Genomic DNA, 115,127 nt, shown 5'->3' with positions numbered 1-115,127 from the left:
GTGCTCGGCGCGTGGGCCCACTCGGCCAACTGGTGCAGATCGTCGGCCGCCACGCGGCCCGTGAGGCTCGTGTCTGTCATGCACACAGCATCTCACGCTTCTGATTCGTTGTCTAGTTATATGTGGGACACTACACTAGCGTCTTGCGGTGCTGGCCGCGGCCGGAACCGGGACCACCTGTACGACGGTCGCAAAACGGGCCGGTTCCGCGTTCGGCTTTGGATTGGGATAGCCTTCAAGGCCGCCCCAGGTGTAGTCCTTCACGGTGATGCTCGGGGGGAAGCCCATTGCATCCTCCCGGAACCTGCCCACCTCGAACATGTGAGTGGCGGGTTCCTCGAACACCAGTTCGCCCCTCTGCTTCAACACCGACTTGTAGTAGGCGACCACATCGGCAAAACTGGCAGTGGTGCCGAACAGGTAGAACCGCTGTCCCCGGCCCGCATCGTACGACGTCAGGAACTCGAGCGTCGGGTAGAGCGGCAACCCGAGCGTCGCCTCGCTGGGGACGGTGCCGTCGGCCTGCGGCGCCGGACTGGCCGGTGCCTGCAGTGGTTCAGCAGGCGTTGTCGGCTTCTGGGCAGGCGTCGCCGGCTGTTGAGGCGGCCGTGGGTACGCCTGCGGGACCGGCGGCCGGACTTGTGCGGCGAGCCCGAGGCGGCCTGCCAGGAGCACGGCCAGAGCCAGAGCCAGAGCCGAGAGGTGGCGCTTCATGTGCCAATTATGAAACAGCTCGCAGCGTTTTGCGAATCGAAGCGCGGGTGGCTGCTCGAGACCATCGAAGCGCTCGCCCGTCTGGAGTCGCCGAGCACGGACAAGGTGGCGGTCGATCTCTGTGGCCTTGAGCTGGCCCGGCGGCTCCGAGCCATTGGTGGCCGCGTGACGCTCATCCCCGAGGCGGCGGCGGGCGATCACGTGCTGGCCGATTTCGGTTCGAGCGGCCCACGCACGCTCCTGCTCGGTCATTTCGACACGGTCTGGCCGATTGGGACACTGGACCGCATGCCGGTGCGCGCGGCGGATGGTCGGCTGTGGGGGCCGGGTGTCTTCGACATGAAGAGCGGAATTGGCCTGGCGATGCTGGCCGTCGAGGCACTGGCCGCGAGTGGTGCCCTGCCGCGCATTGGTGTGCTCCTCACCACCGACGAGGAGACCGGAAGCGTCACGTCCCGTCAGTTGATCGAGGCCGAGGCGAGGAACAGCCGGGCCGTGCTCGTGCTCGAACCAGCGCTGCCGGGCGGCGCGCTGAAGACGTCGAGAGCCGGATGCGGTGCCTTCGAGATCGAGGTGCGCGGGCGTGCCGCGCACGCTGGAATCGAACCGGCCAGGGGGGCGAACGCGCTCCTCGAACTGGCCGAACAGATGCTGAGTGTCGAACGGCTGCAGGACCTCGAGCGCGGCACGTCACTGACGGTGACGCTCGCCGTTGGCGGCACCCGGGCCAACGTCGTCCCGGCCGGGGCCCGAGCCACCGTGGATGCCAGGGCGTTCGGCGCGCAGGAGGCCGAGCGGGTGAGCGCGGCCATGACGGCTCTCCGCGCCCGACGGCCCGGGACGACGGTGACGGTGTCCGGCGGGTTCACGCATCCACCGCTCGAACGAACGCCGGACGGCGTCCGTCTGTTCGAGATGGCCCGGGCCGTGGCCAGTGAGCTCGGGCACAGCCTCTCGGAAGGGCGCACCGGCGGCGGGTCGGACGGAAATTTCACGGCGGCCGCCGGGGTCCCCACGTTGGACGGCCTGGGGTCCGTTGGCGACGGCGCCCACGCGCCGCACGAGCACGTGGTAATCGACGCGCTGCCTTTCCGCGCGGCGCTCCTGGCCGGCCTTCTGACCCGGCTGGGGAATGTGTGACAATAACGGCATGGCGAACGGTCTGAAAACCGCGCTTCTCCTCGGTCTCTTGAGCGGTGTCCTCCTGGTCATCGGTGAGACGCTCGGTGGCGCCGGCGGCCTGATGATGGCGTTTGTCATCGCGGTCGTCATGAACTTCGTCTCGTACTGATTCTCCGACAAGATCGTCCTGCGCATGTACCGCGCGCAGCAGGTTGGTCCCGAGCACGTGCTCCATCGCGTGGTCGAGCGGTTGGCGCAGCGGGCGAGCCTGCCCATGCCGAAGGTGTACGTGATTCCGGAGATGTCGCCGAACGCGTTCGCCACCGGGCGGAATCCTTCGCACGCAGCCGTGGCGGCGACCGAAGGGATCCTGCGAATTCTCAACGAGCAGGAACTCGAAGGTGTGATCGCGCACGAACTCACGCACGTCAGCCACCGTGACATCCTCATCAGTTCGGTGGCGGCCACGCTGGCCGCGGCGATCATGATGATCGCCCGCATGGCGCAGTTCGCGGCGTTCTTCGGCGGCGCCAGCCGCGACGACGACCGCGACGGAGGCAATCCGATCGGCCTGCTGTTGACGGTGATTCTCGCGCCGCTGGCCGCGATGCTCATCCAGGCGGCGATCTCGCGCTCGCGGGAGTACTCGGCGGACGCGGGCGGCGCGGCCCTCGCCGGCAGTCCCTACGGGTTGGTGGACGCGCTGAAGAAGATCGAGGCGGTCTCGAAGCAGGTGCCGCTCGACGCGAACCCCGCGACGGCTCACATGTTCATCGTCAAACCGTTCTCGGCCTCTGGGCTCTTCTCGCTGTTCAGCACGCACCCGCCGACCGAACAGCGAATCAGGGCGCTGCTGCACACGGCGTAGGTCAGAGCAGGTACGCTAGCGCGAAGCCAATCTGCGCGACGAACATCATCCGGTACATGTGCGCCCAGGAGACGTGGTTCTCCTCGACGGCCAGATCCTCGGGCCTGCGCAGCATCAGGTAGCAGACGTACAGCCCATAGATCGCCATCACCACACCGAGCAGTTGCAGCAGCCAGAAGTTGCCGGTGAGCACACCGAGGGACGCGCCGAGCGGGATCATCAGGAACGGCACCACGAACGACGGCGAGATCATCCACGCCGCGCGGCGGACGCCGAACTGAATCGGCAGCGTGCGACAGCCACCCCGGGCGTCGCCCTCCATGTCCGCGAAGTCCTTCGTCGTCGTGGCCCCGAGCAGGAAGAGTCCGAAGATCGCACCGATGAACCAGGGCTCGAGGCCGAACACCGTCTTGACCGACGACCAGCCAGCCACCTTCAGCAACACGCCCCGAGGGATCGCGACGGTGAGATTGGCCCAGATGCCGAGCCGCTTCGTCCGAAACGGCGGCACCGAGTACAGGGCGGTGATGAGCGTCGCGGCCGCGACCAGCCAGAAGCACTCGTGGCGACCGGCGGGGGCCACCAGCCAGGCGAGAATCCAGGCGGCGGCAAACGTCACGACGGTGAACACCCACGCTTCACGCATCGTCATCCGGCCGCTGGTGAGCGGGCGCTTCGGCTTGTTCACCGCGTCGATGTCGAAATCGTAGATCTGGTTCAGGCCGTTCGACGCCGCGTTGAGGACGGCCGCCATGAGCGTGCCGACCAGCGGGTAGACGATCAGCCACCACGACCACCCCTCTCGCGGCACGGCGCCGATCGCGGCCGCGCCGCCCGAGGCCATGCCGAGGGCCGGCGCGAAGAGCGTGAACGGTCTGGCGAACTCGAGATAGATGCGGAAACGGGATCGGTCGATCATCGGACGAACATCCAGGCGAGGGCCACCGCGAAGGCGGCGGCCAGCGCCGTGTTGATGAAGTTCAGCATGTCGTTGTTGAGTGTGCCGCTCGACTCGAGCGTCGCGCCGAGAGAGCTCTCGACGAACGAGCCGGCGGTGGCGCCGATCGCCGCGAACCACAGGCCGTTTCCCTTCACGAGGCCGAGCGAGAGGCCGAGCGCTGCCAGCGCGAGTGCGGCCACCAGTCCGGCGCCGGTGCCCTCGAGCGAAATGGCTCCCGAGGTGCCAGGCCTGACGCGCGTGAACGTGGGAAACAGGTACGTCCGTGTGCCCCACGCCTTGCCGATCTCGCTCGCGACCGTGTCACTGGCGCCGGCCGTCAACGCCGCGACCATCACGAGGAGCGCGCCTTCGCGATACGGCGACAGTCCTGCGATGACCGCCGCGAACGCCGCGAGTCCGGTATTGGCGATCGCGTTGCCGGGGCCGCGACGCCCCCCTCGCTCCTCGGCGATTCCGAGGACCGACTTCCGCTTCACGCCCAGGCGCGTCGACACGATGGCCGCCAAGAACGACGCGAACAGCAGCAGCCAGCCGGCCGGGCCGGCGCACGCGAAGATCGTGACGCCGATGATCGCGCCGATGACGGCACCGGCGCCGTTGACGGTTCTCGCACGCCACCCGAGCGCGGCGATCGGCACGTTGACCAGCGTCGCATACAACAGTCCCTGCGGGAGCCACGTCCGGGCCGCCGTGCAGGACTCCGGCGTGATGAGCGCCAGTCCACCGAGCACGATGCCGGCGGTGATGGGCACCGAGATGTTGTCGTCGAGGCGGACCGGCAGCGACTCGACGAGCCCGGCAGCGACAGCCGCCAGGATCGGTGCGCCGATCGTGAACAACAGCGGCGGCAGCGGTGCGACGGCAGGCCTCGTCCACCAGGCGAGCGCGATGCCGGCGACAGAACCCGCGACCATGAACGCCACCGATCCGGCCACGGTCTTGTCCGGATTCCACGGCAGTGCGCGCCGCCGCCTGCGCGTCCCGACGATGGTCGCGAAGCCGTCGCCGAATGCGAGGATGCCCCACGCGGCCGCCACGACGTCGGGCCGGCGCGGGAAGGCGAGGATCAGCAACAGGACGGAGAGCGGGTAGAACAGGATGCCGAGCGGGTACCCGCGCGCCGCATCGCCCGGACGGTAGAGCGCGGTCTGCGCGAGGCGCGGCAGCACGAAGAGATTGAAGAGGAATGCGACGACCGCGCACAGGGCGGCCTGCCACCAGGTCAAGAACCGGAGCAGGAGCGCGAATGCCGCCATCGACATGTGGAGCGTTTGCCGCCGGGTCTCCGAGAACGACGTCATGGTTCCACACCGTGCCGCAGTTGAGCCACGATTCGCGCCACACCGTCGCGAAGTGACGTGATGCGATACCCGAGATCGCGAATAGCGAGATCGCTGTCGAACGCCCAGTCCCGGGTGAGAATCTCGACCGTGCCGACGGTCAGCAGGGGCGGACGATGGGTGAGCGCGGCGCGCCATTCCTCGAACAGCCCGACCGCAGCCGCAAGCGACGCCGGGAGGCGACGTGGCAGCGGTCGGCCGGTCAGCTCGCGGACGATCTCGAACACGGCCATTTGCCGGGCGTTCTCCCCGCACAGACGATACCGCGCGCCGATCTCGCCCCGTTCGAGCGCAGCGACGTGGCCTGCCGCGACGTCGTCGACGAACGCATAGGACCAGCGGCAGTCGGCGCCGACGAGGCCGGGCAGCCGCCCGGCCAGATGATCGGCGATCATCCCGCCCACGAGATTGCCCTCCGTGAGCGGGCCGGGTCCGTAGATCACGCCGGGGTACAGGCGCACCAGGGGAACGCCCTCCGCCACGGCGCGGTCGGCGAGCCGGTCGGCCAGGACCTTCGTGCGCTGGTAGTCGTTCCACTGCTGCGGCCGGTCGGCACCGGTTGGCGGCAGCGCGAGGAACGAGGAGGTATACACGAGGCGAGGGATGCCACGATCGCGGACGACATCGAGCACGTGGCGCAGGCCGCCGACGTTCACATCGTCGAACTCAGACGCGTGACGCCGCCACACGCTGACGAGCGCCGCCGAATGACAGACGCTGTCGCAGTCCGCGGCGGCGTCGGCGAGCGCACGAGGGTCGCGCACGTCGCCGTCGAAGGTTGCGCCGGAGACGCCGCTCGTCGTGGCGTGACGGGAAAAAGCCACGGTTTCGTGACCCGACGCCTGGCACGCGGCCACGATGGCGCGGCCAAGAAAGCCGGTGGCGCCGGTGACGAGGATCTTCACAGGGTCATTATGCGCCGGAAGCCCAGCTGGCCGGTCGCCGAACGGCGTCGGGCCGTTCTTCTGCCCCGCTCGCGACAACGTGCCGCCAGTAATCGAGCAGATCGCCAAGCGTCTGCGACATCGGGATGCGCGGCTCCCACCCGAGTTCGCCGGTCAGGCGGCTGCGATCGCCGAGCACGAGCGACTCATCGTGCGGTCGGAGGCGAGAGGGATCTCGCCGTACTTCGATGCGCGTCCGCGCCTCCTGCAGCAGGGACTCGAGGATGTCGCCCATCCGGCGCGCCGTCCCCGAGCACACGTTGTAGACGGCACCGGCGGGCGCGCGCTCGAGAATCGTGTGGTACGCCCGGACCGTATCGCGGACATCCGTGAAATCGCGTCTGGACTCGAGGTTGCCGACGTCGAGGACGGGCGCTGCCAGTCCGTGCTCGATTCGAGCGATCTGACGGGCCACGCTCGCCGTGAAGAACGAGGGCGCCTGCCGCGGGCCGATATGCGGAAACGATCGCGTCACGGCGACCCGTAACCCGAGATCGGCCGCCGCCTCGACCGCGGCCATCTCTTGCGCCAGCTTGCTCATGGCGTACGGACTGCCGGGGCCGAGCGGATGATCCTCGCTGATGGCTCGGTCGTGTTCCCGGTAGACAAGGGCCGAGCCGGAGACGAGAACGACAGCAGCCGGGACGGCAGCCGCGACGGCGTCGAGCAGGATCTGCGTGCCGAGGACGTTGACCTCGAGCGCCTGCGAGGCCAACTGCCAGGAACCCCCTACCTGGGCCGCGCCGGCCAGGTGGTAGACCCTCGACGGCCGGATGGTCTCGACGGCCTCGCGAACAGCCCGGGCGTCGAGCAACTCCACGGCCATCCACCGGCATCGCGTCCCGGTGGGCGGTTGCGGGAGACGTTCGCCGGGTCGTCGCCAGGCGACGACCCGCCCGGCGTCGGCCTCGAGCAGATCCAGCAGATGACTGCCCGCGAAACCTGCGGCGCCGGTGACGAGGATCGGATCCAGGGTCATGTCGTGGAGCGCTGGCCGTATTGCTGCTGGTAATACGCCTGGAACCCCTCGTCGCCCTGCTTGATCGGCCGCCACCACCACTCGTTCGCCGTGTACCACGCGACCGTCTCGCGCAGGCCCTGGGCGAACTCCATCTGCGCCCGCCAGCCGAGGCCGCGCAGTTTGCTGGTGTCGAGGCAGTAGCGGCGATCGTGGCCGGGACGGTCGGTTACCGGCCGGATCAGCGACTCGGGGCGATCGGCCAGGGCCAGGATGCGCCTGGTCAGCTCGATGTTCGGAATCTCGTTGCCGCCGCCGATGTTGTAGACCTCGCCGTCCACGCCCTGCGCGATCACCACGTCGAGGCCGCGGCAGTGGTCGAGCACGTGGAGCCAGTCGCGCACGTTGAGGCCGTCACCGTAGAGAGGCACCGCCTGGCGGTCGATCGCGTTCGTGACGAACAGCGGGACGACCTTCTCGGGGAACTGATACGGCCCGTAGTTGTTCGACGCGCGCGTGATGACCACCGGCACGTGGTACGTCGCCCAGTAGCTGTAGGCCAGGCGGTCCGCGCCGGCCTTGCTCGCCGCATACGGATTTCGCGGCTTCAGCTCGTCGGTTTCACGGCTCGCGCCCGTGGTCACACTGCCGTACACCTCGTCGGTCGAGATCTGCACGAACCGACGAAGATGGGCCGCCTCGCGCGCGGCCTCGAGCAGCACGAACGTGCCGAACACGTCCGTCCGGATGAAATCGCCGGCGCCGAGGATCGATCGATCGACATGGGTCTCGGCGGCGAAGTGCACGACGATCTCCGAGCGCGCGACGAGCGGGCGCACCAGCACCGCATCCGCGATGTCCCCGCGGACGAACGCGTGGCGCGGGTGGTCCATCACGTCATGGAGATTCTCGAGCCGGCCGGCGTACGTCAGCTTGTCGAGCGTCGTCACACGCCAGTCGGAGTGCGTGGCGAGCGCGTACCGCACGAAGTTGCTGCCGATGAACCCCGCCCCACCCGTGACGAGCACCTCAACCATCTTTCCGGCTCCAATCGTACGGCAGCGCGCCGTGGGGCTCCAGGCGGAACTCGTCTGGATCGTCGTAACGGTACCATTCGGTCGGCGCATTCACCACGAGGGCGATCTCCTCGCTGATGCACTTCCACCCGTGGTAGACGAGATTCGGCACCTGCACCAGCAGCGGGTTCTGCGATCCCACGAAGAACTCGTTCACCGCTCCCTCGGTCGGCGACCCCGGCCGCGTGTCCACCAGCACCAGTTTCACCATCCCGCTCACGCAGGCGAAGTTGTCGAGCTGCACCTTGTGGTAGTGCCACGCCTTCACGACCCCCGGGTACGTCGCCGAGACGTACACCTGGCCGAACTTGGTGAAGAACTCCCCGTCATCGGCGCGCAGGATCTCCATCAGCCAGCCGCGCTCGTCGGGAACCAGCCGCAGCCGTTTCGTCTTGACGCCGACAATCGAGGGATGGCGGGTCGCGGCGGTGTACGCCTTCGGATCGCTCACGGACGCCCCTTTACCAGCGGATGCCGACTTCGGAATTGTCACCGAGCATGAACCGGTACGCCGACGGTTTGACCGGCGCCCGATAGATGCGCACGTTCTTGCCGATCAGGCTGTCCTCGATCCGGTTCGCCAGATCGCTGATCACGCTGCCCTCGAGTACGATGCTGTGTTCGATCTCCGCGTCGCGCACCTGCACGTCGTTCATGATGGACGTGAACGGGCCAACGTAGGCGTGCGTGACATGGGCGCGGGCGCCGATGATGACGGGGCCACGCACCACGGAGCGCTCGATGATCGCGCCGGCCTCGATGACGACCTTTCCCTCGACGCGCGAGTCCGCGTCGACCGTGCCGTCGATGCGCCGGGCGAGCGTGTCGAGGATGAGGCGATTCGCCTCGAGCATGTCCTCGAGCCTGCCCGTGTCCTTCCACCAGCCCTCGACCAGGTGCGGCCGGACCTCGAGGCCGCGATCGATCAGATCCTGGATGGCGTCGGTGATCTCCAGCTCGTTCCGCGCGCTCGGGCGGATGCGCCGCACCGACTCGAAGATCTCGGGACCGAACATGTAGACGCCGACCAGCGCGAGGTCGCTCTTCGGCTCCTTCGGCTTCTCGACCAGCCGCACGACCCGGCCGTCGCACAGTTCCGCGACGCCGAACATCTGGGGATCGGACACGTGCGTCAGCAGGATCTGCGCGGCAGGCTTCGCCGCGGCGAACTCCTCGACGAACTCCCTGATGCCCCTGTTCAACAGGTTGTCGCCGAGATACATGACGAACGGCGAGCTGCCGAGGTAGTCCTGGCTGATGAGCACCGCGTGCGCCAGGCCGCGCGGCGCATCCTGTTCCAGATACGTGACGCGGAGCCCCCATCGCGACCCGTCGCCCACCGCGGCGCGGATCTCCGCGGCCGTGTCACCGACGACGATGCCCACGTCATGGATGCCGGCCTCGGCCATCGCCTCGAGGCCGTAGAACAGCACGGGCTTGTTCGCGACCGGCACGAGCTGCTTCGCGCTGGTGTAGGTGAGGGGACGCAGGCGCGTTCCCTTGCCGCCGCTGAGGATCAGACCTTTCATGAACGGGATCCCGTCAGTCGCTACCGTTGACCGCCGCCAAGTCCACCCAGGGCGCCGAAAAAGTTGGAGAACGTACCCAACCCCGCCAGTGTGAACGAGAAGTTGAAGCGATGATCCTGCTTGATGGGGAAAGCCGCATTGGCGGCCGGGTAGTTCCAGGTCTGGTACTCGACGGCAAAACCGCAGCACTGCGCGTTGTAGTACCCGACGATTCGGCTGGTCAGCATCGTCGTTCGCTCGATGTCGTAGCTGAAGGCGAAGGTGCCGCCCACGCGATTGCCGGGCGACCGCAGCGCCGTCGTCGCCTCGACCGCGTTGTTGCGGGCGACCGTTCCGAGCGCATCGACCGACCGGCGCTCGCTGTACCCCCCCGTGAGGCTGAGCCATTCCTTGAGCGCGACCTGACCGCTGGCCGTGACGCTCTGGATGGCCGCCTGCTTCGTGTCGTAGTACAGCTGCATCGACCCGTTGATCTGATCGGCCGGCGACGTGCGCACGCGGACCAGGATCGGCGAGAAGTTGCTCCGGGTCTGGCCGGAGAAACTGGTCGAGTAGTTGTAGTCGTACTGTCCGGCGCGCGAATCCGTGTAGTAGGTCTGCCCGATGTCGACACTCAGGATCTCACGAGCGCTCCCGGCGCCCACGCCCCCACGCCGCTTCGCGAGCACGCGGTTCGTCACGCCGTAGTCCACCCGCGTCGTCCCGCCGAGGATGTAGTCCCCGCCGTCGAGCTGCACGACCTCGTTGAAGTTGTCCACGGAGGTCACGTGCTGGATGCTGGCGTACGGTTCGATGGTGTGCTTCCACTTCTCCGCGTAGCCGTTGTTCGGCGTATTCCACACGCGGTTGACCACCGGGCCGGTGATCCGCGACTGGACATCGAAGTACCGCCGGACAATCGACTGATCGAGGATCTGGCTGGTCGTCGGATCCTGGCTCCTCGTCCAGTACGTCGCGCGCCACGTCAGCGTATTGGCCACCGTCAGGAACTGCCACTTCGTGAACGGCAGGCGGAGCGTCGGCTGGAAGTCGAACCGCGTGAGGCCGCGATCGGTGATGGTGTCGCCCGAGCGCGATTCGCGGGCCAGGCTGGCATACTCACCGCTCATCGTGAAGTAGACCGGCGTGCCGAACAGCGGGCGATCACCGCGCGAGAACTGGACACGGGGCGTGCCGCCGGTGAGCGTGGTGTCCGTCGGGCCGGAGAAGTACTCCGCGCGATCGTAGGCGGCGTTGATCGTGAAGCCCTTGACCTGGCCGTTCACGCTGCCACCGAACGACCGTGACGTCCGCGACGCGTCGTAGATGTTGGTGTTGTACGTCTGCTGGGCCGTGATGTCGGAGAAATAGTCCACGCGCCCGCGTGCGCTCCAACCGTGACCGAGCGACTGGTTCAGGTTCGACCGGATCTCGTAGCTCTTCCTCGCCGGCAGCGACGCAACGGATCCGTCCGACGCGACGGTCGTCGACTCGTGCTCATTCAGGCTGTAGAGCCGGAGGTAGCCCGACGAGCCGGGCGACGACACATACCTATACTCGCCCCCAACGCCCTGGCCGCGCGCCGAAAACCAGTCGTGCATGAATGTCGCGTCCTGGCTCCGGTTGATCGCCCAGAAGAACGCGTTGCTCAGCGAAAACCCCCGGAGGGTCGACGTGCCGTACGTGGGCATCAGGATGCCGGTCGCGCGATTCTCCTTGTTGATGGGGTAGAACAGCACCGGCAGGTAGAAGACCGGAACGCCCTTGGCGCGGACGAGCGCGTTCGCCAGGAACGCGTAGTGATCGAGATTGAGGATGACGGTGCCGGAGGTGATCTGCCAGCGTGGCGTCGGCTGCAGGCACGTGGTGAAGCCGCCGTGCGAGATGCGGTACTTCTTGGCGCCGATCTTCTCGATCTTCCGCCCGTAGAAATAGACGTCCGGTTCCTGGCCGCCCATCGCGTCGTGCGACACCCGCTCGGCGATCGAGGCGAACCCGGTCGCGTTGTAGAAGGTGCCAAGCCGCGTCTCGGTGTTGAACTCCGCCCGGTCAGCGGAAATCTGGCTGTCCGGCTGGCGAACCGTCACGTTTCCGGTCGCGACCACCTTGTGAATGTCGGTGAACGACTCCACCTCGTCCGCGTAGAACTTCGTGTCGCCGCTCTGGGCCTCCACCGCCCGAATGAGCTTCACATGGTTCTTGCTGATCCGGTCGATGAGGCCAGCCTTGGCCGAGTCGAAGCCGTTCTCCTGCTGGCCGATTGCCGGAACGGCGCACGCGAGGAGGAACACCAGCGCGGCGACCGCGGACGGCCGGGTCATGCGTAGGAGCGAGGCAAGCAAGGCATACCCGGGTGCGGACGTGAGAAATCCCCTTTACTGGTGTAAAACCTCGCAAGAATACCACGTCGACCGGGCGCCAGCAATCGACGGCCGGAGGTGGATCTCGCGTGCGCGAACGGCTCAGTGCGCCCCGCCCGGAGGCCGCCTGTCGTCGGGGCGAAGGCGCCCGACGAGTTCCCCGACCACGAAGATCGAACCGGCCGCACAGACCAGCCGGGCGTGGTTCCACGCCCGCTCGAGGGCCATCACGGGATCGGGCTCGATCTCGGACGGGACATCGCGTCCCAGCCTGCGAGCCGTTTCGGCCAGCGCGCCGAGCGGGAGGGCACGGTCGGTGTGCGCACGGGTGAGAAACAAACGCGAGGCGAACGGGATCAACGGTGCCAGCGTCCCGGCGACGTCCTTGTCCTTCATGATCCCGAAGACGATCGGCAGACCTGCCGGGTGAAATTCCCGGAGGTATTCGGCCAGCGCCCGGGCACCCGCGGGGTTGTGGGCCGAGTCGCACAGCACCTGACGCCCGGTCGCGTCGGTCAGCAGATCGAGACGTCCCGGCCAGCGGGTCGCGCCGAGCGCGGCCACAACACCGTCTGCCCCGACGCGGGTTCCGAGCCTGTCGATCTCCTCGAGCAATCGAACGGCCACCACCGCGTTGCTGGCCTGATGTCGGCCTCGCAACGCGAGCGGGACACGGCCGTAGGTCCGCGCCGGCGTTCGGAGGTCGAGGACAGCCCGCCCGCCGTCGAACCCGAGGATCTCGGCGCGCACCCCGTCCCCCGCCCGGATCATCGTCGCGTGCCGTTCCCGACACACCGCCTCGAAGACGCGCAGGGCCTCGGGCTTCGTCTCGCCGACGACCACGGGAATCCCCGACTTGATCACTCCGGCCTTCTCGGCGGCAATCGCCGGAATCGTGTGCCCCAGGAATCGTTCGTGGTCGAAGTCGATTGTCGTGATCGCCGCCGCGACGGGTGTGACGATGTTGGTTGCGTCGAACCGCCCGCCCAGGCCCACCTCGAACACCGCGAAAGAGACGTGCGCACGGCGAAACAGTTCGAAGCCGATCGCCGTCGTGACCTCGAAGAACGTCGGCTGGGTCTCCAGGCGCCCGCCGGACAACGCGCGATCGACCGCCTGCCGGACGGTGGCCGCCGCGGCAACGAGCGACTCGGTGTCGATCTGCCGGCCGTCGATGACGAATCGCTCCTCGAGGCCTACCAGGTGCGGTGAGGTGTAGAGACCGGTGCGATGGCCCGCCACGCGGAGGCCGGTTTCCACCATCGCGGCGACGGAGCCCTTTCCGTTCGTCCCCGCGATGATCACCGACGGGCAGGCAGCTTCGGGATGGCCGAGAGCCGCGCAGATGGCGTGGATGTTGTCGAGGCCGAACTTGATCCCCAGCTTCTCGAGGCTGAAGAGATAGGAAAGCGGATCCACTGGTGCCGCCTAACCAGGCGTGACTCGGCCGCTCGGAGGCGCCGATGCGGGCACGCCGGCGTCGCTGGCGCCCATGAAGCGCACCGCGCGGGCAATCGCGGCCTTGAGTTCACGGCGGTCGACGATCTGGTCGATCATGCCGTGCTCCAGGAGGAACTCGCTCCGCTGGAACCCCTCGGGCAGCTTCTGGCGAATCGTCTGCTCGATCACCCGTGGTCCCGCGAAGCCGATGAGCGCTTTCGGTTCGGCGATATTGAGATCGCCCAGCATCGCGAAGCTCGCAGTGACGCCGCCCGTCGTCGGGTCGGTCAGCACGGAGATGAACGGCAGTCCCGCGCGGTCCAGGCGGGCGAGGGCCGCGGATGTCTTCGCCATCTGCATCAACGACAGCGCGCCTTCCATCATGCGCGCTCCGCCCGAGCACGAGACGATGACGACCGGCGCCCGACGGGTGATCGCCCGCTCGATGGCGCGGGTGATCTTCTCGCCGACGACCACGCCCATGCTGCCCCCGATGAAGCCATACTCCATCGCCGCGATCTCGGTGTCGATGCCGTCGAGGCGGCCGGACGCCGTGATCACGGCGTCCTTCATGCCCGTGGAGGCGATGCTCGCCTCGAGCCGGCTCTTGTACGGCTTGGTGTCGGTGAATTGCAGCGGGTCGGTCGAGATCAGGTCCGGGTCGTGGACGACGAACGCGTCGTCGAACATCATCTGCAGGCGCTCGGTCGCGGACATCTTGAAATGATGCGCGCAACGCGGACATACAGCGAGATTGGCCGCCAGATCCTTGCTGTAGATGAGCTGCGTGCAGTCGGGGCACTTCACGTACAGCCCTTCGGGCACGCGGCTCGCCTTGTCAGACGGCGCCATCGGCTTGCGCGTCTTCTTGAACCACGCCATTCAAGGGAGCTTATCAGAATGCCGCGGACCGGGGTATACTCCGACCGCTTTGGACTTCCGCTACGTCGCGCTCGAGGGCCCCCCCGGAGTGGGTAAGACCGCGTTGGCCGAACGTCTGGCCACGCACATCGACGCCACCGCTGTCCTCGAGGAAACCGACAATCCGTTTCTCGCCGACTTCTACGCCGATCGTGCGGGCGCCGGCCTCCAGTCGCAGCTCTTCTTCCTCCTGAACCGGCACCGGCAGCAGGTCTCCTTGCGGCAGGCGGACCTCTTCAGCCAGTCCACGGTCTGCGACTACCTGTTCGAGAAGGACCGAATCTACGCGTATCTGAACCTCGACGACAACGAGCTGTTCATCTACCAGCGACTGTACGAACTGCTGGCCCGCGACGTGTCGTTGCCCGATCTGGTGGTCTACCTGCAGGCGCCCTCGGACCTGCTGGTGAAGCGGCTGCGCGTTCGTGACGCGGAGCAGGAGCCGTATCGGCCCAATCCGGCCTACGTGCAGAAGCTCAACGAGGCCTACCAGCACTTCTTCTTCCACTACACCGCGACTCCCCTGCTCGTCGTCGAGACGTCGCAGTTCGACCTCGCAGGCAGCGACGACGCGCTCGACGACCTGTTGCGCCAGATTCGCGGAATGGGCCGCGGCACCCGGTACTACGTTCCACGCACCAAAGCCTGAGTGCTGGCGCCGGGCTGCGCCACGCGCGCGTGCTATCATGCGGGCAGTGTCTCCCCGGTCGCTCCGACCGCACGACACCAGACCGCCGAGGCGAAATCCCGTGAACATCGACCGTATCGAACTGCGGTTGCTGCGTCTCCCGCTGGTCCACTTCTTCGAGACCAGCTTCGGCCGCGTCCACGACAAGGCCTTCATCCTGGTCCGGCTCTTCGGTGACGGCGTCGAGGGCTGGGGCGAGTGCGTCGCCGAGGAGGCGCCGTACTACAGCCCGGAAACCAACGAGACGGCGTGGCACGTCGTCACGGAGTTCCTGGGGCCGACGCTGCTCGCGACGCGGTTCTCGCATCCACGCGAGGTGTTCGGCGCCTTTCGTGCGGTGCGCGGCCACAACATGGCGAAGGCGTCGCTCGAGATGGCGGCGTGGGATCTGTACGCCCGCCAGACGGGTGAGCCGCTGTCGAGGGTGCTCGGTGGCGAACGGACGCGCATCGCGTCGGGCGTGTCGATCGGCATCCAGGATTCCCTCGACCAACTGGCGCAGAAGATCCGGACGGAACTCGACGCCGGGTACCGCCGGATCAAGATCAAGATCAAGCCGGGGTGGGACATCGACGCCGTTCGAATGGTGCGCGATCGCTTCGGCGACATCCCGCTGATGGTGGACGCCAACGCCGCGTATTCGCTGGCGGACACGGACCATCTGGCGGCGCTCGACCAGTTTCACCTGATGATGATCGAGCAGCCGCTCGACTACGACGACGTGGGGCAGCACGCGATACTGCAGCGCCGGCTGGCGACGCCGATCTGTCTCGACGAGTCGATCCACTCGCCGGAACAGGCTGAGCATGCCATCGAGGCGGGTGCCTGCCGCATCATCAACATCAAGCCGGGGCGGCTCGGCGGGTTCACGCCGTCGATTCGCGTGCACGATCTGTGTGCGGCGCGAGGCGTTCCAGTGTGGCACGGCGGGATGCTCGAGTCGGGCATCGGCCGGGCACACAACATCCACCTGTCCACGCTGCCGAACTTCTCGCTGCCGGGGGACGTGGCAGCCAGCCGGCGGTATTTCGTGCCCGACCTCATCGAGCCGCCGGTCGAGGTGGCGCCGGATGGCACCATCGCGGTGCCGGCCGGGCCCGGCATCGGCGTGGCGATCGTGCTCGACCGAATCGAGCGCGCCACGTTGCGAACGTCCGTACTTCACTGAGAGTGGCTCCGCCACAGGCGGGACCGCGGCACATCATGCCCACGTCTTCCATGATTCGTCTCGCACGACGCGCCTCGTGCGCGGTCCTGGCCCTCGCGCTGCCCGTTGCGGTGGCGGCATTCGCCGGCGGGCCTCCCTCGGCACCGGCCGCTGCCGTCAGCTACGAGCAGAGACTGTCCTGGATTCTGCGGCTGGAGGACCAGCGCATCCTGCGAGACCAGACGCCGAAGCCGCCGGCCGCGCCGGTTCCCGCGAAGAAGATGCGCGCGACCGCGACGCCGGCCGCACCGGTGCCCGATCTCGTATTGCTGCTCACCGATCGGGATCCTCGAATTCGCTACCGCGCTGCGCTCGCGGTCGGCCGGGTGGGTCTCGCGGCGGGCATCGAGCCGCTGGCGGCGGTCCTGTCATCGGACGGCGAGCCGGAGGTGCGCCAGATGGCGGCCTTCGCCCTCGGTCTGTTGCGCGACGGGTCGGCTGCGGGCGCGTTGCGCTCGGCGCTCGCCGATGCTTCGCCTCTGGTTCAGGGGCGGGCCGCGGAGGCGCTCGGACAGCTGAACGACGCCGGCAGTGCGCCCATGATCGGCGCACTGGCGGCGCGCTACGTCAAGGCCGGCGTGCTCGCCTCGATTGCGCCCGACGACCTGGAGGCGACGCACAGCGCGGAGGTCGAGGCCTTTCGGCTCGCCGTGCTGGCGCTCGGCCGTCTCAAGGCGTACGAACCGCTGGCGGCGGCCGTGCTCGACGCGTCGGGCCGGCCCCTCGTCCGCTGGTGGCCCGTGGCGTTCGCGCTTCAGCGCACCGAGGATCGACGTGCGTACGGACCGCTCGTGGCGCTGGCGACAGGGGACAGTCTGTTCGGGCGGTCCTTCGCGGCCCGTGGGCTTGGAGCACTCAAGGACCCGGCGGCGATCGACACGCTGGCCGCGCTGGCGCAGGCATGGTCGGAGGACGGCCGCACCGCGATCTCGGCGGTACGCGCGCTCGGCCAGATCGGCGACCGACGCGCCGGGGCCGTCCTCGTGAAGCTGCTCCGGACGAGGAACCTCGATCCCCAGTTCCTGCTCGACGTCATCCCGGCGATCGGTGCGACGCGCGCCGCGGGTGCGATCGATCCGCTGCTCGACCTGGTGTCCCACCCGTCACCCGCCGTCCGATCGGCCGTGCTCAGGGCGATCAAGGACCTCGACACGCAGGCGTTCCTGCTCATGCTCTCGGGGATCGACACCGATCGCGACTGGAGCGTCCGGGCAACACTGGCGACGTTGCTCGGCGGCCTCGATGCGCAGGCGGCGCTGCCGCGCCTGACGGCCATGTTGCAGGATCGGGACCTCCGGGTGATTCCCGCCGTGCTGGGCGCGTTGGTGAAGCTGAAGGCCCCGAAGACCGAACAGGTGCTGCTCGAGTGGTTGAGGCACGACGACGTCGTGGTACGCAGCGCTGCGGCAGCCGGACTCGGCGAGCTGAAACCGGCAGGCGGGGAGCGCACGCTCATCGACGCGTACCACGCCGGTGTCCGCGACGCCTCGTACAGTGCGCGCAGCGCCGTACTCGACGCGCTGGCGAACTACGGTGCCGCGGCCGCGACGCCCACGCTGCGGGAAGCGCTGTCGGACAAGGACTGGGCTGTGAGGCTGCACGCCGCCACCCTGTTGAAGCCGTTCGATCAGGCGGCCGATCTGCCGGCGGCCATCCGTCCGGCGCCCGGTGCGCAGGAGGCGAGCTTCTACGAGTCGCCCGAGTTGATCGTGCCCACCGTGTCACCGCACGTGTTCATCGACACCAGTCGCGGCACGGTCGAACTCGAACTCGCGGTCGTCGATGCGCCACGCACCTGCGCGAACTTCGTCGCGCTCGCCGCGCGGGGCTTCTTCAACGCCGCGGCGCTGCACCGCGTCGTGTCGAACTTCGTCGTGCAGGATGGCGATCCCCGCGGCGATGGCGAGGGCGGGCCCGGCTACACGATCCGCGACGAGATCAACGAGCGTCCCTACCTGCGCGGCACGCTCGGCATGGCGCTCGAATGGGCGGACACCGGCGGCAGCCAGTTCTTCATCACACATTCCCCGCAGCCGCACCTGGACGGGCGTTACACCGTCTTCGGCCGCGTCGTGTCTGGATTGGAGATTGTCGATCGGCTGCAGGCAGGGGACACGATCACGCGGGTGAGAGTGTGGGACGGGAAGACGATGCTGGGCAATTCCGTACAATAAAAAAGGGGGCGACGCTCGCCCCCTCTTCTCGCGGTAAGGCTCTTACCGCTTCTTGCCGGCCTTCTTGGCGGGCTTCTTCGCGACTTTCTTCGCCATGTCCTTATCCCCCCCTTCGGTTTGGAGTGCGTGAGTTGGCGCCCGGGATGACGCAGCGTGCGAACCGGATGCTGACGTGCCCTGGCGCTCTCCGCTTCGTTGCTCGCTCCCACGCGTTGCGGGAGTCCGCATCTCTCGAACCGAGGCCGCCCGTTCCGACCTCGAGTTGCTGGCGATCGTCTAGCGCGTCCTCCCGCCGGGTTTCTTTCTCGCCCCCCCCGCTCTTCGCCGTTTGTCCTCCCGGCGACCAGCGACTGAGTTGCGCAACCGGCATCGAGCAATCACAAGGCGTGGCCTAAGCCCACCTCGCTCATACTGCATGTAGATTATGGTTGAGAAAAAAATGATGTCAAGCACAAAGTGACATCAAAAGTCAAAAACCCGAGCGACACGCGATCGTCGCGACGCGATCACAACGCGATCGACGACGCGATCGACGACGCGATCGCATCGCGCGTGGCGACGATGTCGGATGATCAACACGGAGATCGCAGAGTACGCAGAGATGATGCGGATCATCAGAACGGGGATCGCAGATCACGCAGAGATGATGCGGATCATCAGAACGGAGATCGCAGATCACGCAGAGTCGATTTGGATGATCGACACAGAGATCGCGAAGATCGCAGAGTTCCCCGGGGCGATTGACTGGTGCTCGTTGGTCTGCGCGTGCTCTGTGTCAGCGGTCGTGGACTACTGCCCGTTGCTGCCGAGGCGGGAGAGGGCTTGTGATGCCGCGAGCTTCGTGTCGGCGTCGGCGCCCCGTGTCGTCGACGCGCGGCGATACAGATCGATTGCCCGCGCGCGATCGCCGCTGGTCTCGACGAGGCGTGCGGCGCCAAGGTACGACGCGGCGAGGATCGTGGGCGGCGGCATCGGACGCCGTGCGATCAGGCGCTCGAATTCGGCGAGCGCCGTCCGCGTGTCCTGGCGCTGGACGTTGAGCGAGGCGAGGCGGAAGCGGGTGACCGGATCGGTCGGGTTGATCGACGCGGACCGACCGAGGCTGTCGGCGGCGGCCTCGATCGATCCGCGCTGCAGGTGCCGCCAGCCGTCGAGTGACAGGCGATAGGCTTCGGCCAGCCGCGCATCGGGACTCCGCCTCAGGCCTTCGCGCGCCGCGATCCGCACTCCCTGCGGATCGTCGGGAGGCGCGGCGGCAAGCGCGGCCTGATACGCCGCCACCGCCTCCCCGCGTCGCCCCAGTCGATCGTACGCCATGCCGAGATGCAGGCGCGCCAGTGCCGTGGCGCCGTACGGCGCCTGGGGCTTCGCGTCCGCGACGAGGCGAAACTGCTCGAGGGCCGAGTCGGTCTCGAAGAGCGCGTCGAGCTCGATCCCGATGCCGATCCGCGCACGCGCTTCACTCATCTCGGGAAACGACAGCCGCCGCTGCCGGGCCTGGTTGAACAGCGCGCGCCACGTGTCGAGCGCTGCCGCCTCATCGTGCAGGTAGACGCGCTGCACGTCCGCGATGGCCTGGAGGAAGAGTGGATTGTGCGGATAGCGGGTGCGCAGGCCGCCCAGCAGTTTCAGCGCCTGGTCGGCGTCGCGCTCGTACCAGATGTAGATCAGGTGCAACTGGAAGTCGGCCTCGCCGCGCAGCAGTTCGCCGCGGTCGCGGGCGCGCACCATCTCCTGCAGACCCTGCACGCGGTTGCCGCCGGGCAGGAGCAGCATCCAGCGGAGCAGCTTCAGCGCCGCGGGCGCGATGTCTGCGTAGTAGTGATAGAGACCGATCCCGAAGTACGCGTCCTGCAGCGTGGGGTCCTGGGCGAGCGCCCGCTCGAGCGCGTCCTTGATCCGCTTCCCGTCCCGGGCGGCGGCAACCCGCTCCCCGCGCAGCACGCGAAACTGCACCCGCAGGCCGTACGCCGCGCCAACGAAGAACCAGGCGTCGCCGCGCCGCGGCTCACGCCCGACCCACCGTTCGGTGGCCTCGACGACGCGATCGATCTTCGTCCGGAACTCCCCGTCGAGCGACCGGTTCATGGGATCGAGCTGGATGCGCCACCAGAGGGAGGTCGCGCGCAGCAGTTCGCACGCCTCGACGGGTGCCGGACCGCACGCCTGCGCGATCTCCGCGTCGGCCGCATCGAACCGGGCGTCGAGAATCGCGTCGTAGCACCGCGCGAGCGCGGGTGCGTAGGGCAGGCTGCCGGCCGAGGCGACCGCCGCCGGCAGGCCGAGGGCGACCATGAGGGTCCACGTGGCGCGCATGAGCACGAGCTGCCAGCCGCCAGCCGGCAGCTGCCGACGGCCGATCACGGATAGCTCGTGCGCAGCGTCTGCTTCCCGGCATGTCGTTCGAACGCGAGTTCCACCAGGCGGTCCAACACGGCCGCGTAGCTGACGCCGCTCGCTTCCCACAGTTTCGGGAACATGCTGATCGTGGTGAAGCCGGGAATCGTGTTGATCTCGTTGACGTAGAGCCGGCCCGACTCTCGCGACAGCAGGAAATCCACGCGCGCGAAGCCCGCGCAGTCCACGGCCAGGAAGGCCTCGACCGCCAGGCGCTGCACCTCCGCCGTCTGTGCCGCGTCCAGCGGTGCCGGGATTGTCGTCTGCGATTCGTCCAGGTACTTCGCGTCGTAGTCGTAGAACTCGCGCGACGGCACGACCTCGCCCGGGACGGAGGCCTCGGGGCGGTCGTTGCCGAGCACCGAGCACTCGATCTCGCGGGCCGCCGGCACCGCGGCCTCGATCACGATCTTCCGGTCGAATTCCGCGGCCACCGAGATCGCCGCGCCGAGGTCGGCTGCGGACTTGACCTTCGAGATGCCGACGCTCGACCCGAGGTTTGCCGGCTTGACGAAGACCGGATAGCCGAGCCGCTCGCCAATCATCGTGGCCACCGGTTCGGGCGAGGCGGCCCAGTCGGCGCGCATCACCACGAGATGGGGGACCATCGGGAGACCGCGGCCGGCGAAGGCCGTCTTCATCATCGCCTTGTCCATGGCGACAGCCGACGCGAGGACGCCCGCGCCCACGTAGGGCACGCTCCCGAGTTCCAGCAGGCCCTGCACCGTACCGTCCTCACCGTACGGTCCGTGGAGCACCGGGAAGATGACGTCCAGCGACAGGCCGGCGACGTAGGCGTTCTCGCGGCCGACCGCTTCTCCCTGCGACCGTTCGATCGTGAGGAGGGTTTCTTCGCCGGGATGCGGCACCAGGTAAGCTTCGCGGCCCGATCGAGTCGGGCGCGCGGCCTCCTGGCGGGCCTTCGCAATCACGTCCGACGCGATGGTCGTCGTGGGCGGGCGGTCCGCAATCGTCAGCCGGCCGTCCCGCTCGATCCGAATCGGCACCGGGTCGTATTTCTTTCGGTCGAGATTTGCGATGACGGCCGCCGCCGAGGCGAGCGACACCTCGTGCTCGCTGGACCGGCCGCCGTAGATGACACCAACACGGAGCTTTTTCACGTCGAGGAAGCCTCTCGGAGTCGTCATACTATACCGCATGCTCGCGACTTTCACCTTCCGGGTCACCCACTCATCCGGCGTCGCTCGGACCGGGGAGATGACCACGGCGCACGGCACGGTCCGGACGCCGGCGTTCATGCCCGTCGGCACCCAGGGAGCCGTGAAGGGCGTCCTCCCCCGCGACCTGGTCGAACTCGGCGCCGAGATCATCCTCGCCAACACCTACCATCTGTACCTCCGGCCCGGCGACGAGTTGGTCGCCCGCCTCGGTGGCCTCCACCGGTTCGCGGCCTGGGATCGGCCAATCCTCACCGACAGCGGCGGCTACCAGGCGTTCTCTCTTGGCGCCAGGCGAACAATCGACGAAACGGGCATCCATTTCCGGTCCCACCTCGACGGCAGCGAGCACCTGCTCACGCCGGAGAAGGCGACCGACATCCAGGCCAACCTGGGTTCGGACATCGCGATGGTGCTCGACGAATGTCTGGGCTACCCGGCGACCCGTGACCAGGCGGCGGCTTCGATGGAGCGGACGCTGCGCTGGGAGATGAGGTGTCGGGAACGATTCGTGGCACAGGAGGCCGGCACCAATCCGGGTCAGGCGCAGTTCGGGATCGTCCAGGGCGGCACCTTCACGGATCTGCGCGCCGCCAGTGCCCAGGCGACGGTGGACATCGGGTTCGAGGCGTATGCGATTGGCGGCCTCAGCGTCGGCGAGCCGCCGGACCTCATGTACGATATCGTGGCGGCGGCCACGCCGGCGCTGCCGGAGGACCGACCCCGGTATTTGATGGGAACCGGCACGCCATTGGACCTGGTCGAGTGCGTGGCGCGCGGCATCGACCTGTTCGACTGCGTCATGCCCACCCGGAATGCCCGCAATGGTCAACTCTTCACGCGCCAGGGGCGCCTCAACATCAAGAACGCCCGGTTCGCCGCCGACCCGGCGCCGCCGGATTCCGAGTGCCGGTGCTACACGTGCCGTCACTTCTCGCGCGCGTACCTGCGGCACCTTTATGTGGCCGGCGAGATCGGCGCATCAACCCTTAACACGTTGCATAACCTCACCTTTTACCTTGACACGATGCGGAGGATCAGAGAGGCTATAGTGTTTGGCTCGCTCGATCAGCTATTACAGGAATACCGTCAGACCTTTACCCGCCGGTCGGTCGACTCATGACATCAATGATTGCTCATGCCCTAACCGTCGTGGCCATGGCCACGCCGGCCGACAGCAACGTAAGCCCCTGGGTCCAGTTCCTGCCGTTCGTGCTGGCGCTGGCCATCGTGTACTTCGTGCTCCTGCTGCCGATGAAGCGGAAGCAGAAGAAGGTGCAGCAGTTCATCGACGCGCTCAAGGTCGGGGATCGCATCGTCACCAGCGCCGGCATCTACGGGACCATTTCGAGGATTGCCGACAAGTCGGTGAAGGTGCAGATTGCCGATAAGGTTACCGTCGAAATTTCCAAGGCCGCGATCGCAGGGTTCCAGGGGCAGGACCCGGTCGTGACCGACACAACTCAAGCATGAACAACCTTCGCTGGCGCATCCTCCTGATAGTTGTCATCATCGGTGCCTGCCTGTGGGCGATCATCCCGCCGGACAAGAAGATCCGGCTTGGACTCGACCTGAAGGGTGGTGTGCACCTCGTCCTGCGCGTGCAGACCGACGAAGCGCTCCGGCTCGAAACCGAGACGAGCGCCGAGCGGGTGCGCGAGGACATCGAGAAAGCGGGTATCACGGGCGCGACCTTCAAGACGCTCGGCCCGACGTCGTTCCAGGTGACGGGCGTGCCGCCCGCCCAGGACGCGTTGCTGCGGCAGGCCTCGGCGGGCATCCAGGCCAGCTACAACCGCGAAGGCGGCACGGGCGGCACCTACACCTTCGTGATGAAACCGAACATCGCCAACGACTTGGCGGCAGCGGCGGTCACGCAGGCGCAGCAGACCATCGAGCGTCGCGTCAACGAGCTCGGCGTGGCCGAGCCGATGATTGCCAAGCAGGGAGCCGCGGGCGACCAGCTCCTCGTGCAGTTGCCCGGGGTTACCGACATCGAGCGGGCGAAGAGCGTCATCCAGTCCACCGCGCTCCTCGAGCTGAAGCTCGTCGAACAGGGGCCGGCGGGCTCGCGCGAGAACCTGCTGCAGGCGACCAACGGCCAGGAGCCGCCGAACACCGAGGTGCTCCCCGGGGTCGAAGGGCGGGTGGCGGCGGGTGAGCGGCCGGCGACGGTGTACTACCTGGTGCGGAAGGTGCCGATCATCACGGGCCGCGACCTGCGCAGCGCGAAGGAGGGGCCGGACAGCTTCAACCAGCCGGCGATCCACTTCTCGCTCAAGCCCGACGGTGCGACGAAGTTCGCCAGGGCAACCTCCGAGAACATCAACCGACGGCTGGGGATCGTGCTCGACCGGACGGTGGTGTCGGCGCCGAACATCGAGTCACGCATCGCGGACGAGGGGCAGATCACGGGCAGCTTCACGATGCAGGAGGCCGAGGATCTCGCCCTCAAGCTGCGGTCGGGCGCGCTGCCTGCGCCGCTCACCTACCTCCAGCAGCAGACGATTGGTCCGACGCTCGGCGCCGATTCGATCCGCGCGGGCGTGATCGCGTCGCTCGCCAGCCTCACGCTGGTCGCGCTGTTCATGCTGTTCTACTACAAGCTGTCGGGCGTGAACTCGGTCGTCGCGCTGGTCTTCAACCTGATCATCCTGCTCGGAGCGATGGCCTACATCGGCGCGACGATGACGCTGCCGGGCATCGCGGGCTTCGTGCTCACGATGGGCGTGGGCGTCGACTCGAACGTGCTGATCTTCGAGCGGATCAAGGAGGAACTGGCGGCGCAGCGCGGCGTGCGCGCGTCGATCAACACCGGGTTCAGCCGCGTGTTCCTCACGCTGGTCGACACGCACCTGTCGGCCCTGATCTCGGCCGCGTTCCTGTTCCAGTTCGGCACCGGGCCGATCCGGGGCTTTGCGACGACGCTGTTCTTCGGTCTCGTCTCGAACCTGTTCACCGCGACGTTCGTCTCGAAGACGATGTTCGAGGTCGTCCTGGCAGAGCGTCACTCGGATACGCTGAGCATCTAGTCATGCAGATTTTCCACAACCCGAACTACAACTTCGTCAAATATCGCTGGCACGCCCTCGTCGTCTCCTGGGTCCTGATTCTCGCGGGCCTCGTGATGATCTGGACCACGGGCATCCCGCTCGGCGTCGAGTTCTCGGGTGGCACGCAGGTCGTTCTCCAGTTCGACCAGCAGCGGCCGAGCATCGACCAGGTGCGGACGGCGCTCGACAAGCATTTTCCCGGCGGCGGTCAGAACGTCGTCGTCCAGACCTACGGCACCGAGGTCCAGCGCGAGATCCTCGTGCGCGTGCCGCACACGGGCAAGGAGTCGGGCACCGAGCTGACGCGGACGGCGGACGAGATCCAGGCGGCCGTCAGGGCGGGAGGCCTTGGGGCGTTCAAGGTGGCCGGGACGGAAGTCGTCGGACCGGTCGTCGGCCAGGAGTTGGCCAGCAAGGGCACGTGGGCCTTCCTGCTCTCGCTGTTCTTCATCCTGCTCTACCTCTGGTTCCGGTTCGAGCTGAGTTTCGCCGTCGGCGCCACGGTGGCGACGCTGCACGACATCCTGATCACGATGGCGCTTCTGATGTTCTTCCGCTACGAGATGTCGCTGAACATCATCGCCGCGCTGCTCACGATGACCGGGTACTCGACCAACGACACGATCGTCATCTTCGACCGCGTCCGTGAGAACCTGCGAGGGATGCGGCGGGACAACATCAAGGACATCGTCAACGTCGCGGTCAACCAGACGCTGAACCGGACGATCATCACCGGCGGCACGGCGCTCTTGTCGGTCATCGCGCTGTATTTCTTCGGCGGCGAGGTGCTCCGCGGCTTCGCGTTCACCATGATCGTCGGGATCATCACCGGCACGTATTCGAGCGTGTTCATCGCGGCGGCGATCGTCACGTTCTGGCGGCACGGCAAGGGCGGGGCGCGGATCGTCGCGGCGTCGGCGGCGATGCCCGCAGCCCAGCGCCCGACGACGACCGCGCGTCAGCGCAAGGGCTCGCGAAACGGCGCCCGCGCGTCGTAGGCCGCTGCGGCGGCGGTCAGCAGTGCTTATCGCTCCGGGAGAGATGATCCGGCGAGGACTCTCTCTCCCGGGGTGTCTTCTTCACCATGGCCACACCTCGAGCCGTCCTCTGGCTGCGGCGCCGGTTCATCGCCGGGTTCTTCGTCGCCGTTCCCCTGATCATCAGCGTGGCGGCGCTCCTCTGGATCTTCCAGATCATCGACGGGTTGACCGACCCGGTGTACCAGCGCTGGCTCGGCCGCCAGGTCCCTGGGCTGGGTCTCGCCACGACCGCGGCGTTCGTCCTCGTCGTGGGCGTCGTCGCGAGCAACGTGCTCGGGAAGCGACTGCTGTCCCGGGCCGAGGGCTATCTGGTGAGGGTCCCCGTCTTCGGGACCATCTACTCACCCGTCAAGCAGTTGCTCGCTGCGTTCTCGCCCGAGAACGAATCAGGCCTCAAGCGTGTCGTGATGGTGGAGGACTCGTGCGGCGGCCTGCGGATGGGGTTCGTGACGAAGGAATTCGAGCTCGACACCGGCACGGGACTGCGCCCGTTCGCCGCCGTCTACCTTCCGACGAACAACCTGTACCTGGGCGACATCTACGTCTACCCGCGCGATGCGCTGGTGCTGCCGGACATCACGGTGGAAGAGGGCGTCAAGATCTTCCTGACCGGCGGCATGGCGATCGCAGACCGGCTCTTGGCGCGACGGCCCTAGCGGTTGGCCACGCGCGATTTGTCATCGGCGCACGAGCTTACCTATAATTGTGGAGCTTGAGTTGTCGGGCCTTGCTTGTCGGCTCCCCACCCTGGGCTCACGGGGGCGCATCGTGCGGCTCCGGTTGTCGGTTCTTTCCCGTGTTCCGCCGAACAAAGAGGTGACATGAACGTGCTTTCTGTGCTCTTGACACGCGGCGCCGCAGGTCTGCGCGGGCGGCGGCGTTCCTTCGCGATGCTGCTGCTGGCTGTAGCCGCGATTTCGTTGTTGTCGGCTCCCGCGGTCCTCGCGTCCACCGCGGCGGCCCAGCCCGTCGAGGTGACCGAACACGCCGGCGGCGAGGCGTCGTTGAGGCTGCCCGATCTCGGTCAGACCAACTTCATGGGCGTCAACGGCCGGACGCTCCTGATGGTCGGCCTGCTGGTCTGCCTGGGCGGCCTGGGCTTCGGCCTGGTCGTCTACCAGCAGCTCAAGGCGTTGCCGGTGCACTCGTCGATGCGGGAAATCTCCGAGCTCATCTACGAGACCTGCAAGACCTACCTGCTGCAGCAGGGCAAGTTCCTGATGATCCTCGAGGCCTTCATCGGCGTGATCATCGTCGTCTACTTCGGTGCTCTGCAGCACTTCGCGGCCAGTCGGGTCATCATCATCCTTGCCTTCAGTGTGCTCGGGATCGCCGGAAGCTACGGCGTCGCCTGGTTCGGCATCCGGATCAACACCTTCGCCAACTCGAGGACGGCCTTCGCGAGCCTGAAGGGGAAGGCGTTTCCGGTGTTCGCGATTCCGCTCAAGGCCGGCATCAGCATCGGCATGCTGCTCATCAGCGTCGAGCTGTTCATGATGCTGGCGATCCTGCTGTTCATCCCGGGCGATTACGCGGGGCAGTGCTTCATCGGCTTCGCCATCGGCGAGTCGCTCGGCGCCGCGGCCCTCCGGATCGCCGGCGGCATCTTCACGAAGATCGCCGACATCGGGTCCGACCTGATGAAGATCGTCTTCAACATCAAGGAAGACGACGCGCGCAACCCGGGCGTCATCGCCGACTGCACGGGCGACAACGCGGGCGACTCGGTCGGGCCGACGGCCGACGGATTCGAGACGTACGGCGTGACCGGCGTCGCGCTGATCTCGTTCATCCTCCTCGCGGTGCACGATCCGGCGGTGCAGGTGCAGTTGCTCGTCTGGATCTTCGTGATGCGCATCATGATGATCTTCGCAAGCGGCATCTCCTACCTGCTCAACGGGGTGTGGGCCAAGGCGAAGTTCGGCGACGTCGCGAAGATGAACTTCGAGCACCCGCTGACGACGCTGGTGTGGCTGACGTCGATCATCTCCGTCGTGATCACGTACGTCGTGTCCTACCTCCTGATCCCGAACCTCGGTGACGGCACGCTGTGGTGGAAGCTCTCCACCGTGATCACGTGCGGCACGCTGGCGGGCGCGATCATCCCCGAGCTGGTGAAGGTGTTCACGTCGACCACGTCGGCGCACGTCAAGGAAGTCGTGACGTCGGCCCGCGAGGGCGGCGCGTCGCTCGACATCCTCTCCGGCCTGGTGGCCGGAAACTTCAGCGCCTACTGGCTGGGCCTCGCCATCGTGTCGCTGATGGGCATCGGGTTCCTGGTCAGCACGACGTTCCCGGCGACCATGATGCTGGCGCCGGCGGTGTTCGCCTTCGGCCTGGTGGCCTTCGGCTTCCTCGGCATGGGGCCGGTCACCATCGCGGTGGACTCGTATGGGCCGGTCACCGACAACGCGCAGTCGGTCTTCGAGTTGTCGGTCATCGAGACGTTGCCCAACATCAAGCAGGAGCTGAAGAAGGAGTTCGGGTTCGACGTGAACTTCAGCGAAGCCAAGGACCTGCTCGAGGCGGCCGACGGCGGCGGCAACACCTTCAAGGCGACAGCCAAGCCGGTGCTCATCGGGACCGCGGTCGTCGGCGCCACGACGATGATCTTCTCGATCATCATGATGCTGACCAAGGGGCTGCAGCCGGAACTGGTGGCGAACCTGTCGCTGCTCCACGCTCCGTTCCTCCTGGGGCTGGTCACGGGCGGGGCGGTCATCTACTGGTTCACCGGCGCGTCCATCCAGGCCGTTTCGACCGGCGCCTACCGGGCGGTCGAGTTCATCAAGAAGAACATCAAGCTCGAGAGCAGCGAGAAGGCGTCGGTGGCGGACAGCAAGAAGGTGGTCGCCATCTGTACGCAGTACGCGCAGAAGGGAATGTTCAACATCTTCCTGACCGTCTTCTTCTCGACCCTCGCGTTCGCGTTCCTGGAGCCGTATTTCTTCATCGGCTACCTCGTATCGATCGCGCTGTTCGGGCTCTACCAGGCGATCTTCATGGCGAACGCCGGCGGCGCGTGGGACAACGCGAAGAAGATCGTCGAGGTCGAACTGAAGGAGAAGGGGACGCCGCTGCACGCGGCGACGGTCGTCGGCGACACGGTTGGCGATCCGTTCAAGGACACGTCCTCGGTCGCGATGAACCCGGTGATCAAGTTCACGACCCTGTTCGGCCTGCTTGCGGTCGAGCTTGCCGTGCAGCTGAAGGACCAGCTGGGGACCGGGTTCGGCTGGGCGCTGAGCGCGGCGTTCTTCCTCGTGTCCGTGGTGTTCGTGTGGCGTTCGTTCTACGGAATGCGGATTCCGGTGGACGCGAAGTAACGGGCGAAACGGACGCCGAAGAACGGGGAAAGGCGGCGCGGTTGGCGGTCCATGGGGCCGCCAGCCGTCCGATCCGATTCAAGCCGTCGAGTGGCGTTCCGATGGTCATGAGGTTGGTTCGATGACGGGTGGTTTGACTTGCGGCGGGTCGGATCGATACAATGCCCCGATTTCGGTCTCGCGGGCGCCCTCGTCAGAGCCTGACCCGACCGTTCCCGATCACCCACTTTTCCATAACCGGTGTCTAATCAGTCAGGCGTGCCAGAGCCGGCGTTTCGTTGACACCTCTTTTTCGGACTGGCTATAATCGGCCGCCTTGCTGAGAACGAGCGAGCAGGAGGAGTAGACCGGTGCCACGCGATCTGTTTGGTGACGTAGTCAATCCTTCGATCAAGATCGGGAGCAAGAAGTGGTACACCGTGCCGCTCTCGTTTCTTGTTCACCTAGTCCTCATCGGCGCGATCGTCATCGTCCCGCTGATGGCGGCTGACATTCTGCCGACCCCGCCGATCATGATGGCGTTTGCGGCCCCTCCGCCGCCGCCGCCACCACCACCACCACCACCACCACCGGCCCAGGCTGCCGCGCCGCCGCCGGTCATGGACGTCAACCCGAATGCCGCGCCGGTTCAGGCGCCGTCTCAGATCAAGCCTGAGTCGGGCCTCAACAGCGGTTTGGAGGGTGGCGTGCAGGGTGGAGTGGAAGGTGGCGTGCCCGGGGGCGTCGTGGGTGGTGTCGTTGGCGGGCTGCCCGATGCCCCGCCGCCGCCGCCGCCGCCGCAGGCGCCGGTCCGCGTTGGTGGCAACATCAAGCCGCCGACCAAGACCAGGGACGTCAAGCCGGTATATCCGGCAATCGCGCAGTCGGCTCGTGTGCAGGGCGTTGTCATCATCGAGGCCACCATCGGACCCGATGGGAAGGTCAAGGATGCCAAGGTGTTGCGCTCGATTCCGCTGCTCGACCAGGCCGCACTCGAAGCGGTCCGCCAGTGGGAATTCACGCCGACCCTCCTGAACGGCGTGCCGGTGCCGGTCATCATGACGGTAACCGTGAACTTCACGCTGCAGTGAGGTAGCGGGAGACAGGAGATCGCCTCGGAAGGCGCATGAAAGTGCCCGGGTCTCGCCCGGGGGCTGGTAACTCGTCAGAACACTCGGAGGATGGTCAGATGAATCTGCTCGAAATCTGGAATCAGATGGGATACTTCGCGAAGGGTATCGCGTACGTGCTCTTCTTCATGTCGATGCTGTCGTTCGGCGTGGCCATCGAGCGCATCTACACGTATATCCAGGCGCGGAAACAGTCGAAGCTGTTCGCCCCGCAGGTCGCCAAGGCGCTCAAGGAAGGCCGTCTGAAGGACGCCATCGCGCTCGCGACCAAGAAGGAATACCGCTACAGCCACCTCGCCAAGGTCGTTCTCGCGGCCCTGCAGGAATACCAGTTCGCGCAGGAGGGTGGCGAGAAGATGAGCAAGGAAGACATGGTTGACACCGTCCGCCGCGCCATCCAGCGCGCCTCGGCGTTGACCGGTTCCGACCTCAAGAAGATGGTGTCCGCGCTCGCGACCATCGGCGCGACGGCTCCGTTCGTCGGGCTGCTCGGCACGGTCGTCGGCGTCATCAACGCGTTCCAGGGCATCGCGGCCACCGGGTCGGGCGGCATCGGCGCCGTGTCGGCCGGTATCGCGGAAGCGCTCGTCGAGACGGCGCTCGGACTCTTGGTCGCCATCCCGGCGGTGTGGTTCTACAACTACCTCACGGGCCGGATCGAGTACTTCAACGTGGAGATGGACAACTCCTCGTCGGAGATGGTGGACTTCTTCATCAAGAAATCCGTCTAGCGTCGTCGCGTTCCGCTGTTCCAGATTTCGACGGTCGTCGGGCGGGGTTCCGAGCTCCGCCCGACTCGCCGGCTTCGGGCACCGGCTCGCTCGCGTCGGTTTGCTAGCTTAGGAGATCGCCACAATGTCAATGGATATTGGTGCAAAAGGCTCATTGAAAGCGGACATCAACGTGACGCCGCTCGTCGACGTCATGCTGGTGCTGCTGATCATCATGATGCTGATCGCGCCGATGCTACAGAAGGGCGTCGACGTCAGGCTCCCTCAGGCGTCCAACTCGGCCGACAAGCCGGAGACGCAGGAGCAGACGGTCATCGCCATCGCGGCTGATAAGCGCTTCTTCCTGAACGCCGTGCCGGTTCGCGAAGACGATCTGGTCCAGAAGGTCAACGAGGCGCTCGAGGCCAAGAAGGAAAAGATCGTTCTGATCAAGGCGGACGTGGATGCGCCGTACTCAGCCGTGATGAGCGCGATGGACAAGCTCCGCGCGGCCCAGATCGAGAACGTGGGCTTGATTACCGAGCGCAAGATCGGCCAGGGAGGGGGCAGGTAACATGGCTCACGCACACAAGCACCACGGAGCCGAGAAGATCGTCAAGGGTGAAGTGCCGCACGCCAGTGCGGACATGAACGTCACCCCGCTGATCGACGTGCTCCTCGTCCTCCTCGTCATCTTCCTCGCTGCCCTTCCGCTGAGCCAGAAGGGTCTCGACATCAACTTGCCGCTCGAGACCAACACGCCGCAGGCGGCGGAGGTCAAGACCGACCAGATCGTCGTGGACTACACGGCGGACCGCAAGTTGACGATCAACAAGCAGGACGTGACGATGGCCGAGCTCGAGACGCGCCTCCGGGCGATCTTCGAGCAGCGCAAGGACAAGACGATGTTCATCATCGGGGCCCCGACGCTGCGCTACGGCGACATCGTCGAGGTCATCGACGCGGCGAAGGGCGCCGGTGTCGAGAAGGTCGGGATCGTCACGGAAGGCATGCGCCAGGCTGCCGGCGTGCAGGCCGGGGCTGGCCGATAGGCCGTTTCGTTCGCTGTAGGACAGGCAGACAGACCACCTCTCAGACGGCCGGTTCGCGGTGCGAGCCGGCCGTCTGTTTTCGTGTACGACCCCCTCACGCAACCACCGCGGAACGGACCGACTCCCGGCTCTCGGTGTCTACCAGGGCAAGGAGGCTTCGCCATGACACCGACCGTCCGGCAAACCCCGAGGCGCCGCCGACGGCCGTCGTCGTGGAGTACACAGCCGGCCGGGTGCTCTCCATCAACCGCCAGGATGTGGCGCCAGGCGACCTGGAGACGCGTCTACGAACGATCTTCGACCGGCGCAAGGACAAGACCCTGTATGTCATCGGCGCCCCTGGCGTGCGGTGCGGCGAGATCGTGGGCATCATCGACGCCGCGAAGGGCGCGGGTGTCGGTACACAAGATGAGCCGTCCGACCCTTGCGGATCGGACGGCTCGAGAGGGTCACGCGAGAGGCGAAGGGGACCGGGAAACCTACTTGCCGCCAGCCTTCTGCTTGCGCAGATCGATCGCACGGTCACGCAGCGTGTCGGCTTCCTTGAGCAGTTCCTTCTGCTTGGCCGGGTCCTTGATGACGAGGGCCTGAGACCGCAGCAGGAGGTTCTTGTAGGTCAGGGCTTCCGGATAGTCGGCCTTGAGCTGGAGTGCCTTGTCGGCAGCAGTCAGGCCCAGGGTGATGTAGTTCAGCTTCTCGGCGTCCTTCAGGCGGAAGTCGCGATAGGCCTTCTCCCAGTAATACGACGAAATCGTGTAGAACGCCTCGGGGTTGTTCGGTTCCTTGTCGGCGCGTTCCTGCAGGGCGGCCATCGTCTTCTCGAACTCGCCCTGGCGGTTGTAGAAGCCCGCCAGCTGCATGTAGGTGCTCGAGTCGTTCGGCCGCATTTCCTTGGCCTTCAGGAGCGTCTGCTCGCCCAGTTCGTACTGCCCGGCATCCTCGTACATCTTCGAGAGGATGAAGTAGTTGCTGGGCTCGGTCGGCTCGAGGCGGATCATCTCCTGCACGAGCGGTTCGGCCTGCGCCGGATCGTTCATCTTGTCGGGACCGTAGGCCGCCACGAGGTATTCGAGGGACAGCTTCTTCAGCTTCGCGTCCTTCTCCTTGTCGGCGCACTTCCGGTAGTTCTCGATCGCCTTCGTGAGATATTCGTCGTTCTGCTTCTCACCCTTCCGGCTGGGCTTGTACATCTGGTCGTAGCTGTTGGCCAGATAGAAATACGCGGTCGACAGGTTCGGGTCGTTCTGAACCGTCTCCTCGTACCGTTCCGCCGCCCGCTTGTAGTCCTGCTGCTGATACAGAACGTTCGCTTCCTTGAAGGCCTTGCGCGCCTTCAACACGCCTAGCTGCGCGCAACCGACCAGCGTCAGGCTGAAGGCTGTCAGCACAACAACCAGCGACGCCGCCTTGAACCGCCTCTGCATTGCATCCCCCTTGCCCCCGAACCGCGGGAGAGCGGTCTTCAACGGTCTGGGATAATGATCGCGAAGAGTAGTTGACTCGTGTGTTGTGACCGAACCCGTGGGTCCTGAGGACGGACCCGGGTGGTCGCGCCAGTATAGTGAACGGAAAATTGACAAGTCAAGCGAACCGGTCCGACTGGCTCCCCCAAACTTGACCCCCCCGGGGTCGGCTTCTATGATGAGAAGCTCGAACGTCACCATCTCATTAGACACCATTCAACGTGATCCGTTTCGAAGACCTGCTGGAAAAGGTCCGGGAGTACAACCCGGACGCCGACCTCGAGCTGCTCAGACGGGCCTACGTGTTCTCGGCCCTCGAGCACAAGGGACAGGTTCGCCACTCCGGGGAGCCCTACCTGGTCCATCCCCTCGAGGTGGCGACGATCCTCACCGACATGAAGATGGACGCGGTGACCATTGCCGCCGGGCTTCTCCACGACGTCGTCGAGGACACCCTCACCACCACCGAGCGCCTCGAACAGACGTTCGGCCGCGAGGTCGCCCACGTCGTCGAGGGCGTCACCAAGATCAGCGCGATCACCTTCTCGTCGAGCGAAGAACGCCAGGCCGAGAACTTCCGGAAGATGCTCCTGGCGATGGTCGACGACATTCGCGTCATCCTCGTGAAGCTGGCGGACCGCCTCCACAACATGCGGACGCTCAACTTCCTGCCCGAGGACCGCCGGCTGCACATCGCCCAGGAGACGCTCGACATCTACGCGCCGATCGCCAACCGCCTGGGCATGGCGAAGGTCAAGAACGAGCTGGAGGAACTGGCGTTCCGCTTCCTCGAGCCCGATGCGTACGAGCTGCTGAAGGCGCGCGTCGAACGTCGGCGGAAGGCCAGCGAGGGAGTCGTCGAAGAGCTGCGGCGCACGATTGTGTCGAAGCTGCGTGACGCGCAGGTGCCCGTCATCGAGGTGGACGGCCGCACCAAGCGCCTCTACAGCATCCACCAGAAGCTCCGCCGCCAGAAGATCGATCTGGATCGCGTGTACGATTTCGTCGCGCTGCGCATCGTCACCAAGACGATCAAGGACTGCTACGCGGCGCTCGGCATCATCCACCAGACGTGGTCGCCGGTTCCGGGCCGCATCAAGGATTTCATCGCGATGCCGCGCCCGAACGGCTATCAGTCGCTCCACACGTCGGTCATCAGCGAGGGTGGATTCCCCTTCGAGGTGCAGATCCGGACCGAGGAGATGCACCTGCGTGCCGAGGAAGGGATCGCCGCCCACTGGAAGTACAAGGAAGGCCGGGTCGGCGCCGAGCGTGACGAACCGTATTTCGTGTGGCTGCGCCAACTGCTCGAGTGGCAGCAGGAGGTGCGCGACCCGCAGGAGTTCATCCAGAACCTCAAGATCGACCTCTACCCGGAGGAGGTCTACACCTTCACGCCGAAGGGCCAGGTCAAGCCCCTCCCGCGCGGCGCGACGCCCGTGGACTTCGCATACTCGATCCACACCGACGTCGGCGCCCAATGCGTCGGCGCGCGCGTCAACGGCCGGATGGTGCCCCTCCGCACCCAGCTCAAGAACGGCGACATCGTCGAGATTGTGACGCAGGCGAAACACAAGCCGAGCCGGGACTGGCTCAACTTCGTGACGACCTCGCGCGCCAAGAACAAGATCAAGCACTACCTGGAAGGCGAGGAGAAGCTCCGCGCCGTCGACCTCGGCCAGCGGATGCTCGAGAAGGAAATCCGCCGCTTCGACCTGAACCTGAAGACGTTGATGTCAGACGCCGAGCTGCAAAAGGCCAGCGCCGCGTTCAGCATGCAGAAGGTGGAGGAACTGCTGGCGGCGATCGGCTTCGGCAGGCTCCAGGCGCGGCAGGTGCTCGACAAGCTCGTGCCGGTCGAGGAACTCAAGGAACGCCCGACCACGGGCGTCGTGTCCGCCGTGCGCCGGGCGCTCTCAGGCGACAGCGACAAGATCAAGGTGCGCGGGGCGGACGATCTGCTCGTGATCCGGGCCCGGTGCTGCAATCCGATCCGCGGCGAGAAGATCGTCGGCTACATCACCCGCGGCAAGGGTGTGTCGGTGCACGCGGTGACGTGCCCGAACGTCACCAACCTCCTGTACACGCCGGATCGGCGCATCGAGGTGGAGTGGGACCGGACCGCAGACCAGGGCGGGTACACGGTGGACCTTGCCCTGGTCGTCGAGGATCGGAAGGGCCTGTTGGCGGAAATCAGCGCCAAGATCGGGGACACGAACATCACGAACATCGAGGCGAAGACCCACGATGGGCACCTCGACCACATCGACATGACGCTCGAGATACGCGACCTCAAACACCTCGAGAAGGTGTTCAAGTCGCTGCGCAAGGTCACGGGGGTGTTGTCCGTCGAGCGGGCCGCGAGATAGGCCCGGCCTTCGCTCACTCGGTCTTGAGGTACGCGACCGCATCGATCTCGACGCGCACGTCCTTGGGCAGGCGGCCGACCTGGACGGTCGCCCGGGCGGGCGCCGGAGAGGCGAAGTACTTTCCGTAGACCTCGTTCATCGCCGGGAAGTCGCCCATGTCCACCAGGTAGACGGTCGTCTTCACCACCTGATCGAACGACGCTCCAGCCGCCTCGAGAATTCCGCCGAGGTTCTCGAGGACCCGCTGGGTCTGCGCCCTGACGTCACCCTCGAGCAGTGTGCCCGTCGCGGGGTCGAGCGGGATCTGGCCGGAGACGAACAGGAAGTCTCCCGCACGGATCGCCTGCGAGTACGGTCCGATCGCGGCAGGAGCCGCCGGCGTCGAAATCGGCTGATGCATAGGCACCTACGCGGCCTTGACGACCTTTCCCGACCGCAGGCACCGCGTGCACACACGCAGGCGCTTCACGCCACCGTTGACCGACGCACGCACCGTCTGGAGGTTCGGCTCGAACCGCCGCGGGGTCACGTTGTGCGCGTGGCTGATGTTCCGGCCGTACGCCGGTCCCTTTCCGCAGATTTCACACCGCTTCGCCATACTTCGCTTCCTGATGCTGAAGAAGACCGGAAGGTCTTCGGCCGCTCCGTCCGCCAAAACGCGAAACCCCAATTATAGCAGATTGTCCACACGAGCAGCGGGCGACACCGGCCCGCTACGGGCGGACGATGACCGATCCACTCGTCTCGACGGGCACGTCCTTCCCAGAGGCCTCGTCGGCGCGCGCGCGCCCGACGGCCTGCATGACGCGGCCGATGGCATCGAGGGCGTTGGTCGGGCCCTCGCCGAGGATCCGCTGGGCCTCTCGGGCGCCCTTCTCGAGATGCCTCAGCACGACGGCGGCGTCGCGATCGGGCACGGGCCGCCCTGATTCCCGCGCCAGCTCGGCGAGGAACCGCTGGATGTCGGTCGCCAGGCGCTGCGCGACCAGCGAGTTGGGACGATGCTCGTAGATGACGCCACGGTCCGCCGTCTCGTACGTCGCGGCCAGCGAGCCGGCCGCCTCCGCGGCATCCTGGTCGGTGAGCTTCAGCAGGGGGTCGCCCTCGAAGCCGGCCACGAAGGTCAGCACGGCCCAGAACAGGTCGGACTGGATCTGCGAGAGCCCCTCCCGCATGGCGATGATGAAGCCGAGGTCCCGCTCGTGCTGACGACGGATGGCAGCCGGCGGGTGAGCCTGTGCCGACACCAGGTATCCGCAGTCCGCCGGGCAGGCGATCTCCGACAGCCGCTTCGAACCGCAGCAGACCGCACAGATCTCACGACCGAGCGCCGGACACCGCCGGCGTGCCTGCCGCCGCTCGCACAATGGACACTGCATCCGGACAGCTTCGCACAGCCCGCACGGCCGGTCAAACCCGCCGCGTGGTGACCTGACGACCGGTCGCGAAATCACGACGTGACGGCGCAGGCGACACGAATCCGACGGCGGAAGCAGGCGGAGCACGCGCCGTCGCTGTCAACGACCTGCACGAGACGAGTCTCGGCCATTCGGCCACAGTCAGGACGACACAGATGCCACAAGGTTGTCCCTCACAGGAGACGATGAGAAAAATGTCCTGCCGGAGAACCGGATGTCGACAACGAGCGTCTAAAAAGGCGACGGTGGGCCGATTGTGGGGTTCGGAATTCCGGCACAGCCTAACTGGCTGGACAGTAAAGGCTTAGAACACTGCCGTCGGGTTTGCACTGCTGAGGTGTGTGTGAAGTACCTACACTACGGTTCCGGGTCGTCGGACGAAGCTGGAGGCGAATCCTCAGGGATGGCCGACGATGGCCGAGGCGAACGGACTGTAACCCAAATGGCAGTTCATTTGCATGAGGCGTCGTGCTAAGATAGCGCCCTCACGGGGGCTCGACGCGAAAGGAGCGTCAGCACCATGGAAGCGACGAACAAGAAGAGCCACATGAACAAGGCCCGATACAGCGACCTCAAGCAGATGCTCGAGGAGCGCAAGCGTGAGATTCTGAGCCAGGTCCACGAGAAGATCCGTGACGTCCGGACCGAGAACGTGTCAGGCAAGGTGAACACGGTCCTCGACCCGGGCGAGAGCTCCGAGGCCGGAATCCAGGAAGACATCGAGTTCGCGCTCATTCAGATGAAGGCCGAGACGCTCAACAAGATCAACGAGGCGCTCGTCCGTCTGGAAGAGGGTGCGTACGGCAATTGCTTCGAGTGCGGCGAGGAAATTGCGCAGCAGCGCTTGCGGGCGCTTCCGTTCGCGGTCCGTTGCCGCGACTGCGAGGCGGCGCGCGAGAACGCCCAGCGGCGCGAGCGGCAGATGGCGCAGCGCGCGTCGTCTTCCGCGCTGTTCTTCGACATGTCCAGCTGACGGATGCCGGCGGCGGGTTCCCCCGCGGAGCCCGCCCGCCTGCCCCGCGCCGGCGCTCCCCGCTGTCGCGGCTCTTCACGGAGAGTGGCGCGATGAGCGATGAACCCGAAGCCCCCACGTTTGACGAGACGATCGACGGGGAGCGGGCACTCTCGATTCCCCCGGAGCTCCCGGTCCTCCCGCTGCGCGACACCGTCCTCTTTCCCAATTCCTTCATGCCGCTCGCGGTGGCCCGCGAGAGTTCCATCCGTCTGATCGACGACGCGATTGGTGGCGGGAAGCTGATTGCCGTCTTCACCCAGCGCGATGCCGCGGTGGAAGAGCCCGGCCAGGACGACCTCTACCCGATCGGCACGGCCACGCACATCCACAAGATGTTCAAGCTGCCCGACGGCAGCCTTCGGCTGATCGTCCAGGGCCTCGCGCGCCTGAAGCTGCAGCAGGTGCTCGCGGTGAAACCGTACCTGCGCGCGACGGTCGCCACGGCGCCCGAGGAAATCGGCGACGCGGACAAGCTCGAGATCGACGCGCTCCAGCGGAACATCAAGACGAACTTCCAGCAGGTCGTATCGCTCTCGCCGCTGCTGTCGGACGATCTCCAAACGCTGGCGCTGAACATCTCCGATCCAGCCAAGCTCGCGGATTTCATTGCGTCCAGCCTGGCGACGATCGCGACCTCGTCCAAGCAGGAGGTGCTCGAGACACTCGACGTCCGTGCCCGCATGGACCTGCTCAACCGGATCCTGATCAAGGAACTCGAGGTTCTCGAGCTCGGGTCGAAGATCCAGTCGCAGGTACAGTCGGAAGTCGGCAAGAACCAGCGTGATTACTTCCTGCGCGAGCAGTTGAAGGCGATCCAGAAGGAACTCGGCGAGGGCGACGATCAGACGAAAGAAATCGAGGAACTGCGGGAGAAGATCGAAGCGGTGGGGATGCCCGAGCCCGTCAAGAAGGAAGCGCTGCGCGAGCTCGATCGCCTGTCGAAGATGCCGGTGGCGGCGGCGGAGTACACCGTCTCGCGGACGTACCTCGACTGGCTCGTGGCGCTGCCCTGGAACAAGAAGACGGACGAGATCATCGACCTCAAGCGCACGAAAGACGTCCTCGACGCGGACCACTCGGATCTGGTGAAGGCGAAGGACCGCATCCTCGAGTATCTCGCGGTGAGGAAGCTCAACCCCAATGTGAAGGGGCCGATCCTCTGCTTCGTCGGCCCTCCAGGCGTCGGTAAGACGTCGCTGGCGAAGTCGATCGCGACGTCGCTCGAACGGAAGTTCGTCCGCATCTCGCTCGGCGGCATGCGCGACGAAGCGGAGATCCGCGGGCACCGGCGCACCTACATCGGCGCGCTGCCCGGGCAGATCGTCCAGGGTCTGCGCCGCGCCGAATCGAAGAACCCGGTCTTCATCCTCGACGAGATCGACAAGCTCGGATCCGATTTCCGCGGCGACCCGGCGTCGGCGCTGCTCGAAGTGCTCGATCCCGAGCAGAACAACACGTTCCGCGACCACTACCTCGACGTCCCGTTCGACCTCTCGGAAGTGCTCTTCATCACGACGGCGAACGTGCTCGACCCGGTGCCGCCGGCCCTTCGCGATCGGATGGAGGTGCTCGAGCTCCCCGGCTACACCGAGGAAGAGAAGCTCAAGATCGCCGAGGAGCACCTGATCGCCAAGCAGGTGACGAACCACGGCCTGACGCCGGAGTTCATCACCTTCACCGAGGCTGCGCTCCGCGCGGTCATTCGCGGCTACACGCGCGAAGCCGGCGTTCGAAACCTCGAGCGGGAGATCGCCGCGCTCTGCCGCAAGGCGGCTCGCCGCCGGGCCGAGGGCATCGAGGACCCGATCGCGATCACACCCGAGGTCGTGGTGGAGATGCTCGGCGCCCCCCATTTCATGGACGAGGAGATGGAGGAGCGGACGAAGAACCCGGGCGTCGCGATCGGCCTGGCGTGGACGCCAGCCGGTGGCGAGGTGCTCTTCGTCGAAGCGCGCCGGATGCATGGCGGCGGCACCCTCACGCTGACCGGGCACTTGGGTGACGTGATGAAGGAGTCGGCCCGCGCCGCGCTATCGTGGCTGCGAGCCAACGCGTCCCGCTACGGGATCGAGCCGGACTTCTACAAGTCGTCCGAGCTCCACCTGCACGTGCCGTCGGGCGCCATCCCGAAGGACGGCCCCTCCGCGGGCGTCACCATGGTCGCCGCCCTGTGCTCGGAATTGTCGAAGCGGCCCGTGCGCGGCGACCTCGCGATGACGGGCGAGATCACGCTGTCGGGGCGCGTGCTGCCGGTTGGCGGCATCAAGGAGAAGGTGCTCGCCGCGCGTCGGGTCGGCATCCGCGAAGTCATCCTGCCGGTGCGCAACGAGAAGAACATCGTCGAGGACCTGAGCGAGGATCTGCGCAAGGACATGACGGTTCACCTCGTCACCACCATCGACGAGGTGCTCGAGCTCGCCCTGCAGCCCCGCGCCGACGCCGCGGCACCGCCGGCCGTCGAGCCGGTCACGCCGGGCGACGCCGAGCCTTCGAACCACCCGGGTGAGCTCGAACCCACGATCGTCTCGTAGCGGGCAGGCGAGATGGCGCCGATCGTCTTCTCGCCTCGCTACGACATCGACATCGGCAACCACGTCTTCAAGACCAGCAAGTACCCGCTGCTGCACCGGGCCCTGCTCGATCGACACCTGGCGGCCGCCGGCGACTTCATCGAACCGGAGCCAGCCTCGTGGGAGGATCTCGAGCTGGTCCATACCCCCGACTACCTCGAGAAGCTGCGCCTGGGAACGATGGACGCCGACGAGCGGGCACAGCTCGAGATGAGGATGTCCGACGAGGTTGTGCAGGGTTTCAGGCTGATGGCCGGCGGCACGACGCTGGCCGCGCGCCTGTCGCTCGCGCCCGACCGTGATGCCCGCCCGGCGGCTGCGGAGCCCTACCGCCGGACACGCAGGCTCGGCCTGCACCTTGGCGGCGGATTCCACCACGCCTGCGAGGACCACGGCGAGGGGTTCTGTCTCATCAACGACGTCGCGGTGGCCATCCAGATCCTGCGGCGCGACGGCCTCATTCGGCGCGCGGCGGTCATCGACTGTGACGTGCACCACGGCAATGGCACCGCGTTCATCTTCGCGGGCGATCGGTCGGTCTTCACGTTCTCCATCGACCAGGAACACAACTACCCGCAGTTCAAGCCGCACAGCTCCCTCGACATCCACCTCCCGGACTACGCCGACGACGAGACGTACCTCCGCCAGCTCTCGGGTGCCCTCCCGAGGGTGTTCTCGAGCGGTCCCGACATCGCCTTCTACCTGGCGGGGGCGGATCCGTTCGAGGACGACATGCTGGGAGGATTGGGCCTGACGAAGGAAGGACTCCGACGGCGCGACGCCTTGGTGATGAACGCGGCGAAGGAACTGGATGTTCCGCTGGTCGTCACCCTCGCGGGCGGCTACGCGAGGAATCTCGCCGACACGGTGGACATCCACGCTGGAACGGTGGAGGAGGCCCTGAAGATCTTCGAATGGTAGGCCGGGCCGCAAAGAGGTATCGCACCGTCCTCCGCCTCGAGGACCGGCGAATCCTAGAGGAGCGTCAGCCCCACCGCGGTCTTGAGGTCCGGAATCTCTCCACGACGAGTCATGTCGCGCACGTCGTCCAGCGAGAAGACACGCGTCCTGATGTCCTCGTCCTCGTCCGGCAGGGCGGCGGTGTGGCCGGGACCGGGTCTCTTCAGGTCGGTGAGCTTGAAGATGTTCATCTTCTCGTCGCAATACCCTGGCGTGGGGTAGAAGCTGCCCAGCAGCTCGATCTGTCCAGGCACCCAGCCGGTTTCCTCCTCGCATTCGCGGGCTGCGCCCTCCGTCGGATCCTCGTTCGGCTCGAGGCTGCCGGCCGCGAGTTCCCAGATCCACTGATCGACGGCGTAGCGATACTGCCTGACGAGGATCACGTGTGCCGGGTCTGGCATCGGGATGAGCACGACGGAGCCGTGGTGGCGCACCACCTCGAGCGTCCCTTCGTGGCCGTTCGGCATCCGCACGCGGTCACGACTCACGGTGAAGATGCGCCCGCTGTAGACGACCTCGTGCCTCAGCAACGTGCCCGGACGCTCGACTTCTGCATTCATGGCCATCGTCCAACTTCACCCGCCGCGGGCACGGCGGCCCGCTGCCGCTCGAGGGCGCGCTACAGGCCCCAATGGTCGCGCGTCTCTCCGACGCGCGCTTCCAGTTCGTCGAGTACACCCTGCAGGTCGGGCGGGAGCGGACAGGTGAACTCCATCCGCCGGCCGTCGGTGGGGTGCGTGAACACGAGCCGAGCCGCGTGGAGAAATGGACGCTCCAGACGCTCCACCGCGCGCAGCGGAGCCGGCATCCGGTGGCGCACGCCTCCGTACGTGGAATCGCCGACGATCGGATGCCCGATTGCGCTGAGGTGCACGCGGATCTGGTGCGTGCGGCCGGTGGCGATCGCCACGTGCAGCAGGCAGAGGCCGCGCAGATTCACGGACTTCGTCACGCGGGTCACCGCCGTGCGCGCCCGCCGGGCTCGCGTGGACATCTTCTCCCGATGAACGGGATCGCGCCCGACCGGGAGATCGATCCGTCGGCCGGCGTGTACTTCGCCCCACGCGAGGGCGATGTACTCCTTCTCGACCTCCCGATCGTGGAACTGGCGGGTCAACTCGCGGTGGGCGAGATCGTTCTTCGCGACGACCATGAGGCCGGATGTGCCCCGGTCGAGCCGGTGGACGATGCCAGGACGCTGTTCGCCGCCGACACCGCTCAGGTTGTCCGCGTGAAACAGCAGCGCATTGACGAGCGTGCCCTCGGCGTGTCCGGCAGCCGGGTGCACGACCATACCGGCTGGCTTGTCGACGACGATGACGTCCTCGTCCTGGTAGACGGCCGGCAGCGGCAGTTCCTGCGCGACGGGCGTGGCGGGCGCAGCGTCCGGGATCTCAATCGTCACGATGTCGCCGGGCTTCACCGAGGTGTTCGGCTTCGTCGGCCGCCCGGCCAGCACGACCGCGCCCTCTTTGATCAGGCGCTGCAGTTGCGAGCGCGACTGCAGCGGCAGCAGACCGGCGAGGTAGACGTCGAGCCGCAGCCCCGCGCTGTCGGGATCAACCGTGAACTCGTGTCGTTCCATGCGGGAGACCCTTCGCGCGTGCCTGCCGCGCAAGCCGAACGAGCATCAGGATACTGAGGGGCAACAGGACGATTGAGATGGCTTGCGACGTCGAGAGGGCGCCGACGGCTCCCCTCGCGTCACCGCGAAAGAACTCGATGACGAATCGGGACACGGCGTAGAGCGCCAGGTAGGTCCACAGCGTTCTTCCGGCGAACGAGCGACCGCGGCGCTCCATGACGAGCAGAACGACGAGGATGAGCAGTTCGGCGCCCGCTTCGTAGAGTTGCGTGGGATGGAGCGGCACCTCGAGCGGCGTGCCGACGAAGCCTGCGGCGAACTCGTCGTGGAAGGTGATGGCCCACGGCACCGACGTCGCATGACCGAAGCAGCATCCTGCCATGAGGCAGCCGACGCGGCCGATGACGTGGCCGAGGGCAATCCCCGGTGCGAAGACATCGCAGGTCGTCCAGAACGGCAGGGCATGGCGTCTCAGGTACCAAAAAGCCGATCCCACCGCGAGCACCAGGCCGCCGTAGAACACGCCGCCGCTGCGTGCGAGCGAGATCAACTGCGCCGGGTCTCTGATCATCGAACGGAAGTCGACAATCAGCAGGAGCAGCTTGGCGCCGACCACTGCCGCGATGATCACCAGGATGCCCAGGTCGAGTACGCGTTCCGGGTTCAGTCCCCTCGCGCGCGCCCGGACGACGGCCATGCGGAGGCCGGCGATGAAGGCGAGCGCCATCAGCGCGCCGTAGCTGTAGAGCGTGAACGGGCCGAGCGAGAAGAGCCGAGGATACACGTCAGGCTCCCGTGCGGATGGCGCCGGCGCTCACGCGTCCCGCCGGCTGCCGATGCCAAGGATATCGAGCATCATGCCGATGACGCCAACCGTGATCGCGGAGTCGGCGACGTTGAAGGCCCAGAAGTGATACGTCCGCCAGTAGACGTCGACGAAGTCCACGACGTAGCCGGCGACCACCCGATCGATGAGATTGCCGGCGGCTCCGCCGAGGATCAACGCGAGACCGAGACGGGCCAGGTGCTGATGCGGCGAGAGTCTCGCCGCGTAGAGCGCGATGCTGATCAGCGCGGCCGTCGCGACGATCGCGATGACGACCGCCTTGTACGGAAAGTCGGCAGCATTGAGGATGCCGAACGCGGCACCGGTGTTCTGCACGTGCGTGATGTCGAAGAAGCCGGAGACGACGGTGCGGCTGCTGTGCAACGGCACCTCGGCCCGCACGATCGCCTTCGTGATCTGGTCCAGGACGACAATGAGGCCGGCGAGCACGAAGGTGACCGCCCGCAGACCGGCCACAGAGTGCGTCGGCGCCGCGCCGCCGACCTCCTCGGATGCAACGCGCGATTCGTCCGTCACGCCTGGGCCTCGTCCAACGCCGCGGTGCAGCGTTCACAAAGGCCGGGTCTCGCCTCGTCGGTCGTCACGGCCGGAACATAGCGCCAGCAACGATCGCAGCGCACGCCGTCAGTGCGGGAGACCACGATCGTCACGCGGCTGTCGTCGGCTTCCTGGTAGACAGCGCCGGTCTCCACGGGCGGGACGCCCATGCCACTCCGACTCTCTGGCGGGACGCCCATGCCACTCCGACTCTCTGGCGGGACGCCCGTGCCACTCAGACTCTCTGGCGGGACGCCCGTGCCGCTCCGACTCTCTGGCGGGACGCCCATGCCACTCCGACTCTCTGGCGGGACGCCCATGCCACTCCGACTCTCTGGCGGGACGCCCATGCCACTCCGACTCTCTGGCGGGACGCCCGTGCCACTCAGACTCTCTGGCGGGACGCCCGTGCCGCTCCGACTCTCTGGCGGGACGCCCGTGCCACTCCGACTCTCTGGCGGGACGCCCGTGCCCACCACCACCTCGGAGGTGATGAACAGCATCGGCAGGTCGTCGCGATGACGCTCGAGCAGCTCCAGCAGACTGCCGCTGGCGCGCAGCTCGACCTTGACCTCGAGCGACTTGCCGACCGCCTTCGCCTGCCGGAGTTTCTCGATCTCCGCGTTCACTGCTTCGCGGACCCTGAGCAGCCGCTGCCACCGCTCGACGAGTTCGGTGTCGATCAGTGCGTCGAAACCGGCCGGGAAGTCGGCGAGGTGCACCGAGTCGTCGCGCTTGCCGGGGAGGAACTGCCACAGTTCGTCCGAGGTGAAGGGGAGGATGGGCGCGATCAGCCGGGCCAGGCCGTCCGCGACGACATAGAGCGCGGTCTGGGCGGAGCGCCGCGACCGCGACTTCGGCGCGAGCGTGTAGAGGCGGTCCTTCGCCACGTCCACGCAGAACGCGCTCAGATCCACCGTCACGAACGCGCTGACGGCCTGGGGAACCACCGGGAAGTCGTAGTCCTCGTAGGCGCGAAGCACGCGGCCAGCCACGTCCGCGTAGCGTGCCAGGGTGAAGCGGTCGATCTCCTCCATCTCGGCGAACGGGACCGCGTCGACGGCCGGGTCGAAGTCGTAGAGGTTGGCCACTAGGATCCGCAGCGTGTTGCGGATCTTGAGGTAGGCCTCGACCACGCGCGCGAGGATCTCCTTGCCGACCCGCATCTCCTCGCGGAAGTCCACCATGGCCGCCCAGAACCGCAGGATCTCGGCGCCGCTCTTCGAGATGATCTCGTGGGGCTCGATCGTGTTGCCGATCGACTTCGACATCTTCCGGCCCTGCTCGTCCACGACGAACCCGTGCGTGACGACGGCGCGATACGGTGCCGTGCCCCGCGTGCCGAGGCCGACCAGCAGCGAACTCTGGAACCAGCCGCGATACTGGTCCGACCCCTCGATGTAGAGGTCGGCTGGCCACGGCAGATCCTCGGTGCGCCCGAGCACGGCCTCGTGGCTCGATCCGGAGTCGAACCAGACGTCCAGGATGTCGCGCTCACGCTCGAATTCACGGCCGCCGCACTTGGGGCATGCGAGACCGGCCGGCAGGAACTCCTCGATCGGATGCTCGTACCAGGCGTCGGCGCCGTGCTCGGCGAAGATCTCGGCCGCGCGGTGCGCCATGTCTGCGGTCAATACGGCTTCGCCGCACTTCACGCAGTTCGCCGCCGGGATGGGGACTCCCCACGAGCGCTGCCTCGAGATGCACCAGTCGGGCCGGTTCTGGAGCATGAGCGTCAGGCGCTCCTCGCCCCACCCCGGGACCCACTTGACGTGGCGCACGGCATCGAGCGCCTTGGTCCGCAGCCCGCTGTCGTCCATCGAGACGAACCACTGCGACGTGGCGAGGAAGATCACCGGGTTGTGGCATCGCCAGCAGTGCGGGTACGCGTGCTCGAAGACCTCACGGTGCCACAGCCGGCCGCGTGCCGCGAGCGCGTCCTCGATCTTCGGATTCGCGTCGAACACCCGCTGCCCGGCGAACATCTCGACCTCGTCCAGGAAGTGCCCGCCCGGCCCGACCGGGGCATAGATGTCGAGGCCGTACCGGACGCCGGTCACGAAGTCGTCGGAGCCGTGTCCCGGCGCCGTGTGCACCGCCCCGGTGCCCTGGTCGAGTGTGACGTAGTCCGCGAGCACCCCGACCGAGTCGCGCGTGTACAACGGATGGCGGAAGCGCAGCCCTTCGAGGGTCCGCCCCGGGAAGCGCGCGATGGCCGCGCCGAACGGGCGCTTCACCTGCTGAGCCACGCGCTCGGCCAGTGCCTCCGCGACGATGACGGTCGTCCCGTCCACCGCGTACGCCCCGTACTCGAGCTCGGGGTGAAAGGCGACGGCCAGGTTCGACGGAATCGTCCAGGGCGTCGTGGTCCAGATCAGCACCGAAAGAGTACGGCCGGCCAGTTCGGGCACGCGACGGCCGAGTGCCTCGGCAGCCTCGGCGCTGAACGGGAATTCGACGAAGATCGACGGCGAGCTGTGGTTCTCGTACTCGACCTCGGCTTCGGCCAGCGCGGTGCGGCAGTGGATGCACCAGTGCACGGGCTTCTTGCCCTTGTAGACCATCCCCTGCTCGACGAAGCGCGCCAGCGCCTTCACGATGGCCGACTGGTACCCGTAGTTCATCGTCAGATACGGGTCGGCCCACGAGCCCATCACGCCGAGGCGCTTGAAGTCGGTCCGCATGATGTCCACGAACCGCGCGGCGTACTCGCGGCAGGCGCGGCGAAAATCGCCGATGCTCATCTGCCGCTTGCGCGCGCCGAGCTCGCGGTCCACCTTCAGCTCGATCGGCAGGCCGTGACAATCCCAACCCGGCACGTAGGGCGCGTCGAACCCCGCCATCGTGCGCGACCGGACGATGAAGTCCTTGAGGACCTTGTTGAAGGCCGTGCCGAGGTGAATGCGGCCGTTGGCGTAGGGAGGTCCATCGTGAAGGATGAACTTCGGCGCCCCCTTCCGCCGCGCACGAATGCGGCCGTAGAGGTCCGTGGCATCCCAGCGGGCGATCGCCTTGGGTTCAGCGGTCTGAAGGTTCGCCTTCATGGGGAACCCCGTCCGCGGCAGATTGAGCGTGTCCTTCCAGTCGGCCATAGGTCTTCGCGTGCCCCTCCTCTGGGTGCTGGGCTCTCGGCTCGTGGCTCTGGGCTCCAGGCTCCGGGCTGCCGGCGCTGCCGGCAGCGCCGATCCACTCATTCTACTGGAGATCACCGCGAAACCCGCCACAGCGGCAGCGAAGTGCGCTTGTATAATGTCCGGATGGCCACCGACGACCCCGTTGCCGCACGTGCCCTGCGGACCTTCGTCCTCGACAACGGCCTCAAGGTCTTTGTCCAGGAAGTGCACACGGCGCCCCTCGCTTCGGTCTGGTGCTGGTACAAGGTCGGGTCCCGGGACGAGACGGCCGGCCTGACCGGCGTGTCGCACTGGGTCGAGCACATGAACTTCAAAGGGACGACCAACATCCCCCGCGAGAAGGTGAAAGGGATCATCGAGGAGTTCGGCGGGAGTTGGAACGGCTACACCTGGATCGACCAGACGACGTATCTCGAGACGGCAACGCGCGAGGCGCTCGACCGGATGATCTTCATCGAGGCCGAGCGGATGGCCAACGGCTTGTACGAGCCGGAGGAATGCGAGTCCGAACGAACGGTGATCATCTCCGAGCTCGACGGAGGTGAGAACGACCCCGATCAACTGCTCGAGATGGAAGTGAACGCAGCCGCCTTCAAGGCGCATCCATACGGGCACCCGACGATTGGCTGGAAGAGCGATCTGAAACGGATGTCGCGCGAGGACCTGTACGGCTATTACCGCCGCTACTACGTCCCCAACAACGCGACACTGGTCGTTGTTGGCGACGTGGATCCCGAAGATGTGATGCAGCGCGTCCGGCATCATTTCGGGTCGATCGCGCCGGGGACGCTTCCGCCGCGCATCCTGACGCCGGAGCCGCCGCAACTGGGCGAGCGGCGCGTCACCGTCGAGAAACAGGGAACCACCGCCTACCTGAAGCTCGCGTATCATGCACCGGCCGCACACGAGGAGGCCTTCGTGCCGATGCTGCTGGTCGATGCGGTGCTGACCGGAGCGAAGGGCATCAACCTCTGGTCGAGCTTCCGCACGCCGCCGCCGCAGCGCAGCGCGCGGCTGTATCGCTCCCTCGTCGAGGGGCGCCTCGCATCGACGGTGTCGGGCGCGATGCTGGCGACGGCGGATCCGTACCTCTACTCGATTTCCATCACCGCACGTGACGGCGCAGGGCTCGATCAGGTGGAGCAGGCCGCCGCCGCCGAGATCGACCGCACGAGACGTGACGGGGTGACCGCCGCGGAACTGGAGAAGGCCAGGAACCAACTTCGCGCCCGGATGGTGTTCGAGAACGACAGCGTGACGAACATCGCGCACCAACTGGGGTATTTCGAGACGATCTCGTCCGTCGACATGTTCCTGTCGATGGCCGAGCGCATCCGCCAGGTCACGCTCGACCAGGTGAACGAAGCCGCCGCGACCTGCCTGCGGCCAACGTGTCGGACGGTCGGCTGGTTCAAGCCGTCGGAGATTGATGGCCCCCGATAATCGCGAGGACACACGATGTCGATCGACGAGCAACACGGACTGGCGCCGACACGCCGACGCCTTCAGAACGGTGTAGTGGTCCTCGCGAAGGAGTCGCGGGTCACACCGGCCGTCGCGATGACCGTTGAGGTGCAGGCAGGCACGGTGAGCGATCCCCACGACCTGCCGGGCGTTGCCCACTTCCTCTCGCGTGTCATCGATCGCGGAACCGAGCACCGAAGCGCCGACGACATCGCCGAACTGCTGGACAGCCGCGGCGTGTCGCTGGCCGTCGCGGCGATGCGGCACCTGTTCACGGTGTCCTGCACGTGTCTCGCCGAGGACTTCTCGGCGATGCTGGCGCTCATCGGCGACATCGTGCGCCATCCGAGTCTTCCGGACTCGGAGATTGCAACCCGGCGCGGCGAGATCATCACCTCGATCCGCCAGGACCACGACAACCCGGCGGCGGTGGCGCTCGAGGAGGAGTTGGCGCTGCTCTATCCCAACCACCCGTACGGGCAGCGGATGAAGGGCACCCTCGAGAGCGTCGAGCAGATCGACCGCCGACGTCTCGCGCGGGCGCACCACGATCGATTCGAGCCATCGTCGCTCGTCGTGACGTGCGTGGGCGATGTGGATCCCGGGCGCGTGGTGGACGAGTGCGGGATGCTGTTCGGCGATTGGAGGAGCTACCCGGTGAGCCTTGCCCTCGTACCTGGCCTGCCGCCGGTGGAGAGGCGCCGGCAGGTGGTCTTCCCGATGATGAACAAGGCGCAGGCGGACATCGCCTACGGCTTCACCACGATTGCGCGTCGTGACCCGGCCTACTACGCCTTCTCGCTGATGAACAACGTGCTCGGGCAGTATGCGCTCGGCGGGCGCCTGGGCGACAGCATCCGCGAGCGGCAGGGAATGGCGTATTACGTCTTCTCCGCCTTCGAGCCGAACATCGGCCCGGGACCGCTCGTGATCCGGGCCGGCGTCAATCCGGCCAACGTGGACCGGGCGATTGCCTCGATCGACGAAGAGGTCCGCCGAATGGCCGCCGACGGCCTGACGGAGGAGGAACTCCGCGCCTCGAAGCGCTATCTGATCAGTTCGCTGCCCCGGACGCTCGAGACGAACGCCGGCATTGCGAACTTCCTGCTGACGTGTGAGCAGTTCGGCCTCGGCCTGGACTACGACCAACGCCTGCCGGAGCTGCTCGAGGCGGTCACGCTCGAGGAAGCGAACGGGGCGGCGCGACGGTTCCTGGTGCCCGGGCGCGCCACCATCACGATCGCCGGACCGTACGCTGCCGAGAGTCCGGAGCCGAGCGCGTAGCGCCCAGAGCCAACAATGCCCAGCACGCGGGCGGTGTTCTTCGACGTCGACTTCACCTTGATCCACCCGGGACCGGTGTTCCAGGGCGATGGGTACCTGCAGTTCTGTGCGAAGCACGGGATCGCGAACTGCAATCCCGCCGCATTCGAGGCAGCGGTGGGAAGCGCGTCTGCGCTGCTCGAGGAGTCCGAAGACCACGCCTACGATCCGCATTTCTTCATCGCGTACATCCGCCACATCATCGAGCAGATGGGTGGGTCTGGCGGCCAGCTCGACGCGTGCGCCGAGGAGATCTACCGTGAGTGGGCGGCGTGTCACCACTTCACGTTGTACGACGACGTGCTGCCCGCGCTGCGGGCCCTCCACGTGCGTGGAATCCGCCTCGGCCTGATTTCCAATACGCATCGGTCGCTCGAGTCGTTCAGCAGCCACTTCGAGCTCGATGCGCTGATTGCCTGCACGGTCTCGTCTTGCGAGCACGGCTACAACAAGCCGCACCCGAGCATCTTCCGCGCCGCGCTCGGTCTGTTGTCGGTTCGGCCCGAAGAAGCGGTGATGGTGGGCGACAGCGTCAGGCACGACATCGAGGGAGCCCGGGCCGTGGGAATGCGCGCCGTCCTGCTGCGCCGGTCGTCCGGCCTGGTGCCGTCGACCATCGCCGAACCGGGCACCGCGCCCGGCAGCGATCGCGTGCCGGTCGTCCGGAGCCTGACGGAGTTGCCCGCGTTGTTGGACTAGCTCGACGTGGCGCGCTCCGGGCCACCCCCCTCGGACCCCGGCCCCACCAGAACCACGGGCACCGCCGGCACCGCCCGCGTCGGCCGGACGGCCGGATGGCTCGAGCGATGCCCTCCAGCCTCAACGATCCGGCAGACGATCGGGACTACGGACGGATCGGTCGCGCAGGCCGGATCGCGGATCCAGGCGAGCGCCTTCGACGACCACTTCGACATCGGATTCGAGCGTCAGCAGGATATCGGCGGCCGTTCGTCCAGGCGTATCCGACGGGTTCACCCGTTGCCGCCCACCTGGCGGCAGCGACAGGTACCGCGGGAAGACGCTCCCGTCCGGCCGGCGGTACCGCAGCAGGATGTGCGCCGGCGTGCCATTCGGGTTCAGCAGGGTGAAGCCGGCAGAGGTGTCGATGCGATCGTTCCCGAACGACCGATGGTAGAACCCGCGTGGATGCGTGCCCGCCCGGAATTCCTCGATGTTGGTGACCCCGTCACCGTCCGGGTCCCCTGCGGCGCCATCGTCGCCGACCGCTGAGTCGGGATTCAGCCCGAACTGGCGCTCCCACCAGTCGGGCAGTCCGTCGCCATCGCTGTCCGCCGCCTCCACGCGGATGATCGTGCCGAGGAAGGTGACGATGTAGAGTTCACCGGCCGCGTCGAGGCCGAACGATGTGATCGCGTCCCGCGCGGCCGCGATGCCAAGATCCGCGGTGTGGTCCGACTGGTCGGTCACGGTCGCCTCGCCGGTGGCGGGATTGACACCCAGTCCCAGAGACCAGACATGACCGGTGAGGTCCGCGTAGAAGTATCGGCCGGCATACGCAGGCCCCAACGCTTGTCCGCGGTAGACGAATCCGCCGATGACCGCCACACCCGCCGAATGGTCGTATTCGAAGATTGGGTCGGTCAGCGGTGTGAACGCGGGCGGACGAGTGGTGACGTTCGCATGAAGACCCTCGCGGATTCGCCATCCGTAGTTGCGTCCTCCCTGGCCCCGCGGCTCGTAGTCGATCTCTTCGTACCGGTCCTGCCCAACGTCCCCGATCACGAGCGCACCGGTGCCGCCGCGAGAAGGGGCGTCGAAGCTGAATCGCCAGGGGTTGCGCAGGCCGAAATCCCAGATCTCAGGCTGAGCAGCGATCGGCCGGCCGCCGCCGAACGGGTTGTCTGCAGGCACCCTGAAGCCCTGTGTATCGCCGTCCGGAACACTCACGTCGACCCGGAGCATCTTCCCCAGGAGCGTCGAGGGATCCTGCGCACGGTTGCCGGGATCGTCGCCCGATCCGCCGTCACCCATGCCGACGTACAGGAAGCCATCGGGACCGAACGCGAGTTGGCCGCCGTTGTGGTTTGCGAACGGCTGGCGGATCACCCGCTCGCCCGTCGACCACTTCAGGTCGAAACGCGAGGACGGATCGGCAACGAGGGGGTTCGCCGTCGATCGCCTGAACCTCGCCACCACGGTGTCGCCGGACCTGTTGGTGAAGTCCACGAAGAAGCGACCGCTGGTCGCGTAGTCCGGGGCGAACGCCAGGCCGAGGAGACCCTGCTCCCCGCCCGCAGCGATGGCTGCCGACAGGTCCAGAAAGTCCGAGGCCAGCAGCACGCCGTCCCTGAGGACGCGAAGCCGACCTCCTTGCTCGACGACGAACTGGATCCGCGGATCGGTGGGGTCAGGGAGGAACCCGAGCGGCAGGGTGAATCCTCGCGCGACGACGACAGGCCGTAGTTGCCCCTGGGCAATCACGGAGATGGGCCACGAGCCGGCCAGACACACCACAACGGCGGCCCACAGGCGGATGGGGGACATGAATCAGCCTCCGGATCGAGTGTTGGGGGAATCCCAATCTCAGCGTAGCAGGTGCGGGGTTGGCCGGCAATGAACGACGCGCGCTCCCGAAGAGGTTCGAGACCTTCTCACGCACGGCACGCCGAGGATGCTGAGGCGCTCGAAGCCGGGACCTCCGCACGCGCCGGCCGCAAAGGGTGTGGGGCTGTGGTACAACACCCCCATGCAGATCCGTCGCCTGATGACCGTCGAGGAGTTCCACCAGGTCTACGAGCTGGAGCGCGAGATCTGGGGCTACACGACCACCGAGGACTCGGTGCCCGTGCCGATCATGATCGTCTCGGCGGAAATCGGCGGCCTGCTGCTCGGGGCCTTCGAGCCGGACGCCACGGCAGACCGCATGGTCGGCTTCGCGTACGCGCTGCCCGGCGTGAAGGACGGCAAGGCCTTCCAGTGGTCGCACATGCTCGGCGTGACAGAAGCCCATCGCAACAGCGGCCTGGGCTGGCGGCTGAAGCTCGAGCAGCGCCGCCTGGTGCTCGAGTCCGGCCTGGATCTCATCAAGTGGACCTACGATCCGCTGCAGGCGTTGAACGCGCACCTGAACTTCGTGAAGCTCGGCGTCGTGGCCCGCGAGTACCACGAGAACGTCTACGGAGATTCGAGCAGCCCGCTCCACGTCGGGACACCAACCGACCGGTTCATCGCGGAGTGGTGGCTCGAGTCGGAACGCGTGGCGCAGCGGCTTGCCGCCGCCGAACGAGGCGAGGGCCGTCCCGGCGACATCGGCGATGCGGCCGCCGTGAACCTGGTGAGTCACCTGCCCTGCGTGGAATGGATCGCGCCAGGGAAGGCCGACCTCTCGGTGGACGCGCTCCGGTTGGCGGTGACGATCCCGATGGGGTTCACCGAGATGCAGCAGCAGAACCTCCCGCTGGCGCAGGAGTGGCGCGCGACGACCCGGGAGATCTTCACGACCTACCTGCCGCGCGGCTACGAGGTCGTGGACTTCGTCCTCGACAGGCCCGGACGAAGGGGCACGTACCTCCTTGAACGGACGAAGGTCTAGTTCAACACAGAGGCCGCCGCCTTCGCGCGCTCCGTGTCGATCTTCATCCCGGAGGCCAGGCGAGAGGTCGGCCGCCGATCACGTGCAAATGGATGTGAAACACCGACTGGCCGGCCTCACGGTTGCAGTTGAAGACCGTGCGATAGCCTCGGTCAGCCACGCCACGCTCACGCGCGACTGCGGCCGCACGCCTGAGCATCTCGCCCACGAGCCCATCCTCGGCCGGTGTCAGGTCGTTCAGCGTCGCGACGTGCTGCCGAGGGATGACGAGCACGTGCAGCGGCGCCTGCGGATTGATGTCCTGGATTACGACGAGGCGGTCGTCCTCGTAGAGGATGGTCGCGGGGACTTCGTGGTCGATGAGCCGGCAGAAGAGACAGGATGCCATCGTCAGTCAATCCTCGTCGCGCGCGCCTCCTGGCTGGCGGCGCATCGATCCTCGTGGGGCAAGCCGCTGAGCCGTGCTCGAATCGCTACAGCCTGCGGCAGACGGCGGTCCGGGGAATGCCCTGCAGGTCGTCCCTGATTCTCACGAGTTCCAGTTGTGACGGCCCGACGATTCGGCGGACGTCATCGTCTTGTCCGTAGCCGAACTCCATGACCAGCCACCCGCGCGGCATCAGGCGCGGCGGTGCGGTGTCGACGATCGCCGCGATGAGCTGCAGTCCGTCACTGCCGCCATCGAGCGCCACGTGGGGCTCGTGGTCGCGGACCTCGGGCGGGAGGCCGCCGATGAACCGCCCCGGCACGTACGGCGGATTCGAGACAATGAGAGACACCGGGCCGTCCACGCCGTCGAGCAGTGAAGCCTGGTGGAACTGGATGCGGTCGGCCACGCCATGTCGTCTCGCGTTCCGGACCGCCACGGCCAGCGCCGCTGCCGAGATGTCCGTGGCCACGATCCGGGCAGCGGGGAATTCGCGGGCGAGACACACGGCCAGGCATCCGCAGCCGGTGCCGACATCCACGATGGTCACGCCCTCACCGGCCCGGACGGCCGTCGCGGCGCCGGACGTGTGGCCCGCTGGGCCTTCGGCCAGGCACGCGATCGCTTCCTCGACGATGAACTCGGTTTCGGGTCGCGGCGTGAGGACGTCGCGGCCCACCTCGAAGTCGAGGCCCCAGAACTCCCGGCGGCCGATGATCTCGGAGATGGGTTCGCGCGCGGCGCGGCGGGCCACGAGCGTGTCGAACCGGTCGGCGAATCCCGCGGGCGCGGTGTCGGTCTGGTGCGCCAGGAACTTCGCGAGATCCCAACCAAGCACCTCGCGCGCGAGCAGCGACGCATCCATCGCGGCCTGGTCCAAGCCGATGTCCGCATCGGTGAGGCGCTTGCGCGCCGTCAATACGAGTTCGTTGAGTGTCATGGCACGGCGTTACTGAACCGCCGTTGCCTCCTTCAGTTTTTCTGCCTGGAAGTGCGATACCACCTGATCGATCAGCTCGGACAGGTCACCATTCAGCACGTTGACGAGCTGGTGAGTGGTGAAATTGATCCGGTGGTCGGTGATGCGGCTCTGCGGGAAGTTGTAGGTGCGGATCTTCTCGGAACGTTCGCCGGTCCCGACCTGGCTGCGTCGGTCCTTGGCGATCGCGTCCTGCTGCTTCTGCATCTCCATCTCGTAGAGACGCGAGCGGAGCACCTTCATGGCTTTCGACCGGTTCTTGATCTGCGACTTCTCGTCCTGCTGGCTGACGACGAGGCCGGTCGGGATGTGCGTGATGCGGACGGCCGAGTAGGTGGTGTTGACGCTCTGGCCGCCGGGGCCGCTCGAGCAGAACGTGTCGATTCGCAGATCCTTCGCGTCGATCTGGATGTCCACTTCCTCGGCTTCCGGCAGCACGGCCACGGTGGCGGTCGAGGTGTGGATGCGGCCGCTCGCCTCGGTGGCCGGAACGCGCTGCACCCGGTGCACGCCGCTCTCGTATTTCAGCTGGCTGTAGACACGGCGCCCCTCGATCACCGCGATGGCTTCCTTGAGGCCCCCGACTCCGCTCTCGCTGCTCGACAGCACCTCGACGCGCCAGCCCTGGCTCTCGGCGAAGCGGATGTACATCCGAAACAGCTCGCCGGCGAACAGCGCGGCCTCATCGCCGCCGGTGCCGGCGCGGATCTCGAGCATGACGTTCTTCTCGTCGTTCGGGTCCTTCGGCAGGAGCAGCACCTTGATCTCGGCGTCGAGCTCGTCGCGCCTCGCCTCGAGTTGCTTCAGCTCTTCGTGCGCGAGTTCGCGCATGTCCGGGTCGCTGCCGCTGACGAGGTCCTGCGCCTGCGCGATCTGCGTCAACACGGACTCGAACTCGTGGAACTTCTCGACGAGCGGCTCGATCTCGGAGAGCGCCTTGGCGCTCGTCCGGTACTGCGCGGGATCGGCCTGGACGGCCGGGTCGGCGAGTCTGGCCATGAGGTCGTTGTACCGCGCTTCGACGGAACGGAGTTTGTCGATCATGATGCTGTCTATGCGCGACCGCCGGAGACCGGCGGCAGGAACGCCACCTCGTCACCGTCGGCCAGCCTGGTCGTCATTCGTGCGAAATCGGCGTTCACCGCCGCTGACACGGCGCGAGCATACGGCGCAATCGCCGGCGCGTCGGCCACCAGCAAGGCCCACACCTCGCCGACGGTCGCCTCGCCGGGAACATCCCGGTCCAGCTCGCTGGCTCCGGCGAGATCGTGGAGACGGCCGAACAGCCTGATCCTCACGCGCATGATCGCCGGTATGCCTCCTCGCGCGCCCGCTCATCGTCCGGGTCAGCGGTGGCGCCTTCGATCCACACGTCGCCGCCCTCGAAGTACTCGCGCTTCCAGACCGGCGCGATCTGCTTGATGCGCTCGATCACGTAGCGGCACGCGGCGAACGCCTCGGCGCGATGCGGCGACGAGGCCGCAATCACCACGCTCGCCTCGCCAAGCTCGACTCGGCCCGTGCGGTGGTGGAACGCCACGCGCGCGCCCGGCCAGCGCCCGCTCGTCTCGCCCACAATCAGGCGGAACGCGCGGAGCGCGAGCGGCTCGTACGCTTCGTACTCCAGCCGCAGGACGCGGTGTCCCTGGTTGTCACCGCGGACCGTGCCGATGAAGGTGACGATCGCGCCGTTGGCAGCCGATGGCCCGCCCGGCTCAGCCTCCGACACGAGGCGCACCACCTCGGCGGGATCCAGCGGCTCAGATCCGATAGCGACGACGCGGTCAGCCACCCCACAAGTATAGCCTGCGGCGGGATACGGCCCCGGATACAACCACAAAGTGCCTACCGAGCCGGCAGGCCCCTCCAGAAGTGATCCATCGGACCGTGCCCGTGCCCGATCGGCAGGCCGTGCCGGATGGCGCCGACCACGTAATCCTTCGCCCGGCGGGTCGCGTCGGCCAGGGAGTGGCCGAGGGCGAGATTGGCCGCAAGCGCCGCGGAGAAGGTGCAGCCCGTGCCGTGCGAGTTGCGGCTCTCGACCCGCGGCCCCCTGAACTCGGTGAACTCCCGGCCGTCGAAGAGCAAATCGACCACTTCGGCGCCGTCCAGGTGGCCGCCCTTGATGATGACGGCATTCGGTCCAAGCGCGTGGATTCGTCGGGCCGCTTCACGAGCGTCGGCAGCGGAATGGACGGTCATCCCGGCCAGTTCCCCCGCCTCCGGCGCGTTGGGTGTCACCACGAACGCCCGCCGGAGCAGTTCGGTCTTGATTGCCGCGACCGCTTCCTGCTCGAGCAATCGGTCGCCGCTCTTCGCAATCATCACCGGATCGACCACGACGAACGGCAGTTCGAGTTCGTCGATCGCCGCAGACACGGCCTCGACGATGGCCGCGTTGGCCAGCATGCCCGTCTTGACGGCATCGACGCCGATGTCGGACGCCACGGCCTCCATCTGCGCGATGACCATGTCGGCCGGGAGCGCGATGAAGCCCGTCACGCCCAGCGTGTTCTGTGCGGTCACGGCGGCAATGGCACTCGTGCCGTAGACGCCGTGCGCAGCGAACGTCTTCATGTCGGCCTGGATACCGGCGCCGCCGCCGGAATCGCTGCCTGCGATCGTGAGTGCCACCTTCATGGGGACATTGTAGGCGGAGAGGCGGCCGCGCCCCGTCACTTCACGAAGACCAGGAAGAACTGGAACGGCAGGAAGCTCTCGCGCTTCGCGAGGCGCAACCCGGCGCGTTCGGCCACGGCGATGATGGTGTCCGGATCCGGCCGCGCGCCGTCCGGGCCAGGGCCGCCATCGCCCTTCTTGTAGTCCACGATGCCCAGGCGTCCGCCCTCGCGGAGTGCCGCGCGCACGTTTCGCAGGAAGAGCAGCGGATTGCCGTACTGAATCTCCCGGTAGGTCTCGACGATGAGGACGGCATCGAGCGTGCCAGCCGGCAGCAGGGGATCGACGCCGGTGCCCTGCCCGTAGCGTACGTTACGCAGGTTCTCCTTGGCCACGCGGCGCTTGATCGCCTCGAGCATGGCCGCCTGCACGTCCTCCGCCCAGACCGTGCCGTTCGGACCGACCCGGCGAGCGAGCCGCACCGTGAAGTAGCCGCCGCCCGCGCCGACGTCTGCGACCTTGGCGCCGTCGGCAATTCCGAGCGAGTCCATAATCTGGTCGGGCTTCTGCCAGTTGTCGCGGTCGGGGCTCTCGAGCAGGCCGAGATCGGTGGGATTGAACAGTCCCACGCCGTGGCGGTTCTGGGCCGACGCAACAGCCGTTGCCACGACCGCGAGGACGAGCGCCGCACGAGCGCATCGAGAAAAGGACAACATGGTCGATCAGAGCGATGTGCCGGCGACACCGGGCCGGGTCATAGCCGCCGGCGAGAGGATCCTATCGAGCGCGTCCGCGTCGAGCAAGCCTCGTTCGAGCACGAGGTCGCGTATGGGTCTGCCGGACGCGACCGACGCCTTGGCGATTTCCGCAGTCGCGGCATAGCCGATGTACGGGCTCAGGGCCGTGGCGATGGCCGTGCTCCGATCGAGCAGTTCACGGCAACGCACGGGGTTTGCTTCGATTCCCTCCACCGTCCGCTCGCGCAGCGCCTGCATCGCCGCGCGCAGGATGGTGGTCGCATGGAGCAGGTTCCAGGCGATGACCGGCATCATCACGTTCAGCTCGAGCTGGCCGGCTTCACACGCCGCGGCGACGGTGGCGTCGCACCCGAGCACCTGGAAGCAGACCTGGTTCACCATCTCCGGGACGGATGGATTGACCTTCCCTGGCATGATCGACGAGCCGGGCTGGGCGGCGGGCAGGGTGATCTCCCCAAGACCGGCGCGCGGCCCCATGCTGAGCAGCCGCAGATCGCTCGCGATCTTTCCAAGTTCGACGGCCAGCCGGCGCACCGCTCCCGAGTAGGACAGCACGTCGCCCATGCTCTGCGTGACACGGAAGCGGTTGGTCGCGGGCACGACATCGAGTCCGGTGACCCCGCGCAGGTGCGACATGGCGCGGTCCACGAATTCCGGACCCGCATTGAGTCCGGTCCCGACGGCCGTGGCCCCGAGATTCAACTCGCGCAGTCCGGCCGCCGCGCGTTCGACTTCGTCCGCGGCAATGGTGAGACACCCGTGGTACCCACTGAACTCCTGGCCGAGCGTCATCGGCACCGCGTCCTGCAGGTGCGTGCGGCCGACTTTAAGGATGTCTTCGAACGTCTCCGCCTTGCGGCCGAATGCCGCGGCCAGGCCGCGGGCGGCGGCGACGAGAGGCGTCAGACCGAGGAGCAGCGCCAGCCGCGTGGCGGTCGGGAAGACGTCGTTGGTGGACTGGCCCATATTGACGTGGTCGTTCGGGTGCACGAGATCGTACGTCCCTCGCGCGCCTCCGAGCAGCTCTGCGGCACGATTGGCCAGCACTTCGTTCGCATTCATGTTGTGCGACGTGCCGGCGCCCGCCTGGTACACGTCCACGACGAACTGGTCTCGCAGTTGTCCCGCGAGAATCTCGTCCGCCGCTCGCACGATCGCCTCGCCGATCCGCGCGGGGAGCCGGCCCACCTCGATATTTGCGCGCGCGGCGGCACGCTTGATCAGGATCGTCGCCGTGATGAAGTCGTTCGGAAGGCGAAGGCCGCTGATGGGGAAGTTCTCGACGGCACGCTGGGTCTGGATGCCGTAGTAGGCGCCGGCCGGCACCGGTCGCTCGCCAAGTGGATCGCGTTCAATCCGGTACGACATGGAGCCTGTCGGTATTATACTCTCGCCATGTTACCAGCCTTCTTCGGCAGCATCCTCGAGCTCATCATCAAGACGTCCACCGATCTCGCGCCCGATGTGAGGGCCGCGGTCGCAGCCGCCCTCGATGGCGAACCCGCAGGCACGCAATCGGCCCAGGCACTGACGATCATCGCCGAGAACATCGATCAGGCGGCCGAAGGTGAGGGCGCAATCTGCCAGGACACTGGCATGCCCACCTTCGAGATCAAGGTGCCCGTTGGCGCCAACCAGACGTGGATGGCCCAACAGATCCGCGACGCGATTGCCGAAGCCACGCGCCGGGGCAAACTGCGCCCGAACTCCGTGGACTCGGTCACCGGGAAGAATTCCGGCAACAACCTCGGTCCGGGCTCGCCTGTCATTCACTTCGAACAGGGAGAGCAGGACGAGATCGAAGTGAAGCTGCTCCTCAAGGGGGGCGGCTGCGAGAACACCAACATCCAGTATTCGGTGCCGTGCGAACTGGCCCACCTCGGCCGCGCCGATCGCGACCTCGAGGGGGTCCGCAAGTGCATCCTGCACGCGGTCTGGCAGGCGCAGGGCAAGGGCTGCAGCCCGGGCGCGGTCGGCGTCTGCATCGGCGGCGACCGTGCGAGCGGCTACCTCCACGCGAAGCGGCAGCTCTTTCGAACGCTCGACGACGTGAACCCCGACCCGAAGCTGGCCGAGCTCGAGGCGACGATCATGAAGACGGTCAACGTCCTCGGAGTCGGCACCATGGGCTTCGGCGGCAAGACATCGCTCATCGGCTGCAAGGTGGGCATGCTCAACCGCCTGCCCGCCTGCTTCTTCGTCTCGGTTGCCTACGATTGCTGGGCGTTCCGCCGACTGGGCATCGTGCTCGACGCGAAGGACGGCTCCATCCGTCGGTGGATCTACCGCGACCCGTCACACCCGGTGGTGCCGATGCTCGATCAAGCCGGCTTCACACGCACCGGGAAGGAAGTGGTGCTCACCTCACCGATCTCGGAGGATCAGATCCGCGCCCTCGAGGTCGGCGACGTCGTGCTGTTGAACGGGATGATGTACACCGGACGCGACTCGGTGCACTCGCACCTGATGAAGCACGATCCACCGGTCAACCTGAACGGCGGCGTCCTCTACCACTGCGGCCCGGTCGTCCTCAAGGACGGCGACGGCTGGAAGATGATGGCCGCCGGCCCGACGACGAGCGCGCGCGAGGAACCGTATCAGGGCGAAGTCATCCGCAAGTTCGGCATCCGGGTCGTCATCGGGAAGGGCGGCATGGGCGCCAAGACGCTGTCGGCGTTGAAGGATCACGGCGCGGTGTATGTCAGCGCCATCGGCGGCGCGGCGCAGTTCTATGCGAAGTGCGTCGAGAAGGTGACCGACGTGTCGCTTCTCGAATTCGGCGTGCCCGAAGCGATGTGGCACCTGCAGGTCCGTGACTTCCCGGTCATCGTCACGATGGACAGCCACGGGCACAGCCTGCACAAGGACGTGGAAACGGCGTCCGGGCAGCAGCTGGCCACGCTGGCGTAGCCGCGGTGGGGCGGGTTTCGGCCCGCCCCTTCGCGCCCTCATTTTCAACCCGTCCAAACTTGTCCGTATTTCTCCTAACACCATGTGTTGTAATGGTTTAGTGTCTCGTCATGCTCCGTGGTTGTCCTGGCGCGCGGCTTGTCTGGCCCCAAAGATGCCGCTATAATCGCGGAAAGGAGACCCCCCAACAACCATGACCACCACCACCAACGAAACGATATCGATCATCAACGTGTCGTCCACGGCGGCCTCCAAGATCGCCGAACTGCTGGCCGAGGAGAACAAGCTGAACTCGGGTCTGCGCGTCTTCGTCCAGGGCGGCGGCTGCTCGGGCTTTCAGTACGGCCTGATGATCGAAGAGGAGCCAGGCACCACCGATCAGGTGTACGAATCGAACGGCGTGAAACTCTACGTCGATCCGATCAGCGTTCGGTACCTGAAGGGCGCCGAGGTCGATTTCGTGGACAATATCTCGGGCGGAGGCTTTACGATCCGGAACCCGAACGCCGTGTCCACCTGCGGGTGCGGCCAGTCGTTCACCACGGACGAAGACGGCGGCCACTGATTCCGATCGGGCAGTTGCGGTTCCGGTTGGAAACCGTGGCTGCGGGTCCGCGCGTCCGCCGATTCGAGGACCGCAACTGCCATGACTCATACTCTCGCTGATGTCGATGGTCTGCGCCCGGCGGGCAGCAAACGCTCGAGCAAGCGCGAGTTCATCCTCAACGTGTTCCTCCGCCACGAGGGTCACCTCAGCGCGGACGATCTGTACGATCTGATTCACCGCGAGGATCAGCGAATCAGTCGGGCGACCGTCTACCGTGCGCTCCAGTGGATGGTCGAGGCGGGCATCGCGCGCAAGGTCGACTTCGGCGAGGGCCGGTTCCGCTTCGAGCACTCCTACAGGCACCCGCGTCACTTCCACCTCATCTGCAAGACCTGCAACCGGTCGTCGGAATTCCTCAGCTCCGACATCGAGGCGCTGATCGAGGAAATTGCCTCGGCGCGCAACTTCGCGGCCAGGCAGAGCGTGCTGCAGATCTACGGGACGTGCGAGGAGTGCCGGACCGGGCGCACCGCGCCGGCCGACGCGATTACCACCGAACTGCTGTTCGCCCGCGACGCTCTGCGGATTGCCATCGCCACCGAGCGCAGCGGCTTCGAGTTCTACACGCGCGCCGCCCGGGCGACGCGCGACGCGCGGGGACGCACCGTGCTCCGCCGGCTGGCCGAGGAGGAGCGCGAACACCTGGGCAAGCTCGAGCATCGCTACCAGCGATTGCTGGCGCAGGATCCCCGGCTCGAGTCGAGGCCGACGTTCCTGTTCTTCAAGGGTGCGGCCAACGGTCTGTTTGCGGCGGGCGCCGAGCAGATTGCTCGCGGCGTCGATGATCTCCAGGCCCTGATGATTGGCATCCGCTGCGAGCGCACGTCGCATCGGTTCTTCAAGCGCTACGGCGAGCGATTCGAGGACTCGGAGGGCAAGCAGATCTTCCTCGAGTTCGCCGACGAGGAGCGCGATCATCTCGAACTCCTCATCCGCGAGTATCGCGCCCTGGAACGCCGGCAGGGCCAGGCAAAACGCCGCCGACGACCCGCGAAGACGGTTCGCGCCCGCGCGTGATCGACCTCCACCTGCACACGACGGCGTCCGACGGCCGTGCCACCCCGGAGGATCTCGCCGTTGCGGCCAGGCGCGCGCGGCTCACGGTTGTGGCCGTGACAGACCACGACACCGTGGCTGCACTGGACCGGATGAAAGCGGCGTGCGCGGCCGAAGGCCTGATGTGCGTGCCGGGCATCGAGATCACCTCCCTCCATCACGGTTCGGATCTCCACGTCCTCGGCTACTTCTTCGATCACCGATCGCCGCGTCTCACCGGCTTTCTCGAGACGCAGCTCGAGGACCGACACCGGCGCGTGGGCGAGATGATTGCGCGTCTCGCGGACCTTGGCCTGGTCCTCGACGCCGACGAGGTGCTGCGCAGCCACGCGGAAAGCGACGCCCGCTGGATCGGCCGTCCACTGCTCGCCCGGGCGCTCGTTCGCGCGGGCCACGTCCGCAGCATGCGGGAGGCGTTCGACCTGTATCTGACCGAGGGCGGCGCCGCGTGGGTGCCGCGCCGCGCGCCGTCGCCTCTCGAGGTCATCTCACTGATCCACGACGTGAAGGGGCTGGCGTCGCTCGCGCATCCAGGACTGGTGGGTCACGACGAGTGGATCGACGAGCTGGCCGCGGCCGGCCTCGACGCCCTCGAGGTGTACTACAGCGAGCACACGCCGGAGATGACCGCGCACTATCGCGACGTGGCGCGAACGCTGGGGCTGGCCATGTCCGGCGGCTCGGACTATCACGGCGACCCGTCGCACGGGCCCGAACGCCCGGGGTCCGTCACGCTGCCAGTCGAGGCGTTCGACGAACTGAGGCAGCGTGCCGAGCTGGCAGCGAGTCTCCGATGACGATCACGACGACAGGTGCTCCGTGCGGGCGGTCATCCGCCGGCACGACTCGATGATCTCCAGGCCGGCCACGGCATCGAGTGGGTCCACCGGCGGCGCCGTGCCGGTGCGGAGCGCGGCAGCCACGCCCTCGTAGAACGTTCGATACGAGCCAGGGATCGTCCGCACGCGGGCCGTCCGGCCCTCGCCGTCCACCACAACTCCCCAGACGTTCTCCGGATCTTCACCGTACCCCGGGTCACCGGGCCGCGCGCCGTCCTTCAACATGGCCTCCTGCGGATCGAGGCCGAACTTCGTGTAGCCAGCCTGCGATCCGAGCAGGCGAAAACGCGGACCGGCCTGCGGCGCGACGGCGCTCATCCACAGGTGCGACCGGACGCCGCACTCGTGCACCAGGGCGACAAACACGTCATCGTCCACGACGACGTGCGGCCGGCGCCGATCCAGCTCGGCGTAGACCGCCGTGGCAGGTCCGAACAACTGCAGGGCCTGGTCGATCAGGTGCGGCCCGAGATCGAAGAGCACGCCGCCGGCATCGGCGGGTTCGCTGCTCTCGCGCCAGCCGATCCTCGGCGTCGGCCGCCACCGCTCGAAACGCGATTCGAACCGCGTGATGGTGCCGAGACGGCCATCCTCGACGAGCCGCCGCACGGTCAGGAAATCGCCATCCCATCGCCGGTTCTGGAAAACGGTGAGCAGCAGGCCGCGACGGCCCGCTTCGTCCACCACCCGGCGGGCATCGGCTGCCGACGCGGCGAACGGCTTGTCCACCACGACCGACAGCCCCGCGGCGAGCGCGTCCAGCGCGAGCGGCACGTGCGTCGAGTTCGGCGAGGCAACGACCACCAGGTCGAGATCGCGCGCACGTTCCCAGAGGCGAGCGGCTGTCGGGAACACGTGGACGTCACCGTAGCGATCACGCACCCGCTGCGCGCGCTCCGCGTTCCCGGTGACGACCCCGACCAGTCGCATCCCTGGCGTCGTCGCGACCAGTGGCGCATGGAAGACCTCTCCCGCGAGGCTGTAGCCGATCACGGCCACCCGGAGATCTGCTGACGTTGCCATGACGATGTTCTCCTGCTGAGCGCTTCGACCCGCAGTTCGGCCGCATCGTGCTATCCGCGCCGCGGCCATCGTGCTCGCTCCGCGCAAGGTCCTGCGGGCACGGACGCGTTGCCGGGTCTGTGCATCGAGGGGCTGAACCGCCCGGTGCAGATTCTATATGATCGAGACTGTCGCCCAGAGCCCAGAGCTGAGAGCCGAAGGCCGCGAGCCGAGAGCCGAAGAAATGTCCGCCATCTCCATCACCGGCGTCGTCAAAGCCTACGGCGGCCTCCGTCCGCTTCGCGTGCGTGCGCTGGCGATCGATCGGGGCGAGATCGTGACGATCGCCGGTCCCGATCACGTGGCAGCCGCCGTCCTGACGGATCTGCTGACCGGGACGATCCTGCCCGACGAGGGCGAGGTACGAATCGATGGCCGCGCCACCAGCGAGTTGTCGGGCCACGACGAGTGGCTCGCATTCCTCGAGCGCTTCGGGATCGTCAACCAACGGGTCGTGCTGCTCGACGCACTCTCCGTCGCCCAGAATCTCGCCGTGCCGCTCACACTCGATCTCGACCCCCTCGGCCCGGACACTCGGCGCGCGGTGGAGGCTCTCGCTGCCGAGGTCGGTCTCGATCCTTCGTCCCTCGATCTGCCGCTCTCTCACTCGACGTCCGGCCAGCGCCTTGCAGTCCGGCTCGGACGCGCCCTCGCCCTCGGCCCGCACATCCTCATCGTCGAACATCCGAGCGCCGGCCTGGAACACGCGGAGCTCGTGAAGTTTGCGGCGGGGCTTCGTCACGTGGCGACGGACCGCCGCCTGGCCGTCCTGGTGGTCACGACCGACGCCAACCTTCCTTCCCTGGTCGCCACGCGCGCGCTCGCGTGGCGCGCCGCGACGGGCGACCTTCGTGCCGCTGGCGGCTGGCGGTTCTGGCGCCGTTGAGGGTGCTTCCTGCCGGCTGCACAGCTTCGCTGCAGTGTACGTAGAGAACAATACACAGTTGACGAGCGGTCGGCACCGCAGGTGATGGCCACCAGACGAATTCGCGCGAGCACCGACGCACCCAGGGCTGAGCGGGCTCCTGGAACGGAACTTGATACATCACATCGAGCCTCGATGCGAGGGCGCCGACCGGAGGAAATCGGGATGCCGAACGGAACGATCAAGCGACTCGTCCGTGACCGTGGGTTTGGGTTCATTCGCGACGATGGCGGCCAGGAGTGGTTCTTCCATCGCAGCGCCGTGGCGCAGGGTGTATTCGACCAACTGAACGAGGGCCAGAAGGTGAGTTTCGACGAGGAGCCCTCGAGCAAGGGGCCACGCGCGAACAACATCAGCCTGGAGTCGTAGTACTCTGTCTCTGCATGGCGGACGACAGCAGGCAGCACCAGCTCGTGCTGTTCGACATCGACGGCACGCTGATTTTCACCGGCGGCGCGGGGGGACGGGCGTTTTCCCGCGCGTTCACCGACGTCTGCCACGTCGAGAACGGCTTCGACGGGATACCGCTCCGCGGCCGGACCGACGCGGTCATCCTGGCCGACGCGCTGGCGAAGAGTGGAATTGAGCAGAGTCGCGAGCTCATCGACCGCTTCAGGTCGACCTACATCCAGCGTCTCTCCGAAGAGCTTGCCCGATTGCCGGTGTCATCGTGCGTCCTGCCCGGTGTGGTCGAGTTGCTCGGCGCCCTGGCCCGACGCCCGCGCACGACGACGGCCCTCCTGACCGGCAACTACCCGGCTACGGCGAAGCTCAAGCTCGACCATTCTCGATTGTGGGGCTGGTTCGGCACGGGAGCCTTTGGCGACGACGCGCCCGATCGGAACGGCCTCGTCGCGGTAGCTCTTGCGCGGGCGCGGGAGCGCGGCATGCCCGACCTCCCACCGTCAGCCGTCGTCGTCGTTGGGGACACGCCGCTCGACGTGGCCTGCGGTCGGGTGAACGGAACGCGGACGCTGGCGGTCGCGACGGGTGGCTATGACGTCGCGACGCTCGAGGCCGCCGGGCCGGACGCCGCGCTGCAGGATTTGTCGGACACCGGGTCGGTGCTGGCGTGCTTCGACCGCTGGGCGCGTGAGAGCGCCTCGGCCAGAGGTTAGGGCCCAGAGCCCAACGCTCAGACGTCCTTCGCCCCCCCCTCGGCTCGCGAGGACGCGTGAACTCGCGCACCGAGGTCGCTCAGGGCCATTCGCCTCGGCCCGATTGTTCGCCGACCCTCGCACGGGCCGAGTCGAAAGGCCTGCCATGAGCGACCTCTCCGGCCAGCGTCAGTTCCAACCAGACATACGGATGCTCGCCCCGTCAGCAGCCGGGTCCGAAATGCCTCCACCACCGGACCGAGGTCGGCGCAAATCCTCAAGTGGCACGAAGCCGGAAACGGCGGAGACAGCCAAGGTGAGACCTGCAGTCGTGTCGCGACCTCTCCTACTCGGAGCGGATCTCCTTCGTCGAGGCATCACGTTGCTTGGAATGTCACGTGCGATTGTTGCTCACTGAAGGGCCACGCGCCACCGAAACGAGGACTTGAGATGGTGCTCGACGTGTCGGTCGACCAAGTCCTCTCGGCGGTCGCCGGCTACTAGCCTGGACCTCCACGGATACTCGCAGTAGGTGGTCCCGGGGACAGCTCGCCCTTGCAGGATTCTGCGGATGTGGTCTGATGAAGCAAAGGTCACATCAACGGCGTCGGCGCTTGGCAAGCACATGGAGACGCGAACTGTCTCTGATCTTGCGCGATGATGAAGGGAGAGATCGGATCAACGCCGTTGTCGTCTGGCGAGCACGTGGAGTGTCCGACTGTCTCCATCGACCAGTGCCTGCTTCTTGGCCCGCGACCATCTTTTGAGTTGGGCTTCACGCTCTCGAGCGGTGGGCCATGATTCGTGGCGTTCCGAGTAGACCAGGCGAACTGGCCGACGCGACGCTGTGTAAACCGCGCCATGTCCTTCGTTATGGACCCGTTCGCGGTCGCGCAGGTCGGCAGTGCACCCGGTGTAGTAGGTGCCGTCGGAGCAGAGGAGGACGTAGACGAAGCAGGGAGTGGTGACAGGCGCCATGTCTGGCCCTTCGACTCGCCTGTATCCTTGTGCTCGCTCAGGACCACTCTCCATGGGCGCGGCTGGAGGGAAGTCCGGATCGCTCGATTCGGCAAGCCGAGTCGAGTGGCTTGCCACGAGCGAGCGCTCCGGCCATCGTCAGTTCCCGCTCGCGAGTCGAGTGGCGGAAGCGCCTGGGAGTCGAACCCAGCCCCCCCGCAAAGCGGGGAGCGACCGGTTTTGAAGACCGGGAGGGCCACCGGGCCCCGTTCGCTTCCACGCTCATCTTAGCACCGACTGTACACACTGAAAGCGGGGATGGCGAGCCGCGCTTCCATGTGTGTGGAATGCGAGCCGTCGACGCCACCGCCGCCGAGAGGGCGGGAATCGGCAAGCAGGGTCGGAATGGACCCGGCCCCCACAGACGGGGAGCCGGGAGTGCGAGAGACGGTGCGACTCCTAGCCTTCGATCAGCCGAACTTCACCGGCCCGAGGTCCCTTGGCGGAATCCTCCGGCGTGAACTCGACGCGTTGTCCCTCGCGGAGCAGCTCGAACACTGCACCACGAACCGCACTACGGTGGAAGAAGTGCTCGATGCCCCCCTCGTCGCGGATGAATCCAAACCCCTTGTCGATGAGCAGACGCGCGATGGTCCCGGTCGGCATACCCGTGTCCTCCGATCAACGAATCCCTGGGAACATCCCAAGGCCTACAAGCAGCTGACCCATCCACGAGCAGCAGAGGATGCGTGCCACGGACGGTCAGTGAAAATAACAGGCCGCGTCTTCTGAACGGAGAAACGACCAGGACGCGCGGCGTCGTCCCGATCGCGAACACTCGACGTATGGACCTGAGAGCAACCGGTTGGCCACACCGAAAGACGGGGCGACCAGGTACGAGTACAACCAATTCCACAGGCAAACCCCCGCCTGCTGGCAGGGGACGCCACGCTGAGCTTGAAATCGGGCCAAGTGTAGGCAGTTCCGGGTGGGAAGTCAAGCGGAGGCCGAACGTTACGCGCAGGCGGCGGAGCCGACCTTCCAGCCGTCCTCCTCCTCCTCGTCCTCTTCGTCCTCCTCATCCTCGTCGTCTTCTTCGTCGTCCAGGTCCTCGTCGTCGTCCTCGTCGGGGTCGCCCAGGTCGGGAGGGTACGGTTGCAGATTCATATGCGTGCCATTCCTTCGAGCGGTGCCGGGGCAGTCCAAGACGTTACGTCGTGACCGGTGTTGACGCCGGAGCGGGAGGAGTTGCGGACGCGGCATCCGCGGCTCCGACGGCCGGGGCCGGCGGCGCCGCGTACGTGGTCCAGAAATGGCGTGAGCATTTCGGACAAACCCAGAACTGATCGGGTCGCCACGCCGCGCCAGGCGCCGGATCCCTCAATACCATCTGTTCCCCACACCGCTGGCAGGGAATCTTCAACTCGAGAGTAGGCATGGGGGGATTCTATCATTGAAGGATGAAGGATGAAGGAGGAAGGATGAAGGAGGAAGGAGGAAGGAGGAAAGCGAGGAAGGATGAAAGAAATGGACGGTAGAATGGAGCCGTGATTGCCGCGGTTATCCTCGCTGCGGGCGCGTCGTCGCGAATGGGACGAGCGAAGGCGCTCCTGCCGATGCCTGATGGCACGACAGCCTTGGCGCGCCTCGTCGCGACGTTCGATGCGGCCGGCACGGACGAGGTAGTGGCCGTTATCGGACACCACGCCGACATGATTCGCGGCGCGGCAATAGCCGACGGCTTGCGCCTCCACCTCGTCCAGAACCAGGACCCATCGCGCGGGCAGCTGTCATCGCTCGTCACGGCCTTGCGGTGGCTCGAGCCACGCGGTGCAGATGCTGTGCTGGTGATGCCGGTGGACCAACCGCTCGTCCGCGCCGAGACCGTGCGCCGGATCATGGAGGTGTGGCGCGAGATCCAATCGCCGATCGTTCGGCCGGCGCGGGCGGGTCGACACGGGCACCCGGTGCTGTTCAGTTCGATGTTGTTTCCTGAACTGCTGGCGGCCGACCTCGAACTCGGCGCACGTCCCGTCATCGCGCGCCACGCCGACGCGGCGGCTGACGTGGAGTGCGACGACCCCGGCGCGTTCGACGACATCGACACGCCCGAGGACTACCAACGGATCGTCGGATCGAGAGCGTAGGGCGGGCCTGTCGTATGCCGCAGATTGCGCGATGGATGTAGGATCGAGCCGTGCCGGAGCTTCCTGACCTCGTCGTTTATGTCGAGGCGCTCGAACGCCGCGTCGTCGGCGCCCGGCTGGAGAGCGTCCGCCTCCATACGCCCTTTCTCCTTCGCTCGGTCGATCCACCGCTCGAACAGGTCGATGGGCGCACGGTGACCGGCATCAGGCTGCTGGGCAAGCGAATTGTGATCTCGCTCGAGGCGGACCTCCACCTCGTGCTCCACCTGATGATTGCGGGGCGCCTCCACTGGAAGCCAGTGGGGACGAGAGCGGGCGGACGAAAGGGTCTGGTGGCGTTCCAGTTCAGCACCGGGACGCTGACGCTGACCGAGGCCGGCAGCAAGCGACGGGCATCGCTGTTCGTCGTCCGGGGCGCTGACGCCTTGCGCGGATTGGACCGGGGCGGCCTCGACGTGTTCGAGACGTCGCTCGACAGCTTTCGCACGGCTCTTCGCGCGGAGAACCACACGCTGAAGCGCGCGCTGACCGACCCGCGCCTGTTCAGCGGGATCGGCAATGCCTACTCGGACGAGATCCTCCACGCCGCCCGCCTGTCGCCGATGCAGTTGACGCGCAACCTCGCCGACGGCGATGTCGAGCGCCTCCATCTCGCGGTCCGGCGCGTGCTGCGGGAGTGGATCCAGCGCCTTCGCGACGAGACGAAGGACGGCTTCCCCGAGAAGGTGACCGCATTCCGCGATGCCATGGCCGTGCACGGGCGATTCGGCAGGCCGTGTCCCGCGTGCGGCGCGCCGGTGCAGCGGATTGTCTACGCCGAGAACGAGGCGAACTACTGCGCCCGATGCCAGACGGGCGGCCGCCGGCTTGCCGACCGGGCGCTGTCCCGCCTGCTGCACGACGATTGGCCGCGCCGGCTCGAGGACGTCTTCGAGTAGACAGGGTCACCGAGCACGGACAGGGCAGAGGGACTTCATGCGGAGACAGGGATTCGAGTTCAACGACCTCGAGTGGTATCCGCAGACCTGGCGGCAGATCCTCACGGCCTGCACCGGGTTCTTCGCCGTTGTGTTCGACGTCTTCCGGCCGATACTCCCCCAACTTGCCGATGCGCTTCGCGCCTCGGACGCAAGGGTGATTCTCGATCTGTGTTCCGGCGGTGCCGGTCAACTCGTCCGGCTCCAGCGCCTGCTCGCCGAGCACCATCAGTATCCAGTGAGGGTCGTCCTGAGCGACAAGTACCCGGACCTCGACGTCTTCAGGAACGCCGCCCGGAGTTCGGATGGTGACGTGCGGTTCATCGAGGAACCGGTGGACGCGGCCTCGGCGCCGTCGGCTGACGGCGCATTTCGGACCATCTTCACGGCGTTCCACCATTTCGAGCCAGACGCGGCATGCCGGATCCTGCAGGACGCCGCGACCAACCGCGTGGGTATCGGTGCCTTCGAGTACACGGACCGCAGCGTGGTGTGGTACGTCTCTGCGCTGCTCTCGCCGCTGTTCTGCTGGCTCACGGCGCCGTGGGCGATCCGCCCGTTCACCCTGAAGGTCTTTTTCTGGGTCTATCTCCTCCCGATCCCCGTCCTCCTGATCCCCTGGGACGGTATCGTGTCGGGCCTCAGGACCTACGATCCCGATGCGCTTCGCCTGCTGGTCAGCCGCGTGGACGCGCCGGACTACGCGTGGGACATCGGGAAGGTGCGCACCGGCGTCGGTCACCATCTCACCTATCTCATCGGGCACCCTCGGCCCTGAACCTCAGTCCGGTGCCGCCTCGCCGTGCCGGCCCACCACGGCGTTCTGCTGTCGGCGGATCGTCCGACGGTATTCGAAGTAGTGTTCGGCCGTCACGCAGGACGTCAGGTAGTACGGCAGGCGACCCGGGAACGTTACGACCGCCTTCACGAACATCTTGAGGAACGTCCAGCGGCAGGGGCTCAGGACGAGCTGCCTGAACCCGGCGATGGCCACGGCCCGCACTTCGCCCACGGTGGGCATGAAGAAGCCCTTCTTGATGGGCCTGGGGCGCATCTTCGCGAAGTGATGGTAGGTCCGCTCGATGAAGGCACGCGGTTCGTACAGCACATCGTAGATCCGCACGAACTCGCGCGCGATCTCCTCCGGGGGACGCGTGGGCACGAAGTTGACGGCGCCGGTCTGGCTCCCGATGTCGTCGCTGAACGCCATCGGCAGCAGACGCCCTTCCTTCTCCAGGCGTTTCCACAAGTCCGTGCCGGGCCCGACCTGGAGCTGCGTCACGAACATCTCCGGAATCTGGTTTCGGATGGCGAAGTCGATGAGCCGATCGTCGGCTCCCGCCTTCTCGTGATCGAATCCCACGATGCATCCGGCGATGATCTGCAGGCCGGCCCTGGTGATGACATCACAGGCATGGTCGAGGTCGATCATCACGTTCTGGTGCTTCCCGCTCATCTTGAGCGACTCGATGTCGGTGCTCTCGATTCCGACGAAGACGCGCGTGAATCCCGCCCTGACCATCAGGTCCAGCAGTTCCTCGTCGCGGGCCAGGTTGACCGATACCTGTGTGGTGAAGTCGAACGGGTACCCGCGTTGCTCCATCCACGGAATCAGGGCACGCAGCAGGTCCTTCGCTCTCCCGGGCAGACCGATCAGGTTGTCGTCCACGAAGAACACGTGCCGACGCCACCCCATGTCGTAGAGGACCTGCAGTTCTTCGAGGATGTGCGCCGGCGGCTTGGTCCGGAAGTCGTGCCCGAACATCGTCGTCACGTCGCAGAATTCGCACCTGAACGGACATCCGCGCGAGAACTGGACACCCACGTCCAGATAGTCGTCGAACTGCAGCAGGTCGAATCGGGGAACCGGTGACGTACACATGTCGGCCCTGCCAACAGTCTGCAGGACGACGCCGGAATCTCGGCGCTCGATCGCCGCCACCAGGTCGGCCGCGACCGGCTCCAGTTCGCCCTTCACGACGATGTCGGCGCCGGCGCGGAGGAACTCTTCCGGCGCATGGAACGCAAGGGGGCCGCCGACGACGACGAGTTTGCCGCGGGTCTTCGCCTCAGCGACGGCCGTCAGCATCCCCGTTGACTGCACAGCCATCCCCGAAATCATGACGACGTCGGCCGCGGCCCATTCCTCGGCAGAGACCGTGCGGATCGCGAGGTCGACCAGGGTGTAATCCCAGGTCTGCGGAAGGATCGCGGCCACCGTGATCAGGCTCAGGGGCGCCTCGGTGGCCTTCCGGCCGGTCATCCGCAGCACACGATCGAACGTCCAGTAGGTCTGCGGACATCTGGGGTTCAGCAGGAGGATCTTCATCGGGTCGTGGCCTCGCCTGGCTCGCGCACCCTACGCGCGCAAGTCCTTGCGGAAGAGACGCCAGCGCTTCTGAACGCGAAGCCCTCCCTCCTCGTAGAGGAAGTTGATGGCGTCGTTGTCCTCGAGATCCCAGCCCAGCTCGATCGTGCGGTACTGAGGCTTGCCTTCGAGCACGTGGAGCAGGTGGTTCAGGACGAAGAATGGGAGCCCCATCTGGCGGTACTCTTCCTTCACCCCGAAGATGAGGCCGCGCAGCCCCGTCACTTCCGAACGGTAGCGGAAGTACTGGGCCAGCGCCCGAATGCCCAGCTTGCCGTTGAACCGCCGCAGCAGCGGATTGAGGTCGGGCAGCAGCAGGCACACGCCGACTGGGGTGTCACCGTGGCGGACACCGAACGCAAGGTCGAGGTCCGCAAAGTGCTTGGCGAGCTTCGCGGACTCGTCGATCTCCTCGTCGGTCATCGGCACGAAGCCCCAGTTCTTGCTCCAGCACTCGTTGTAGATCTGGTTCAGCAGGTGCAACTGCGACGTGAAATGGCGGCGGTCCGCCGTGATGATCGCGAACTCTCCCCGGTCGGCGATCCGCTTCGCGAGATCGACGGCCCACGGCGGCATCGGCACGTCGCGCCCGACCACGTACGAGACCAGGTCCTTCTCCTTGCGATAGCCGCACAGGTGCGCGAGGTCCGCGTAGAAGGGCGGGTTGTAGGTCATCATCAGCGCGGGCGGCGAGTCGAAGCCCTGGATCAGCGCGCCAATCTCGTAGTTCATCGACGGGTTGAGCGGACCGCGTGCGAAGGCCGCGCCCTCGGCGGTGAGCCACTGCTCGGCGGCCCTGAAGAGCGCGGCGGCCGTCTCGAGGTCGTTCGGACACTCGAAGAAGCCCCAGATTCCCATCCGCTCGTTGTGCTGACGATTATGGTTCTCGTCCACGATGGCGGCGATGCGACCGATGGGCCGCCCGCCTCGCCACGCCAGGAAGAGTTCGCGCCGCGAGAAGCGCCAGAAGGGATGCCGCCCGGGCGTGAGCAGCGCCGCGATCTCCGACTTGATCGGCGGCACCCAGAGTGGGTCGCCGGCGTACAGATCCCAGGCGAGGTTGATGAAGGCCTTCAGCTCGGCGGCCGTGCCAACGGGCCTGATTTCGGTACGTGGCATCGTCAGATGCTCTGCGGAACCACCGGGCCGGCAACCGCGACCGCAAGCCAGGTCGATCGTTCGCGGCGCGCCCACGCGGTGACAAGCAGCCCCCGCACCGAGACGGCCGACAGCAGGGCGCCGCCCGGGATGCGCGCGATGACCTCGACCTCCCTGTAGTCGAGCGAGTGGAAGCCGTGCCCGAGCGCCTTCACCGCCGCCTCCTTGGTGGCCCACAGGTACGCCGCGGCCGACGGCAACCGGCCGCCGTGGAGCGACAACACCCTCTCCAACTCCAGGTCGGTGAAGACACGACGATACGGGTAGGCCTCGGTGAAGTCAACCTCCTCCGCCGCGTCGATGCCGACCCGGTATCCGCGCGCCGCCGCCGCCCAGGAGCGCGGCAGGCCATGGCTGAACGAGATGCCAACATTCGCTTCCGCGCCAGTTCGCCGCTGAACCAGCGTCGGCCGGCCCAATCGGTCGTGATCGAGCGTCAGTCCCGTGAGCCCATCCTCGTCTGCGGCCGTCGAATCGTCGCCGAGCAGACCTTGCAGAAGGCGCGCGAGCAAGACCTGGTGAACGTGTGCGCCTCGGGGCTCCGACGTGACGAGCACGCGAACCCCGTCCAGCCGAACTTCCTCGACCGTTCCGACGGGTTCTCCGGCCGTCACGGCGGGCACGCGCCACTCACGACGTGTACCACCTGGCGAGGAACTCGGACACCTCGAGCACCACCTCGCCGGACCGGTCCACGGCACGCAGGTCCCAGAGCATCCCGGCCTCGGTGTCGGCGGTGCAGCGGCCTTCGACGCGGATATTCTCGCCAGCGACCGCGCGGCGCCCGATCCTCAGCCGTCCGATGCGCATGGGAAGGGCCTTGCGCTCGTCGCTCTCGTCGCGCATGTGCGGGTAGAAGTGCGCGGCCTGCAGCATCGCCTCGAGCAGGTAGGGCGAATACTGGTAGCGGTTGTCACGCCGCCCGGCGAAGTCCGCCTCCTCGGCATAGAGCGTGTGGCCGGCCGTGAGACCGGGAGCGGTGCCATCGAATCCGTGAAGGACCCGGTACCGACCCGTGAGACCGGTCTTGGTCTCGTACTTGCCCAGCAGCGCGCGGCGGTCCTTGGCTTCCGTGTCGCAAGTTCCCGGTGCCAGCCATGGCGCCTCTGCGCGCGCTCGCCAGGTGCCGGCCCCGAGTCGAACGCGGCAGCCAAAGCTCCTGAAGGCGTGGTCCGCCCGGGGTGGCTGCGTCGGGTCGTCGACTGCCGTCAGGGCCACGTCGCACACGACGCTGCCCTGGTCGCCGCGCGAGCTTCGGCACACCAGGTCGGCAGCAAGTGGAACTCCCGGGCGACACGCCAGCATCTCGAGGAAGTCCACGTCACTTGCGTCGAGTACGTCCAGGTGGGGGTAGAGGAGGCGTGCCGCCTCGAGCGCCGCCTCGACGAGCATGATGGCCGACACGATCGGCTGCTCGAGTTCCTTGAACGGTCGGTGATCCTGGAGCCACACGTCGCGCTCGGCCGTGAAGGTTCGTCGGGCCACCAGGAGGCCGTGGGTCCGGTCGAGCACCTCGACGCGGTCGAGGAGCGGGAACTCCCCGGAATCGAACTCGACGGGCGCCGGGGCGGTCGCGGCCGAATCGGCCGCCGGCGCGTCGGCCTGGAACCGCACGGTCCGAACCGGCGGGTGCATCCGCACCAGGATGGCGTCGCTGTGGGCTCCCTGGGCGAGGACGAGTTCGTGCGCGAACGCCGTTCCCACCTCGTCGACGCCGGCGTAGGCGTCTCCCAGTCCCCTCCGCTCGAGCAGTTCGCGGATCTCGCGACCCGACGCCATTCCCAGTCCCTTGATTGGGGGCAACCAGAGCGTCTGGCCGCGAAGGTGGCTGCCATCGCCAGACCACGCGCGGATTAGCCCGGCCATGGCCCGGCTCGCGGCGGCGTAGTTCGCCTGTCCCGCGTTGCCGGTAACGGCCGCCAGCGACGACAGGCCAACGACGAACCGCAGTCCGTGTGGCTGCGCCGCCTGGAACAGACGCGCGAGGCCGCCGACCTTGACGGCCACAACCGCGGCGAAGTCCGCGACGGTCATGTAGTCCAACAGCGCGTCGCGGAGGACACCGGCCCCGTGCACGATCCCGTCGATGCGCCCAAAGCGTTGAACGGCTCGTCCAACGACGGCCTCAACGTCAGCAGGGCGGCTCACATCGCACGACCAATACTCCGCAACGAGTCCGGCATTGGCCAGCGTGTCCAGCGTCCGGACAATGTCGAATTCCGTGACCAGTTGCGCCGCGGCTCGCGCCCGTTGCTCCTCCGCCGCGTCTGGCCGGATGCGGTCGACGTGGCGCCTGGCAACTTCCTCTGGCGCGCCGCCACCGCCAAGCAACGTCCGGTGGTCGACCGAAGGATCGAGTGGCGTCCGGCCCAGCAGGACCAGGCGTGGTCCGAACGGCGCCAGTGCCGCAGCGAGGTGACCGGTAATGCCCCGAGCGCCGCCGGTCACGAGAACGACGTCACCACGGCGGATTGGGAATCGTTCCGCCGAGCCAGCGTGCAGCGGCTCCGGCCGAGCCTCCTGTGTCAGCACCTCATCGCGTCGAAATCGGAGCTGAACGAGCGGAAGGCTCGTGTCCAGACACCGTTCGAGGACAGCGGGAATGTCTGCCGTTGGTTCGACGGTCGCGTGCCGGAACACGGCCGACGAGTATTCGTGGGCGGCGGACAACAGGACACCGAGCGTGCCCTCACTGGCGGCCGCGCCCGCGCCCAACTGGCCCCCGTCGATCACGATGCAGAACTCCCGGTCGGCCGAGCGGAGCAGTGCCTTGAGCGCCGCGAAGGTCGCGGTGAGAACTGGTGCGACGTCCGAACCGTCGGCCGCAAGCGTGGCCAGCCCGTCGAGCAGGACCACGAGCCCCGCGGCGGATCCAAGAGCCGGGATCCTGCGGGCGACCTCGGCTTCGACATCTTCGGGCGAGAGGGAGAGGAGCGAGCCGGATGCCAGCACCACCTCGTCGGTCTGCGCGCGGTACCGCTTGGAGAACCACGCGCCGATCTGCGGCGCCAGCGCCGACGGGGCGTTCCAGCTGAGAATCACGACGCGGGCGCCCTTCGCCAGCGTGACCGGCGAAGGCGTCGCGAGTGTCAGCGGTGTGTCTGCCCAGACATACCGTCGAAGCGGCAGCCGCGGCGGGAACGCCGCGTCCTCATCGGTCGGCCGTCCCTGCTTGCCGCGCAGCGGGTCAATCACCAGCGGCTCTGACGGGGCCGCTCCCGGTTCGCCGCCCCGATCCACCATCTTCTGGAGACTGGCGGCCAGGTCGCCGACCGTGCGGACCTCGATGAGTTCTTCGAGGCGAATCCTGATACCGAACCTGCGCTCGGCGGCATCCATGATGACCGGAAGCCGGCTGGACCTGATCGACAGGTCCTGCCGGATATCCATGTCCGGCGAGATCTCGTGCCGTTCGTAACCGGTGGCCTCCATGATGAGGCCGATCACATCCTCGACAAACGGCGACTCGGGAGGAACGATGGGCCGATCCTCAGCAGCGTGCGAGCCGCCAGTTCGTGCCGACACCGCGGGCGGGACGCCCGCGCCACTCTGCCCTCTCCCGTCGCCGCCACTCTGCCCTCTTCCGTCGCCACCACCGCGCCCTTTCCCGTCGCCACCACTCCGCCCTCTCCCGTCGCCACCACCGCGTTCCCTCTCGCCGTCGCCAGCCGTTCCCGCGGCCGGTGCCGCATCGTGCCGGACCACGAGGCGGAGCGGTGTCACCGCCGACCGAACGTGCCCGAGGGCCGCCACGCGCGCCAGCGCGGATCGGCACGTCGCGACTTCGGCGTTGGGAAGGGCGGTCGGAATCGTGAGCGCGTGCGGCAGCGTGTCGCCCACCAGGTTCGACAGCACGTCCTTGGGACCGAGTTCGAGGAACACCCGAATGCCGAACTCGCTGCCCAGGCGCTCGACGTTCTCGCGCCACCGGACGCCGGAGACCAGATGTGCGCTGATGATGGCGCGGATCTGCGCGGGGTCGTCCGGATACACCCCGTTCGTGGAGTTGACGAGCACGGGCAGGCGGGGCGGCCGAATCTCGAGGGTGTTCAGGAACGGCTCGATCTCGTCGACGAGCACCCTTGACCGGGGCGTGTGGAACGCCATGCTCACACGCAGCCGCCGGACCCATGACCCCTCGCGCTCGAGTTCCTGCTGAAGGTCGGCGATCTCGTCCGTGTCGCCTCCGAGCACGATCTGCCGCGGGGAGTTGTCGTTGCTGACGACAACGCTTCGCCGGGCGGCCAGCTTCTCCTGGAGCTTCGCCAGCGGTACGTCGGTGGCGATCATGCTCCCGCCGTCGATGCCCGAATTCGAGAGCCTCTCCATGCACTCGCCGCGCTTGTTGACCAGGCGGAAGCCATCCTCCCAGGAAATGGCCCCTCCCATCGCCAGAGCCGTGGTCTCGCCGAGGCTGTGGCCAGCCACGGCCGCCGGCTCGACGCCGCACGAGCGGAAGAACTCCGTCAAGGCGAATTGGAGCGCGAAGAGCGCGGGCTGCTGCCACCGCGTGTTGCGGAGCATCTCGTCGCCGGCGTTGTAGAGCAGGTCGAGCAGGTCGAAGTCGGCCACGGCCGCCATTCGCTCGAGTGCCTCGCGGACGACGGGGAATGTCGAGGCCAGTTCGCGGCCCATGCCGACGTACTGACAACCCTGACCGGGGTAGATGAACGCGAGGGGCGCGTGCGCCGCCGCCGCGTCCGCCGCGTACAGCCCCTGGCGCGCGATGACGAACAGCCTCTCTGGAGGCGCAGGCTCGACCGGACGCCGCAGCCGTGAGAGCGCCTGTTCGCGCGCCGCTGGATCCGGATCCGCGATCGCGGCCCGCAGTGTGATGTCCGGGGACTCGGCGTTGACGAGGAGGACGCCGCAAAGGTCGTGACGACTCACGTCCGCCGGCAGCAGCGCCTGTCCCTCGTCGTCGTGCCCCGACACGAACACGACTCCGCGGTCCTCCGCGCTCTCCTCGAGCAAGGTGACGTAGTTGCTGCCGCCGAACCCGAAGGCGTTCACCTCGAATCGGCGCGGACGATCCGTCGACTCGGGCCAGGCCCGCGCCTCGCCCGACACGTCGAACCCCCAGCCCTCGAGATCGATCGCCGGGTCGGGCGTCTCGTAGTTCAACGACGGCGGCAGTGTGCGCCGCTCCATCGCGAGCACGCCGCGGACCAGGCTGGTCAAGCCGGACGCGCCAAGGGTATGGCCAATCTGTGACTTGAACGACGCCAGCGCCGTCCGTCGGCCGGACGGGAAGAACGACTTGAGCGCGCGGACCTCCTCCACGTCGCCTTGTGCCGTGCTGGTGGCGTGACACTCGACGAGGTCGACGGTGTCGGGAGCGTAGGCCGCGTCGGCGTAGGCGTTGCGGATCGCGATCTGCTGGGTGGCCGCCGACGATTCCACCATGCCGTGGTTGTTGTTGCTGGCGCCCACTCCAGTGACGAATGCGTGGATCCGTGCCCCGCGGCGGCGCGCCACGGACTCGCGCTCCACCACGATCATCACGCCGCCCTCGCCGAGGACCATCCCGTCGCGCTCGAGATCGAACGGCCGGCTGGCCTTCGAGATGGGCCGCTCCCGCCCGGAGATGCCGGCCAGCGCGCCGACGGCCGCGAACTCGATGAAGTGCGCCGGGAGGAGCCACTCCTCCCCACCGCCAACCAGCGCGGCGTCGATGGCGCCCGCGCGGATCAGGTGCACGGCGTTGTAGAGCGCCACGAGGCTCGTCGAGCACGCCGCCGTGACCGCGTAGCTCGGCCCCATGAAGCCGTACTGGTTGCAGACGAAGCCACCCGCCGTGCAGTTGAGGCGGCCAAGCAGCGTCGTGTCGTCAACCGACAGACGGTCGGCGCACAGCCGCCTCTCCACCTCCGCCGTCTGCTCTGCCGTCAGGCCCAGCGTCTCCGCCACCGTTCGCGCCAGCAGCGGGGCGGACATGGTGATCGTGAGATCCGCAAGCGTGCTGGCGGCCTCGCCCGAGTTCTGGGCAATCATCACGCCGATCCGCTCCGGCGGGATGCCAGACTCGAGCAGCGCCGCCCGCGTCACCACCTGGCGGGCGAGCCACAGCGTCAGCCGCGTGGACTTCGCCATCGTCCGGAAATCCTGCGGCGGGATGCCGATGTCCTTTCGGTCGATGTTCAAGTCGAGAAACGCCGCGACATTGCTGTAGGTCTTGCCTGGCGTGCCCGGACGCGGGTCGTAGATCGATCCGTGATCCCACTTGCAGGTCGGGATCGAGGACACGCCGCTGCGGCCCTCGACGACGCCGGCCCAGATGTCGTCGAGGCTGTTGCCGAGCGAGTTGGCCATCGCCATGGCGGTAATAGCGATTCGTTCGCCACGCCGTGGCGCGGTCGCGACGCTGCGGTCCCGGCCAACGTGAGCAACTGGAGGCGCCGCCAGCGCCTGGCGGTTCTCCGGTGGGGCGGCCATGATGTCGCGGTGCAGGGCGGCGAGGCTCCGAACCTCGTCGATGCAGCCGGCGGCGGCCCCGCTCATGAACTGGCCTTCGTCGCGGCACACCTGTTCGTCGAGTTTCTGCCCACCGGGCGAGCGGACGCCCCGTGCGGCGATCAGAAGCGTGCCGGTCGCCTCGGCTTCGACGCCGCGGCGCAACTCGCGCTCGTCGGCCGCCGACTCGCCCATGTGGCGTTCGAGGTGCGCAAGGCGCTCGGTCTTCGGGGAGCGCAGCGACCTGATGCGCAGGCCCAGCGGCTCGCCCAGCACCATCGTGTCGCCCGGCCGCGCCTCGCACACCTGCTGCTGATACAGGTACGACAACGCCCCAGTGGCAACGATCTCTTCCGTCGCCAGGTAGGCCGTGCCGAGTTGCAGCGCGTCGGCTCCGAGCAGGATCGCGCGGTGCGCGCTCGGGCCGTCGAAGATGCCCCCGGCCATCACCAGTCGCGCGCCATCGAACAGCGCCGGCTGGCGGCGCTTCAACTCGTGCATCGTCTGGGCGACGGTGGTCAGTGACTGCGGGCCGACGTGGCCGCCCGCCTCGTTGCCTTCGAGGATCACGTACCGAACACCCGCCTCGAGCGCGACGCGCAGGAGGCCTTCGTCCGACGCCACGTACAGGACCTTCAGTCCCTTCTCTCCGAGCCGCCTCGCGAACGACGGGTCGCCGGCGGCGATGACGACAAACGGCGGACGCGTGGCCTCGATCCAGGCGAACTGCTCGTCGCGGACGGGATTCTCGGGAAGGACGATCAGGTTCACCGCATAGGGCCGATCGCCCAGCGTCGCCGCCAACTGCGCAAAGTCGCGTTCGAGGTCGCTTCGCGAACGCATCCCCAACGCGATCGTGGGCAGCGCGCCCGCGTCGGCCAGCTGTCGCGCGAAATCCGGCTGGTCCGTGATCCACGACATCGCGCCCTGGACGATCGGATACGTCGTGCCCCACTCGCGGGTGACGGGACCGTCCGACAGGGCGATGATTCGCCCGCTGGCCGTCGAACAGAGCGCCATCACCTGATCGCGGAACCGCGTGAGGGCATCGCCCGCGGCACTTCCGAAGCGTTCCACGAACGCTCCTGCGAACGCGGCCTCGGGGCCCAGCGGGACGAGTTCGTCGGCTCCGAGCGTCGAGACGAGCGGAGAGATCGAGGCGCTGGTGATCCGCTGGATCAGCGCGGTCCGAGCGTCGTTCGGCGCCGCGTCTGCGCCGCCCTCGATCGACTGGACCAGGGCACGCACGGCCCGGGAGTTCCCTTTGTCGAAGAGCCGGCAATGGAGTCCGACGTTCGCACCGACGACGCGCGTGGAGTCGGCGCGAAGGCTCCTCAGTGAGTGTTGGAGCCGCGGCTCGAGTTCCATGGCATCGGTCAGCCAGTGGACGCTCTCGAACACGACGCCCTGGGCCCCTGTGGAGAGAAAGGCCGCCGTTGCGTCCGGGGTGGCGAGGCCGCCCCAAATCACCAGACGCGTGTCGCGCTGGTTGATCCGCCGCGCGCGCCCGGCGATCGCGAGCAGGACGTGAGCCGCCTCGCCGCTGACGAATCCGGACGCCTCATTTCCTTTCAGCGCCAGAACGGGCCAGGCTCGCTCGGCGAACAGACAATCGAGCAGGGCGAGATCGCAGACAACCGGCACGACAGCCACGTCGCTCCCGGAGTCGGTGAATTGCGCGGCCACACGGCTGCGATCGTCGGCACTCGTCAACGGGCCGCAGTCGACCCACGCGTTCCGGACGCCCGCGTCGTGCAGGGTGGATGCGGCCGCGGAAGCGGTCCACTGGCGCAGATCCAGGAGCACATCGGAGATGCCGGCGCCCCGTAGGGCCGGCGCGAGCGCGTGGAGGTCGTCGGTCCGGCAGTCGAGAATCGTGCCGCAACCGGAGGCCGCAGCGAGGCCCGCGACGCCGCCGAGACGTGACGCTGGCCAGACGAATGACAGGTCCGCAATCGACGAGCTCATCGGGTGACACCCCTCGTGAGTGACGTGCGGCGAGGCCGGTTACTATACCACGCCCCGCTGCACCCGCTGGCCGCTTTACGCTGCTCGAATCGCTCCCTCGGCCCGCGTTCCGATGCGGAAATTTGCCGGCTCCGGGCACGGGCTCGGATCGGTGCTGTGCTACGATGACTCGACTGCCGAAAAGAAGTGCTATTCCCGCGCATGACACTCCGCCGAGCCCCTGTTGCGATCGTCCTGGCACACCTCGTCGCCATTGCCGCCGGCCTTTCGGCGGCCGGGCATCATCCGGCAACCGATGGTGCCAAGGCCCCATCGACCTGGATCGAGTCGCGCGCATCCGGCGTGTTCGATCCGGCCACGCCACACGTGCGAGGACTCCGGGTCGGGTATCGCGTGGACGCGCACATTCTCCTTCCGTTGGGGTTCACCTCGCTCGACCTCTTGTCACGGACCGATGTCGGGATGGCCGTAGCTTCCTATCGTGACTGTGGGGGAGAGGGCGGAGACCTCGTGCGCGCGTTCGAGTTCTTTTCGACGTCGCGCCCAGAACGCGCCCGCGGGATCGATCGTCGCGGGTTTTTCCGCGAAGCCGTCCGCCTGACGCCGGCCGGCACCGCCTGGACGGCCTATTTCGGCGCGATGACGACCTGGCCCGAGAAGACCCTGGCCGAGGCGCGCAGGTCCGCCGAGCAACCGCCGTCACACGTCTACGAAGCGATCGATGGCTTCTCGTCCGCGCTCGAGATGAAGGCCGCCGTCTTCCAGGTCTCCACCGACAGGCCTCTCGCCAATCCCGGAGAATTCTGGGAGGCTGTCCTTCGGCAGCTGGAATCGACGTCGCCCCGCTACGTTGAGGGCAAGACGGGCAGCTTGCAGAAGCCGCTGCCATCTCTCGCGTTCCTCGGCGCCGTGCAGGCGAGTCTGCGGTCGGCCGCCATCCATCGTGACCGACCGTTGCCGGCCCCTGCGACCCGTTTGACATTCAGCCACAACGGGAGCGTTCGGTACCTCGAACTGGCATCGTGCTCGCGCAAACCCGGCCGGGCTCGCGGGGCCGCGATCTCCAGCCTGGTCCGCAACGTGTCGGACGTGTTCGAACTCCGTTTCAGGATCATCAACCCCGGCGCCGACGACGGCGAATTCCTCCTGTGGGCCGAGCTTCCCGGCAACGTTCGCGACGACCCTCAGACGCCGCCGATTGTCCCGCTCGGTTGGGAGATGGAACTCCGATCGTACTTGAAGCTCGTGTTCGAGAGAACCAGCTAGCCGAGTGCGCAGCCTCGTATGGGAATGAACCCACCCGCGTCGCCTCTCCTGCACTCCGGTGAGCCCGCGTCCGGCGGTTCCGCGTTTCGGCGGCACGTCCGAACCGTGGCGTGGTTTCTGGTGGTGTCGGCGATCTTCGGCACCGCCTACACGATGCGCCCCCTCTACAGCTCGAACCAGAATCATCACTTTCTCAAGGGGCTCGCCGACGCTGGTGTCGGATTCCTGAGCGACGACTGGCAGGTGACGACCGCCGATCCCTTCCCGGTCTTCAGCGCGGTCGTCGCCTTCACGCACCGGTATCTCTCGGACAACCTCTTCTACCTCTGCTACTACCTCCTGTTCGGTGCGTACATCCTGGCCGTGCTGCGCGTGGGCGCCACCGGCATGCGCGACGGCCGTTCGCGAACCGAGCAGGTCGTAGTGTTCTCGCTCTTGACGTTGCTGCACAACGAGGTCTTCGCCTATCTCGTCCTCTTCGACAAGGCACACATCGGCTGGTGGCAGATGACCCACTGGGGTGTTGCCGGGCAGGAGATCTTCGGTCACGGAGCATTCCAGGCCAGCTCGTTCGGTATGCTGTTGCCGCTCGCGGTACTGCTGTTCATTCGGGGCCGGCCCATCGCCGCGGCCGTGCTCGCAGCCGTCGTCGCCGACGTGCACTTCAGCTACGCTCTGACATCGGGATCGCTGGTGGCCGCTTTTGTCGCCCTGACAGCCTGGCAATCGCGGCAATGGCGGCGCGCCGTGATCATGTCGGTTCTGGCGGCAGCCATCGTGACGCCGATGCTGTGGTACACCCTGCGCAACTTCGGCCCCACATCGCCCGAGGCGTCCGTGCAGGCGTTTCGAATCCTCTCGGACCATCTGCCGTTCGAGGCCGTTCCGAGCCGCTGGCTTGGCGCGACATGCGTCGCGCAGCTCGGCTTGGTCATCGTGGCGATGATTCTCGCTCGCCGCACGGCGCTGCTGGTGGTTCTGGCCGTTCCCACGGCAGTTGGTGTGCTGCTCACCGCCGTTCAGGTGCTCACCGGGAACCAGACACTCGGGCTGATCTTCCCGTGGCGGACCTCGGTGCTCGTGGTTCCTGTTTCGACGGCCATCATCGCCTCGCGCGGCGTCGGTTGGTTGTTCGAACGCTGGTCACTCGATCGCGGTGCCGCACGCAAGGTGGTCGTGGCGGTGGCAGTCGTCAACGTCTTTCTTGGCGTCACGACTGGAATCGTTCGCATGACCTCCGAGTTCGCCCTGCACTACGACTACGGTCCGCTCGAACGAGTCGTGCGCTGGGTGGCACCGGCGCCGATCTACGCGGACTTCGTCCAGGAACTCAGGCCCGACAGCGTTCCCGTCCTGAGATATGTCGAACGGACGAGGGCGAAGGGCGACCTCTACCTGATTCCGCCAGATCTCCAACGATTCCGAACGTATGGAGGCGCTCCGGCCTTCGTCGACTACAAGTCGCACCCGTACAAAGATGTCGAGGTGATCGAGTGGGATCGCCGATTGCATCTTGCCCAACGGTTCTACGCGGGCCAGAACGACTGTACCGCGCTCGAGTTCATCACCGCGCACTACCGGATCTCGCACGTCGTTCTCGACCGGCGCGTCAGCCAGACCGTGTGCGCCGGGTTGGCGCCGGTCTTCGTCGACGACAGCTACGGCGTTTATCGGATCGTGCCGGCGCAGTAGCGAGGCGAAGGCGGCTGACGAGGGGGATGATCAATGAGCATGACGACGGGCCTCGGGGGGGTTCTCGTCGTGTGGACGGTCGGGCTGCTGATGGCCGGCCTCTCAGAGCCACCTCGACAGGCCAATCCTCCCTCGGCACTCCCGCTCCATCTGACCGGTTTGATGGTGGACAAGGAGACACCGTCCAAGTCCGCGTGCCTCATCCTCTGCACTGGGCCCGTGGAGAGGCGAGGGATGTTCTTCGCCGGACAGAACGTCTGCGATCTCGCGGCAATCCAGGAGATTCGCGACGACGGCGTCATCATCACCAATCTCCTGACGAAGCGTGTGGAAGTCCTGACCTTCTCGCCGGCGAAGCCTTCGACTGGCGCGCTGCCACCACCACCTGCCGTCCCTGCGCCTGCCGCAGCGTCGGACATCGTAGCCATCGAGCTTCCGAAAGCCTCGGTCGATCTCTACCTGGCGAATCTCCCCGATCTCCTGGCTTCGGCGGTGGCGGTGCCCCGCTATCGAGAAACAGCGAACGGGCGTCGATCGATCGACGGGTACGAAATCGGCCAGGTCAGGCAAGGCGGTGCGGTCGAACAGATGGGACTCCGAGACGGCGATGTCGTCCTGGAGGTGAATGGCCAACCGCTGGACGGCATGGCGACTGTCATGCGGATCCTCGGACAGATCCAGAACATGCCTCAGGCGAAGGTGACCGTCCTGCGGAAGGGCCAGCGGATGACGTTCGTCTTCAACACGAAGTGAGGTGCTGCCTGTCGTCCACCCTGTACCCCTACCGTGGGGCAACCGGGTGGAACACCGCCCTGGTCCGGCTGGTCATCGCCAGGCCAACCGCCCCGTCGGACCGACGGTACGCGATCGCGCCGAGCATCTGGGGGAACGACTCAATCAGGGCGACGCCCCGCGACGGGCCGAGGTTGAACGCCGCCTTCGACACCGCGTCCGCGAGCGTCCCATCTGGAGAGTAGAGGGTCACCGCCAGCGACGCATCGCTTGGCATCATCGTCCTCGGGTCGAGGATGTGGCCGTAGCGCCGGCCCGCGATGGTCAGGAAGTTCGCGTATTGTGCGGACGTCGAGACGGAACCCTCGGGCAGGACGAGCGTGCCGAGCAGGCCGTCGGCGTGGTCCGGGTCACGGATCCCAACCGTCCACGCCGGCTTGCCGGGCGGCTTGCCGAGCATGTACTGGTTGCCCCCCGCGTCGATGAAGCCTCCCAGGCCGCGCCGGCGCAGGGCGCCAGCCGCGACTTCGACGGCAAATCCCTTGGCAATCCCGCCAAGATCGACCTCGACGTCGGGCCTCACGAAGCGCATCGTGTGCGACGCCTCGTCGAGTTGGACATTCCGGAAGTTCACCAGCCCGCGAACCGGCGCGAGTTCCTCGGCCGTTGGCAGGTGCGGGTTTCGCGGCCGGAAGCCCCATAGTTTCATCAGCGGCCCGACGGTCATGTCGAAGGCGCCGCCGCTCCGATCGGCCACCATCTGACCTGCCTGGATGACGGTGAAGAGCGGATCGCTCAACCGCACCGCGAAGTCGCGCGCGTCGCGGTTGGCGGCGGTGATCTCGCTGTCGGCGCGCCAGTTGCTCATCAGCCGATCGACCTCGGCCATCGCTCCGAACGCCTCGGCGGCGGCGGATTGGCGCGACGAGGCGTCGCCGCCGAAGACACGGACTTCGACCGACGTGCCCATCAGGTACCGGAAGTCGCGCGAGATGTCGCTGCCCTGCCAGGCGGGCTGAGCGGAGAGGCCAACGAACCCGCCCAGGCACAACAGGACCAGGACAACGGCCAGGCGATGCTTCACGTGCTGCAGCTTCGACACAGGGTCCGACTCCACTTCCCCCTCAGAACGGCACGCGCAGGCCGAACGAGAACATGGCTGCCTGGAACCCTGTGCTCGCGAGGTACCGGTCGTACCGCAGGTCCAGCGCGGTCTTGTCGGGCAGGAGATCGAACAGCCGGTTCGCCGGGGTGTAGAGCACGTGCCCGCTGTAGGTACCCGCGTTGAACGGCGCCAGCCGGAAGTCTCCGGTGTAGAACTCAGGGCTGCCGAGGTAGAAGGGCTGGTAGAAGAAGGCTGCCGTCTGGTCGTACCACCGGTAGGTGAAGCCGACGAGCAGCGTCGGTCTGAAGTAGTGTTCGAGTCCGACTGAGACCGTGTTCGAGTGCACCGACCAACTGTCGGTGTACCGCCGGTAGTCGGTCTCGAGGTACGTCGCCGCCGGCAACGCCTGCCGCAACCGCACCACGATCGCCTGGCGGGTCCGGAGGTCTGGGGCGTTGCCGACGACCATCAGGTTGTCCACGCTCGTCCGCAGGAAGGGGTTGCTCTGGAACCCGCTGATCCGGTTGTAGTCATAGGCGAGCTGTACGATCGTTCCCCGTGTCAGCGTCTGGGTGAGAGATGCGAACAGGTCATGGGCGTACTGGTTCTCGACGGTCTGCGTCGGATGCAGTTGCGGCCGGTTCAACGAGAAGGAATAGCCACCGGCGATCGTCGTATTGCCCTTGTTCAGATCGCGCGAAACCGACACCAGGGCGGTGTCGGCCGCGTAGAAGTTCTCCCGGCTGATCTCGCCACCCACATCCACCTTGAACGCGCCGAACTTGCGCCGGTAGTCGAAGTTGACGAACGTCCTGCCGCTGCTGTGGCCGTCCGGGTGGCACCGGGCGCAGGAGTCGGACGCCGCCGTGATCGCGTCGACCCCGAACTTCACCTTGAGACCCGAGCGATCGGTGAAGTCCTTGTCGAGATCGACAATCGGCTCGAGCACGGTCACCCCGCGGCTGTCCTGGAACGTGTGGAACTGCAGGTTGAGCACGCTCTCGGCGCGGATCGCCGCCGACGCGAGGACCACGCTCGCCGCCAGGCCACCGGCTACGACGGCCGCCGCCCTCGAGGACCAGCCTACTTGCACCCGCAGCCTCCTCCCTGGACCCCAAATCCGCCGGCGGAGCCTTCGCGCGCGGTCTGCCAGTGGCTGGCAAAGTCGGCCTGGCCCCCGTCGTAATCGAACACCATGCAGGGGTCCGCGAGTCTTCCGCGCTGCCATGGCTGGACGGTCGCGCAACCGCCCGTCAGCGCCGCAAGCAGCAGCGCTCCGGCGATGAGCAGTCCAACACGCGGCTTCCCGGTCATCTGTTCCCCTCCGCCGACGGTTCGGTCAGCAACTGCTCGATCTCGCGCCGGTAGGCGTCGAGCACCTTGTCCGTGTATCCGACGTGTACGAACCGGATGCGTCCTTCTCGATCGATCAGGAATGATGTCGGCATGCCGGCGAGACCGAACGCCCGCGCGCTTGCCCCCTCGGGATCGAAGACGACGGTGGTCTCGTGAGGCCGCGCGACGAGGAAGTCGACCGCGTCCTGTCGCCGCTCGTCGAGGTTCACCGCAATCACCTCGAAGCCGCGTGACTTGAGGTTCACGTAGAGGCGATCGAGCGCGGGAAACGAGCGGCGGCATGGGGCGCACCAGCTCGCCCAGAAGTCCACGAGCACGACCCGCCCCTTCAGGTCGGCCAGCGAAAGGACCGAGCCGTCTGCCGAGGACAGGCGAACAGCCGGCGCCGGCTGCCCTGGGGCCCCGGATTGTGGCGCCGCGGCGGCGACCCGACCCGGCGACGCGAGGAAAGCGATTGTGATTGTCATGGCCGCGATCGCGCGGCCACCCACCAGTCGTTTCATCCTGAGACCTCCGGTCACCGCGTCGCCGCGGCCTGGTCGTCCACAACCCAGCGCCTCACCATGTCGGCGCGGCCCGCGCGGTCCACGCTGAAGTAGCGATACATGCTTCCGCCCGACTGCGTCTTGGTGACGAGCACCGACCGGGCGCTGCCCGGCGTCACGTCCCGCATGACCGCCGTGTAGTTGGCCATCGAGTAGCCGCCGAGTGGCCGCGAGCCCGTGTGGCACGGGACACAGTCGGACGCGAAGATCGGTACCATGTCCGGGTTGTAGGCGAGCGGTCCAGCTGACGTACCAGACGGAGGAGATGACGAACCGCTGGGTGAGACCGGAGTGCTCGTATCAGTGGCGGGCTGCGTCGCGACGCAGGCGGCCGTGCTTCCACCGGTGACGGCCACGACGAGCGCCGCGGCCGTTGCGAGTGCCTGCATGCGAACCGAGACCGCGACGCGTTCGACGGACAAACGGCGAACTGGCACAGTGATTCCCTGCGAACGGCAACCCATTCGATGTGCTCCAAGATGGTGATAGCCCGCTGACTCGGCCAGCAAAACACGGACCAGCGGCCTGGCGCGCGCCGCCGGGTGGATGGGGCCGGAACGTCCGACATCTCGAGGGATCCGCAGAGCCGGTCCGATCACGCCAAGGATGAGCTGTCCCAGTTCGAGGCCGGAGCCGTCCTCTCAGAATCGCACCAGGCGCGGCGCGATGAAGAGCCCGGCCGAAACCGCATGTGCGTCGTCCAAATGCCGTCCAACGCCCCGAGCCACGGTCTTCACGTGATCGTGACCGGGCCCCGACAACCAGGAACGCGCCGCGGTGGAAGGAGAAGGAAGGCGTGACCTACACGATGCGGAAGTATCCGCCGCCGGCCTGCGCGTAGGACAAGTGACGCGAATGCAGTGGCGCAGACTCGAGTCGAGGATGCGGGCGATCCGAACGGCCGCAAGTCGGTCAGCCGCGTGTCCCTGGTGTCGTTCCGCGCGCGAGGCGCCAGACCATGAACGCCAGGCCGGTCACGCCGCCGACGAGCACGCTCCACAGCAGCACCAGCCTGAAGATCGCCTGTCGGCGCTCCGCCCCGGCTTGCCGCGCGGCGGCAGCGACCTCAATCCACGTGCCCAGCGCCGCTCGGCCGAATCGTGCGCGCTCATCGTCGAGGGCTGGCACCAGAGTGCCCACAGGCAACGGACCTGCGGGGGCCGTGGCCGAACCCGCGAGCAGCGTGTACGGCGCCTGGCCCTGTGCCGCGAACACCAGGCTGGCGAGGTGCGCCCTCACGACGAGCCGCGTTCGCATCGGGTCCAGGACGCCGGCGCGCGGATCGGGGGAGACCCGCACGTAGCGTGCGAGGGCTCCGACCGTGACCGGGCCGGATGTGCTGACGACGCCGTCTCTATCGAGCCGGTAGAAGACGCCCGCCAGGAGCGATGACCAGGAGTTGCCAACCTGGGTTCGACCCTCGATGCGCACAGGCGCGACATGCGTGCCGCCGGTCCACCGCAACTCCACCTGCCCGATCGGCAGCGCGCCGCCGAGATCGAAGAACAGTGCGTGCGTGTCGGTATCCGCTGCCGCCGGCTTCCCGGTCGGCTTCGCGCCGGGGGAGAAGACGAGTTCAGCCGGTGGATCGAGCGCGATGGTCCGCTGCTCCGGACTCAGCACCTGTGCCCTGACGATTGCCGGTGGCGTCGCGTCATCGACCCACACGAGCCTGACGAACCGGCCCGCGGCGAGCGGCAGCACGACGCTTTGTTGCGAGAGTGTCCCCGCTGCCGACACCAGCGCCATCAACTGGCCGGCACCGCCCGGATGCCAGCGGCGGAGGTCGTCGCTCGTCTCGAACTGGTAGGCTGCGGTGAACTCGGCCGGGCCAGTCCAATCGAAGCGCAGCGCCCGCGGTGGTGGGTCCGACGGCCTGCGTTCGCCCAAGTCCACGAGCCACCCGCCCGAGCGCTGTCCAGCGGTGCCGGCAGTGCTCACTCCGGGTCGCCGCTTCACGTTGATGCGATCGCCCTCGACGGTGAGTTCGACTGGCGCCGCCCAGGTTCCGTCGGCAGCGGGCCTCGGGGGCAACGGGTAGATCGTCGCCTCGCGAGTCTGGTCGGTGATCTCGACCTGGCTGCCGCGAGGGTCGAGAAGAGCGAACGGCACCCGCTCGCCGTGGGCGTCGATGACGCGCAGGTCGTTCAATCCGGTCTGCTGGCTGTGGGCGTAGACCTCGACGGACAACGGTACCAGCACGAAGGCCCCGGGCTGGCTCACGACTATCGGCGCCTGGTAGCGGAACGTCGTCTCCTCCGCGCCTTGCACGGCTGCGCCGCAAGCCACCGCCAGGGCGATCGGCCAGGTCAGGCTACAAAACCTCATGGCGCTCCCCCTTCCCGGGCAGCGGGGCCACGTACCCGATGACGAGCATCAATACGCCGACGCCGATGAACGACACGATGCGGGTCACCGTGCCCGAGCCGGACAGATCCACGATCAGCAGCTTCAGCACGACTGCGCCCAATAGCGCGGCACCCGCCATCCATGGCGCGCGGAGGACATACCGGGCCGCGAGCCACATCAACACGAGCGCGGTGACCGTCCACAGCAGCGAAATACCCGTCTGCACAGCCAGCGACGCCATCCACGCATCCACGTGGAACGGCACGCCGCGATAGTGGTGGAACGCGCGGATCAGGATCGCGTTCAGCCAGATGAACCCGTCGCCGGCCATGCACGCGAAGGCCAGCCTGGGTACCCACGCGGACGCGATGCGCGCCGCGTCGCTCTCCCTCCAGCGCCACGCCGCGAACAGCGCGACGCCCACGCCCAGGTCGAGCGGGTTCAGCAGGGGCACGTGCGGCAGCGGCGCAGCCGACCCGTTGGACGCCGCGTTGGCGACGAATGCCCAGAGCAACAGGCCGAACGTCAAGGCACCAGCCGCGTCGGTCTGGTAGGCTCGCGGCGCCGCGCTCACCGGCCACACCCGCGCAGTCGCCGGGCGCGGCAGCACGAGCAAGAGGCCAGCAGGAAAGGCGAGCCAGCCGAGCCAGGCCCATGCGCTGGTGGACTCGCCCCAATCCGACGTGATCGAACGACCCTGCAGCGCGCCGAGCGCGGCCAGCACCACGACGCCCAGCAGGTGCACGGATTCTCGCGTGCCCGCGGACCACTGCGGCGCGGCGCGACCGAGCACGACGAGATGAGTCGCCAGTGCAAGGGGCCATGCCCACCATCCGCCCGCCTCGATTGGACTCGCCTTCAGGAAGGCGCTGGCCACGACGCCCAGCACGAGCAGCGGCGCGTGGCCAATGACTGGCGTCGCGATCAGTCTCCACTGCAGCCATACCGACAGGCCGGCGTATACGAGTGCCACCGCGCTCAGACATGCGAGCGAGGCGGCCAGCTGGAACTCCGGCTTCACGAAGGTTCCGATCTCGACGTAGGCGGCAAAGGCGAGCCACAGCGTGGCCCACCCAATCAGCACCGGCTCGGCCGCTCGTTCGACGTCCGCGTCGAACCATGAGGACGTCGTGGTCCGATCAGCGGACCTCTGCACGAACCATGCGCCCGCGATCGACGACGCAGCCACGAGCAGGGCGTTCAGCAGCGTCGCATCGAGCATTCGAGTTGGGGCCGCGCCGACTGCAGCCGTGACCAGCAGCACACCGCCGGCAAGCAGCAGCAGCCCGTACCCGAACACTCGCCCGAGCGGGCGCGTCTGCCGGAACCCCAGCCATACGAGTCCTGCGCCCTCGAGGGCCCAGGCCCCGGCCGTGCTCCGCGCGTCGAGCGCAAACGGAATCGTGAGCGTGAGGAACACCGTGCCGATTGCGAGGCTGCCCTCGAACACCACCGCCAGATGCGGACGCGCGCGCATCCACGCCGCCAGCAGCACGTAGAAAGCCGCCAGGGCCAATGCTGACAACGCCACACCAGAGGCGGTGTTCCGCACGAGACCGTATTGCAGCGCAAACGTGACGGTGGGAACGCCGAAGAGCAACGTGCCGTTGACCCACCCGTCAGCACGCCCGGCCGGAACCGCGGCAGGTTGCTGGCGCGCCGGCATCAGCGTGATCGCAACGAACACCAGGAAGAAAGTCGCGAGGAATGTCTGGCTGGCCTGGTAGTGGGACTGCTGGTACTGCAGGACGCCCCATGCCGTGCCCACGAGGAACGTGAACAGGAAGCCAATCAGGTTGAGGGCTCGCCACGTTCTGTACCAGGCCACGGCGGCGATGCCGAGGTCGAGCACCAGGTAGTAGCTGAACAGCGCGACATAGTTGCCGGTGCCGGTTGAGACCAGCAGGGGAGTCGCGAAACCGCCGAGCGCGCCGATCACCGCAAGCGAGGGGGCGTCCTGCAGCACGGCCAGCGCGGCGGCGAGAACCGCCACCATCACCATCAAACCGAAGACAGGCCCGACCGCCAGCACGCCGTAGAAACGGAACGCCACGAACAGCGTCAGGTACAGAACGGCCACAGCGCCGCCCTGGAGTGTCTGGGCATATCCGGGCCGTCGCTCTCGCAGCCGCCACCCGATGGCCAACAGGACCAGCGCGGCGCCCCCAATGGAGCTCAGCCGCACTTCCACCGGGACCTGAACGTGTTCGGAGGCGTACTTGGCCAGGAAGGCGAGACCGATGAACAGGATGCCGATGCCGACCTTGACGATGGTGTTGCCGCCCAGCAGCCAGCCCATGAGGCGCGACAGTTCGTCCGAGTCCTCGGCACCTGCCGCGTCCGGGAAAAGACGTGCGGGCGCCTCTACACGGCGCGGTGCCGACGGCGGAACCGGCCGCACGACGGGAGATGTATCGGTCGGTGGCTCTGGCGGAGTCGACCGCGGCGTGACTGTGACCGGCGGTGGGACAGAAGTGACAGCCGATGTCGCGATCGGCGGCGGGGCGACAGGAACACGTTGGCTGATCGACCACCGTTTCTCGGCAGCATCGAGCGCCTGCCGCAGGCTGGCGAGTTGCTTCTCGAGCCGGAACGATCTCATCAACAGCCACGCCAGGGCCGCGCCGGCGACTGCGCCAAAACTCCCGCCCCAGACCGCGCCGATCACGCCACCGACCACAATCGCGATGATGGTTGGCACAATCACTCCCGTGTGACGAGTTCCCGGGCGATCCGCGCCGGGGCAGCACGACGGAATGTACCGTCTGGCGGCGCGATCGGCAAGCGACCGGTCGAACGCGCCGGCCGATCACCTGCAAGTCCATGACGCAAGGACCCCACGAGGTTACGAGGAATTGAGCGGTGGCTGGCCTCCGTGCCCGTGCCGCTCGGCGCCTGGTCACTTTGGCGCGGACCGGCGTAACATAGGAGGACACTCAGCACACACAAGGAGATCCCCCATGGCGATCAAGGATGCACTGTTGCCGGAGTTCGATCACGAGATGGCGCTGACCCGCAAGGTGCTCGCGCGCGTGCCCGACGGCAAGTTCGGCTGGAAACCGCACGACAAGTCGATGACGCTCGGCCGGCTGGCCGGACACCTCGCCGAGATTCCCGGCTGGGTGAAGGAGACGCTCACGCTCGACAGCCTCGACATGGGCGGCGATCACACGTCCGACATTCCCGCGACGCGCGAGGCCGTGCTGGCCAAGTTCGACAAGATGGTGGCCGTGGCGCGACCGCTGATCGACGCCGCAACCGACGCCCAGTTCATGTCACCCTGGACCCTGAAGAACAAGGGCCAGGACCTCTTTACCATGCCAAAGGTGGCGGTCGTGCGCGCGTGGGTGTTCAACCACAACGTGCACCACCGGGGTCAGATGAGCGTCTATCTGCGCCTCAACGACGTCCCGGTGCCGTCCATCTACGGTCCGAGCGCGGACGAACCCGCGTAGCCGGACGCAGGGAAACGCATCCTCGACGAACGACGGAGTGGGAGGCGTGGGTCTCAGCGCCCGCGCCTCACGCCTTCCGTATCAGGCATCCGTGGGGTCATCTCCAGGCAAGTCACCCAGGAGTTTCGTCAGGCGTTTGAAATCGTCGAGCCTGATTCGCACGCCCGGTGCGGAACGCCGCTCCATCTCTCCAGCCTCGCCGGGCTTCGATCCGAAATAGTCGATATCGATCCGCTGGGATCCGTGCGCGGTCCACTTGGAGAGGATGTCGTCCGCCTGTCTGAGCGTCGGGGCGATCCGAGCCAGCTCGCCGGTCGCACTCGACGGCCATCCGTCCTTGTCGTGGCGGCGCAACCAGGACGCCGTGCGGCCAACGCGGGCGATTGGGTCCTTGAATTGCACCAGTGCGTCGGGCTCGAACGGTTCGACGATGCGCACTTCGGTTTGGCGACGCGCCTGCTCGAGCCGTTTGCGGACCCTTGCGAGCAGGGCGCGTACTTCATCGGCAGCTGGGGGCGTGTCAGCCATACCATTTCTCCTTGCTACTGCAGATGAGCGGCGATGAAGACCTCGGCGGCGGCGAGCACCGTCGCCACCGACGGCAGGTCGGCCTGCTTCACCGCGACGGTCGCGGTGATTCGGCCGCCGGACTCCGTCGTCTCGAGCAGCACCACGTCGTCGAGCACCACGGGCTCGCCGGCGGCGCCAGCGCGTGAGAGCAGCAACAACACTCGCGTGGGCCGAAGCGCGAGGGGGGGTATCCCGGAAACGGGCAGGGTCAGCACGGTTCGCGCGGCCAGGAGCCCGGCGTCCACTCTGCCTGGCGTGATCTGAATGCGGGCAATGGCCGATCCTGCCGGAAGCGGCGCGAGCGTCAGGTGGCCCACGATCTCGTCGGGAGAGGCGATCGTTCCGGCGCGGCGGGTGACCCGGCGGCGGGCGACGTCGCCGGCCGCTATCCGGTGGTACGCGGGCAGCCCGGCAGGACTGACGACCACGACCGCTTCACTCTGGTCCGTCGTCCGCGCGATGATCCGCGACGGCCAGACGAGCACGACATACAAGAGCGCGAGCGTTGCCGTCAGCAGCAGGCACCAGCCCAGGTGCAGGGCAAGACCTCCGGCCGCCAGCCAGGGTGAGTCGTTGCACGCGTCGGCCTCGGCGAGAGCCTCGCGGGCGAGCAGTTCGGCGAGGCGGTCCCGACTGATCGTCGTCGCGTCCGCGAGCGGCTCGAGGGGATCGCTCGCCGGAGGCAGAGGAACGAGGGCCGCGCGGCGCCACAGTTCCTCCGCCGAGTCGATGCCGGCGCGGCGCAAGCGCTGCGCCTCGTCGGCCGACACGCTGGTGAGGTGTTCGACAGGTGCCACGATCGGGCCTCCTCGATCTGCGCCGGGGCCACCCTTCTGGTCTCCTGCCGCGATGGGAATGAGGTGTCGCATCGTCAACCCCTCGGCGGCTGGCGCAAGGCCAGGTGCCCGAGCCGCTTCAGCAAGCCCTCGGGTGGCGGTGGGGCGTAGTCCGGCGGCGTTCCTTCGAACGGGTCTCCGTACACGATCTGGCGGCAGATGGCCTTCCAGAGATCGCGTTCCTCCCGTCGTGTCCGCGGCTTCTGCTGATACCCGAGCTTGGCGAGCAGTTCCCAGCGGTACAGGTCGAACGCGCCCTTCACCTGTCCGCCCCATGCGATGGCTCGCGACACGGCGCCGCGGTAGAGGGCGTAGCTGAACACCGCGAGGCACGACGCGACGACCATCCAGGCAAGCGTCACCTCGACGGTCACGAAGGGGCGCCGTCCGACGAGGCCGGCCACCACGGTGGCGGCCGAGAGCAGTGCCGCAAGGAACGAACAGTTCAACATGAAGTCGAGCGACGTCTTGGCATCGTCGATGGCGGTCCCGTAGTCCTTGTCGATGGTGGCGAGGAGGCGGGGCCAGAGCGGGATCGATGACATGCTGTACTGGTGGCGCGGGTACTCCTCGAAACTGCGAATGACATTGCCGAGGCGGGTGGGGAGGACGAGGCTCGAACCGGGGAATCGTTCGTTGAGGAGATGTCCGAGCTCGTTCAGCCGAGTCTGGACCAGCGGGCGCAGCGTCGCTTCCGACCGAGCCAGACGCGCACGGGCACACGCGAGGCGCGGGTAAATCCTGGCGGCCTCTTCGACCCGGCGACGATGTCGAGCGCTCAATCGGCGACCGACGAACGTCTTCGCCCACGGGTAGCCTTCGTACAGGCGAATCAGCGGGACGTTCGCGTTGTAGAGGATGCCGGTGAGGAACACGATGCCCGCGGTCCAGGCGAGTCCATGCCAGTCGGTGGCCATCGACAGCAGTTGCGCGAGGAGGATTGGGTCAGTCGTGACCAGGGGGCCGAGCACCAGCACGGCGAGCAGGCCGAACGCCACCGTGGGCAGCAACGTGCCCAGCACGAGCAGGCGCGTGAAGTGACCGGAAATGGCGGAGAAGATGCTCGTCATGCGGCTTCTCCAATACGGTCGGCAGTCGCCAACCGCAGCACCCGGCTACGAGGCGGGCCACACGCGGAACGAACTGTGGCCGCGGGGGTAGGATAGCACTTCCGAGCCGAGCCGGCGCCACCCCAACCGCCCGGCAGCGGGACCCGGGAAATCCGTTCGATGGCCGCCGTGGCGGCCGGTTCACGAACGCTGACCGGCACTGGCGAGGGGCCGGAGAGGGTCCCGGGCCAGGCGGTGAGCGTCTCGTTCTTCGAGTTGCTGGGCGTGCAGCCGATCGCCGGCCGCACCTTCGTCGTCGACGACGCCAGCTCGCGGGCGAAGGCCGCCGCCGGGGTCGTCGTGGGTCTCGTGGCGGCCGTGGTCTTCACACGTTCGCTCGAGTCGCTGCTCTACGGAGTGCGGCCGCTGGATCCGGTTGCCTTCCTGGCGGCGCACGCGGCCCCGGCCTCGACGCTTCGCCGCGAGTGAGGGTGCGCGCGGGGCACCACGCATCCCGCCCACCAGATGGGCTCGAATCGGACCCGTCGTTGTACACTATCAGCCCGTGGTGGAAGTCGCGGCGCAGCACCGAGGGCGACGATGCGCCCAGCCGGCAAGGCGCGACGACTGAGAATATCGGGCCATATTCGAGGGAGGAGCAACGCAGCCGGGTGGGATGCAGCGTCGGCCGAATGCCGGCGGGGCTTTCACCACGGGCTGCCAGCACCCATGTGCGAACGGCGGTTCGATCTCATTGCGTTCGACGGCGACGACACCCTCTGGCACAACGAGCGCGACTACCGGCACGGGCGCGAGCGCTTCCGGGCGATCCTCGGTCGGATCGGCATCCCCCTCTCGGAAGATGACGTCGAGCAGCGCGTGAACCGTACGGAAGTGCAGAACCTGCGGTTCTACGGCTACGGCGTCAGCAGTTTCGTGTTGTCCCTCATCGAGACCGCCATCCAGATCACGGATGGACGTATCACGGGCCGGGAAATTTCCGAACTGCTCGCCCTCGCCAAGTCGATGCTGACGTCGGAGGTGGAACTCTTCGAAGGCGCGCGGGAGGCGCTGGAGGCCCTGTCGCCAGTCTATCCGCTGCTGCTGATTACCAAGGGCGACCTGCTCCACCAGCGAAACAAGCTCGACCGGTCCGGGCTCGCCCCCTACTTTCGCGACGTCGAGGTCGTCAGCCACAAGACGCCGGGCATGTATGCCGAAATCCTGGGGCGCTACCGAGTCGATCCCTCCCGGTTTCTGATGGTGGGCAACTCTCCGCGGTCGGACATCCTGCCGGTGCTCGACGTCGGCGGCTGGGCGATCCACGTCCCCGCCGCCCTGAGCTGGGCGCACGAGCACGATGAGGTGCCGGAGCACGCCACGAGCCGGTATCGGGAACTGAAGACCCTATTGGACCTGGCGGAGGCCGTACGTGCGCTGGGGTCCGGCCAGCGCGGCTGACCGGACCCCAGGTTACCGGGCCTGTGGCTCCGAGCGACCCGGAGCCACGAGCCGATGGCCGGCGCCGTTAGAACGTGAACTTCACCGCCACCTGCAACTGGCGCGGGTCACCGACGCCCTGACGCAGGAAGCCGTCGAAGTTGAACAACGCCACGGTGCTCAGCGGATTGACGTTGTTGGCGTTGTTGAACGTGTTGAACATCTCGATGATCGGGATGACCTCGCCCCGCCCGCCGACGCGGAACGGCCGCTGCAGCCGCCAGTCGAGCGAGAAGTAGGCGTTGTCCTTCCGATCCCAGTTTCGACCTCGGTCCACCCCGTTGAACACGCGGGGCGATGTCGTGATCGGCTGGGCGCTCCGCGCCTGGATCCGAACATTCGCCATCACGCCCCAAGGGATCTGGGCATAGGTGAAGAAGTTGAACTTGTGCCGGATGTCGCGGTCCGACGGCCCGTAGTCCAGGCTCAGATCGTAGAAGTTGAACGACCGATCCGTGAACGGGTCGCGCTCATTCGAATCGTCGTCTTCGTCCTTCGACAGCACGTAGTTGGCCTCGAGTTGGTACTTCTTCGAGAACCGCTTGCGCACGCCCAGCGTGAGCCCCCGATACAGTCCCCGCCCCTGCGAGTTGGTCACGAACACGTCGCCCAGTTGCGGTTCGAACGGGTTGCCGCCGACATAGGTGGTGGCGTCTCGGGTCGGTGGCTGATTGGCGGCAGCGGCGGTGCCGTGCACGTTGTAGTTGAGGAACCGGGTGAGGTGCACACCCTTGTTGTAGGTGAAGTCCACGTAGGCGGCCCAGTCGGGCGCGACCTCGTGCTCGACCGCCACGTTGACACCATAGATGCGCGGGTTCTGGTAGTTGCGATCGAACACCCGGATCCCGGTGAACAGCGGGAAGGTTCCTGTCGGCGCTGCGCTTGGCGGCAACAGGTTCGGCCAGACCGGCATCGTCGCAAACGACGTGAACCCGGAGTTCACGAAGTCGCTCTTCTGCTGGATGCCGTTGGTGGTCACCGAGCCGACCTGGCTCAGCATGTTCTGCCTTGCGTAGAAGATGCCGGCGCTCGCGCGCGCCACGGTCTTGCCGTCGCCGCGGACATCCCACGCGACGCCGACGCGCGGCTGCACCTGATTCCACTGGCTCGGAATCGTGCCGTCTGACGGGAACCGCGGGTCGTTGAGGAACCTCGCGTACGCCGTCGTCTTCGGATCCACGGTCTTCGGCATGAGCTGCGCATCCCACCGCAGGCCGTAGTTGACCGTGACGTGCGGGGTCGCCTGCCACTTGTCCTGGATGAACAGCGCGAGCTCGTCGTTGTTGATGTCCGACTCGCCCGCTCCATCCCGCGCGATCCCGTCCGGGCTGCTCGACTGCAGGTAGAACAGCAACGGGCCGCCGGTCGTCGTCGTCCCCGCCGGGCACGAGGCGGGCGCCGTGACGTAGGTCCCGTTCGAGCACCCGACGGTGTAGGGGCCGAATCCGCCGGTCTTGGCGGGCGAGGCGTAGCGCAGGAAGCCGGGGACGCTGTCGAACAGATACCGGCCCTCGAAGAACCCGCGGAACACCTGGTAGTTGTTGGTGTGCAGCCACTCGCCGCCCAGCTTGAACGTGTGGCTCCCCATGATCATCGAGTAGTTGTCCTTCACCTGGAACCGCTTGACGAGTTCATCCACGTTCGGCCCCAGAAAGAACGGGTTGCCGAAGCGGAACGACGGCCCGAACCCCATGCCGGTGTCCGCCGGCACGTTCGACGACACGGCCGATCGCGGACGATCTTCGGCCGAGTAGGTGACATGGAACTCGTTCACCGTGGTGGACGTCACCGTGCTGAACAGGTTCACGTTGAGGACGTGGATCTTCGACGGCCCCTCAATGCCATTCGCCGAGTTGCCGTAGGTGGCCACGTCGAACGTCTGATTCCTGTTCTTCGAGTAGTTGAAGTTGTACGACGCCGACAGCGTGTGCCGCGCGCTCAGCGTCCAATCGTATTTCGCCAGGATCGCGTTGTTGTTGATCTCGTGATCGACCGGCTGCCCCTCGTCCTGGTTGCGCGACGCCTTGAAGAAGTTGACCAGCGCCAGGCGCTGGCAGTCCGGGCTCGAGCTGATCGCCGCCTCGTTGGCCGCGATCGTCGGCGCGAGGACGCTGCACGGCGTGCCGATGGCCTGCGACAGATTCGGCCGCTGCAGCTTTTCGCGGATTCCCTCGAAGGCCAGGAAGTAGAACATCCGGTCCTTGACGAGCGGTCCCCCCACCGTCCCGCCGAACTGCTTTCGGTTGAAGTCTTTCAGCGGCTGGCCGTCGGAGGTCGCCGACGTCAGCGCCTCGAGCCGCTGGTAGCCGAACAGGCCGCCGCGGATGTCATTCGTACCCGACTTGGTGATGACGTTCACCACGCCGCCGCCGGTCCGGCCGAACTCGGCGTTCGCGCCGGTCGCCACCACCTGGAACTCCTTGACCGCCTCGAGTGTGATGTCGATGGCCGCGCGCTGGCCGCCCATCTGCTCGCCGAAGAAGCCGTTGTTGTAGTCACCGCCGTCGAGGTTGATGTTGTTGAACACGCCGCGCTGCCCGGCGAACGTGATCTCGTCGCCGTCCGGCCCCTGGACGACGCTGACGCCGGGTGTCAGCGTCAGCAGGTCCTCGAACTTGCGTCCGAGAATCGGTGTCGTCTCGACCGTCGTCTGATTCAGGGTGGATGCGGCGGCCGATCTGGTGGTTTCGACGGTTGGCGCTTCGGTCGTGACCGTCACCGTTTCTGCGACGCCTGAGACCTTCATCGTGGAATTCAGCGTGACCGATTGGCCGACTGTCACCGCGACATTCTGCTGGACCAGCGTCGCGAACCCCGACAACTTGAAGGTCACCCGGTACCGACCCGACGGCAACTGCAGCAGGACGAACCGGCCGGCCGTGTCCGTGACGGTGTTGCGTGTCAGGTTCGTGTCGGCATTGCGAGCCTCGACGTCCGCACCAGGGACGACGGCTCCCGACGTGTCGACGACGATCCCCTGAATCACGCCGGTTGTGATCTGCGACTGTGCGGCGGCCCACGTCGAGGGCACGGCGGTCAACAAGAGCGCTCCGAAGACCCACTTCAGCTTGCGCATGCAGCCTCCTCCCCGCGTCCTGCCCCGTGCAGAGGCGACGGAGCCACCCTGGCCGTCGCCACCGTCATCAGGAGCTGAAACCGAACCCAGCGGTTCGATGAACGTCGTTCAAGCGAAACTGGTTCGGCGATGGCTGGTTCCCAAACCCGATCAGCGTAGCCCCGCGCGGGCAACTGTCGCAATAGGGGAAAAAATCGGGGAAAAGACCGACTGGAGAGGCCGGCCGGCTCGGCCGTCAGACGACGCGTTGGTGTGGGCGTCGATCGGCCGCGCGAGCCGGACGGTACCGCCTCAGGCGCTCACATTCTCGCGACGATGGAGCCAACGGGTTCCACTCGGCCGGACCAAGAGATTGCGACCAGCCCGCCTCGGCCGACGCGACGTGGACGGCCCTCGTGGTCGGCGGTCGCGAGGCTCGATGCCCCAGATGCGTGGGGGCTCGTGCCGTCGCTGTGTTGAGCGCGCAAACCACGAGCGCCGCCGCGAGAAGTCTTGCGCCGTCTCCACCCGGTTCATCATGACCGGACCTCTCGAAATCAATTCAAAGCGCGTTCACTACTCCATCACGACAGCGACCGATCGTGGCGGAACCGTCACGACCCCGGAGGTCGGCACCGCCTCGGGATTCTCGGGTGTCGCCATCACCAGGGAACCGGGATTGGGCAAGCCAGCCTTCGCAATGACCGGCTTGCACGACCCGTCTGCCTCGAGCGTTGCTCCGACCGTGTCGCGGTACTCCCCGTCCCACAGCTATGCCTTGTACCGCTTGCGCAGCGCGTCGATCTTCTTCCCGTCGGCCAGCGTCAACCGGAAGTCGCTCAAGCGCCATGTGAAGCGATGCGGTTCGTACTCGACGGTCTGCATCGATGTCGCCTTCAGCAGCGTGCCGTTGTGGTCGTAGACATCGACGATCAGGCATCAAGCCGCGAATTGCGCACACGCGCTCACGTTCTTCCACTGTCTGCCGACGGTTCACCCGTCCAGCCGTTTCCCAGGTCCATTCGTTGTATGCCCGCCGGTTCCGGGTGTGCGCCGATCTTCGACGGTCCAACCTCGCGCCTCTCGGTCCCGGCACAGACCTACTTGATGCCCTTCGACGAGGCGGCCGGCTTCGCCGGCGCCGGCGCGATCTGGTACTGGAGGATCCGCGTGTTGAACCCACACGGCGTCGCGTCGCCCTGCCACTGCGCGGTCGTCCACAACTTGGTGGCGTCGAGCGGATCGCGCGTCGTGAGAATGCCGACGGTATTGCCCATGGGCTCGAGGTTCTTGTCGCCGATGCAGGCGTATGGTTTCGTGCCGGCGACGATGGTCATCGGCCCGCTGAACGTGTTCGGCGGATCCGTCTTCTTGCGCGACCAGAGGAACACGCCGAGGTTGGTCGTCGCCGTCGATGACGACGCGACGATGCCCACGTTGCCGGCCGCATCGACACCCACCGTGCCGAACTCGGCGTTGAAGTCCGCGCCGGAGATCTTTGCCGTTTGCGCGACCACGCAGGCGGTCGGCTTCGAACAATCGAGGTCCACGTAGAACATCAGGTTGTTCGTGTCGGTCCCCTGTGGTCCGCAGTCCTTGGTGCACGGGCCGGAGCCGAGGACGCCGTGGAGGTGCGAGCCGGCCTGCAACACGTTCATCACGCGGTGGCTGCCGGCGGCGCGAAGCGTGACGGGGCTTCCCGCCTGCGCGATGGACATGTCGGTTCCGCAACACGGCGTGTTGTACAGCCACGTGTTGGCCGTGGAACCAACGTCGGTCTTCACCGACTGCTGGGGCCCGATGGCGTTGTAGGTGCCGGTTCGCCCGTTCCACGTGAACGTGTTCACCACCCAGGTGAACGCGTCGTTGCCGACCCTCTGGCAAGAGGCGCCCTTGCAGCTCTTGTTCATGAAGAACGCCGGCGCGTTGGGCGCCTTGTCGGGGTTTTGGTCGATCGCCGGGACGACATCGAGCGGCATGTTGTGGCCGCGATTGAGATGGGCGGGTGCCTGGCCGTCGGCGATGGTCTTCACTTCTTCGGACGGCAGCGCGAAACAGTCCCAGGCGACGCCTCCACCGGTGAGCGGGTTGGTGTCGCCCGGGTGGCCGTCGCAGTAGTACACGCCGTTCTTGTCGTAGCCGAGCTTGATGCTGGGATTGTTCGGAAGACAGGGACCGCCTTCCAGACAGGACGGATAGATGCCTCCCCACTTGCCCAGCGAGTCCGCGGAGGCGCTCACGAGCAGGCAGTCGTTCGCGCATGACGCGCTGATCAGCCACCGTCCGATGAACTCGTCGAAGACCACGTGAGGCTCGAACGGACCTTTGCCCCCGTTCGTCATTGGGTTTAGGCCGGCGTTGCGGATGAGGATGGCGAGCGGCGTGGACTGTAGCAGCTTGCCGGTGTAGTCGTACGTACGGACATTCTGCCGCGTCACCTGCACGACCTGCTTGCCGTTGGCCGCCACGTTCAGTTCCGGCTGCCTCCCACACCAGCTGTCGTTCGCCTTGCACGCATCGAGCGGCAAGCCCTTGTCACCGTCGAACGACCGCACGACCGTCTGCGCGCTCGCTGCTCCGACCGGCAACAACAGACACCAGGCGAAGAGCAGCGCCAACCTCGTCACGTTCTCGCGTTTCGGACCCATGGAACGAACCTCCTCGATTGGAATGTGGCTGCCGGCCGAATCCACCGTCAGCCTGTCATCAACGCTTGGATGCAGTTGATCTCACACGTGCCACCGCAAAACCGCAGGCGATATGCCGACGACTGTGCTACTTGCGGCCCCAGACACCGCGTTTCGACCGGTCGCCTGCGTATCGGCGGGAGCCGGACGACCCCGAGAGACCACGCTCGGCTCCTGGTCGACGGTCGTCACCGTCCACCGCGATCGGCCCACTTCCGCCACACCGGGCGGTCGTAGAGCAAGCGCAGAAAGATGCCGCCAACCACCGGCCTCGCCTGGAAATTCACCTTCGTCGCATCGTGGGTCCAGAACCAGTCCGTCATCGGCACACGCTGCGGCGTTTTGTTCAGGAAGGTGAAGACCCGATCGGTCAACGCCTCGAAGTCGGCCTGCACCCCGGTCAACGTGGCGGACCACAACGTCCAGTCGAGCTTCGTGTAGAGGCTCCGGTTGTCGAGCGGGAGCCCGAACTGGTGTTGCGTGCGAAGGTAGAACGCCATTTCCTTCTTCGCGACCGCCGATGGAAAGAGGTTCAGACCAAGCAGCCGATCCCACACCAGGTTGTACTTCTGGCTCCACGTGCCGGGCCGATCGAAGGCGAGTCGGGAATGGTCGCCGTCGTCGGACTCTTTGGTCCACCTGGCAGCGAACTGCTCCGCCAGCGTGCGGTACTCCTTCGCGAGAGCGCCGTCACCGTGAAGCTCCGCCAGCCGGGCGAAGGCACCAAGCGCGATGATCGTTTTCGCGGACAGATTCACGTTGTGGGCGAGATGGCCCGCGAAATCGTCCGTGCACAGCTGATTCTCGGGATCGAACCCTTTCGCACTGAGATACTCCGCCCATTTCACGAGCAAGGGCCAGTAACGCTCCGCGAAGCCGGCGTGCCCTTCCGCCTGGGCGACCGCCGCGACCAGGATCAGCATGTTGCCGGACTCCTCGACCGGCATCTGGTTCGTCTCGGTCTTCTCCCCGCCGCCGTACACCGGCCCGGTCGCCTGCGGGTACTTGCCGAGGTCGTGCGGAGCGAAGGGGAACGTCCACCGAGGGGATTTGGCGTAGTCGAGAATCGGGACGAGCATCGCCTTCGTCAGGGCGGGTCCGAAAAGCAGATACTGCGGCGCCATCGGATAGATGACATCGACGGTGGCGATGAACCCGCCGCTGAAATGCTCCTTCGGAAAGAGCAGCGGCTGGCCGTTCGTGTCAGCCGCGAGTTTCGTCGAGGCGAACGTCTGCCGGAATGCGAGCGCTCCGATGGCGGCGTACCTCGGTCCGCCCGCGCGCTCGAGATCCTGCATCAGCTCCCGGTCGAAGGCCTCCGACTCGGCATCGAGCTCGTCCCGTTCGCGCGCAGCCGCGACGAGCACCGTGTCCATGGTCGCCCCGTTGCGGCGCCAGTACGCCCGCAGGTCCTGCGAGAAGTACCGGATCGAGAAAACATCGTCGTAAGCCAGCATGCCCCAGCACGACGCGGCGGACCCGCGCTGCACCGAGCCCAGATCCCAGACTGCCGCCATCGCGAGCCGCGACTTGGCCACGGGCGTCGCGGCCAGCGGACCCGCCGGTGCCTGAACGGTCCCGTCACCGAGGAAACTCCGGCGCAGTTGGCTTCCCTGGCCGCCGACCACGCGCACGCCTGGCCGAGCCGGCGCCGCCAGGTACCCATAGCCCCAGTCGATTCGCAGATCGTCTCCGGCGCGTTGCAGCACCGGTTGATCGGGTGTACCGATCCTGGCCACCTGCAGGCCACTGATCACTGGATAGTCGAGACCGACGGCCTGCTCGGGCGTGTCGACTGCGATCTCGGCCCCGCAATCGACGTACACCTGGACGCGATGGCTGGCGCCGTCCGCCGAGGCGACTTGCCACATCAGATACGTGACCGGCCTCGAGAGCAGATCCAGGTTCGACGGCAGCGAGGGCGTGAGAAACGTCAGCGTGACCTGGATCTGCGCGTTGGCGAACGTGTAGACCGTGCGCGTCGGATGGACGATCACCGACTTCTGGAGCAGCGCCGCGGTGGTCCTGGCACCTTGACTGACGCCCATCAGCCGATACGGCACGCCGTCAACCCGGATCAGCGACGTCAGCGGCTGGGGCTTTCCCGTCCAGTGCATCGTCGCATCATCGGTGAGTCGATCGGCCGGGGACCAGATCGAGAAGTACGGGTCATGGACGACGAGCGGCACGGCCGGTGGCCTGAGAAGGGGGGCGGGCGGCGGGCCCGCCGCTGCCGCGGACACCGACGTGGAAAGGCCAGCCACGACCGCGCATGCGGTCCACACAATGTTCCTGGAGAAACGACCACGCATCAGAAGCCACTCCCCGGATTAGCTGTGAGTCACGTTCAACCGGCTCGCCGCGAGCCGGTTGAGCGATGGCCGTTTCCGTCCTGGCCGTCCATGAGGAAGAAGACGATGTTCGGCTTGCGGGTCCTCGGCGCAGTCGGTGCGCCGAACGCGGCACGCCACGCGGGTGAGCAGACACCGGCCGTGCCGGCGCCGACGAGGCTGAGGAAGTCGCGACGTCTCATGCCTGTTCGGATCGCCATACGGGCACCCGCGCTGTTTCAGACAGCCGTGCGGTGTTCGCGCGGTTCGCGGGCACAGGGCCCGTCCTTCATGCAGGTGCAGGGCGCGGTGCTGGCGACGACGGTCGTCGGTGCGTGCCCCGGCGGCGGGGGTGGTTTGGCTGTGGAGATGAGCAGCGGCCAGGACTGCGGCGTCGGCGACCGCGAGAAGACAGCGCGCGCGTGAGCATGAGCCGTGCCTCCAGGGGCGACGATCTGAGCCGGGTGACGTGCGGCCGGATCGGGGGGTCGTCCGGAACAGGGATATCATGTATTATATACTGCACAGTCGACCGGCGTGGCGGGTCTTTCCCGGCCGGTTCGACTGAACCACTTCTTTCAACCTGACCAACTGGGCCAGCCCTGACTGGGAGCGGACCACGCTGGACGCCGTGGCGGCGGACTTGTCGCGCAAAGCCGTCGCGGTGAAGGTCGCCAAAGATATCGGCATGAGGCTCGAAGACCCGGACGGCCGCTTCGTCATGATCGACGACCAGCGATTCGAGCCTCGAGTACGCCCTCGACCTCCTCGCGGCGTGGCTCGGTCGTCATCCCGCCGCCCGACAAGGCGCGCGCGTTCCTCCTGAAGTACCAGAACAGGATTCTGTACGCCACAGACCCGGTCGTTGCGTCCGATTACCCTGGCGCACCAACGACGCTCGAGGGTATGACCGCGCGACTCGAGCAGCACTACTCGCGCGATGCGCCCGGCCCGGAGTGTGCGCGAGCACTCGGCGCCGCCTGATGTCACTGCAATATTGTATATAATACTCGCGATCTTCGTGCATTCACACGGCACACCCGCTCGCCGCCACCGCTGGGGACCAAGCATGCAGAGGATCGTCGACGACGTGATCGCCATGCCCGTCTCGAGCGCGTCGGGCCACCTGGCGGCCAACAGGATGTCGCCAGTGATTTCCCCCGACAGCACCGCGGTGCTCTTCGTCTTGCATCAATGGCAGTCCGCGCCCGGCGGCAGGAAGGACTCGCGGGACCTTCCAACTGCTCGATCGGTTGACGCGCCAGTGCGAGTAATTCGATGCGCACGTTCGCGGGATCGCGATGAAGACGGTGACGTCGTAGAAGCAGCGTCGTGTCGGCAAGAGTCGTCCGGGGAAGGGCTCCGGCGGCCCGCTTTGGTGCTCGCGTCGCCCGCAATCCTGCGGGCGCGCCGGTCGTTCCCATCGAGAGGGAGAAGTGGCATGCACGTGCGCAGACGTTGGATGATCCTGGTCGTGGGCGTGATTCTGATTGGTGCGATCAACCCGCCAGCGGCCTCCGGTCAGACACGGTCGCAGATCATCGGCACGATCAAGGACAGCAGCGGCGGCGTGCTGCCCGGCGTCACGTTGACGCTCACGAGCCCCAACATGGTCGGCGGCGCGCAGACCGCCGTGACGAGCGCCGACGGCACCTATCGCTTCTCCAACCTGCCGCCCGGGGTCTACACGGTGGAAGCCGCGCTCCAGGGCTTCCAGACCATCAAGCGGACCGGCCTGCAGGTGGCGGCGAGCACCACCGTCACCGTCGACCTCGCAGTGGCCGTCGGCAGCATGACCGAAACGGTCACCGTCACCGGCGCCACACCGGTCGTCGACGTGAAGACGGCGGCCTCGACGATGAAGGTTGACGAGACGTTCCTTCAGAACCTTCCGTTCGGCAACCGCACCACCCGGCCCCAAGAAATCTTCGCCATGGCGCCAGGCATCACGACCACCCGCACGGCTCACGGCGGCTTCCGCGACGCCAACAACATGATGGTCGACGGCGTTCCGTCGGCGATCGTGGGCAACATCCAGAGCTCGTCCCTCAACTACAGCTGGATGCAGGAAGTGCAGGTGGTGTCGCTCGGGGCGAACGCCGAGTACGGCGAGTTCACCGGCACGGTCTCGAACATGATCATGAAGTCGGGCAGCAACATCTTCTCCGGCCTGTTCGACTACTTCACCACGCGCGAGAGCTGGGTGGCCAAGAACTTCGGCTCGCTCAGCCCGGCGCTCCAGGCCAAGTTCGCGTCAACGCAGAAGGTCCTGTCGCGCTGGGAAGCGACCTTCCAGGGCGGCGGCCCCATCGTGAAGGACAAGTTGTTCTTCTTCGCCGGCGCCGATGTCTACCGGAACGAGTACGTCAACATGGGCGCGCTCCCGGGGCCCGACGGCAATCCGGTGGCCGCCAACGAGCACTGGAAGCGCTACCTGGGCAAGGTGAACTGGTCGCCGGCCACCGCGGTCAGAATCGAAGGGTTCATCGAGCGGGACGCCGACGACATCAACCCGACGGCGACCTCGATGACCAGCAGCGTGTCGAACACCAGTTGGATCCCGAAGACGTTGTACAACACGCGGTTGACCTGGACCATCAACGACAAGACGTTGTACGAGGCGCGCATCGGCGGCCTGCGCACCGAGCAGGACTTCCTGCCCCCCGCGCGCCGAACACCCTCGATGGTCCGTACCCCCACCAGGACACGGTGACGGGGCTCTCGTCCGGCAACTACGCCGGCCCGAACACAAACTGCAACCGGCGCGACACGTTCGTCACCAATGTGACCCGGTGGGTGAACGATCGCGTGGGCATCAGCCACGCGCTCAAGGCCGGCATGGAGATCGAGCGGGGAAGCGGGACGACCTGGTCGGGTATTCCGGGCGGGCGGCTGTATCAGGACGCCAATGGCAAAGCGAGCCAGGTGGTCTACTTCAACGGCCAGACGACGAATGCCACGTCGCGACGAAACACGTTCTTCGTGCAGGACACCTGGACCGTCGTCAGAAATCTCACGGTCGAACCGGGCATCCGGTACAGCCAGTACCGCGGGTCGATTCCCATGCAGAGCGACGTGTTCAGCACGAACATGATCGACCCGCGGATCGGCGCCGCCTGGGACATCCTCGGGGATCATAAGACGCTGCTGCGCGTGCACTATGGGTGGTCCCACGACCAGTTCGGGACCGGCCAGTACGGCTACCTCGACTTCAGCAACTGGTCGCCGAGGATCACCTACGGGATCAACGCGAACGGGTCGCTGACCTACAAGAGCCAGACGGTGCAGCCGGGCAACATCGTCATCGACCCGAACGTGAAGCAGCCGAGCGCGCGGCAGTTCACCATCGCCTTCGAGCGCGAGATCTTCCCCGATTTCGGCGTCACGGTCCAGTACGTGCACCGGAACTACCAGGACATCCTGGCGGTGGTCGATTCCGGATCGCAGTGGCAGGCGGTGCAGAAGCAGGACCCGGGGCAGGACAACGTGCTCGGCACGGCCGACGACGGGCAGATGCTGACGGTCTACAGCCTGCTCAACCCCGGCAAGATCTTCTTCACCTTGACGAACCCCGGCGACGCGACGCGCAACTACGACGCGTTCATGCTGATCGCCAAGAAGCGCTTCTCGCACAACTGGCAGATGCAGGTGTCCTACACCCACTCGAAATCGATGGGACAGGTGGACGACTACACCGGGACCAACATCGGCACCTTCGGCGATACGGCCCAGACCGGCGAATGGGCGAACCCGAACGCCAGGCTCAATGCGTACGGGGTCGGCTCCTTTGCCCAGCCCGAGAACTTCCTCTTCAGCGGCACCTATCGCCTGCCGAGTGTCAAGTACGTCGGCGGGGCGACCATCAGCGCGAACTACCGCGTCGCGAGTGGCGCTCCCTACGGCCGCCTCGTGACGATCCGAGGGTTGGCGCAGGGCAACCAGAGCGTGCGTGTCGAGAGCCGCAGCACGTACCGGTGCCCCGTGCTGAATCAGTTCGACATGCGCTTCGAGAAGACGTTCCCGATCGGCTCGGCGCGCCGGACGGCCGGTGTCTACGTCGACGTGTTCAACCTCCCGAACGCGGGCTACGCGACGGCGATTACCGAGAATGCGGGCACCCAATACGGCATCCCGGCCGGGTGGGCGCCGGGGCGGAGTTTCCAGGTCGGCGTCCGCGTCGCGTTCTGAGCACGGGCACGCCTCAGCCCTGGTGGACGGCCTTCGGGCCGTCCTCCTTCCTGTCGAGTCCCCGCCTGCACGACGCCTTCTCGACGCCTGCCAGAGAAGTTGCGTCACGACGACTCGGGATTCCCCATCCAGACGGGTGCATCCATGAAAAGACACGCGACGCTCTTTGGACTCGTGGTCGCCTGGCTCCTGCCGGCTTTGCCGGTGCTCGCGTCGCCCTCGGATCCTGTAGCGGATCCGAGGGCGATGGTGGTGGCCGGATCCGCGCGCTTCACGGTGCTGACCTCTCGAATGGTGCGGCTCGAGTGGGACGCGGACGGCCGGACTGTCTCACGGAAGGGCCCCGGCGACGACGGCGGCTGGATGTACGGCGGCGATCCGTTGACGGCGACCATCGTCGTGCCGCGTACTCCGACCAACCAGATGACAGTCGTCACCGCGGGCGCGGCGCCGCTGTCGATCGAGCAAGCCGCTCACTTCAGCGGCTGGGCGGGCCGGCTGGCGCGGGTAAAGGTGCTGCGCAACGTCGTCAACCGAGGCTCGCCGAATGTGGACCCGCCCGATCTCTTGATCGAGATGGCGCAGACCGGAACGCGCATGACGCTCGAGCCGGAGACGGCCCTCGCCGAAATGGCGGCGTTCGAAGACAGTCTGCCCGCGCCCCGCCGTTCCTGCCTACGACGCCGGATCGGGATCCTGGCGCTGGGCGGCCTCGTCGTGTTCCTTCAGGAGCTTCCGGAGCTTCGTGAGGTCGCCGCCGGCCCGGGCGGCGATGTCGCTAATGACCGAGTACGAGTGCCGCGCCTTCTGCCGGGTGAGGAGCGGGATGATCGTGTCGGCGTGCCGCTCGTTGCGGGCGGCATCGGCTTCGAGGCCCGCGATACTCCGCTCCTGAAGCGTCGCGGACGCGTTCGCGAGTAGAGCCATGGCATCGAGCACGTTCGACACGACCAGGCTCTCCCAGACGTTGAGATCCAGTTCGCCGTGGTCCACCGCCGCCTGGCATGCGGCGTGACAGCCCGCCACCTGCAACGCTAGCTGAATGACGAACTCCGGGATGACCGGGTTGACCTTGCCCGGCATGCACGTGGAGCCGGGCTGCACGGCCGGCAGCCGGATCTCTCCCAGCCCCGCTTCCGGCCCGGTGTTCATGAGCCGCAGGTCCTGGGCGATCTTGACGAGGCCCCGCGCGAGCAGATCCAGGGCGCCGGACACGGCGACCATGTCGTCGAGGTTCTGGGTGGCATCGAACAGATTGGCCGCCTGGACGTACCGGTCGTCGCCCGTGACGGCGCGGAGTGCGGGCATGATGCCGTCGAAGTACGACGCCGGGACATCGCAGGTTCGGCCGACGATCGTCCCGCCGAGATTGACCGCGTGCAGGGCGTCCACCGCGTCCGACACCCGCCGCAGGGCGCGGTCCAGGAACGCCCCGTAGCCGCCGAACAAGTCGGCGAAGGTGATGTCCACGGCGTCCATCAGGCAGGTTCGCCCGATCCGCCGGATCCCGCCGAGCGCCGCGCCCTTCGCGCGGAAGGCGTCGGCCAGCCCGGAGATGGCGTGCGCGGCCTCAGGGAAGGCCCGCACGACTGCGATGTGGCACGCCGTCGGAACGACGTCGTTGGTCGACTGGTGGAGATTGACGTGATCGTTCGGGTGCACGAGCCGGTACTGGCCCCGCGTGCCGCCCAGCCGTTCCTCGGCGACATTGGCCACCACCTCGTTGGTGTTCTGGTTGGCCGAGGTGCCGCCCCCCCCATGGAGCCGGTGAATCGGGAAGTCGTCGAACCGCCGCGCCTCGAGGAGCGACCCGGCCGCGGCGATGATCGCGTCGGCGCGCACCCGGTCGAGCAGGCCTGCGTCGCGGTTCGCCAACGCCGTCGCCTGCTTGATCATCAGCAGCCCTTCGACGAGCGTCGGGTAGCTCCCGAGGGGCCGGTCGCGGTCAACGGGGAAGTTGCGGAGCGCCCGCGTGGTCTGGGCTCCGTACAGGGCCTCGGCAGGCACCTCGACGGTGCCGAGCAGGTCGTGTTCGGTTCTGGTTGGCGCGGACGTGGATGGCGGCATGGAATCCTTCTCCTGTGGTCCGATCTTCCTCCCCGCCGCAACGACGGAGCCCAAGGGGGCACGCGGATCGAACGAAGCCACCAGGGGAGGTGCTCCGGAGCCAGGAACGGGACGGCTCGAGAACCCGGAGCATGGAGTGCTGCGCGAAGAATATTGTATACGATACGACGTCGCCGTCAAGGACACTCGCTGGCTTGCCCCCCGTCTCCTTCCCGACCTCGATGCGGCGGAGGGCGCACGTCACCGGGCGAGCCCACTGCGCGCGCGCCAGCCTCGAGGGTCTCGCAGGCATTCACCGGGGCGGCACAGACGAAGAAGGCGGCGAGATGGACGAGGGAGGCCGGCAGGGCCGAAGCCCGACCGGTGCAACCTACGCCAGACGACACGGCCAGGACAAGATCGGAGGGGTACTACGACCGTAGAACGTCTCACCAGGCTGGATGATCCGAGGCTGGCCCGTCGGGATGGAGATCAGTTTCTGGCTGGGCGCGACAGGTTCGTCCGGCGCGAGGCGTTCTCGACGCCCGACACGCGGCTGAACCCTGAGCGGTTCCTCCGCACCCACCGCGGGTGGATTGTGAACGTGGACCGGGTCTCGGAGCTTCCGGGCGTGGCCTTGCGGCGTGGCCAACGGTAGCGGCGTGGGGGGGGGGG

The 115,127-nt window shown here is 66.9% G+C and carries 96 protein-coding genes and 1 tRNA gene; 43 read left to right on the top strand and 54 right to left on the bottom strand.

Annotation, left to right across the window (positions count from 1 at the left end):
- Nucleotides 1–135: 135 nt before the first annotated feature.
- On the bottom strand, nucleotides 136–714 hold the full coding sequence (locus tag VGK32_13375; GenBank protein ID HEY3382759.1) for a hypothetical protein: 579 nt from the start codon (nucleotides 712–714) through the stop codon (nucleotides 136–138).
- A gap of 9 nt (nucleotides 715–723) precedes the next feature.
- On the opposite strand from VGK32_13375, the gene VGK32_13370 reads away from it, so the two are divergent.
- Genes VGK32_13370 through VGK32_13360 form a run of 3 tightly spaced genes read left to right on the top strand, consistent with a single transcriptional unit; the run spans nucleotide 724 to nucleotide 2,704 of the window.
- The gene (locus tag VGK32_13370) at nucleotides 724–1,854 is read left to right on the top strand and encodes a M20 family metallopeptidase (GenBank protein ID HEY3382758.1); all 1,131 of its coding nucleotides are present in this window, start codon (nucleotides 724–726) and stop codon (nucleotides 1,852–1,854) included.
- Between the two features lie 10 nt (nucleotides 1,855–1,864).
- Nucleotides 1,865–2,005: a hypothetical protein gene (locus VGK32_13365; protein HEY3382757.1), complete on the top strand. Its 141-nt coding sequence runs from the start codon at nucleotides 1,865–1,867 to the stop codon at nucleotides 2,003–2,005.
- A 24-nt stretch (nucleotides 2,006–2,029) separates the two neighbouring features.
- Nucleotides 2,030–2,704: a M48 family metalloprotease gene (locus VGK32_13360; GenBank protein HEY3382756.1), complete on the top strand. Its 675-nt coding sequence runs from the start codon at nucleotides 2,030–2,032 to the stop codon at nucleotides 2,702–2,704.
- Nucleotide 2,705: 1 nt separating this feature from the next.
- Here VGK32_13360 and VGK32_13355 read toward each other — a convergent pair whose 3' ends face one another.
- The 10 genes from VGK32_13355 to accD all read right to left on the bottom strand — a co-directional run bounded on the left by VGK32_13355 (nucleotide 2,706) and on the right by accD (nucleotide 14,173).
- A complete protein-coding gene (locus VGK32_13355; GenBank protein ID HEY3382755.1) occupies nucleotides 2,706–3,623 on the bottom strand; it encodes a UbiA family prenyltransferase in 918 nt (305 codons plus the stop codon).
- A complete protein-coding gene (locus tag VGK32_13350) occupies nucleotides 3,620–4,966 on the bottom strand; it encodes a DUF92 domain-containing protein (protein HEY3382754.1) in 1,347 nt (448 codons plus the stop codon). Before VGK32_13350 ends, VGK32_13355 begins: the two co-directional genes overlap by 4 nt.
- Nucleotides 4,963–5,910 carry an NAD-dependent epimerase/dehydratase family protein gene (locus VGK32_13345; protein ID HEY3382753.1) on the bottom strand — a complete coding sequence of 316 codons (948 nt, stop codon included), beginning with the start codon at nucleotides 5,908–5,910 and terminating at the stop codon, nucleotides 4,963–4,965. The genes VGK32_13350 and VGK32_13345 overlap by 4 nt, the downstream gene beginning before the upstream one ends.
- Nucleotides 5,911–5,917: 7 nt before the next feature.
- The gene (locus VGK32_13340) at nucleotides 5,918–6,928 is read right to left on the bottom strand and encodes a GDP-mannose 4,6-dehydratase (GenBank protein HEY3382752.1); all 1,011 of its coding nucleotides are present in this window, start codon (nucleotides 6,926–6,928) and stop codon (nucleotides 5,918–5,920) included.
- On the bottom strand, nucleotides 6,925–7,944 hold the full coding sequence (gene rfbB, locus VGK32_13335; protein HEY3382751.1) for a dTDP-glucose 4,6-dehydratase: 1,020 nt from the start codon (nucleotides 7,942–7,944) through the stop codon (nucleotides 6,925–6,927). Before rfbB ends, VGK32_13340 begins: the two co-directional genes overlap by 4 nt.
- Nucleotides 7,937–8,434: a dTDP-4-dehydrorhamnose 3,5-epimerase family protein gene (locus VGK32_13330; protein HEY3382750.1), complete on the bottom strand. Its 498-nt coding sequence runs from the start codon at nucleotides 8,432–8,434 to the stop codon at nucleotides 7,937–7,939. The genes rfbB and VGK32_13330 overlap by 8 nt, the downstream gene beginning before the upstream one ends.
- 10 nt (nucleotides 8,435–8,444) lie before the next feature.
- Nucleotides 8,445–9,512: a glucose-1-phosphate thymidylyltransferase gene (locus VGK32_13325; GenBank protein ID HEY3382749.1), complete on the bottom strand. Its 1,068-nt coding sequence runs from the start codon at nucleotides 9,510–9,512 to the stop codon at nucleotides 8,445–8,447.
- A gap of 20 nt (nucleotides 9,513–9,532) precedes the next feature.
- A complete protein-coding gene (lptD, locus tag VGK32_13320) occupies nucleotides 9,533–11,812 on the bottom strand; it encodes an LPS assembly protein LptD (GenBank protein ID HEY3382748.1) in 2,280 nt (759 codons plus the stop codon).
- Between the two features lie 141 nt (nucleotides 11,813–11,953).
- Complete coding sequence (locus tag VGK32_13315; protein ID HEY3382747.1) at nucleotides 11,954–13,270, bottom strand: folylpolyglutamate synthase/dihydrofolate synthase family protein; 1,317 nt, start codon at nucleotides 13,268–13,270, stop codon at nucleotides 11,954–11,956.
- Nucleotides 13,271–13,279: 9 nt separating this feature from the next.
- Nucleotides 13,280–14,173 carry an acetyl-CoA carboxylase, carboxyltransferase subunit beta gene (gene accD, locus VGK32_13310; protein HEY3382746.1) on the bottom strand — a complete coding sequence of 298 codons (894 nt, stop codon included), beginning with the start codon at nucleotides 14,171–14,173 and terminating at the stop codon, nucleotides 13,280–13,282.
- 49 nt (nucleotides 14,174–14,222) lie between these two features.
- Between accD and VGK32_13305 the strand changes: the two genes are divergently transcribed.
- From VGK32_13305 to VGK32_13295, 3 genes are all read left to right on the top strand, one after another.
- Nucleotides 14,223–14,861 carry a deoxynucleoside kinase gene (locus VGK32_13305; protein HEY3382745.1) on the top strand — a complete coding sequence of 213 codons (639 nt, stop codon included), beginning with the start codon at nucleotides 14,223–14,225 and terminating at the stop codon, nucleotides 14,859–14,861.
- A 100-nt stretch (nucleotides 14,862–14,961) separates the two neighbouring features.
- On the top strand, nucleotides 14,962–16,068 hold the full coding sequence (menC, locus tag VGK32_13300) for an o-succinylbenzoate synthase (protein HEY3382744.1): 1,107 nt from the start codon (nucleotides 14,962–14,964) through the stop codon (nucleotides 16,066–16,068).
- Nucleotides 16,069–16,103: 35 nt separating this feature from the next.
- Nucleotides 16,104–18,281, top strand: coding sequence for a HEAT repeat domain-containing protein (locus VGK32_13295; protein HEY3382743.1), 2,178 nt, complete (start codon nucleotides 16,104–16,106; stop codon nucleotides 18,279–18,281).
- 789 nt (nucleotides 18,282–19,070) lie between these two features.
- On the opposite strand, the gene VGK32_13290 is transcribed toward VGK32_13295, so the two are convergent.
- Nucleotides 19,071–20,645 (bottom strand): hypothetical protein, encoded by a 1,575-nt coding sequence (locus VGK32_13290; protein ID HEY3382742.1) that lies wholly within the window; start codon nucleotides 20,643–20,645, stop codon nucleotides 19,071–19,073.
- Nucleotides 20,642–21,799 carry a D-alanine--D-alanine ligase family protein gene (locus tag VGK32_13285; GenBank protein ID HEY3382741.1) on the bottom strand — a complete coding sequence of 386 codons (1,158 nt, stop codon included), beginning with the start codon at nucleotides 21,797–21,799 and terminating at the stop codon, nucleotides 20,642–20,644. Before VGK32_13285 ends, VGK32_13290 begins: the two co-directional genes overlap by 4 nt.
- Before the next feature lie 37 nt (nucleotides 21,800–21,836).
- On the opposite strand from VGK32_13285, the gene tgt reads away from it, so the two are divergent.
- From tgt to VGK32_13235, 10 genes are all read left to right on the top strand, one after another.
- Nucleotides 21,837–22,979, top strand: coding sequence for a tRNA guanosine(34) transglycosylase Tgt (gene tgt, locus VGK32_13280; protein HEY3382740.1), 1,143 nt, complete (start codon nucleotides 21,837–21,839; stop codon nucleotides 22,977–22,979).
- The gene (gene yajC / locus VGK32_13275) at nucleotides 22,976–23,329 is read left to right on the top strand and encodes a preprotein translocase subunit YajC (protein HEY3382739.1); all 354 of its coding nucleotides are present in this window, start codon (nucleotides 22,976–22,978) and stop codon (nucleotides 23,327–23,329) included. Before tgt ends, yajC begins: the two co-directional genes overlap by 4 nt.
- Entirely contained in the window at nucleotides 23,326–24,888 is a 1,563-nt protein-coding gene (gene secD / locus VGK32_13270) for a protein translocase subunit SecD (GenBank protein ID HEY3382738.1), read from the top strand. The genes yajC and secD overlap by 4 nt, the downstream gene beginning before the upstream one ends.
- A 2-nt stretch (nucleotides 24,889–24,890) precedes the next feature.
- Nucleotides 24,891–25,907 carry a protein translocase subunit SecF gene (gene secF, locus VGK32_13265; GenBank protein HEY3382737.1) on the top strand — a complete coding sequence of 339 codons (1,017 nt, stop codon included), beginning with the start codon at nucleotides 24,891–24,893 and terminating at the stop codon, nucleotides 25,905–25,907.
- A gap of 86 nt (nucleotides 25,908–25,993) precedes the next feature.
- On the top strand, nucleotides 25,994–26,605 hold the full coding sequence (locus VGK32_13260; GenBank protein HEY3382736.1) for a DUF502 domain-containing protein: 612 nt from the start codon (nucleotides 25,994–25,996) through the stop codon (nucleotides 26,603–26,605).
- Nucleotides 26,606–26,770: 165 nt separating this feature from the next.
- A complete protein-coding gene (locus VGK32_13255; GenBank protein HEY3382735.1) occupies nucleotides 26,771–29,275 on the top strand; it encodes a sodium-translocating pyrophosphatase in 2,505 nt (834 codons plus the stop codon).
- Between the two features lie 350 nt (nucleotides 29,276–29,625).
- Nucleotides 29,626–30,345 carry an energy transducer TonB gene (locus VGK32_13250; GenBank protein HEY3382734.1) on the top strand — a complete coding sequence of 240 codons (720 nt, stop codon included), beginning with the start codon at nucleotides 29,626–29,628 and terminating at the stop codon, nucleotides 30,343–30,345.
- A gap of 98 nt (nucleotides 30,346–30,443) precedes the next feature.
- Entirely contained in the window at nucleotides 30,444–31,115 is a 672-nt protein-coding gene (locus tag VGK32_13245; protein ID HEY3382733.1) for a MotA/TolQ/ExbB proton channel family protein, read from the top strand.
- Nucleotides 31,116–31,239: 124 nt separating this feature from the next.
- Nucleotides 31,240–31,668 (top strand): ExbD/TolR family protein, encoded by a 429-nt coding sequence (locus tag VGK32_13240; protein HEY3382732.1) that lies wholly within the window; start codon nucleotides 31,240–31,242, stop codon nucleotides 31,666–31,668.
- 1 nt (nucleotide 31,669) lies between these two features.
- Nucleotides 31,670–32,146, top strand: coding sequence for a biopolymer transporter ExbD (locus tag VGK32_13235; protein ID HEY3382731.1), 477 nt, complete (start codon nucleotides 31,670–31,672; stop codon nucleotides 32,144–32,146).
- A gap of 479 nt (nucleotides 32,147–32,625) precedes the next feature.
- Here VGK32_13235 and VGK32_13230 read toward each other — a convergent pair whose 3' ends face one another.
- Nucleotides 32,626–33,570: a tetratricopeptide repeat protein gene (locus VGK32_13230; protein ID HEY3382730.1), complete on the bottom strand. Its 945-nt coding sequence runs from the start codon at nucleotides 33,568–33,570 to the stop codon at nucleotides 32,626–32,628.
- 260 nt (nucleotides 33,571–33,830) lie between these two features.
- On the opposite strand from VGK32_13230, the gene VGK32_13225 reads away from it, so the two are divergent.
- On the top strand, nucleotides 33,831–35,978 hold the full coding sequence (locus tag VGK32_13225) for a bifunctional (p)ppGpp synthetase/guanosine-3',5'-bis(diphosphate) 3'-pyrophosphohydrolase (GenBank protein ID HEY3382729.1): 2,148 nt from the start codon (nucleotides 33,831–33,833) through the stop codon (nucleotides 35,976–35,978).
- A 13-nt stretch (nucleotides 35,979–35,991) separates the two neighbouring features.
- Here the strand turns inward: VGK32_13225 and VGK32_13220 are convergent, their stop codons facing one another.
- From VGK32_13220 to VGK32_13210, 3 genes are all read right to left on the bottom strand, one after another.
- A complete protein-coding gene (locus tag VGK32_13220; GenBank protein HEY3382728.1) occupies nucleotides 35,992–36,378 on the bottom strand; it encodes a RidA family protein in 387 nt (128 codons plus the stop codon).
- 6 nt (nucleotides 36,379–36,384) lie between these two features.
- Complete coding sequence (gene rpmB, locus VGK32_13215) at nucleotides 36,385–36,576, bottom strand: 50S ribosomal protein L28 (protein HEY3382727.1); 192 nt, start codon at nucleotides 36,574–36,576, stop codon at nucleotides 36,385–36,387.
- A gap of 115 nt (nucleotides 36,577–36,691) precedes the next feature.
- Complete coding sequence (locus tag VGK32_13210; protein HEY3382726.1) at nucleotides 36,692–37,357, bottom strand: hypothetical protein; 666 nt, start codon at nucleotides 37,355–37,357, stop codon at nucleotides 36,692–36,694.
- 559 nt (nucleotides 37,358–37,916) lie between these two features.
- Here VGK32_13210 and VGK32_13205 point away from each other — a divergent pair.
- From VGK32_13205 to VGK32_13195, 3 genes are all read left to right on the top strand, one after another.
- Complete coding sequence (locus VGK32_13205) at nucleotides 37,917–38,369, top strand: TraR/DksA C4-type zinc finger protein (GenBank protein ID HEY3382725.1); 453 nt, start codon at nucleotides 37,917–37,919, stop codon at nucleotides 38,367–38,369.
- 92 nt (nucleotides 38,370–38,461) lie between these two features.
- The gene (lon, locus tag VGK32_13200) at nucleotides 38,462–40,942 is read left to right on the top strand and encodes an endopeptidase La (GenBank protein HEY3382724.1); all 2,481 of its coding nucleotides are present in this window, start codon (nucleotides 38,462–38,464) and stop codon (nucleotides 40,940–40,942) included.
- A 12-nt stretch (nucleotides 40,943–40,954) separates the two neighbouring features.
- Nucleotides 40,955–41,902, top strand: a complete 948-nt coding sequence (locus tag VGK32_13195) for a histone deacetylase (GenBank protein HEY3382723.1) — start codon at nucleotides 40,955–40,957, stop codon at nucleotides 41,900–41,902.
- Between the two features lie 53 nt (nucleotides 41,903–41,955).
- On the opposite strand, the gene VGK32_13190 is transcribed toward VGK32_13195, so the two are convergent.
- The 5 genes from VGK32_13190 to ileS are packed head-to-tail and all read right to left on the bottom strand — an operon-like array spanning nucleotide 41,956 to nucleotide 48,002.
- Complete coding sequence (locus tag VGK32_13190) at nucleotides 41,956–42,501, bottom strand: NUDIX hydrolase (protein HEY3382722.1); 546 nt, start codon at nucleotides 42,499–42,501, stop codon at nucleotides 41,956–41,958.
- A gap of 59 nt (nucleotides 42,502–42,560) precedes the next feature.
- Nucleotides 42,561–43,526, bottom strand: a complete 966-nt coding sequence (locus VGK32_13185; protein HEY3382721.1) for an RluA family pseudouridine synthase — start codon at nucleotides 43,524–43,526, stop codon at nucleotides 42,561–42,563.
- The gene (gene lgt / locus VGK32_13180; GenBank protein HEY3382720.1) at nucleotides 43,501–44,310 is read right to left on the bottom strand and encodes a prolipoprotein diacylglyceryl transferase; all 810 of its coding nucleotides are present in this window, start codon (nucleotides 44,308–44,310) and stop codon (nucleotides 43,501–43,503) included. Before lgt ends, VGK32_13185 begins: the two co-directional genes overlap by 26 nt.
- A 30-nt stretch (nucleotides 44,311–44,340) precedes the next feature.
- Complete coding sequence (gene lspA, locus VGK32_13175) at nucleotides 44,341–44,889, bottom strand: signal peptidase II (GenBank protein HEY3382719.1); 549 nt, start codon at nucleotides 44,887–44,889, stop codon at nucleotides 44,341–44,343.
- A complete protein-coding gene (gene ileS, locus VGK32_13170) occupies nucleotides 44,886–48,002 on the bottom strand; it encodes an isoleucine--tRNA ligase (GenBank protein HEY3382718.1) in 3,117 nt (1,038 codons plus the stop codon). The genes lspA and ileS overlap by 4 nt, the downstream gene beginning before the upstream one ends.
- A 165-nt stretch (nucleotides 48,003–48,167) precedes the next feature.
- Here ileS and VGK32_13165 point away from each other — a divergent pair, with 165 nt between their 5' ends.
- The 3 genes from VGK32_13165 to VGK32_13155 are packed head-to-tail and all read left to right on the top strand — an operon-like array spanning nucleotide 48,168 to nucleotide 51,530.
- Nucleotides 48,168–49,487 carry a pitrilysin family protein gene (locus tag VGK32_13165; GenBank protein ID HEY3382717.1) on the top strand — a complete coding sequence of 440 codons (1,320 nt, stop codon included), beginning with the start codon at nucleotides 48,168–48,170 and terminating at the stop codon, nucleotides 49,485–49,487.
- A 15-nt stretch (nucleotides 49,488–49,502) separates the two neighbouring features.
- Nucleotides 49,503–50,792, top strand: a complete 1,290-nt coding sequence (locus tag VGK32_13160; GenBank protein ID HEY3382716.1) for a pitrilysin family protein — start codon at nucleotides 49,503–49,505, stop codon at nucleotides 50,790–50,792.
- A gap of 15 nt (nucleotides 50,793–50,807) precedes the next feature.
- Nucleotides 50,808–51,530, top strand: a complete 723-nt coding sequence (locus VGK32_13155; protein ID HEY3382715.1) for an HAD family hydrolase — start codon at nucleotides 50,808–50,810, stop codon at nucleotides 51,528–51,530.
- Between the two features lie 120 nt (nucleotides 51,531–51,650).
- On the opposite strand, the gene VGK32_13150 is transcribed toward VGK32_13155, so the two are convergent.
- Complete coding sequence (locus tag VGK32_13150) at nucleotides 51,651–53,336, bottom strand: PQQ-dependent sugar dehydrogenase (GenBank protein ID HEY3382714.1); 1,686 nt, start codon at nucleotides 53,334–53,336, stop codon at nucleotides 51,651–51,653.
- Between the two features lie 202 nt (nucleotides 53,337–53,538).
- On the opposite strand from VGK32_13150, the gene VGK32_13145 reads away from it, so the two are divergent.
- Entirely contained in the window at nucleotides 53,539–54,384 is an 846-nt protein-coding gene (locus VGK32_13145; protein ID HEY3382713.1) for a hypothetical protein, read from the top strand.
- A gap of 43 nt (nucleotides 54,385–54,427) precedes the next feature.
- Here the strand turns inward: VGK32_13145 and VGK32_13140 are convergent, their stop codons facing one another.
- From VGK32_13140 to VGK32_13105, 8 genes are all read right to left on the bottom strand, one after another.
- Nucleotides 54,428–54,772: a histidine triad nucleotide-binding protein gene (locus VGK32_13140; protein ID HEY3382712.1), complete on the bottom strand. Its 345-nt coding sequence runs from the start codon at nucleotides 54,770–54,772 to the stop codon at nucleotides 54,428–54,430.
- 85 nt (nucleotides 54,773–54,857) lie between these two features.
- On the bottom strand, nucleotides 54,858–55,751 hold the full coding sequence (gene prmC, locus VGK32_13135; protein HEY3382711.1) for a peptide chain release factor N(5)-glutamine methyltransferase: 894 nt from the start codon (nucleotides 55,749–55,751) through the stop codon (nucleotides 54,858–54,860).
- A gap of 9 nt (nucleotides 55,752–55,760) precedes the next feature.
- On the bottom strand, nucleotides 55,761–56,834 hold the full coding sequence (gene prfA / locus VGK32_13130; GenBank protein ID HEY3382710.1) for a peptide chain release factor 1: 1,074 nt from the start codon (nucleotides 56,832–56,834) through the stop codon (nucleotides 55,761–55,763).
- Nucleotides 56,835–56,842: 8 nt separating this feature from the next.
- Nucleotides 56,843–57,094, bottom strand: coding sequence for a MoaD/ThiS family protein (locus VGK32_13125; protein HEY3382709.1), 252 nt, complete (start codon nucleotides 57,092–57,094; stop codon nucleotides 56,843–56,845).
- A complete protein-coding gene (locus tag VGK32_13120; protein HEY3382708.1) occupies nucleotides 57,085–57,582 on the bottom strand; it encodes a molybdenum cofactor biosynthesis protein MoaE in 498 nt (165 codons plus the stop codon). The genes VGK32_13125 and VGK32_13120 overlap by 10 nt, the downstream gene beginning before the upstream one ends.
- Before the next feature lie 53 nt (nucleotides 57,583–57,635).
- The gene (gene thiD / locus VGK32_13115) at nucleotides 57,636–58,430 is read right to left on the bottom strand and encodes a bifunctional hydroxymethylpyrimidine kinase/phosphomethylpyrimidine kinase (GenBank protein ID HEY3382707.1); all 795 of its coding nucleotides are present in this window, start codon (nucleotides 58,428–58,430) and stop codon (nucleotides 57,636–57,638) included.
- 35 nt (nucleotides 58,431–58,465) lie between these two features.
- Nucleotides 58,466–59,125, bottom strand: a complete 660-nt coding sequence (locus VGK32_13110; GenBank protein HEY3382706.1) for a class I SAM-dependent methyltransferase — start codon at nucleotides 59,123–59,125, stop codon at nucleotides 58,466–58,468.
- 6 nt (nucleotides 59,126–59,131) lie between these two features.
- Nucleotides 59,132–60,535 (bottom strand): aspartate ammonia-lyase, encoded by a 1,404-nt coding sequence (locus VGK32_13105; GenBank protein ID HEY3382705.1) that lies wholly within the window; start codon nucleotides 60,533–60,535, stop codon nucleotides 59,132–59,134.
- Between the two features lie 27 nt (nucleotides 60,536–60,562).
- On the opposite strand from VGK32_13105, the gene VGK32_13100 reads away from it, so the two are divergent.
- From VGK32_13100 to VGK32_13085, 4 genes are all read left to right on the top strand, one after another.
- Nucleotides 60,563–62,077 (top strand): FumA C-terminus/TtdB family hydratase beta subunit, encoded by a 1,515-nt coding sequence (locus VGK32_13100; protein HEY3382704.1) that lies wholly within the window; start codon nucleotides 60,563–60,565, stop codon nucleotides 62,075–62,077.
- A gap of 193 nt (nucleotides 62,078–62,270) precedes the next feature.
- Nucleotides 62,271–62,642 carry an iron-sulfur cluster insertion protein ErpA gene (erpA, locus tag VGK32_13095; protein HEY3382703.1) on the top strand — a complete coding sequence of 124 codons (372 nt, stop codon included), beginning with the start codon at nucleotides 62,271–62,273 and terminating at the stop codon, nucleotides 62,640–62,642.
- Nucleotides 62,643–62,723: 81 nt separating this feature from the next.
- Nucleotides 62,724–63,701, top strand: a complete 978-nt coding sequence (locus VGK32_13090; protein HEY3382702.1) for a transcriptional repressor — start codon at nucleotides 62,724–62,726, stop codon at nucleotides 63,699–63,701.
- On the top strand, nucleotides 63,698–64,537 hold the full coding sequence (locus VGK32_13085) for a PHP domain-containing protein (GenBank protein HEY3382701.1): 840 nt from the start codon (nucleotides 63,698–63,700) through the stop codon (nucleotides 64,535–64,537). The genes VGK32_13090 and VGK32_13085 overlap by 4 nt, the downstream gene beginning before the upstream one ends.
- Before the next feature lie 3 nt (nucleotides 64,538–64,540).
- On the opposite strand, the gene VGK32_13080 is transcribed toward VGK32_13085, so the two are convergent.
- The gene (locus VGK32_13080; protein HEY3382700.1) at nucleotides 64,541–65,602 is read right to left on the bottom strand and encodes a Gfo/Idh/MocA family oxidoreductase; all 1,062 of its coding nucleotides are present in this window, start codon (nucleotides 65,600–65,602) and stop codon (nucleotides 64,541–64,543) included.
- Between the two features lie 223 nt (nucleotides 65,603–65,825).
- Between VGK32_13080 and VGK32_13075 the strand changes: the two genes are divergently transcribed.
- The 3 genes from VGK32_13075 to VGK32_13065 all read left to right on the top strand — a co-directional run bounded on the left by VGK32_13075 (nucleotide 65,826) and on the right by VGK32_13065 (nucleotide 67,684).
- Nucleotides 65,826–66,527 carry an ATP-binding cassette domain-containing protein gene (locus VGK32_13075; GenBank protein HEY3382699.1) on the top strand — a complete coding sequence of 234 codons (702 nt, stop codon included), beginning with the start codon at nucleotides 65,826–65,828 and terminating at the stop codon, nucleotides 66,525–66,527.
- Nucleotides 66,528–66,731: 204 nt separating this feature from the next.
- Entirely contained in the window at nucleotides 66,732–66,935 is a 204-nt protein-coding gene (locus tag VGK32_13070) for a cold shock domain-containing protein (protein ID HEY3382698.1), read from the top strand.
- Nucleotides 66,936–66,949: 14 nt separating this feature from the next.
- Nucleotides 66,950–67,684 (top strand): HAD family hydrolase, encoded by a 735-nt coding sequence (locus tag VGK32_13065; protein HEY3382697.1) that lies wholly within the window; start codon nucleotides 66,950–66,952, stop codon nucleotides 67,682–67,684.
- A 1,118-nt stretch (nucleotides 67,685–68,802) separates the two neighbouring features.
- Here the strand turns inward: VGK32_13065 and VGK32_13060 are convergent.
- The 3 genes from VGK32_13060 to VGK32_13050 form a co-directional block, all read right to left on the bottom strand.
- Nucleotides 68,803–68,898: transfer RNA gene (locus VGK32_13060), tRNA-Sec, on the bottom strand.
- A 181-nt stretch (nucleotides 68,899–69,079) separates the two neighbouring features.
- On the bottom strand, nucleotides 69,080–69,286 hold the full coding sequence (locus tag VGK32_13055; GenBank protein HEY3382696.1) for a cold shock domain-containing protein: 207 nt from the start codon (nucleotides 69,284–69,286) through the stop codon (nucleotides 69,080–69,082).
- Nucleotides 69,287–69,634: 348 nt separating this feature from the next.
- Complete coding sequence (locus VGK32_13050) at nucleotides 69,635–69,787, bottom strand: hypothetical protein (GenBank protein HEY3382695.1); 153 nt, start codon at nucleotides 69,785–69,787, stop codon at nucleotides 69,635–69,637.
- Nucleotides 69,788–70,167: 380 nt separating this feature from the next.
- Between VGK32_13050 and VGK32_13045 the strand changes: the two genes are divergently transcribed.
- Genes VGK32_13045 through VGK32_13035 form a run of 3 tightly spaced genes read left to right on the top strand, consistent with a single transcriptional unit; the run spans nucleotide 70,168 to nucleotide 72,522 of the window.
- Nucleotides 70,168–70,767 carry a nucleotidyltransferase family protein gene (locus VGK32_13045; protein ID HEY3382694.1) on the top strand — a complete coding sequence of 200 codons (600 nt, stop codon included), beginning with the start codon at nucleotides 70,168–70,170 and terminating at the stop codon, nucleotides 70,765–70,767.
- A gap of 50 nt (nucleotides 70,768–70,817) precedes the next feature.
- On the top strand, nucleotides 70,818–71,705 hold the full coding sequence (locus VGK32_13040) for a DNA-formamidopyrimidine glycosylase family protein (protein HEY3382693.1): 888 nt from the start codon (nucleotides 70,818–70,820) through the stop codon (nucleotides 71,703–71,705).
- Between the two features lie 37 nt (nucleotides 71,706–71,742).
- Nucleotides 71,743–72,522 carry a class I SAM-dependent methyltransferase gene (locus VGK32_13035; protein ID HEY3382692.1) on the top strand — a complete coding sequence of 260 codons (780 nt, stop codon included), beginning with the start codon at nucleotides 71,743–71,745 and terminating at the stop codon, nucleotides 72,520–72,522.
- A gap of 3 nt (nucleotides 72,523–72,525) precedes the next feature.
- Here the strand turns inward: VGK32_13035 and VGK32_13030 are convergent, their stop codons facing one another.
- From VGK32_13030 to VGK32_13015, 4 genes are read right to left on the bottom strand one after another with little or no spacing between them, the layout of a single operon-like run.
- Nucleotides 72,526–74,073 (bottom strand): B12-binding domain-containing radical SAM protein, encoded by a 1,548-nt coding sequence (locus VGK32_13030; protein HEY3382691.1) that lies wholly within the window; start codon nucleotides 74,071–74,073, stop codon nucleotides 72,526–72,528.
- Between the two features lie 30 nt (nucleotides 74,074–74,103).
- Entirely contained in the window at nucleotides 74,104–75,231 is a 1,128-nt protein-coding gene (locus VGK32_13025) for a hypothetical protein (protein ID HEY3382690.1), read from the bottom strand.
- Nucleotides 75,232–75,233: 2 nt separating this feature from the next.
- Nucleotides 75,234–75,893 carry a 4'-phosphopantetheinyl transferase superfamily protein gene (locus VGK32_13020; protein HEY3382689.1) on the bottom strand — a complete coding sequence of 220 codons (660 nt, stop codon included), beginning with the start codon at nucleotides 75,891–75,893 and terminating at the stop codon, nucleotides 75,234–75,236.
- A gap of 7 nt (nucleotides 75,894–75,900) precedes the next feature.
- On the bottom strand, nucleotides 75,901–83,691 hold the full coding sequence (locus VGK32_13015; protein ID HEY3382688.1) for an SDR family NAD(P)-dependent oxidoreductase: 7,791 nt from the start codon (nucleotides 83,689–83,691) through the stop codon (nucleotides 75,901–75,903).
- Between the two features lie 201 nt (nucleotides 83,692–83,892).
- On the opposite strand from VGK32_13015, the gene VGK32_13010 reads away from it, so the two are divergent.
- The 3 genes from VGK32_13010 to VGK32_13000 all read left to right on the top strand — a co-directional run bounded on the left by VGK32_13010 (nucleotide 83,893) and on the right by VGK32_13000 (nucleotide 87,402).
- Nucleotides 83,893–84,957, top strand: coding sequence for a hypothetical protein (locus VGK32_13010; GenBank protein ID HEY3382687.1), 1,065 nt, complete (start codon nucleotides 83,893–83,895; stop codon nucleotides 84,955–84,957).
- A gap of 105 nt (nucleotides 84,958–85,062) precedes the next feature.
- Nucleotides 85,063–86,649, top strand: coding sequence for a DUF6798 domain-containing protein (locus VGK32_13005; protein HEY3382686.1), 1,587 nt, complete (start codon nucleotides 85,063–85,065; stop codon nucleotides 86,647–86,649).
- Between the two features lie 33 nt (nucleotides 86,650–86,682).
- Nucleotides 86,683–87,402, top strand: a complete 720-nt coding sequence (locus VGK32_13000; GenBank protein ID HEY3382685.1) for a PDZ domain-containing protein — start codon at nucleotides 86,683–86,685, stop codon at nucleotides 87,400–87,402.
- Nucleotides 87,403–87,430: 28 nt separating this feature from the next.
- Here VGK32_13000 and VGK32_12995 read toward each other — a convergent pair whose 3' ends face one another.
- The 7 genes from VGK32_12995 to VGK32_12965 all read right to left on the bottom strand — a co-directional run bounded on the left by VGK32_12995 (nucleotide 87,431) and on the right by VGK32_12965 (nucleotide 95,437).
- The gene (locus tag VGK32_12995) at nucleotides 87,431–88,483 is read right to left on the bottom strand and encodes an FAD:protein FMN transferase (protein HEY3382684.1); all 1,053 of its coding nucleotides are present in this window, start codon (nucleotides 88,481–88,483) and stop codon (nucleotides 87,431–87,433) included.
- Between the two features lie 22 nt (nucleotides 88,484–88,505).
- Nucleotides 88,506–89,579 carry a DUF3570 domain-containing protein gene (locus VGK32_12990; protein HEY3382683.1) on the bottom strand — a complete coding sequence of 358 codons (1,074 nt, stop codon included), beginning with the start codon at nucleotides 89,577–89,579 and terminating at the stop codon, nucleotides 88,506–88,508.
- A complete protein-coding gene (locus VGK32_12985; protein HEY3382682.1) occupies nucleotides 89,570–89,800 on the bottom strand; it encodes a DUF4266 domain-containing protein in 231 nt (76 codons plus the stop codon). The genes VGK32_12990 and VGK32_12985 overlap by 10 nt, the downstream gene beginning before the upstream one ends.
- A complete protein-coding gene (locus VGK32_12980) occupies nucleotides 89,797–90,345 on the bottom strand; it encodes a TlpA disulfide reductase family protein (GenBank protein ID HEY3382681.1) in 549 nt (182 codons plus the stop codon). The genes VGK32_12985 and VGK32_12980 overlap by 4 nt, the downstream gene beginning before the upstream one ends.
- 14 nt (nucleotides 90,346–90,359) lie before the next feature.
- Nucleotides 90,360–90,605, bottom strand: a complete 246-nt coding sequence (locus VGK32_12975) for a hypothetical protein (protein ID HEY3382680.1) — start codon at nucleotides 90,603–90,605, stop codon at nucleotides 90,360–90,362.
- Nucleotides 90,606–91,299: 694 nt separating this feature from the next.
- Nucleotides 91,300–92,715 carry a DUF3999 family protein gene (locus VGK32_12970; GenBank protein HEY3382679.1) on the bottom strand — a complete coding sequence of 472 codons (1,416 nt, stop codon included), beginning with the start codon at nucleotides 92,713–92,715 and terminating at the stop codon, nucleotides 91,300–91,302.
- Nucleotides 92,702–95,437: a DUF2339 domain-containing protein gene (locus VGK32_12965; protein ID HEY3382678.1), complete on the bottom strand. Its 2,736-nt coding sequence runs from the start codon at nucleotides 95,435–95,437 to the stop codon at nucleotides 92,702–92,704. Before VGK32_12965 ends, VGK32_12970 begins: the two co-directional genes overlap by 14 nt.
- A gap of 259 nt (nucleotides 95,438–95,696) precedes the next feature.
- On the opposite strand from VGK32_12965, the gene VGK32_12960 reads away from it, so the two are divergent.
- A complete protein-coding gene (locus VGK32_12960; GenBank protein HEY3382677.1) occupies nucleotides 95,697–96,191 on the top strand; it encodes a DinB family protein in 495 nt (164 codons plus the stop codon).
- Nucleotides 96,192–96,272: 81 nt separating this feature from the next.
- Here the strand turns inward: VGK32_12960 and VGK32_12955 are convergent, their stop codons facing one another.
- The 3 genes from VGK32_12955 to VGK32_12945 form a co-directional block, all read right to left on the bottom strand.
- Nucleotides 96,273–96,719, bottom strand: coding sequence for a hypothetical protein (locus VGK32_12955; GenBank protein ID HEY3382676.1), 447 nt, complete (start codon nucleotides 96,717–96,719; stop codon nucleotides 96,273–96,275).
- Between the two features lie 14 nt (nucleotides 96,720–96,733).
- Complete coding sequence (locus VGK32_12950) at nucleotides 96,734–97,558, bottom strand: hypothetical protein (GenBank protein HEY3382675.1); 825 nt, start codon at nucleotides 97,556–97,558, stop codon at nucleotides 96,734–96,736.
- Between the two features lie 74 nt (nucleotides 97,559–97,632).
- Nucleotides 97,633–98,667 (bottom strand): hypothetical protein, encoded by a 1,035-nt coding sequence (locus tag VGK32_12945; GenBank protein HEY3382674.1) that lies wholly within the window; start codon nucleotides 98,665–98,667, stop codon nucleotides 97,633–97,635.
- Between the two features lie 159 nt (nucleotides 98,668–98,826).
- Between VGK32_12945 and VGK32_12940 the strand changes: the two genes are divergently transcribed.
- Both VGK32_12940 and VGK32_12935 read left to right on the top strand, forming a co-directional pair.
- Nucleotides 98,827–99,135, top strand: a complete 309-nt coding sequence (locus VGK32_12940) for a hypothetical protein (protein ID HEY3382673.1) — start codon at nucleotides 98,827–98,829, stop codon at nucleotides 99,133–99,135.
- Between the two features lie 240 nt (nucleotides 99,136–99,375).
- Complete coding sequence (locus VGK32_12935) at nucleotides 99,376–100,107, top strand: HAD family hydrolase (GenBank protein ID HEY3382672.1); 732 nt, start codon at nucleotides 99,376–99,378, stop codon at nucleotides 100,105–100,107.
- A gap of 67 nt (nucleotides 100,108–100,174) precedes the next feature.
- Here the strand turns inward: VGK32_12935 and VGK32_12930 are convergent, their stop codons facing one another.
- From VGK32_12930 to VGK32_12915, 4 genes are all read right to left on the bottom strand, one after another.
- Nucleotides 100,175–103,222, bottom strand: coding sequence for a TonB-dependent receptor (locus VGK32_12930; protein HEY3382671.1), 3,048 nt, complete (start codon nucleotides 103,220–103,222; stop codon nucleotides 100,175–100,177).
- Nucleotides 103,223–104,301: 1,079 nt separating this feature from the next.
- On the bottom strand, nucleotides 104,302–105,849 hold the full coding sequence (locus VGK32_12925; protein ID HEY3382670.1) for a hypothetical protein: 1,548 nt from the start codon (nucleotides 105,847–105,849) through the stop codon (nucleotides 104,302–104,304).
- Between the two features lie 227 nt (nucleotides 105,850–106,076).
- Entirely contained in the window at nucleotides 106,077–108,200 is a 2,124-nt protein-coding gene (locus VGK32_12920) for a DUF4965 domain-containing protein (GenBank protein HEY3382669.1), read from the bottom strand.
- A 35-nt stretch (nucleotides 108,201–108,235) separates the two neighbouring features.
- On the bottom strand, nucleotides 108,236–108,421 hold the full coding sequence (locus tag VGK32_12915) for a hypothetical protein (protein HEY3382668.1): 186 nt from the start codon (nucleotides 108,419–108,421) through the stop codon (nucleotides 108,236–108,238).
- Between VGK32_12915 and VGK32_12910 the strand changes: the two genes are divergently transcribed.
- The 3 genes from VGK32_12910 to VGK32_12900 all read left to right on the top strand — a co-directional run bounded on the left by VGK32_12910 (nucleotide 108,420) and on the right by VGK32_12900 (nucleotide 112,406).
- Nucleotides 108,420–108,644: a hypothetical protein gene (locus VGK32_12910; protein HEY3382667.1), complete on the top strand. Its 225-nt coding sequence runs from the start codon at nucleotides 108,420–108,422 to the stop codon at nucleotides 108,642–108,644. The genes VGK32_12915 and VGK32_12910 overlap by 2 nt on opposite strands.
- Before the next feature lie 1,015 nt (nucleotides 108,645–109,659).
- Nucleotides 109,660–110,931: a TonB-dependent receptor gene (locus VGK32_12905; protein ID HEY3382666.1), complete on the top strand. Its 1,272-nt coding sequence runs from the start codon at nucleotides 109,660–109,662 to the stop codon at nucleotides 110,929–110,931.
- Nucleotides 110,928–112,406, top strand: a complete 1,479-nt coding sequence (locus tag VGK32_12900) for a TonB-dependent receptor (GenBank protein ID HEY3382665.1) — start codon at nucleotides 110,928–110,930, stop codon at nucleotides 112,404–112,406. Before VGK32_12905 ends, VGK32_12900 begins: the two co-directional genes overlap by 4 nt.
- A gap of 675 nt (nucleotides 112,407–113,081) precedes the next feature.
- Here the strand turns inward: VGK32_12900 and VGK32_12895 are convergent.
- Nucleotides 113,082–114,473, bottom strand: coding sequence for a lyase family protein (locus tag VGK32_12895; GenBank protein ID HEY3382664.1), 1,392 nt, complete (start codon nucleotides 114,471–114,473; stop codon nucleotides 113,082–113,084).
- Between the last annotated feature and the right edge of the window lie 654 nt (nucleotides 114,474–115,127).

This window comes from Vicinamibacterales bacterium (genome assembly GCA_036504215.1).
Classification (GTDB): Bacteria; Acidobacteriota; Vicinamibacteria; order Vicinamibacterales; family Fen-181; genus FEN-299.
This window is presented reverse-complemented; position numbering and strand designations above follow the sequence as displayed.

Bases quoted from the DNA above. Each gene is read 5' to 3' on its own strand.
- erpA (HEY3382703.1), top strand. From the start codon at position 62,271: ATGACCACCACCACCAACGAAACGATATCGATCATCAACGTGTCGTCC.
- tgt (HEY3382740.1), top strand. From the start codon at position 21,837: ATGCTCGCGACTTTCACCTTCCGGGTCACCCACTCATCCGGCGTCGCT.
- VGK32_13105 (HEY3382705.1), bottom strand. From the start codon at position 60,535: ATGTCGTACCGGATTGAACGCGATCCACTTGGCGAGCGACCGGTGCCG.
- VGK32_13125 (HEY3382709.1), bottom strand. From the start codon at position 57,094: ATGCGCGTGAGGATCAGGCTGTTCGGCCGTCTCCACGATCTCGCCGGA.
- yajC (HEY3382739.1), top strand. From the start codon at position 22,976: ATGACATCAATGATTGCTCATGCCCTAACCGTCGTGGCCATGGCCACG.
- VGK32_13365 (HEY3382757.1), top strand. From the start codon at position 1,865: ATGGCGAACGGTCTGAAAACCGCGCTTCTCCTCGGTCTCTTGAGCGGT.
- VGK32_13080 (HEY3382700.1), bottom strand. From the start codon at position 65,602: ATGGCAACGTCAGCAGATCTCCGGGTGGCCGTGATCGGCTACAGCCTC.
- VGK32_13055 (HEY3382696.1), bottom strand. From the start codon at position 69,286: ATGCCGACCGGGACCATCGCGCGTCTGCTCATCGACAAGGGGTTTGGA.
- accD (HEY3382746.1), bottom strand. From the start codon at position 14,173: ATGGCGTGGTTCAAGAAGACGCGCAAGCCGATGGCGCCGTCTGACAAG.
- VGK32_13360 (HEY3382756.1), top strand. From the start codon at position 2,030: ATGTACCGCGCGCAGCAGGTTGGTCCCGAGCACGTGCTCCATCGCGTG.
- VGK32_13150 (HEY3382714.1), bottom strand. From the start codon at position 53,336: ATGTCCCCCATCCGCCTGTGGGCCGCCGTTGTGGTGTGTCTGGCCGGC.
- VGK32_13190 (HEY3382722.1), bottom strand. From the start codon at position 42,501: ATGAATGCAGAAGTCGAGCGTCCGGGCACGTTGCTGAGGCACGAGGTC.
- VGK32_13220 (HEY3382728.1), bottom strand. From the start codon at position 36,378: ATGCATCAGCCGATTTCGACGCCGGCGGCTCCTGCCGCGATCGGACCG.
- VGK32_12905 (HEY3382666.1), top strand. From the start codon at position 109,660: ATGCACGTGCGCAGACGTTGGATGATCCTGGTCGTGGGCGTGATTCTG.
- VGK32_13000 (HEY3382685.1), top strand. From the start codon at position 86,683: ATGAGCATGACGACGGGCCTCGGGGGGGTTCTCGTCGTGTGGACGGTC.
- VGK32_13370 (HEY3382758.1), top strand. From the start codon at position 724: ATGAAACAGCTCGCAGCGTTTTGCGAATCGAAGCGCGGGTGGCTGCTC.
- lptD (HEY3382748.1), bottom strand. From the start codon at position 11,812: ATGACCCGGCCGTCCGCGGTCGCCGCGCTGGTGTTCCTCCTCGCGTGC.
- VGK32_13050 (HEY3382695.1), bottom strand. From the start codon at position 69,787: ATGAATCTGCAACCGTACCCTCCCGACCTGGGCGACCCCGACGAGGAC.
- prfA (HEY3382710.1), bottom strand. From the start codon at position 56,834: ATGATCGACAAACTCCGTTCCGTCGAAGCGCGGTACAACGACCTCATG.
- VGK32_13035 (HEY3382692.1), top strand. From the start codon at position 71,743: ATGCGGAGACAGGGATTCGAGTTCAACGACCTCGAGTGGTATCCGCAG.
- VGK32_13100 (HEY3382704.1), top strand. From the start codon at position 60,563: ATGTTACCAGCCTTCTTCGGCAGCATCCTCGAGCTCATCATCAAGACG.
- VGK32_12915 (HEY3382668.1), bottom strand. From the start codon at position 108,421: ATGAGACGTCGCGACTTCCTCAGCCTCGTCGGCGCCGGCACGGCCGGT.
- VGK32_13155 (HEY3382715.1), top strand. From the start codon at position 50,808: ATGCCCAGCACGCGGGCGGTGTTCTTCGACGTCGACTTCACCTTGATC.
- prmC (HEY3382711.1), bottom strand. From the start codon at position 55,751: ATGACACTCAACGAACTCGTATTGACGGCGCGCAAGCGCCTCACCGAT.
- VGK32_13355 (HEY3382755.1), bottom strand. From the start codon at position 3,623: ATGATCGACCGATCCCGTTTCCGCATCTATCTCGAGTTCGCCAGACCG.
- VGK32_13065 (HEY3382697.1), top strand. From the start codon at position 66,950: ATGGCGGACGACAGCAGGCAGCACCAGCTCGTGCTGTTCGACATCGAC.
- VGK32_13075 (HEY3382699.1), top strand. From the start codon at position 65,826: ATGTCCGCCATCTCCATCACCGGCGTCGTCAAAGCCTACGGCGGCCTC.
- VGK32_13340 (HEY3382752.1), bottom strand. From the start codon at position 6,928: ATGACCCTGGATCCGATCCTCGTCACCGGCGCCGCAGGTTTCGCGGGC.
- VGK32_13295 (HEY3382743.1), top strand. From the start codon at position 16,104: ATGCCCACGTCTTCCATGATTCGTCTCGCACGACGCGCCTCGTGCGCG.
- secF (HEY3382737.1), top strand. From the start codon at position 24,891: ATGCAGATTTTCCACAACCCGAACTACAACTTCGTCAAATATCGCTGG.
- VGK32_13025 (HEY3382690.1), bottom strand. From the start codon at position 75,231: ATGCCACGTACCGAAATCAGGCCCGTTGGCACGGCCGCCGAGCTGAAG.
- VGK32_12970 (HEY3382679.1), bottom strand. From the start codon at position 92,715: ATGAGGTTTTGTAGCCTGACCTGGCCGATCGCCCTGGCGGTGGCTTGC.
- VGK32_13015 (HEY3382688.1), bottom strand. From the start codon at position 83,691: ATGAGCTCGTCGATTGCGGACCTGTCATTCGTCTGGCCAGCGTCACGT.
- VGK32_12910 (HEY3382667.1), top strand. From the start codon at position 108,420: ATGCCTGTTCGGATCGCCATACGGGCACCCGCGCTGTTTCAGACAGCC.
- VGK32_13245 (HEY3382733.1), top strand. From the start codon at position 30,444: ATGAATCTGCTCGAAATCTGGAATCAGATGGGATACTTCGCGAAGGGT.
- VGK32_12985 (HEY3382682.1), bottom strand. From the start codon at position 89,800: ATGACCGGGAAGCCGCGTGTTGGACTGCTCATCGCCGGAGCGCTGCTG.
- VGK32_13260 (HEY3382736.1), top strand. From the start codon at position 25,994: ATGGCCACACCTCGAGCCGTCCTCTGGCTGCGGCGCCGGTTCATCGCC.
- VGK32_12955 (HEY3382676.1), bottom strand. From the start codon at position 96,719: ATGGCTGACACGCCCCCAGCTGCCGATGAAGTACGCGCCCTGCTCGCA.
- VGK32_13195 (HEY3382723.1), top strand. From the start codon at position 40,955: ATGGCGCCGATCGTCTTCTCGCCTCGCTACGACATCGACATCGGCAAC.
- VGK32_13230 (HEY3382730.1), bottom strand. From the start codon at position 33,570: ATGCAGAGGCGGTTCAAGGCGGCGTCGCTGGTTGTTGTGCTGACAGCC.
- rfbB (HEY3382751.1), bottom strand. From the start codon at position 7,944: ATGGTTGAGGTGCTCGTCACGGGTGGGGCGGGGTTCATCGGCAGCAAC.
- VGK32_13110 (HEY3382706.1), bottom strand. From the start codon at position 59,125: ATGTTGTCCTTTTCTCGATGCGCTCGTGCGGCGCTCGTCCTCGCGGTC.
- thiD (HEY3382707.1), bottom strand. From the start codon at position 58,430: ATGAAGGTGGCACTCACGATCGCAGGCAGCGATTCCGGCGGCGGCGCC.
- VGK32_12925 (HEY3382670.1), bottom strand. From the start codon at position 105,849: ATGGGTCCGAAACGCGAGAACGTGACGAGGTTGGCGCTGCTCTTCGCC.
- VGK32_12930 (HEY3382671.1), bottom strand. From the start codon at position 103,222: ATGCGCAAGCTGAAGTGGGTCTTCGGAGCGCTCTTGTTGACCGCCGTG.
- VGK32_12895 (HEY3382664.1), bottom strand. From the start codon at position 114,473: ATGCCGCCATCCACGTCCGCGCCAACCAGAACCGAACACGACCTGCTC.
- VGK32_12960 (HEY3382677.1), top strand. From the start codon at position 95,697: ATGGCGATCAAGGATGCACTGTTGCCGGAGTTCGATCACGAGATGGCG.
- VGK32_13185 (HEY3382721.1), bottom strand. From the start codon at position 43,526: ATGGAACGACACGAGTTCACGGTTGATCCCGACAGCGCGGGGCTGCGG.
- VGK32_13350 (HEY3382754.1), bottom strand. From the start codon at position 4,966: ATGACGTCGTTCTCGGAGACCCGGCGGCAAACGCTCCACATGTCGATG.
- VGK32_13090 (HEY3382702.1), top strand. From the start codon at position 62,724: ATGACTCATACTCTCGCTGATGTCGATGGTCTGCGCCCGGCGGGCAGC.
- VGK32_13375 (HEY3382759.1), bottom strand. From the start codon at position 714: ATGAAGCGCCACCTCTCGGCTCTGGCTCTGGCTCTGGCCGTGCTCCTG.
- VGK32_13325 (HEY3382749.1), bottom strand. From the start codon at position 9,512: ATGAAAGGTCTGATCCTCAGCGGCGGCAAGGGAACGCGCCTGCGTCCC.
- VGK32_13205 (HEY3382725.1), top strand. From the start codon at position 37,917: ATGGAAGCGACGAACAAGAAGAGCCACATGAACAAGGCCCGATACAGC.
- VGK32_12945 (HEY3382674.1), bottom strand. From the start codon at position 98,667: ATGACGAGCATCTTCTCCGCCATTTCCGGTCACTTCACGCGCCTGCTC.
- VGK32_13070 (HEY3382698.1), top strand. From the start codon at position 66,732: ATGCCGAACGGAACGATCAAGCGACTCGTCCGTGACCGTGGGTTTGGG.
- VGK32_12920 (HEY3382669.1), bottom strand. From the start codon at position 108,200: ATGCGTGGTCGTTTCTCCAGGAACATTGTGTGGACCGCATGCGCGGTC.
- VGK32_13145 (HEY3382713.1), top strand. From the start codon at position 53,539: ATGCAGATCCGTCGCCTGATGACCGTCGAGGAGTTCCACCAGGTCTAC.
- secD (HEY3382738.1), top strand. From the start codon at position 23,326: ATGAACAACCTTCGCTGGCGCATCCTCCTGATAGTTGTCATCATCGGT.
- VGK32_13160 (HEY3382716.1), top strand. From the start codon at position 49,503: ATGTCGATCGACGAGCAACACGGACTGGCGCCGACACGCCGACGCCTT.
- VGK32_12980 (HEY3382681.1), bottom strand. From the start codon at position 90,345: ATGAAACGACTGGTGGGTGGCCGCGCGATCGCGGCCATGACAATCACA.
- VGK32_13255 (HEY3382735.1), top strand. From the start codon at position 26,771: ATGAACGTGCTTTCTGTGCTCTTGACACGCGGCGCCGCAGGTCTGCGC.
- VGK32_13010 (HEY3382687.1), top strand. From the start codon at position 83,893: ATGACACTCCGCCGAGCCCCTGTTGCGATCGTCCTGGCACACCTCGTC.
- lon (HEY3382724.1), top strand. From the start codon at position 38,462: ATGAGCGATGAACCCGAAGCCCCCACGTTTGACGAGACGATCGACGGG.
- VGK32_13030 (HEY3382691.1), bottom strand. From the start codon at position 74,073: ATGAAGATCCTCCTGCTGAACCCCAGATGTCCGCAGACCTACTGGACG.
- VGK32_13210 (HEY3382726.1), bottom strand. From the start codon at position 37,357: ATGCAGTGTCCATTGTGCGAGCGGCGGCAGGCACGCCGGCGGTGTCCG.
- VGK32_12935 (HEY3382672.1), top strand. From the start codon at position 99,376: ATGTGCGAACGGCGGTTCGATCTCATTGCGTTCGACGGCGACGACACC.
- VGK32_12975 (HEY3382680.1), bottom strand. From the start codon at position 90,605: ATGGTACCGATCTTCGCGTCCGACTGTGTCCCGTGCCACACGGGCTCG.
- rpmB (HEY3382727.1), bottom strand. From the start codon at position 36,576: ATGGCGAAGCGGTGTGAAATCTGCGGAAAGGGACCGGCGTACGGCCGG.
- VGK32_13235 (HEY3382731.1), top strand. From the start codon at position 31,670: ATGGCTCACGCACACAAGCACCACGGAGCCGAGAAGATCGTCAAGGGT.
- VGK32_13240 (HEY3382732.1), top strand. From the start codon at position 31,240: ATGTCAATGGATATTGGTGCAAAAGGCTCATTGAAAGCGGACATCAAC.
- VGK32_13165 (HEY3382717.1), top strand. From the start codon at position 48,168: ATGGCCACCGACGACCCCGTTGCCGCACGTGCCCTGCGGACCTTCGTC.
- ileS (HEY3382718.1), bottom strand. From the start codon at position 48,002: ATGGCCGACTGGAAGGACACGCTCAATCTGCCGCGGACGGGGTTCCCC.
- VGK32_13140 (HEY3382712.1), bottom strand. From the start codon at position 54,772: ATGGCATCCTGTCTCTTCTGCCGGCTCATCGACCACGAAGTCCCCGCG.
- VGK32_12940 (HEY3382673.1), top strand. From the start codon at position 98,827: ATGGCCGCCGTGGCGGCCGGTTCACGAACGCTGACCGGCACTGGCGAG.